At 72.0% G+C, this 115,343-nt stretch carries 83 protein-coding genes and 1 pseudogene; 48 read left to right on the plus strand and 36 right to left on the minus strand.

Translation table 11 applies throughout. The features are described 5' to 3' along the window. Positions 1-231 precede the first annotated feature (231 nt). From POL25_RS25535 to POL25_RS25545, 3 genes are all read right to left on the minus strand, one after another. Positions 232-762 carry a PaaI family thioesterase gene (locus tag POL25_RS25535; protein ID WP_272088795.1) on the minus strand — a complete coding sequence of 177 codons (531 nt, stop codon included), beginning with the start codon at positions 760-762 and terminating at the stop codon, positions 232-234. A gap of 197 nt (positions 763-959) precedes the next feature. Then, a complete protein-coding gene (locus POL25_RS25540) occupies positions 960-1,709 on the minus strand; it encodes a glutathione S-transferase family protein (protein ID WP_272088796.1) in 750 nt (249 codons plus the stop codon). Positions 1,710-2,207: 498 nt separating this feature from the next. After that, positions 2,208-2,708, minus strand: coding sequence for an MYXO-CTERM sorting domain-containing protein (locus tag POL25_RS25545; protein WP_272088797.1), 501 nt, complete (start codon positions 2,706-2,708; stop codon positions 2,208-2,210). Positions 2,709-2,917: 209 nt separating this feature from the next. On the opposite strand from POL25_RS25545, the gene POL25_RS25550 reads away from it, so the two are divergent. Beyond that, positions 2,918-4,219 (plus strand): Fic family protein, encoded by a 1,302-nt coding sequence (locus POL25_RS25550; protein ID WP_272088798.1) that lies wholly within the window; start codon positions 2,918-2,920, stop codon positions 4,217-4,219. A 52-nt stretch (positions 4,220-4,271) separates the two neighbouring features. Here the strand turns inward: POL25_RS25550 and POL25_RS25555 are convergent, their stop codons facing one another. Then, the gene (locus POL25_RS25555) at positions 4,272-5,993 is read right to left on the minus strand and encodes an FG-GAP-like repeat-containing protein (protein ID WP_272088799.1); all 1,722 of its coding nucleotides are present in this window, start codon (positions 5,991-5,993) and stop codon (positions 4,272-4,274) included. Between the two features lie 107 nt (positions 5,994-6,100). On the opposite strand from POL25_RS25555, the gene POL25_RS25560 reads away from it, so the two are divergent. From POL25_RS25560 to POL25_RS25570, 3 genes are all read left to right on the plus strand, one after another. After that, positions 6,101-6,787, plus strand: coding sequence for a Pr6Pr family membrane protein (locus POL25_RS25560; protein WP_272088800.1), 687 nt, complete (start codon positions 6,101-6,103; stop codon positions 6,785-6,787). A 115-nt stretch (positions 6,788-6,902) separates the two neighbouring features. Further along, the gene (locus tag POL25_RS25565) at positions 6,903-7,808 is read left to right on the plus strand and encodes an ABC transporter substrate-binding protein (protein WP_272088801.1); all 906 of its coding nucleotides are present in this window, start codon (positions 6,903-6,905) and stop codon (positions 7,806-7,808) included. A gap of 62 nt (positions 7,809-7,870) precedes the next feature. Next, a complete protein-coding gene (locus POL25_RS25570; RefSeq protein WP_272088802.1) occupies positions 7,871-8,620 on the plus strand; it encodes a hypothetical protein in 750 nt (249 codons plus the stop codon). Between the two features lie 541 nt (positions 8,621-9,161). Here POL25_RS25570 and POL25_RS25575 read toward each other — a convergent pair. Beyond that, the gene (locus tag POL25_RS25575) at positions 9,162-10,253 is read right to left on the minus strand and encodes a fatty acid desaturase family protein (protein WP_272088803.1); all 1,092 of its coding nucleotides are present in this window, start codon (positions 10,251-10,253) and stop codon (positions 9,162-9,164) included. Between the two features lie 659 nt (positions 10,254-10,912). Here POL25_RS25575 and POL25_RS25580 point away from each other — a divergent pair. The 6 genes from POL25_RS25580 to POL25_RS25605 all read left to right on the plus strand — a co-directional run bounded on the left by POL25_RS25580 (position 10,913) and on the right by POL25_RS25605 (position 18,639). After that, positions 10,913-14,425, plus strand: coding sequence for a serine/threonine-protein kinase (locus tag POL25_RS25580; protein ID WP_272088804.1), 3,513 nt, complete (start codon positions 10,913-10,915; stop codon positions 14,423-14,425). Between the two features lie 20 nt (positions 14,426-14,445). Next, positions 14,446-15,363: an FHA domain-containing protein gene (locus POL25_RS25585; RefSeq protein WP_272088805.1), complete on the plus strand. Its 918-nt coding sequence runs from the start codon at positions 14,446-14,448 to the stop codon at positions 15,361-15,363. 226 nt (positions 15,364-15,589) lie between these two features. After that, positions 15,590-15,985 (plus strand): lectin MOA-related protein, encoded by a 396-nt coding sequence (locus POL25_RS25590; protein WP_272088806.1) that lies wholly within the window; start codon positions 15,590-15,592, stop codon positions 15,983-15,985. 69 nt (positions 15,986-16,054) lie between these two features. Next, on the plus strand, positions 16,055-16,621 hold the full coding sequence (locus POL25_RS25595; protein ID WP_272088807.1) for a hypothetical protein: 567 nt from the start codon (positions 16,055-16,057) through the stop codon (positions 16,619-16,621). A 2-nt stretch (positions 16,622-16,623) separates the two neighbouring features. Further along, positions 16,624-17,652 (plus strand): hypothetical protein, encoded by a 1,029-nt coding sequence (locus POL25_RS25600; RefSeq protein WP_272088808.1) that lies wholly within the window; start codon positions 16,624-16,626, stop codon positions 17,650-17,652. A gap of 243 nt (positions 17,653-17,895) precedes the next feature. After that, a complete protein-coding gene (locus POL25_RS25605; protein ID WP_272088809.1) occupies positions 17,896-18,639 on the plus strand; it encodes a hypothetical protein in 744 nt (247 codons plus the stop codon). 90 nt (positions 18,640-18,729) lie between these two features. On the opposite strand, the gene POL25_RS25610 is transcribed toward POL25_RS25605, so the two are convergent. The 4 genes from POL25_RS25610 to POL25_RS25625 all read right to left on the minus strand — a co-directional run bounded on the left by POL25_RS25610 (position 18,730) and on the right by POL25_RS25625 (position 27,000). Next, positions 18,730-19,380, minus strand: coding sequence for a hypothetical protein (locus POL25_RS25610; protein ID WP_272088810.1), 651 nt, complete (start codon positions 19,378-19,380; stop codon positions 18,730-18,732). 13 nt (positions 19,381-19,393) lie between these two features. Further along, entirely contained in the window at positions 19,394-20,209 is an 816-nt protein-coding gene (locus POL25_RS25615; RefSeq protein ID WP_272088811.1) for a hypothetical protein, read from the minus strand. A 656-nt stretch (positions 20,210-20,865) separates the two neighbouring features. After that, complete coding sequence (locus POL25_RS25620; protein ID WP_272088812.1) at positions 20,866-25,308, minus strand: serine/threonine-protein kinase; 4,443 nt, start codon at positions 25,306-25,308, stop codon at positions 20,866-20,868. Between the two features lie 642 nt (positions 25,309-25,950). Continuing rightward, positions 25,951-27,000, minus strand: coding sequence for a pirin family protein (locus POL25_RS25625; RefSeq protein WP_272088813.1), 1,050 nt, complete (start codon positions 26,998-27,000; stop codon positions 25,951-25,953). Between the two features lie 207 nt (positions 27,001-27,207). Between POL25_RS25625 and POL25_RS25630 the strand changes: the two genes are divergently transcribed. The 5 genes from POL25_RS25630 to POL25_RS25650 all read left to right on the plus strand — a co-directional run bounded on the left by POL25_RS25630 (position 27,208) and on the right by POL25_RS25650 (position 30,491). Further along, the gene (locus tag POL25_RS25630) at positions 27,208-28,170 is read left to right on the plus strand and encodes a hypothetical protein (RefSeq protein ID WP_272088814.1); all 963 of its coding nucleotides are present in this window, start codon (positions 27,208-27,210) and stop codon (positions 28,168-28,170) included. Positions 28,171-28,270: 100 nt separating this feature from the next. Continuing rightward, on the plus strand, positions 28,271-28,873 hold the full coding sequence (gene folE, locus POL25_RS25635; RefSeq protein WP_506417452.1) for a GTP cyclohydrolase I FolE: 603 nt from the start codon (positions 28,271-28,273) through the stop codon (positions 28,871-28,873). 10 nt (positions 28,874-28,883) lie between these two features. Beyond that, entirely contained in the window at positions 28,884-29,249 is a 366-nt protein-coding gene (gene queD, locus POL25_RS25640; protein ID WP_272088816.1) for a 6-carboxytetrahydropterin synthase QueD, read from the plus strand. A 7-nt stretch (positions 29,250-29,256) separates the two neighbouring features. Next, a complete protein-coding gene (locus tag POL25_RS25645; protein WP_272088817.1) occupies positions 29,257-29,781 on the plus strand; it encodes a 6-pyruvoyl trahydropterin synthase family protein in 525 nt (174 codons plus the stop codon). Further along, complete coding sequence (locus POL25_RS25650) at positions 29,778-30,491, plus strand: SDR family NAD(P)-dependent oxidoreductase (protein WP_272088818.1); 714 nt, start codon at positions 29,778-29,780, stop codon at positions 30,489-30,491. Before POL25_RS25645 ends, POL25_RS25650 begins: the two co-directional genes overlap by 4 nt. A 92-nt stretch (positions 30,492-30,583) precedes the next feature. Here the strand turns inward: POL25_RS25650 and POL25_RS25655 are convergent, their stop codons facing one another. The 4 genes from POL25_RS25655 to POL25_RS25670 form a co-directional block, all read right to left on the minus strand. Next, the gene (locus POL25_RS25655) at positions 30,584-30,946 is read right to left on the minus strand and encodes a hypothetical protein (protein WP_272088819.1); all 363 of its coding nucleotides are present in this window, start codon (positions 30,944-30,946) and stop codon (positions 30,584-30,586) included. Positions 30,947-31,418: 472 nt separating this feature from the next. Further along, positions 31,419-32,405: a hypothetical protein gene (locus POL25_RS25660; protein WP_272088820.1), complete on the minus strand. Its 987-nt coding sequence runs from the start codon at positions 32,403-32,405 to the stop codon at positions 31,419-31,421. A gap of 272 nt (positions 32,406-32,677) precedes the next feature. Next, positions 32,678-34,963 (minus strand): esterase-like activity of phytase family protein, encoded by a 2,286-nt coding sequence (locus tag POL25_RS25665; RefSeq protein WP_272088821.1) that lies wholly within the window; start codon positions 34,961-34,963, stop codon positions 32,678-32,680. A gap of 375 nt (positions 34,964-35,338) precedes the next feature. Then, complete coding sequence (locus POL25_RS25670) at positions 35,339-36,001, minus strand: Coq4 family protein (protein ID WP_272088822.1); 663 nt, start codon at positions 35,999-36,001, stop codon at positions 35,339-35,341. Between the two features lie 70 nt (positions 36,002-36,071). Between POL25_RS25670 and POL25_RS25675 the strand changes: the two genes are divergently transcribed. After that, a complete protein-coding gene (locus tag POL25_RS25675; protein ID WP_272088823.1) occupies positions 36,072-36,710 on the plus strand; it encodes a TetR/AcrR family transcriptional regulator in 639 nt (212 codons plus the stop codon). Between the two features lie 300 nt (positions 36,711-37,010). On the opposite strand, the gene POL25_RS25680 is transcribed toward POL25_RS25675, so the two are convergent. Together POL25_RS25680 and POL25_RS25685 are read right to left on the minus strand one after the other, a co-directional pair. After that, complete coding sequence (locus tag POL25_RS25680; RefSeq protein WP_272088824.1) at positions 37,011-38,495, minus strand: flavoprotein; 1,485 nt, start codon at positions 38,493-38,495, stop codon at positions 37,011-37,013. Between the two features lie 46 nt (positions 38,496-38,541). Further along, positions 38,542-39,000 (minus strand): hypothetical protein, encoded by a 459-nt coding sequence (locus POL25_RS25685; protein ID WP_272088825.1) that lies wholly within the window; start codon positions 38,998-39,000, stop codon positions 38,542-38,544. Between the two features lie 429 nt (positions 39,001-39,429). Between POL25_RS25685 and POL25_RS25690 the strand changes: the two genes are divergently transcribed. From POL25_RS25690 to POL25_RS25705, 4 genes are all read left to right on the plus strand, one after another. Then, positions 39,430-40,638 (plus strand): cytochrome P450, encoded by a 1,209-nt coding sequence (locus POL25_RS25690; RefSeq protein ID WP_272088826.1) that lies wholly within the window; start codon positions 39,430-39,432, stop codon positions 40,636-40,638. A gap of 120 nt (positions 40,639-40,758) precedes the next feature. Next, a complete protein-coding gene (locus POL25_RS25695) occupies positions 40,759-41,073 on the plus strand; it encodes a DUF3072 domain-containing protein (RefSeq protein WP_272088827.1) in 315 nt (104 codons plus the stop codon). A gap of 68 nt (positions 41,074-41,141) precedes the next feature. Beyond that, positions 41,142-41,351 (plus strand): DUF3606 domain-containing protein, encoded by a 210-nt coding sequence (locus POL25_RS25700; protein ID WP_272088828.1) that lies wholly within the window; start codon positions 41,142-41,144, stop codon positions 41,349-41,351. Between the two features lie 91 nt (positions 41,352-41,442). Beyond that, positions 41,443-41,889, plus strand: coding sequence for a hypothetical protein (locus POL25_RS25705; protein ID WP_272088829.1), 447 nt, complete (start codon positions 41,443-41,445; stop codon positions 41,887-41,889). Positions 41,890-41,900: 11 nt separating this feature from the next. Here the strand turns inward: POL25_RS25705 and POL25_RS25710 are convergent, their stop codons facing one another. The 3 genes from POL25_RS25710 to POL25_RS25720 form a co-directional block, all read right to left on the minus strand. Then, positions 41,901-43,031 carry an STAS domain-containing protein gene (locus POL25_RS25710; protein ID WP_272088830.1) on the minus strand — a complete coding sequence of 377 codons (1,131 nt, stop codon included), beginning with the start codon at positions 43,029-43,031 and terminating at the stop codon, positions 41,901-41,903. 209 nt (positions 43,032-43,240) lie between these two features. Beyond that, positions 43,241-45,922, minus strand: a complete 2,682-nt coding sequence (locus tag POL25_RS25715; RefSeq protein WP_272088831.1) for a YncE family protein — start codon at positions 45,920-45,922, stop codon at positions 43,241-43,243. A 399-nt stretch (positions 45,923-46,321) separates the two neighbouring features. Continuing rightward, the gene (locus tag POL25_RS25720; protein ID WP_272088832.1) at positions 46,322-47,569 is read right to left on the minus strand and encodes a cytochrome P450; all 1,248 of its coding nucleotides are present in this window, start codon (positions 47,567-47,569) and stop codon (positions 46,322-46,324) included. Positions 47,570-47,946: 377 nt separating this feature from the next. Here POL25_RS25720 and POL25_RS25725 point away from each other — a divergent pair, with 377 nt between their 5' ends. Further along, the gene (locus POL25_RS25725; RefSeq protein ID WP_272088833.1) at positions 47,947-53,205 is read left to right on the plus strand and encodes an ATP-binding sensor histidine kinase; all 5,259 of its coding nucleotides are present in this window, start codon (positions 47,947-47,949) and stop codon (positions 53,203-53,205) included. A 1,154-nt stretch (positions 53,206-54,359) separates the two neighbouring features. Here POL25_RS25725 and POL25_RS25730 read toward each other — a convergent pair. Next, positions 54,360-54,884, minus strand: coding sequence for a DinB family protein (locus POL25_RS25730; protein WP_272088834.1), 525 nt, complete (start codon positions 54,882-54,884; stop codon positions 54,360-54,362). A gap of 413 nt (positions 54,885-55,297) precedes the next feature. After that, positions 55,298-55,555, minus strand: a complete 258-nt coding sequence (locus tag POL25_RS25735; protein ID WP_272088835.1) for a hypothetical protein — start codon at positions 55,553-55,555, stop codon at positions 55,298-55,300. A gap of 34 nt (positions 55,556-55,589) precedes the next feature. Here POL25_RS25735 and POL25_RS25740 point away from each other — a divergent pair, with 34 nt between their 5' ends. Then, positions 55,590-56,786: a hypothetical protein gene (locus tag POL25_RS25740; RefSeq protein ID WP_272088836.1), complete on the plus strand. Its 1,197-nt coding sequence runs from the start codon at positions 55,590-55,592 to the stop codon at positions 56,784-56,786. An 812-nt stretch (positions 56,787-57,598) separates the two neighbouring features. Here POL25_RS25740 and POL25_RS25745 read toward each other — a convergent pair. Further along, on the minus strand, positions 57,599-67,552 hold the full coding sequence (locus POL25_RS25745; RefSeq protein ID WP_272088837.1) for a non-ribosomal peptide synthetase/type I polyketide synthase: 9,954 nt from the start codon (positions 67,550-67,552) through the stop codon (positions 57,599-57,601). Between the two features lie 1,699 nt (positions 67,553-69,251). Continuing rightward, positions 69,252-69,971, minus strand: a complete 720-nt coding sequence (locus POL25_RS25750; protein WP_272088838.1) for a hypothetical protein — start codon at positions 69,969-69,971, stop codon at positions 69,252-69,254. 596 nt (positions 69,972-70,567) lie between these two features. Here POL25_RS25750 and POL25_RS25755 point away from each other — a divergent pair. Genes POL25_RS25755 through POL25_RS25770 form a run of 4 tightly spaced genes read left to right on the plus strand, consistent with a single transcriptional unit; the run spans position 70,568 to position 72,663 of the window. After that, on the plus strand, positions 70,568-71,347 hold the full coding sequence (locus POL25_RS25755; RefSeq protein WP_272088839.1) for a DUF4388 domain-containing protein: 780 nt from the start codon (positions 70,568-70,570) through the stop codon (positions 71,345-71,347). Beyond that, positions 71,344-71,712 carry a roadblock/LC7 domain-containing protein gene (locus POL25_RS25760; RefSeq protein ID WP_272088840.1) on the plus strand — a complete coding sequence of 123 codons (369 nt, stop codon included), beginning with the start codon at positions 71,344-71,346 and terminating at the stop codon, positions 71,710-71,712. The genes POL25_RS25755 and POL25_RS25760 overlap by 4 nt, the downstream gene beginning before the upstream one ends. A gap of 4 nt (positions 71,713-71,716) precedes the next feature. Next, positions 71,717-72,127 carry a hypothetical protein gene (locus tag POL25_RS25765; RefSeq protein ID WP_272088841.1) on the plus strand — a complete coding sequence of 137 codons (411 nt, stop codon included), beginning with the start codon at positions 71,717-71,719 and terminating at the stop codon, positions 72,125-72,127. Continuing rightward, positions 72,124-72,663 carry a protoglobin domain-containing protein gene (locus tag POL25_RS25770; RefSeq protein ID WP_272088842.1) on the plus strand — a complete coding sequence of 180 codons (540 nt, stop codon included), beginning with the start codon at positions 72,124-72,126 and terminating at the stop codon, positions 72,661-72,663. Before POL25_RS25765 ends, POL25_RS25770 begins: the two co-directional genes overlap by 4 nt. Before the next feature lie 427 nt (positions 72,664-73,090). Here the strand turns inward: POL25_RS25770 and POL25_RS25775 are convergent, their stop codons facing one another. Beyond that, complete coding sequence (locus tag POL25_RS25775; protein ID WP_272088843.1) at positions 73,091-73,312, minus strand: helix-turn-helix domain-containing protein; 222 nt, start codon at positions 73,310-73,312, stop codon at positions 73,091-73,093. Positions 73,313-73,939: 627 nt separating this feature from the next. Between POL25_RS25775 and POL25_RS25780 the strand changes: the two genes are divergently transcribed. The 3 genes from POL25_RS25780 to POL25_RS25790 all read left to right on the plus strand — a co-directional run bounded on the left by POL25_RS25780 (position 73,940) and on the right by POL25_RS25790 (position 76,551). Continuing rightward, the gene (locus POL25_RS25780) at positions 73,940-74,665 is read left to right on the plus strand and encodes a succinate dehydrogenase/fumarate reductase transmembrane subunit (RefSeq protein ID WP_272088844.1); all 726 of its coding nucleotides are present in this window, start codon (positions 73,940-73,942) and stop codon (positions 74,663-74,665) included. 232 nt (positions 74,666-74,897) lie between these two features. Further along, complete coding sequence (locus POL25_RS25785; RefSeq protein ID WP_272088845.1) at positions 74,898-76,043, plus strand: hypothetical protein; 1,146 nt, start codon at positions 74,898-74,900, stop codon at positions 76,041-76,043. A 109-nt stretch (positions 76,044-76,152) separates the two neighbouring features. After that, on the plus strand, positions 76,153-76,551 hold the full coding sequence (locus POL25_RS25790) for a GFA family protein (protein WP_272088846.1): 399 nt from the start codon (positions 76,153-76,155) through the stop codon (positions 76,549-76,551). A gap of 111 nt (positions 76,552-76,662) precedes the next feature. On the opposite strand, the gene POL25_RS25795 is transcribed toward POL25_RS25790, so the two are convergent. Continuing rightward, positions 76,663-77,121, minus strand: a complete 459-nt coding sequence (locus tag POL25_RS25795; protein ID WP_272088847.1) for a GNAT family N-acetyltransferase — start codon at positions 77,119-77,121, stop codon at positions 76,663-76,665. A 228-nt stretch (positions 77,122-77,349) separates the two neighbouring features. Here POL25_RS25795 and POL25_RS25800 point away from each other — a divergent pair, with 228 nt between their 5' ends. Then, on the plus strand, positions 77,350-77,940 hold the full coding sequence (locus tag POL25_RS25800; protein WP_272088848.1) for a cysteine hydrolase family protein: 591 nt from the start codon (positions 77,350-77,352) through the stop codon (positions 77,938-77,940). A 75-nt stretch (positions 77,941-78,015) separates the two neighbouring features. On the opposite strand, the gene POL25_RS25805 is transcribed toward POL25_RS25800, so the two are convergent. After that, positions 78,016-78,864: a hypothetical protein gene (locus POL25_RS25805; RefSeq protein WP_272088849.1), complete on the minus strand. Its 849-nt coding sequence runs from the start codon at positions 78,862-78,864 to the stop codon at positions 78,016-78,018. A 648-nt stretch (positions 78,865-79,512) separates the two neighbouring features. Here POL25_RS25805 and POL25_RS25810 point away from each other — a divergent pair. After that, on the plus strand, positions 79,513-80,370 hold the full coding sequence (locus POL25_RS25810) for a dienelactone hydrolase family protein (protein ID WP_272088850.1): 858 nt from the start codon (positions 79,513-79,515) through the stop codon (positions 80,368-80,370). 115 nt (positions 80,371-80,485) lie between these two features. After that, positions 80,486-80,986 carry a hypothetical protein gene (locus POL25_RS25815; protein ID WP_272088851.1) on the plus strand — a complete coding sequence of 167 codons (501 nt, stop codon included), beginning with the start codon at positions 80,486-80,488 and terminating at the stop codon, positions 80,984-80,986. 179 nt (positions 80,987-81,165) lie between these two features. On the opposite strand, the gene POL25_RS25820 is transcribed toward POL25_RS25815, so the two are convergent. The 4 genes from POL25_RS25820 to POL25_RS25835 all read right to left on the minus strand — a co-directional run bounded on the left by POL25_RS25820 (position 81,166) and on the right by POL25_RS25835 (position 87,276). Further along, on the minus strand, positions 81,166-83,001 hold the full coding sequence (locus POL25_RS25820) for an NAD(P)/FAD-dependent oxidoreductase (RefSeq protein WP_272088852.1): 1,836 nt from the start codon (positions 82,999-83,001) through the stop codon (positions 81,166-81,168). A 78-nt stretch (positions 83,002-83,079) separates the two neighbouring features. After that, positions 83,080-83,706 carry an aspartyl/asparaginyl beta-hydroxylase domain-containing protein gene (locus POL25_RS25825; RefSeq protein WP_272088853.1) on the minus strand — a complete coding sequence of 209 codons (627 nt, stop codon included), beginning with the start codon at positions 83,704-83,706 and terminating at the stop codon, positions 83,080-83,082. 38 nt (positions 83,707-83,744) lie between these two features. After that, entirely contained in the window at positions 83,745-84,449 is a 705-nt protein-coding gene (locus POL25_RS25830; protein ID WP_272088854.1) for an enoyl-CoA hydratase/isomerase family protein, read from the minus strand. Between the two features lie 679 nt (positions 84,450-85,128). Continuing rightward, entirely contained in the window at positions 85,129-87,276 is a 2,148-nt protein-coding gene (locus POL25_RS25835) for a serine/threonine-protein kinase (RefSeq protein WP_272088855.1), read from the minus strand. A 19-nt stretch (positions 87,277-87,295) separates the two neighbouring features. On the opposite strand from POL25_RS25835, the gene POL25_RS25840 reads away from it, so the two are divergent. Beyond that, positions 87,296-88,021, plus strand: a complete 726-nt coding sequence (locus POL25_RS25840) for a hypothetical protein (RefSeq protein ID WP_272088856.1) — start codon at positions 87,296-87,298, stop codon at positions 88,019-88,021. Between the two features lie 102 nt (positions 88,022-88,123). Here the strand turns inward: POL25_RS25840 and POL25_RS25845 are convergent, their stop codons facing one another. The 3 genes from POL25_RS25845 to POL25_RS25855 all read right to left on the minus strand — a co-directional run bounded on the left by POL25_RS25845 (position 88,124) and on the right by POL25_RS25855 (position 91,074). Next, positions 88,124-88,753: an RNA polymerase sigma factor gene (locus POL25_RS25845; RefSeq protein ID WP_272088857.1), complete on the minus strand. Its 630-nt coding sequence runs from the start codon at positions 88,751-88,753 to the stop codon at positions 88,124-88,126. A gap of 37 nt (positions 88,754-88,790) precedes the next feature. After that, positions 88,791-89,756: a glycoside hydrolase family protein gene (locus POL25_RS25850; protein WP_272088858.1), complete on the minus strand. Its 966-nt coding sequence runs from the start codon at positions 89,754-89,756 to the stop codon at positions 88,791-88,793. A gap of 310 nt (positions 89,757-90,066) precedes the next feature. Then, complete coding sequence (locus POL25_RS25855) at positions 90,067-91,074, minus strand: AraC family transcriptional regulator (RefSeq protein WP_272088859.1); 1,008 nt, start codon at positions 91,072-91,074, stop codon at positions 90,067-90,069. A 369-nt stretch (positions 91,075-91,443) separates the two neighbouring features. On the opposite strand from POL25_RS25855, the gene POL25_RS25860 reads away from it, so the two are divergent. Then, complete coding sequence (locus tag POL25_RS25860; protein ID WP_272088860.1) at positions 91,444-92,289, plus strand: BON domain-containing protein; 846 nt, start codon at positions 91,444-91,446, stop codon at positions 92,287-92,289. Between the two features lie 53 nt (positions 92,290-92,342). Here POL25_RS25860 and POL25_RS44990 read toward each other — a convergent pair. Next, positions 92,343-93,044 (minus strand): annotated as a pseudogene (locus POL25_RS44990) (transposase); the annotation flags it as partial. Between the two features lie 403 nt (positions 93,045-93,447). On the opposite strand from POL25_RS44990, the gene POL25_RS25870 reads away from it, so the two are divergent. The 5 genes from POL25_RS25870 to POL25_RS25890 all read left to right on the plus strand — a co-directional run bounded on the left by POL25_RS25870 (position 93,448) and on the right by POL25_RS25890 (position 98,179). Further along, on the plus strand, positions 93,448-93,930 hold the full coding sequence (locus POL25_RS25870) for a hypothetical protein (RefSeq protein ID WP_272088862.1): 483 nt from the start codon (positions 93,448-93,450) through the stop codon (positions 93,928-93,930). Between the two features lie 92 nt (positions 93,931-94,022). Further along, positions 94,023-94,568 carry a hypothetical protein gene (locus POL25_RS25875; RefSeq protein WP_272088863.1) on the plus strand — a complete coding sequence of 182 codons (546 nt, stop codon included), beginning with the start codon at positions 94,023-94,025 and terminating at the stop codon, positions 94,566-94,568. A 158-nt stretch (positions 94,569-94,726) separates the two neighbouring features. Beyond that, positions 94,727-95,908, plus strand: coding sequence for a hypothetical protein (locus tag POL25_RS25880; protein ID WP_272088864.1), 1,182 nt, complete (start codon positions 94,727-94,729; stop codon positions 95,906-95,908). Between the two features lie 9 nt (positions 95,909-95,917). Next, complete coding sequence (locus POL25_RS25885; protein WP_272088865.1) at positions 95,918-97,147, plus strand: receptor L domain-containing protein; 1,230 nt, start codon at positions 95,918-95,920, stop codon at positions 97,145-97,147. 477 nt (positions 97,148-97,624) lie between these two features. Beyond that, on the plus strand, positions 97,625-98,179 hold the full coding sequence (locus POL25_RS25890; RefSeq protein ID WP_272088866.1) for an Arm DNA-binding domain-containing protein: 555 nt from the start codon (positions 97,625-97,627) through the stop codon (positions 98,177-98,179). On the opposite strand, the gene POL25_RS25895 is transcribed toward POL25_RS25890, so the two are convergent. Beyond that, positions 98,142-103,166, minus strand: a complete 5,025-nt coding sequence (locus POL25_RS25895; RefSeq protein ID WP_272088867.1) for an AAA family ATPase — start codon at positions 103,164-103,166, stop codon at positions 98,142-98,144. The two genes, POL25_RS25890 and POL25_RS25895, sit on opposite strands and share 38 nt — an antisense overlap. A 342-nt stretch (positions 103,167-103,508) precedes the next feature. Between POL25_RS25895 and POL25_RS25900 the strand changes: the two genes are divergently transcribed. Continuing rightward, positions 103,509-104,537 (plus strand): hypothetical protein, encoded by a 1,029-nt coding sequence (locus POL25_RS25900; RefSeq protein ID WP_272088868.1) that lies wholly within the window; start codon positions 103,509-103,511, stop codon positions 104,535-104,537. Positions 104,538-104,573: 36 nt separating this feature from the next. On the opposite strand, the gene POL25_RS25905 is transcribed toward POL25_RS25900, so the two are convergent. Both POL25_RS25905 and POL25_RS25910 read right to left on the minus strand, forming a co-directional pair. Then, positions 104,574-105,455, minus strand: coding sequence for an SDR family oxidoreductase (locus POL25_RS25905; RefSeq protein ID WP_272088869.1), 882 nt, complete (start codon positions 105,453-105,455; stop codon positions 104,574-104,576). 90 nt (positions 105,456-105,545) lie between these two features. Continuing rightward, positions 105,546-106,487 (minus strand): LysR family transcriptional regulator, encoded by a 942-nt coding sequence (locus tag POL25_RS25910; protein WP_272088870.1) that lies wholly within the window; start codon positions 106,485-106,487, stop codon positions 105,546-105,548. Between the two features lie 311 nt (positions 106,488-106,798). Between POL25_RS25910 and POL25_RS25915 the strand changes: the two genes are divergently transcribed. From POL25_RS25915 to POL25_RS25950, 8 genes are all read left to right on the plus strand, one after another. Next, positions 106,799-107,809, plus strand: coding sequence for a helix-turn-helix transcriptional regulator (locus tag POL25_RS25915; RefSeq protein WP_272088871.1), 1,011 nt, complete (start codon positions 106,799-106,801; stop codon positions 107,807-107,809). 57 nt (positions 107,810-107,866) lie between these two features. Then, positions 107,867-108,448, plus strand: coding sequence for a putative antibiotic biosynthesis monooxygenase (locus POL25_RS25920; protein ID WP_272088872.1), 582 nt, complete (start codon positions 107,867-107,869; stop codon positions 108,446-108,448). A gap of 173 nt (positions 108,449-108,621) precedes the next feature. Next, positions 108,622-110,412 (plus strand): amidohydrolase, encoded by a 1,791-nt coding sequence (locus POL25_RS25925; protein ID WP_272088873.1) that lies wholly within the window; start codon positions 108,622-108,624, stop codon positions 110,410-110,412. A 376-nt stretch (positions 110,413-110,788) separates the two neighbouring features. Further along, positions 110,789-112,189: an alginate export family protein gene (locus POL25_RS25930; protein WP_272088874.1), complete on the plus strand. Its 1,401-nt coding sequence runs from the start codon at positions 110,789-110,791 to the stop codon at positions 112,187-112,189. A gap of 41 nt (positions 112,190-112,230) precedes the next feature. Beyond that, positions 112,231-112,887 carry a hydrolase gene (locus tag POL25_RS25935; protein ID WP_267703569.1) on the plus strand — a complete coding sequence of 219 codons (657 nt, stop codon included), beginning with the start codon at positions 112,231-112,233 and terminating at the stop codon, positions 112,885-112,887. A 12-nt stretch (positions 112,888-112,899) separates the two neighbouring features. Then, positions 112,900-113,163, plus strand: coding sequence for a DUF1427 family protein (locus tag POL25_RS25940; protein ID WP_272088875.1), 264 nt, complete (start codon positions 112,900-112,902; stop codon positions 113,161-113,163). A 57-nt stretch (positions 113,164-113,220) separates the two neighbouring features. Further along, positions 113,221-113,679 carry a DoxX family protein gene (locus POL25_RS25945; RefSeq protein ID WP_272088876.1) on the plus strand — a complete coding sequence of 153 codons (459 nt, stop codon included), beginning with the start codon at positions 113,221-113,223 and terminating at the stop codon, positions 113,677-113,679. Positions 113,680-113,892: 213 nt separating this feature from the next. Beyond that, the gene (locus POL25_RS25950; RefSeq protein WP_272088877.1) at positions 113,893-115,089 is read left to right on the plus strand and encodes a low temperature requirement protein A; all 1,197 of its coding nucleotides are present in this window, start codon (positions 113,893-113,895) and stop codon (positions 115,087-115,089) included. Positions 115,090-115,343: the final 254 nt, after the last annotated feature.

Consider the following 115,343-nt stretch of genomic DNA (forward strand, 5'->3'; position numbering starts at 1 on the left):
CACACACCGGGGCCCGACCGGTGTTCGGCAGCCCCCGCTTCCAGCGGCGCCGGGCGTCGATTTCAGCAGTGACGGATCGCTCGCGCGTCGATCGCTCGCTCCAATGGCGCTCGCGCGGGCCGCGAGCGAGCGGCGAGCGAGCGAACCCTCGACGACGCCCGCGCCGCAGCGATCGCAGCGGCCGCGCGGCGCCTCACAGTGACCGCGGCGATCGGCGCCCCGTCCGCCGGCTCACTCGCCGGCGCCGCTCGCCGGCTCGCTCGTGTCGTCGCCGCGCAGCGCCACCGACTCGCCGGCGATGGTGGCCCCGCCCTCGAGGCACAGCATGCGCACGCGGCCGCTGGCGACCGGGCGCCCGTCGTCGTCGCGGATCTCGACGCCCCACACCTGCGTGCGCCGGCCGCGGCTCAGCGGGGTCGCGCGGGCCCGCAGCGTGCCGCCGCGGGTGCCGTGGAGGAACGAGGTCGCGTTCTCGAGGCCGACAGTCGCCTGCCCGCGCGCCATCGCCGACATCGCAGCGCCCGCGCTCGCCAGCGACTCGACGATCGTCGCGTACACGCCCCCGTGGACCAGGCCGTACGGCTGCAGCAGCTGCGGCGTAACGGGCACCTCGGCCTCGACCGCGTCGGCGCTGACCGCCGTGTAGGCCAGGCCGATCAGGCGGTCGAACGCGCTGCGGTGGTCGTTGAAGATCGCCAGGACCGCGGCCGGATCGCTCCGTGCCGCGACCAGCGCTGCCAGGGCCCGGCCGGCGTCGGTCATCCCCGCCACCCTACGCGCAGGGCCGGGCGCCGGCAAGGCCCCGGCGCGGTCCGCGTTCATTCCGCGGATCGGGCGCCATGTCCTCGGAGACATGCCCCCATGAACATGCTCGAACAGACATGCTCTTTCGAACATGCTCACGCAGACATGCCCCTGCGGACATGCTCGCCAGGCAACCCCGCGGCGCGAGCGAGCGCTCAGCCGCGCGACAGCCCCGGGCGCGGCACGTCGGTGCCGAGGGTCTCGGCGCTGATCGGCGCGCCGATGGCGGCCAGGGCCTGGCGGTGCTGGGCCGGCGGGACCTTGAGCAGGGCGCGCTCGAACGCCTGCAGGCGGACGAAGCTCGGCAGGGCCCAGGTGCGCGCCGCCAGGCCGGCGAGGCGGGGCCACCGCTCGGGGTCAGGCTCGACGCGGGCGAGGGCGGCGTTGCGCAGGAAGCTGGCGACGGCGATGTCGGCGATCGACAGCTCGCCGCAGAAGAACCCGTCCGCGGGCGCCTGCGCCTCGAGGTAGTCGAACACCGGCGGCACGTCCTCGCGGATGGTCCTCTCGATCAGCGCGGTGTCGGGCGGCTGGTTGAACACGGCCGGGCGCACCACCACCTGGGCGAACAGGCGCCACAGCAGCACCTCGCCCATGCGCGTGTCGGCGAACTCCTCGAGCCAGCGCGCGCGGGCTCGCAGCGCCGGGGTGCGCGGCAGCAGCGGCGGCGCGGGGTGGACCTCTTCGAGGTACTCGCAGATGACGGTGGAGTCGGTGAGGGTCAGGTCGCCGTCGACGAGCACGGGGATCCGCCGCAGCGGGCTGACGGCGGAGAAGCCGTCGCCGCCGAGGAAGGGGATGATCGGGTCGATGGTGTACGCGACGCCCTTGAGGTCGAGCGCGACCAGGACCTTGCGGACGTAGGGCGAGACGTAATTGCCGACGATGTGGACCGGACCGGGCACCGGCCGACCAGACCACCGGGGCGCGGAGCTGTCAACGTCGGCCGGCGCGGGTACCTGTCCTGCGGGACAGATCGCAAGCGCCCGGCGCCTGGCGGCCCGCGCCGGCGTGGCAACCGGCAGCTTCGGCGTGAAAGCGCCAGTGGGTCGGCTCACGCGAGCGGCGCGCCCGCGACCGGGCGGCATCGGGGACGATGGGCCCGTGACCGCGAGCGACCCCCACCCTCCCACGTCGGCCCAGCTGCGCGCCGCGCTCGCCAGCCTGCAGACCGCCGAGCGCGTAGCGGGGGTTCATGCTCCGGAGTGTCGCAACGCCTCGAGACGGTGCGCGCCGTCCCGTCTCGGTCGCGCGAGGGCCCGCCCGCGTGCTCGACACATCATGTTCTATCGGACATGTCTTCAAGACCATGCCCTCTCGAACATGTTCTCCTCGCCATGAAGCTCTCGACGCGCTCGCGGGTCGCCCCGTCCTGAACAGCGCCGGCTCGACGCCCCCCCGGCTCAGCGCCGCCGCCGGCGCAGCAGCGCGAAGCCCAGCACCAGCCAGCCGGCACCGAGCCCCGCCTCGTCGATCGCGCACGAGCTCGTCGCCGGCTTCGGCGCCTCGGTCGCGGTCTTCGCGGGCTCGCTCTTGCCGCTCACGGGCGCGGGCGCAGGCGCAGGCGCGGACGTCGCCGTCTTGCCGTCCGGCGACCAGCTCCCGGTCGCGCCCGGCGGACAGTACAGCTCCCTGCCGCTGTAGTTGCCGCCGTCGCGGCAGCGCTGCTGCAGCCCCTTGGCGGCGACGCTCGCCCTGCACTCCTCGCCGACGTGCTTCCACTCGGCCTCCGGCTGCCCCGGCATGAACGCGTAGTCGCAGAACTCGCCGGCGGGGCACTGTTCGGCCAGCGTGCAGTGGGCGTTCGGCGAGTTTGGATCGGGCGGGACATCGGCCCGCGCGAGCGCCGGGGTGAACGCGAACGCGATGGCCACGAGGGCGGCCCTGAAGCAGCGAATGCTCATGCCGGCGATGATAGCGAATTCGCGGCGGCGCGCGCACGCGCGAGGATGCGCGCCGTGGACGCCCACCGGCCCGACTCATGGCATTCGCAGACCTCACTGCGGGCCGCGCTGGACCTCTCAGCAATTATCGAGAGCAGGCCGCGTTCACCGCCTGCTGCTCCGCGGGCCCACGCTTCCGCACGACCTCCTGCGTGATAACCTCCCCGATCATGCTGGCGACCGTGCCCTTCTTGCGCTGGTCCGACGTCGATCCGGCCGGGCACGAGTTCGATCCGGAGCCGGCGCGGCGGATCGTCGCGCGCCACGTCGAGGCTGCCGTCGCCGGGCGCGGGGCGCACTGGCGGGACACCCCGACGGACGTGCGTGACGCGCTCGTCACCACCTTCGAGCGCGAGTTCGTCGGCGAGTACGGCGCGTGGGCGTCCGGCTGGCACTGGGCCGCCAGCGAGCCCGGCGGCGGCGGACCTGTGCGCGGCTGGTGCTGCTCGCGCGACAGCCTGTTTCGCCGCGACGACCCCGACCCGCAGGCGACCGTCGAGCGCGTCGTCGCGGCGCTGGCCGAATGGCAGCAGTTCCTCGTCGACCTCGCCGCGACCTTCGCCGACCTGTACCAAGAGACAGCCGAGTTCCCGCTCGCGGACCAGGTCGAGCGCGCCGCGGCCCGGCTCCTGCCGCTCGTCGTCGAGCGCACCGGCACCGAGGACGCCTGGTACAACACCTTCACCCGCACGCTGCTGTGGTGCCTCGAATCGTTCGGTCGCGCCGGCTCCGAGGTCGAGCGCGCGGTCGAGGGCGTCGTCGACGGGCAGTTCTCGAGCTGGTGCGCGCCGGACGAGGACGCCGCCCGCGAGGCCTGCGCCCAGCTCGGCCTGGCCGTCGCCGAAGCGGCGCGCGAGGCCTCGGCCGCGCCTCCCGACGCCCTCGCCGCCTGGCTCGAGACCCGCGTCGCCGCGTTTCGCGAGCCCCGGCGATCGCGGCGGCGCCAGCCGCTTCACCGCGACGGTCACCTGCAATTCATCGAACAGCGCGACCGCCCCCGCGACCCCGTGCGCGCCGATCGCATGCTCGCCGCGCTGACGGCCTGCCGGGCTCACGCGCGCTCGGGCGCGCCGCTCACCTTCGCGGCGCTCGCGTCGTGGCAAGCGCTGGTGCTCGGCGTGGCGGCGCCGCAGTTCCGCACCACCGAGGCGTTCGCCCGCGGCGGCCACGTCCGCTACGGCCTGACCGACGACACGTCCGCGCGCTTCACCGCCTGCCTCGCCGAGGCCGGCTCCGACGAACTGCTGGCGGTCCGCGCCGCCCGCGTGTACCTCGACGTCTGCTTCTTCCACCCGTTCGCCGACGGCAACGCCCGCGCCGCCCGCCTCGCCCTCGATCACGTGATCACCCGCGCCGGCCTGGCTCTGCACAGCGTCGAGCCGCTGTTCGTCATCGCCCGCGACGCCCGCGACGTCCGTGGCGCCTGGTGCCTGGCGCACGCGCTCGAGCAGTTGCTCGGCGCACCCGCGTGAGCGCGCTGCGATGTCCTCACGCGCCCGACCCGTTTGCCGGCCGTCGTGACGATCACTCGCAGCTCGACGGCAGCTCCACCGGCGCTGCTGCCAGCTTGACCGCCGCGATCGCGTTGGCGCGCTCGACCGCCGCTGCGGCCAGCGAGTTGCACTTCGACGCCGCGTCGAGCAGGCGCGCGTTGTCGGGCGCCGGCGCGCGGGTGGCCGCTTCGACGAGGTCCTGGCAGCAGCGCAGGTAGTCGATGCGGATCCCCCTGCCGCCGGGCGTCTTGGCCGGCTCGCCCGCCTGTCCCGAGCGCCAGCCGAGAGCGACCTTGCCGAGATCGCCACGGTTGTGCGGCGAGGCGCCGCGGAAGCGCGGCACCGGCGGCGGCGTCTTCGAGCCGGTCGCGAATGCCGTCAGTTGCCCGTCCTTGGCGGCCACCAGCAATTCGTGTGACCCGTCGCCGTCGACGTCGGCCACCAGCGCCGACGCCTCGATACCGCCGCCGACGCGGGCCAACTCGCGGCGGCCGCCGTCGGCCGAGAATGCCAGCAGCAGCCCCTTCTCGGTGCCCACGATCGCCTCGAGGCGGCCGTCGTCGTCGAGGTCCATCACCACCGCGCTGGCCGACACCCGGCCCTCGAACGCGCGCGCGGTCCGGCGCTCGGCGCCGACCAGCACCACCCCGTCCTCGTTGCTGCCCCACCACGAGGTCGGCGCCACGATCACCCCCGGCTGGCCCGCCAGCGGCACTGGCGAGGCGAACAGCCCGTCGATGCCGGCGGCGTCCTGCTGGACCTGCGTGGCCCAGCGCGGCTCGCCGGTGGCCCCGTCGTGCACGCTGAGGTCGCCGTAGGACCACGCCGCCAGCACCTCCGGCTTGCCGTCGAGATCGAAGTCGGCGACCGTCGGCGACGCGTGGATCCCCGAATCGCGCGATTGTTGCCACAACACCTCGCCCGTCTTGCCGCGATAGGCCGTGAGGATCGCGTCGCGGGACCCGGCGATCACGTCGTCGTGGCCGTCGCCGTCGAGGTCGGCCAGCGCCGCCGCGCCGATGTAGCCCTTGGCCCCGTATTCGTTGCTGCCGCTCTGCTTCTGCCACAGCGGCGCGCCGGTCTTGCCATTCAGCGCCCGCAACATGCCCGACTCGTCGCCGATCACCACATCGACCGCGCCGTCGCCGTCGAGGTCGCCGAGCGCCGGGGCCGGCCGCACCTTGCCGCTCGCCTTGGCCGTCCACAGCAGCTCGCCCGCCAGCGACGCCGCGACGATCTGCGCGTTGTCGGTGCCGAAGTAGACCGTCTCGCCGTCGATCGCCACGCCGCCGACGTCGCGGTCACCGCCGCCGGGCGAGGCGATCAGCCGGGTCTGCTTGCCGGTCCGCGCCTCGAGCACGTACACGCCGTCGGTCTTCTCGTTCTTGCCGTCGAGCGAACGACCGTGGGTGCCGATCACCAGCTTGCCGTCGACCACCGCCATCGTCGTGCGGAAGGTCGTCTGCCCGACCTCCGCCTTCCACAGCACCTTCAGCGCCTCGCCCTCGACGCGGCGCACCGGCGGCGTGTGGCTCTGCTCGCCCGGGACCGCCGCAGACACCATGAACTCGCCCGCAGGCGCCTCGGCCACCGGCGGCTCGGGCGGCGCCTTCGGCTCCGCGGGGCTCGCCTTCTCCACCGCCGGCGCGACCGGCTCGACCACCGGCGCTTTGTCCTTCGCCGGCTCGGTCGGCGTGCAACCGACGAATGCGAGGAGGAGGCCGAGGGTGACGTGCGGTCGATCGGTCGTCATACGAGCGCGACGATACAACGCCGCCGAGCCCGGCGGGACACGAACACGAACAGGCCGATTTCGCCCGCGCGGGTGCACGCGCGGCCGCTCCGGGCCATGCTGCCGGGGTGGCCCCCGACGAACCCGACCTGCGTCCGGGCGGCCGGCGCTTCGCCGCGCTGGTGGCCGGCGTCGCCGCGGCCGCGCTGGTGCTGCGATACGTCGTGCTGGTGGTCGGCACCCGCGACACGCTCGGGCCGCTGCGGGCCACCGCCCGCTATTTCAGCGAGTTCAGCGTGCTCAGCGGCGGCCTCGTGGCCCTGACCGCCGGGCTCGCCGCGACCGCCTCGCAGCGCCCGCTGGCCCGCCTGCTCGCGCGTCCGGCCGCGCGCGCCGGCGTCGGCCTCTACAGCGTCGTCACCGGCGGCGCCTACTTCCTGGTCCTGCGCCACCTTTGGCGCCCGCGCGGGCTGCAGTGGTGGGCCGAGGCCGGCCTGCACTACGCCGTGCCGATCTTCTACCTGGTCTGGTGGACATGTTCTTTGGGACATGGTCAACTGCAACGCCGCCACGTGCTGCTGTGGCTGCTGGTCCCGCTGGCCCACCTGGTGTGGACAATCGCCCTCGGCGTCCAGGCCGGCGAATGCCCCTACCCCTTCCTCGACGTCGGCGCCCTCGGCGTCGCCGCCGTCGCCCGCAACGCCCTCCTCGTGCTCGGCGTGTTCGCGGCCGGCGGGCTCGCGGCGCTGCGGGTCGACCGGGCGTTCGCCCGCCGCGAGGGCCCCATCCGCCCGCGCGTGGCCGCCTCGCGCTGACGGCGAACGCGCGCCCGCGCTCGCTGTCCTCGCGCTCGCTGTCCTCGTGCTCCGCTGTCCTCGCGCTCCGCTGTCCTCGCGCTCCGCTGACCTCTCGCTCCGCTATCCTCGGCGCATGCGCTCGCCCCGGATCGCGTGCCTCGTCCCCGCCGCCACCGACCTGGCCGCCAGCCTGGGCCTCGAGGTCGTCGGCGTGTCGCACGAATGCGACCACCCGATCGCGCGCGGCCTGCCGGTGCTGACGCGCAGCCGGATCGCCGCCATGCACCCGCAGGGCCCGGGTCCGGCGGAGATCGATCTGCAAGTCAGCGCCGCGGTGGCCGCGGGCGAGCCGCTGTACCAGGTCGACCGCGAGGCCCTGGCCCGCCTGGCGCCCGACCTGGTGCTGTCGCAGTCGATCTGCGACGTCTGTGCCGCGCGCGCGGACGGCTGCGATCTGCCGGCGGGGGCGCGGCTCGTCGAGCTCGCGGCGACCAGCCTCGTCGGGCTCGCCGACGACGTGCGGGCCGTGGCCGCGGCCGCCGGCGTGCCCGCGCGCGGCGAGGCCGTCCTCGCCGACATCGCCGCCCACCACGCCGCGCTGGTCCGTCCGCTCGAGCGACCGCGCGTGCTGGCCCTCGAATGGGGCCACCCGCCGTTCCTCGGCGGCCACTGGGTGCCCGAATTGGTGGCGCTGGCCGGCGGTGAGCACCTGCTCTCCGGGCCAGGTCAGCCGTCGCGCCGCGCCGCGTGGCCCGAGATCGCGGCTGCCGACCCAGACATCGTCGTGTTCATGCCGTGCGGCTACGACCTCGCCGCGGCCGCGGCCGAGGCCGCCGAGCTGTGCCAGCGCTCGCCGCTCGGCGAGCTCCGCTGCGTCCGCGACGGTCAGCTGTGGGCGGTCGACGCTGTCGATCTGTTCAGCCGCTGCACGCCGCAGAGCGTGATCGACGGGGCCGCCGTGCTGGCCGCGCTGTTTCGGGGTGACGAGCCCCCGATCGTTTGGGCCTGTCGCATCGAATCGACGCCCGCGCTCTCATGAATCACGACACCCGCGATTCATGGCAGTGTTCATCGCGATCGCCGTCGCGTAGCGTGCCGGCGATGCGCACCGCAGCCATTCTCGTAAGCATCTCCCTCGCGCTCGCCTGCGGCGCGGAGGCCGGCAAGGCCGGCGAAAAGAAGGTCGAGGCGGCCCCGGCGCCCGAGGTCAAGGCGCCCGAGGTCAAGGCGCCCGAGGTCCCGGCCGAGGCCAAGCCTACGCCGCTGCACCTCGACATCAGCCACGACAAGTCGGGCGTGCTGGCACGCGCGGCGTCGACGCTCGAGACCTCCGAGGCGGTCACGAACCCGGCGCTCAAGGAGCACCTGGCCGGGCTGTCGCACCACGCCGAGAAGGGCCCGACCAACGAGGCCCTGTGCGCGCACATGAGCAAGCTGCTGGCCGACAAGGCCCCGCCGGCGGTCGACTGCATCCACGCGCTCGAGCATCAGCGGGTCCACGTCGGCCCCGAGATCTTCGCCGAGGTGGCGCAGTGCGTGGTCGAGGCGCAGACGCGCGACGCGCTGCTGCGCTGCGAGGACGCCGAGAAGGAGGCCGAGCGCGAGCTGCACGTCAAGAAGCACGGCTCCGGCGTCGAGCCCGAGACGTGCACCAAGCTGTTCACGCACTTCGAGAAGCTGGCGATGGCCGACGCCGGCGACCAGGCCAGGGCGGTCGAGGAAATTTTGGAGGAGGTGCGCGCCGACATCCTCGAGGCGTGCGCCGAACAAGGCACGCGCGCCGAGGTCGACTGCGCCCTCAACGCCAAGGACATGCAGGCCCTCGGCGCCTGCCAGTCCGACATTCTTTAATAAAAAGTGTGCCGGCAATCGCGGCACCACCGGGGCGCCGCGATTGCCTGCTCGAGCGACGATCGCGGCGCACATTCACCTGTCCCAATGGACAGCCATCATGGCGCCCGCGTCAGCCTCGGCACCTGCGCTCCGGGTGCCCACCTCGCGGCGCCTCCCGGCGCTTACGGGCGCCGCCCCCGGCGCGGCGCGAGCCGGAGATGTGGCGATGGGGTAGCTCCGCCGGCAGCCCGCGGACGCTGTGAACATGCCCGGACCCGAACCGCCGACGCGGAGGAGGTAGGCGCAAACGCGAACCGCCTGCCCCGAAGGACAGGCGGCCAGGATCGCCTTCCCGAAAGGACAGGCGCACCGCGCGGGCAGGTCCCAGGTCCCAAAGGACAGCCATCATGACGCGCGCGCCAGCGCCCGTCAGCCTCGCCACCTGCGCTCCGGTCGCAGTACCTCGAAGGGCAATCCGGGCGCTCACGGGCGCAAACGCGAACCGCCTGCCCCGAAGGACAGGCGGCCATGATCGTCTGCCCGAACGGACAGGCGGGCGCTACGCGACCGATTCGCTGGCGGCTTCGGGCGCGCGGCCTTGCAGCTCGTCGTGCAGCGTCTCGAGGTCGGGCGCGACCGGCTTCGGGCGGGCGAACACCGCGAAGATCTTCCACAGCGCCTCGCCCCAGCCCATCGTGCGATACGGGTAGCCCATGCGCTCGCAGAAGGCGCGCACGTGCGGGCTCATCTTCTTATAATAAACGTGCGAATAGTTGGGGAACAGGTGGTGCTCGATCTGGTACTGCAGCCCCGAGCAGGCGAACCCGCCGATCGGCCCCGTGCGGAAGTTGACGGTCGTGCAGGTCTGCAGCGCCAGGAAGTCCTTCGGCCACTCGCCGCGGCGCACGCACCCGGCCTCGTGCGGGTAGTGGGCCGGGGCCAGCACCGCGAACAGCGGGTAGCCGAGGAACGCGATGCGGATCGCCGATGCCAGCAGCGCCTCGGAGAACGGCATGAAAAGGCTCGGCACGCCGACCCACGCCACCCAGTACATCGACATCGCCAGCAGATCGTACCAGTGGGCCCGGCGCCGGCGGCTCGGGTCGAGCAGCGCCTTCGTCAGGAACAGCCAGCTCGACTTCTGGCGCAGGAACACGTGGACCCACAGGATCGCGGGGAAGAAGAATTTCTGCAGGTGGCGATAATAAAACCGCCCCAGGCCCCGCGCCTGCCGCATCTCCGTCTCGTTCGTCACGAACCACGGCATGAAGTCGTGGTCGTCGTCGATCCCCATCACGTTGGGCGCCGCGTGGTGGATCGTGATGTGCGCGTTACGCCAGTACGAGAGCGACAGGTTGGCGAACAGCGGATAGCCGAGGTACGACAGCAAGTCGTTGACCCACTTCTTGTCGCTGGTGCCGTTGTGCGTCGAAGTGTGGGTGTTGGTGACGACCACCAGCGTGCCGTAGGTCGAGATCGCCATGCCCAGCCAGGCCAGCAGCCGCGACTCGCAGGCCAGGAACATCACGTAGCCGACGATGCAGACCGCGAACCCGAACAGGAGCTCCGCGACGACCGCGGCGGTGGCCTTGCGGTGCCACCCTCGAACAGCGAACTCAGCCCGGAGCGCCGCGAATTCCTCGAGATCCATGTGACGACACAGGTACCCCGCCCCGGGCGGCGACGGAAGCGAAGAAGCGTGAGCTTACGAGCGCGCACCAGGCGGTCCGGGCCCGCGCCCCTGGTCGCCGAAGGCCGCAGATCGATCTGTGGCGACCGATCGCTGCGGCCGCCTCCGTGGCCGCAGCGCGCGCCAGCGCGCCCCCCCGGGCAATGACCAATCTATGACAGATCTCCTCGCAGGAGGCGCATGCACCGCTCGGGGCGGACCTGTCCGCAAGGGCACCTGCCGCGACGTCGGCGTCTGGCGCCTGTGTACGGGCGGGCCGGACCACCGTCCCTGTCGCGCCGGGGTCCGCGCGTCGAGGTTCGCGGCGCACCGCTTCGTGATCTCGATCGCTCGCAATTTCGCGGTGACCTCGTGCCTCGATCGGCGAATGTCGCGTCGGGTCATGCGATTGCAATCGCCTCTGTGTGGATTGAGCGCCCGCCGGATCGCATTGGCAACACTGTCTCGATCCGCCTCGCCGTTCGGCACGAGGGGCGCGCGCCCGAGCGGGCTGAGCCGGCGCGACCTCTGAACATCTGCGACAGGGGCTGTGGGCCCCACATCGGCGGTCGAGGTGCGTTTCGCCGGGGTCTCCCGCGCGCTCGCGCCAATGGCTCGAGTTCGGTGTTAGCCTCGGGCTGGTGAGGGGCTCGACGACGGATTCGTCCGAGACGACCGAGACGACCGCGGATGGGTCCTTCGACGGGCCGCCGGGGTCGCCGCCGGGGCCTGGCGAGCGCATCGGGCCCTATCGGCTGGTCCGCTACCTCGGCGCCGGCGGCATGGGGCTGGTCTACGAGGCGGTCGACGACGAGCTCGGCGATCGGGTCGCGCTCAAGACCCTGAGCCGGATCGACCCGTGGCGGCTGTTTCGCCTCAAGCAGGAGTTTCGCACCCTCGCCGGCATCCGCCACGACAACCTGGTGCGGCACGAGGCGCTGGTGGTCGAGGACGGCGCGTGGTTCCTCGCCATGGAGTACGTCGCCGGTACGCGCCTCACCGACGCCGTCGCGGCCGACCCGGCCCTGCTGCGCCCGGTCCTGGCCCAGCTCGCCAGCGGCGTGCGGGCGCTGCACGCCGCCGGCGTGGTCCACCGCGACCTCAAGCCGGCCAACGTGCTCGTCGAGCCCGGCGGTCGCGTCGTCATCCTCGACTTCGGCCTGGCCGAGAGCGCCCTCGCCGGCGAGGCCACGCCGACCGGTCGCGCCCCGGCCGGCACCCCCGGCTACGTCGCCCCGGAGCTGGCCCGCGGGGTCGCGCCCGCGCCCGCCAGCGACTGGTTCGCCGTCGGCGTGATCATGTTCGTGCTGCTCACCGGCGAGCTCCCGGGCCAGCGCCAGCGCCCGTCGATCTGCGCCGCCGACGTCCCGCCCGACCTCGACGACCTGTGCGCGGCGTTGCTCGCAACTGACCCGAAGGACAGGCCCGACGGCGCCGCGATCGTCGCTCGCCTCGGCGCCACCGCGGCGGTCGCCGACGCGCTGGCGCCGCTGTTCGGCCGCGACGACGAGCGCGCGGCGTTGACGGCCGCGATCGCCGGGACCGTCGCCGGCGCGCCGGGCTTCGTGCGCGTGCACGGGGCCTCGGGCGTGGGCAAGACCCGGCTGGTGCGCGAGGTCCTCGGCGCGCTCGAGCGGGCCGGGGCGGCGCTGGTGCTGCGCGGCCGCTGCTACGAGTGCGAGTCGGTGCCCTACGGCGGCTTCGATGCTGCGATCGACGCCTTGATGCGCGCGCTGCGGGCCGGCGGACGCTGGCCCGCGGCCGACGTGGCCGCGGCCTCGACGGTGTTCCCGGTGCTGTCGGCGCTGCTGCCCGGGCCGCAGGCGCTCGCCGACGCCGACGATCGCAGCGCCGCGTTCGCCGGCGTGCGGGCGCTGCTGGCCGCGGCCGGCGACGGGCGTCCGGTCGTGCTGTTCGTCGACGACCTTCATCACGCCGGCGCCGACACGGCCGGGCTGATGCTCGACCTGCTGCTGCCGCGCGCCGACGGCCTGGCGCTGACGATCGTCGCCACCTGCCGCAGCGACCGCGAGGCCGACAGCGCCTGCCTGCGCGAGCTCCACGCCCGCGCCGGCGCCCGCGGCCAGGCGATCGTCGAGCGGCCAGTGGCCGTCGCCGCGCTGGCGCCCGCGGCCTGCGAGGCGCTGCTGCGCCACCACCTCGGCGCCCGCGCCGAGGGGCGCATCGCCGACCTGACCCGAGAGTCAGGTGGCAACCCGTTCTTGCTCGAGGCGCTGGCCCGCGACGGCGCGGCCGGCCCGGCGCCCGCGATCGCCGAGTGGGTCCGTCGGCGCACGCACGGGCTGCCCGAGGAGGCCGCGCGGCTGCTGGCTGCGATCGCGCTGTCGGGCCAGCCGCTGCCGCAGGGGGTGCTGCTGCAGGCTGCGCAGGTCAAGCGCCCGGGGGCCGCGCTGGGGGCCCTGCGGGCGCTGTCGCTGGTCCGCATGCAGGGCTCGCGGCGGTGGGACATCGTCGAGCCGAGCCACGACCGCATCGGCGAGGGCGTGGTCGACGGCCTGGCGCCGGCGCTGCGGGCCCTGCTGCACGGGTCGATCGCCGAGGCGCTGGCGCGCGAGCGCTGGGGCAGCCCCGAGCTGCGGGCCCGCCACTGGCACGGGGCCGGCGAGCTCGATCTGGCCTGCGGGGCCGCCGAGGAGGCCGCGGCCGAGGCCGAGCAGGCGCTGGCGTTCGAACGCGCGGCCGCGCTGCTGGGCGACGCCGCGGCCTGGATCGCCGGGCGCGACCTCGGCCGGTCCGCCGCGCTGCAGGGCCGCCAGGGCCGCGTGCTGGTCCGCGCGGGCCGCTGCGCCGCCGCGGCCGAGACGTTCCTGGCCAGCGCCGAACATGTCCCCGAGGACAGCCGACCCGAGGTCCTGCGCCAGGCCGCGGACGCGTGGATGGCCGCCGGCTACATCGACCGCGGGCTCGACCTGCTGCGGCCGATGCTGCGCGCCGAGGGCGTGTGGTGGCCGCGCTCGCCGCTGCTGGCCGTGTTCGCGCTGCTGTGGACGTACGTGCGGCTGCGCCTGCGCGGCATCGAGATCGACGGGGCCGCGGCGCCGACCGAGGCCCAGCTGCGGCGCGTGGATCTGTGCTGGTCGGTCGGCATGGGCCTCACCAACACGATGCCGGCCGACGGCATGCTGTTCGCGGTGCGGGCCGTGCTGGCCGCGCTGCAGGCCGGCGAACCGGGCCGGGTCGGCCGCGGGCTGGCGGTGCTCGGCGCGTTCCACCGCCTCATCGGCCGCGCCGAGGTCGGGGCTCGCTTCGTCGCGCGCGCCCGCGAGATCGCCGAGGCGCGCGACGACCCGCAATTGCTCGGCCTCACCCACGTGTGCTCGGCCGCCGACGCGATGATCACCGGCGACTGGCGCGAGTGCGTCGCCCGCACCGCGCGCGGGCTCGACGCGCTGTCGGCCCCGCGCGCCGGCATGACCTGGGAGCGGGTGCTCGGGGCCTGCTTCGAGCTGACCGCGCTCGACCAATTGGGCCGCTTCGTCGAAGTCGAGCGCCGCGCCGGCGAGCACCTGCGCGACGCCGAGGCCCGCGGCGACCTCTACGGCCTGGTGGTGTTCAGCCAGTTCTTCGCGCAGGCCCGGATCGCCGCCGGCGACCTGGCCGCGGCCCGCCATTACGCGCGCGACAGCGTGCGCCGGTGGACCCGCCGCAGCTACACGCTGCAGCACTTCTACGCCCTGCGCGTCGAGGTCTGCTGCGACCTCTACGACGGCGAGCCCCACCGCGCCGACGCGCGGCTGCGTGAGCGCTGGCCCGACATCGTCGGCGCCGGCCTGCTGCGCAACCCGATCTCGCGGGTCGACGCGCTGCTGCTGCGGGCCCGCTGCGCCCTCGCCCGCGGCGATCGCCGGCGGGCCGCCTGCGTCGCCCGGCGCCTGGCCTGCGAGTCGCGGCCCGACGCCGGCTTGCATGCGCGGTGGATCCGGGCCCGCGTCGCCCCCGCGCATGCGAACGCCGACGCAGAGCTCGCGGCCGCGGCCCGCGGGTTTCAGGCCGCGGGCATGACGCTCGCCGCGTGGTCGATCGAACACCGCCGCGCCGGCGCGGACCATGCGCGGCGCGTGAAAGCCGAGCAAGCGCTCCGTGAGCTAGGTGTTTCCGAGCCGGACCGCTGGCAGCGGGTGTTCCTGCCCTGACTGCGATATCGTCCGTGTCCGTGGGAGCGCTCCTGGGCCTCGATACGGGGCGGGAAGAGCTGCTCCCCGCCCGCTGCCTGGTCGGCCGCTCGCGCGCGTGCGACCTGATCCTCGCGGCCCGCGACGTCTCGAGCCAGCACGCGATCGTGCAATGGACCGGCGCGGTGTGGGAGCTGCAGGACCTGGGCAGCCGCAACGGCACCATCGTCGGCGAGCACCGGCTGGCGTTCGGCGAGCGGGTGCCGCTGCGGCGCGGCCTGGTGCTCCGCTTCGGCCGCGAGGCGGGCGCATTCGAGTTCGTCGACGACGCCCCGCCGCGGCCGATGGCGATCCACCTCGACAGCGGGCGGATCCGGATCGCCGAGGCCGGGCTGCTCGCGCTGCCCGACGACGACTCGCCCGAGCTGCTGCTGTACCCCGACGGGCCCGAGCGGTGGGTCGGCGAGCGCCACGGCGAGCTGACCGAGGTGGGCGACCGCGCCGTGGTCCTGGTCCGCGGCGAGATGTGGCGCGTGCACCTGCCCACCGGCGGCTCGGGCACCTGGGAAGAGCACGCATCGGACCTCTGCGTCGCCGACCTTCGGCTGCGGTTCTCGCACAGCTCGGACGAGGAGTACGTCGAGCTTCTGGCCCTCGCCGGCGAGCGCCGCATCGACCTCCAGGCCCGCGCGCACCACTATCCGCTGCTGCTCCTGGCGCGCGCGCGCCTGGCCGACCAGCAGCGCGGGGTCGCCGAGCCCGAGCAGGGTTGGGTGCACCAGGACAAGCTGCTGGCGATGCTGAAGATCGAGCCGGGCCACCTCAACATCAGCATTCATCGCAGCCGCGCCCAGCTCGGGCAGGCCGGGGTGGCCGACGCGGCCCGCCTGGTCGAGCGGCGCAAGGGCACGCGGCAGCTGCGGCTCGGGGCGGCGCAGGTCGAGATCGTGCGGGTGTGAGCGGGGCCCCCGGTCGTAACGCCCGGGTAATGTACAGCCCGCCGGGGTCGTGCGAGGTTGGCCCGGCGAATCGGGCCGGTCGATGAGCACTCCCTATTTATCCGCGCGCGGTCGACTGGCGGGGACCCGGATCGCGGCGGGCGCGGCGATATCTGTAGACGAAGCCGCGTCCGCCGCCCTTCCGGGGGCCCCGGGCCGAATTGTCACCACCCAGTGGCTCGATCGATTGATTCGCGCGACCCTGGGCGGGCGCCTGACCGCGGCGGCGCTGCTGCGCTTCGGCGACAGCTGCTATTATTTGCCGGCGCGGCGCGAGCTGGCGCTCATCTTGCGCGAGAGCCAGGCCGACCGCCGGGCCCACCTGATCGAGCGCTACGACTGCGACGATTTCGCCTACGCGATCAAGGGCGAGATGACGGCCCACGCCTACGACACCGGCGAGCTGCGCTACGGCCTGTGCGTCGGGCTGGCGTGGGGCCGGTTCGACTGGATGACGAGCGAGGCCCACGCGGTCAACTGGGCCGTCACCAGCGACGAGTCCGTGTGGTTCATCGAGCCGATGACCGACGACATCTACCCGTTCGAGCGCTGCCTCGGGGGCGTCGGCCTGCTCCTCGTGTGAGTGGAGTAGCGACATTGGCTGTAATCGCGCGGTAACTGCCGGACTCACGCCAGAGGGTACTCTTATTACGTGTTGCTGTATCTCCTGACCGACTTCGCCCGCGACGCCGCCGGCGTCCGCGACCGCTTCGCCAACGACCCCGCCGCGGTGCTCGACGATTACGCCGTCGCGCCCGCCGACTACTCGGCCCTGTTGGAGCTGCCGGAGGCCATCGTCGCCCTGCTGCCCGTCGGGGTCGTCGACGCCCTGCGCACGATCAAGGAAGTCCCGCCGCCGGCCCTGATGTGGCCGGGCCCGACCCTGACGATCCGCAGCGTCGTGCCCGAAGTCGTCGTCGCCGGTGCGCCCGTCCCCCTGCAGATCACGATCGCGGTCGACCCGCCCGACGCGCTCATGGCCGGCAAGCCGTTCGCGGTCGAGGTCGTGTTCCGCAGCGGGCGCGCCGTCGTCCACGGGATCGTGAAGCGGCCGATCCACGTGCCGCCGCCGCCGGTCGAGGCGGTCACCTTCCACTGCGTCGCCTGCTTCGCCGAGCCCGGCGACTACCACGTCGAGGTCGCCGTCACGCGGCTGCAGCCGCCGCCGTACCGCAAGGTCGCGCGCTGGTTCGGCACCCTCGCGGTGCGCGGGGCCTGAGCGTGCCGCCCGTCCCGCACGAGGTCCTGGCCGCCGTGCTGCCGCACGTGCCGGCCGCGCTGGTCGCTCCGGCGCAGCTGGGGGCGATCGCCGCTTGGTCGCGGCGGCTGCCGCCGGCGTTCAACTGGCTCGGCTTCGAGTGCCGGCTCGGCGACGGCGATTCACGGGTCGATTTCGCCGGCTGCTGCGAGGTGTGGGACGGCGGCCGCGACGCCCTGCTCGCGGCGCTCGCCGATGACCCCGGGCTGTGCGGCGCGGGCCCGGCGGCGCTGGTGCGCGCATGGCCCGAAGAGCATGTCCTCAAAGATAGCCCGTCGGTGTGGCTCGAGTTCGACTTCGTCGACCCCGGGCCGCCGGCCGGGTTCGCGTTCCTCTGCCTCGACCCGGCCTGCGCCAACACCTTCCGCGCCCACCGCGACGCCGAGCCGCCGCCGCTGCCCGCGGCCCTGGCCGCCGCGGCCCGCGGGGCGACATTGCTCCTGGGACATGCCCCATCGGCCATGTGCATCGATTCGCTGCGGCGCGCCGCCGAGGCCCTGCCCGCCGCCGGCCGCACCCTGCACGTCGCCGCCACCCCGCACCGCGGCGGCGACGACCTGCGGGTCCACTTCGCCCTGCTGGCGCGCGACGTGCCGGCCTGGCTGCGCCGGATCGCCTGGCCCGGCGACCTCGTCGCGGCCGCGCGGGCGCTGGCGATCGTCGGCGACGAGTTCCGCCAGGTCGGGGTCCAGCTCGCCATCGGCGACGCGCTCCGCCCGACCCTCGGCCTCGAGGCCTACGTGGCCCGCGGCCCGGCCGAATTCCCGGCCTGGCAGCGCACGTTCGCGGCGCTGGCCGCCGAAGGCGCCTGCGGCACGGCCAAGGCGGCGGCGCTGCTGAGCGCGTGGTGGGGCCACACGACGGTGTCGCTGCCGAGCACGCCGTGGCGCGTCGCCGTGCACCGCCAGTTCTACGTCAAGCTGACGGTCGAGGGCGAGCGCCTGCAGGCCAAGGCATACCTGGCGATCTTCCCCCGCTACACGCTGCTGTGATGGCGCGGAGACGCGGTGTCACGAGAGACCGCGATCGCCGGAGCCACGCAATCGAGGCTGACCACGGAGCACGCGATCGCGCGATGCGCTGTGTGGCTGCGTGTAAGCGCGGATGAGGGCGTGGCGTTGTCGGGGTCCATGAGGGGCCTTCTCGTCCTTGCCTGCATGATGTTCCTCGTCGGTTGTCCATGGCCGTGCCCTCGCGGTACGCGCACGGACGGCGGCGGCCAGTGTATGAATTCGATGGTTCCGCGGCCGGCCGACCTGAGCCTCGTCAACGGCACCCGCGACAGGCTCGCGGTCAGCGTGCGCGTCTCGCAAAGGCCCTTGTTCTGCAGCGCCATCGGGCCCGACGACGCGCCCGCGGTGATCGCAACCCTGTTTTTTCAGGGCGACGGCGGCTCGGTGCCCGAGCGTTACGCCCGCGCGACGTGGTCCGGAGATCTGGAGGAATTCAAGAGCTGGGACTACGAGACCGGAGCGCGTTGCAGCGCGGTTCGCATCTGGATCGGCGACGAATACGAGGGCCACGATGTAATCGCGCATGCGAACACGACACTCACGATCGTCCCGGGTCCGGAGCCAGGCACCTACGCGATCCAGGGCGCCGACGAGGTGCAACCGGCGCTCCCGCAATTCTGCCCCACGACGATGCAGGACCACGCGCTCGCCGCTCTCGCCGCGCTGGTGTCGCGCCCGGCGCTGTCGCTCGGCGAGCCGACCGGCCCGGCCTGCAAGCTCGGTGACGCCCTGGTTCGTCCAGCCGTCTTGCAGACGAGCGCCGCCGTAGCGACTGCCGTCGCCCCGGGCACCAAGGTGCGCTCCCACCCGGCCTGCCACGGCTGTCCTGGCGAATACGAGCTGCTCAGCGGCGTGCGCGTGCTGGTCCCGGCGAGTCTCTCCGTGTCTCCGCCGCGGTCCGACAACGACGAGCGCCAGTTCTTCGAAGCAGCGCTGGTTCAGCGCAACGACAAGGCAGCGCCGTAGCCGAGTTGACTGATTCACTGCACCCGCGAGGGTCGCGGTGCCGCGGGGGCCGGAGATGCTGCTCCTGGCTGGGACGGACGCGCGAGCGGTTCAGGGCAATGACGAGGCAGCGCCATCGCCGGGCGACTGATTCACCGTACCCGCGAGGATCGCAGTGCCGCGGGGGCCGGAGATGCTTCTCCTGTCTGGGACGGACGCGCGAGCATGGACGCAGCGGCCGCGTCGGAGGCGAGCGCCCGGGGTCCGAGGCGATAAATGCCGCGCAGCGGCGATGAGCAGCGCCAGAATCAGCACGGTCAGCGCGGCAGCGAGGGCGCCCCAGACCTGGCCCACGGCGACGGCCGTGGCCACGCCCCCGAATGCTGCCAGCACCCAATAAAGCCGGCGGCCCGACGGGGACGTGATCAGGTCGGGCGGGCTCGCCTGGTCGAGCGCTTCGCCGACCTCGGCCCCGGCGAGTTCGCGGCGACGGAGCTCGCTCCGGATGTGGCGCTCGATGAGTCCGAGAGCCACGTACGGCGGGAAGGTGCTGCTCACGGCGATCAGCAAGAAGTGGAGCTGAAACCGGATGACGAGGAAGAACGTCAGCGGAATCAGCGGCAGCGACAGCAGCAGCACGAGCGGGAGCGCGAGGCGATACCGCTCAGGGTCATTCCAGAACCACCACGTCGGGACGAGGCCGAGCCGCTGCGGCCGGTCCAGGAGAGCGCGAGGCGACGACGGAACATGAACGGGTTGCACGTTGCGAGCTTCCTCAGTCGAGACAGCTCACGATCGAACACGCGACAGAGAGGGCGCACACTCCTGCGCCGTGGACACAGCTGCCTGCCGCAGGCATGAACCCGGCCGCGGCGGCGGTGCAAGTAATGGCAGCACCCCCGCACGTGAACGCCTGATTGGTGATACTCTTCTTGACGCCCCACCAGCGCGGGCTCGGGACCGCGACGGTCGTCGCCACCTCGAGGCCCAGTTCGCCCATGTCGGCGAGCGCGAGCGTCAACGCGTACGCGTCCTGCCACGCGGCCGAGGCGGCCAGGGCAGGCGCGTAGCGCTCGTTGACGAGGGCGGCGTCGCCATCCGCCGCCAACACCTCGCCCGCGAGATCGACCTCGACGCGGGCCGCCACATCGGTCGTATCGGCCGCGAAGTGGAGCGACCCGACCGGCAGGTCGCCGGTCCCGTCGAGCATCGCGGCGTGGTGGATGCTGCCCACCCCGGAGAACTGACCCGCGATCTCGAGGCCGAACACCGCACGGTCGCGCGTGAACGTGACATTGACGCTCGCGTCGGGCTCGGCCAGCTCGATCGCTACCTGGCCCGCGAAGCACACGCAACGGAGGCTGCTCGAAGCTCTGTCTCCCGTGAAGCCGGAGCTGCCGGCTTCGAGGATATAGCCGAGGGATCCGGCGACCTCGCCGAGGCGCGCGAGCGTGTCGTCGCAAAATTCGGTCGGCACCGCTCCGGCGAGCGGCGCGGAGGCCCTGGCCGCCGCGGGGGCCACGATGAGCGAACAGGCAGCGCCGAACGCGAAGCGCGCGGCCCGGCAGGTGCGGAGCAAAGCGAGAGACATGACGGGCACGTGACCGAGGAGCGCCAACAAGGCAATGGCTGCGAGCGGCGGCGGCATCACCCCGCGATTGGCTCGGCATGCAGCGAAGCGGGCTCAGGCCGGCGAGCGGGCGACCCGATGTGCCACTCCAGGGGGCGGGGCTGGCACCGTCGGACGCCGCGCGCCGGGCCCGCCTTGCGGCTGCAAGCCGCGAGCGGGGACGTCGAGCGCCGGTGCGAGTCGAAGACGAGGTGCCGATGGTTCAGAGACCACGGGCCCGCGCGATGCTCCGTGAGCCCGCCAAACGGCGGGAGCAATTATCTGGGTGGACAGTGCATCGTCGCACGCACGACACATCGGTGATTCAACGAGAAGCGATGGGACCCGCTCTATTTTCATTTCTCGCGCCGCGGGTGGCCCACTTAGCGTCCTGCTCTCGACATACCATCCCGCTCGCCGGTGAGCGGGGCGAATGCGCCGCCATATCGCGCTTCGCAGAATACCCGGGCGCACCCCCGAGCCCCGGGGCGCGAATGATAGCAGGACCGCCGCGAGAATCAGCGGTCCACGAGCAGCTACCGAGGTCACGAGCGATCCCGAATGCTCCTCACAGGCAGCGCCCCAATTGGTGAGACTCGAGTAATCACCGTTCAAGCACGAATGCCACCAGCCCCGAATCACCGCTCCCCGAGCAGCGATTGCCACGCCGGGTCCTCGCTCATCCGCGACGCGAACGCCGGCTCGCGGCGCAGGCGGTCGCGCACCAGCTCCGGTGCAGGGTCGCTGGCGACAGCCTGCCCTGCGTGGATCAGCGCGGCGGCCGGGTCGACCTCGGCCAGCAGCAGCGCCAGCGCCAGGTGCGTCTCTGCGCGCTCTGGCCCGTCGGCGTCGGCTTGCTGCGGTCCGCTGGCGTCGCCCGGCTCATCCCCGAGGGCTGCCAGGGCCGCCTCGAAGTCGCGGCGGGCCAGCGTGGTGGCGCCGAGTTCGCGGTAGATCATCGCCCGGCCGTGCAGCAGGGCCCGCAGGGCCTGGCGCGCCGCCGCGTCGGGCGCGGCCAGGGCTTCCACCCCCGCCAGCGCCGCCAGCATCGCCTGCTGCACCATCGGGTCGTCGACGTGATGGCGGGCCAGCACCGGCCAGGTCGCGGCCAGCAGCTCCAGCTCGCGCGGTCCCACGGCTGCGCGCAGCGTCGGCGCCAGGCCGGGGCGGGTCCGCAGCAGGTGCAGCGCATCGGCGTCGTCGAGCCCCGGCAGCGCCAGCGCGGCCATGCGGGTCATGCCGGCCACGTCCTGCAGCGCGTCGTGGGCCAGCAGCGCCAGCAGGGCGTGGCGGGGCGAAGCGCCTGCCCGGTCGCCGAGGGCCGCCAGCGCCGCCAGCGGCTCGCCGCCGACCAGCGCCCGGGCCGCGCGGGCCGCGGGTTCGTCGTCCTCGCTCGGCGCGTCGAGCCGGTCGGCGGCGGGTTCGTCGTCCTCGCTCGGCCCGTCGAGTTGGCCGTCGTCCGCGGTCGGTGCGTCGATCCGGGCCCCGTGCAAGGAGATCCGGCGGATCTCGGCGACGATCCGGTTGGGCGCGAACACGTCGCCCTCGTGGCCGAGCACGAGGGTGTAGCGGCCCGCGGCCGGCCTGGCGGTGGCGCGGTGCTCCGCGAGCGCGCGCAGGCCGTCGTCCTCGGCGGCGCACAGGGTCGCGTCGCGGTCGGGGAAGTAGGTCGCGCGCACGATCACGCGGCGGCGGGTGGCGGCGGTCGCCACCTGGCGGGAGGTCAGCTCTCGCCGCTCGCGAGCGACCGGCAGGCAGTGGGTGCCGTGGTCGCGGTAGCGGCGGTCGCCGCGGGCGTTGACGCCGACGCCGAGCAGCGGCTGGCCGTCGGCGTCGTGGAGCGCGACCCGCAGGTCGGTGTGGTACTCGGCGTGGGTCACCTCGAGCTCGAGCTCGAGCTCGAGCGGGCCGCCGTCCCAGCGCACCGGCAGGGTCGCCAGTCGGGTCTGGGCCCCGAGCGCGTCGACCTGCAGGCCGCCCGACAGCGGGTCGAGCCGCAGCGCCGCCGGCCGCTCGAGCCGCCACGCCGGGTCGAGCGCGCCGCCGGCGAAGCGCAGCTCGACCGACTCGCGGGCGTCGAGCAGCGGCGCCAGGCGGCCCACCACGTCGCTCGCCGCCGCCGCCTGGGCCGGGCTGCGCCGCGGGTGCGCCTCGAGCCGGCGGGCCGCCTCCAGCGCCTCGCGGTGGCGACCGAGCTCGGTCAGCAGCTCGGCGCGCCGCAGCCACGCGGCCGGGGCCAGCTCGGGGTCGTCGAGGCTGCCGCGGTCGAGCGCGAGCGCCTCCTCGGCCTGGCCGGCGACCGCGTGCAGGGCCGCGGCCCGGTCGGTGAAGCGCCGGCGCACCGCCTCGTCGGCGACCAGCGGCGCCGCCGCGCGCAGGACCTCGGCGGCGCTGGCCGGCAGCCCGCCGGCGGCCAGCTCGTCGGCGCGGGTCCAGCGGTCGCGCAGCAGCTCGTCGTCGAGGCCGGCCGGCGGGGGCGCGGACGCGGGCGCCGGGGTCGGCGCGGGCGGCAGCGCGACGTCGCCGACCCCGAGCCCCCACAGCGCGTGGTGGTCGTCGGCCAGCAGCAGCGCGCGCCCCGGCCCGTCGCCGGCGCGCACCGCCGCCAGCGGCGCGCCGTGGCCGAGCACCAGCGGCAGCAGCTCGCCGTCGTCGCCCTGGTGGATCAGCAGGGTGTGGATCAGCCCCCCGCCGCGGATCGGCAGCGCCAGCTCCTCGCGCGCGTCGCCGTCGAGGTCGGCCGCGATCAGCACCCCGTCGCGCAGCTCGAGCGCGAGCCCCTCCGGCGGCGGCATGTGCGAGGCCGTCACCAGCGCGGCGCCGTCCCAGCGCAGCAGGTGCACGCCGGGCGCCTCGCCGATGTGCGGCGGCTCGGGGAACACGTCGGCGTTGACGCCGAGCCCGTCGCGCACGGCCACCAGCACCAGCTCGCCGTCCGGCCGCCGCAGCAGGCCCAGGCTCTGGACCCACCCGAACTGGCGCCGGCCGACCAGCTGCAGTTGCCCGTCGTCGTCGGCGTGAAACACCCGCAGATCGAAGGCACGCGGCGGCCCGAACGCGGCCACGATCTCCTGCACGCCGTCGCCGTCGAGGTCACCCGCGATCAGATCCTCGAGATCGGAGCCGTTCCGCGCGCTGGCCGGGTGGGCCTCGCGCGGCGCGGCGCCGTCGGCCTCGACCGCGTGGAAGCCCCGCAGCGGCCAGCGGTACTCGAAGTACAGCTCGGGCCCGCCGTCGCCGTCGGCGTCGACGATCCCGCGCGGCAGCAGCTCGGCCGCCGCGGGGAAGCGCGCCAGCGGCTCCTGCGGCGCGCGCAGGTCGAGCAGCGCGGCGCTGCCCTGGCGGAACGTCACCCCCCACGGCGCCGCCCCGTTCGCCAGGTAGACCCTCGCCTCGGCCTGCCAGCGCGGCCCCGGCTGCAGCGCTTCGTCGAGCAGCACCACGCCGCTGCCGCCGGCGTCGATCACCGCCGCGCGCCACGGCCCGCCTGGCGGCAGCGCGACCGCCCCGCTCGCGCTGGTGTCGATCGCCCGGGCCCGCGCCAGGTGCTGCAGCAGCGGCCGCACCGCGGCCAGCCGGGCCGGCGCCGCCTCGCCCAGCAGCTCCACCGCGGCCGGCAGGTCGCGCCGGCGCAGCGCCGCGTGGAAGTGCAGCGCGTGGTCCTGCGGGTCGCCGGGCGCGTCCGGCAGCGCCTGGACCACCCGCGTCAGCGCGGCCGTGTCCCAGCCCTCGAGGTGGAGCTCGGCGATCCGCCGCAGAGCCGCGTGGGCGTCGGCGGGCGCGGTCGCGTCGGCGTAGGCGCGGGCGTAGTCGGCCAGCGCCCCCTCGCGCTCGCCCGCGGCGTGGCGCCGGTCGCCGCGCTGCTGCCAGGCCCGCACCAGCGCCTGCGTGCCCTGGTGCGCCGGGTCGTCGAGGAACGCCTGGAAGGCCGCCGCCGCGCGCTCCGGGTCGGCCTCGCCGGCGACCGCCGCCAGGTGCTCGGCCGCCAAATCCTCGATGCGCTCGCGGGTCCACGTGCGCCGCAGGTGCAGCGCCGCCAACGTGGCGACCAGCGTCACCGCGGCGATCGCCAGCGCCAGCCCGGCCCGCCGCAGCCGCACCCGCCGGCGCACCGCCGGGTCGGCCGCCAGCGCCGCCAGCAATTGCGACATCGTCTGCCAGCGCCGCTCCGGGTCGACCCGCAGCCCGCGCAGCACCACCGCCCGCAGCCACGCCGGCACCTGCGCGTGCGCGGGCGGCCGCACCGCGCCGGCCAGCGACGCGGCGCGCAGCGTCTCGTAGCTGGCGGCGGCGAACGGCCGCTCGCCGTACAGCGCCTCGTACAGCGAGGCGCAGAAGCTGAACACGTCGCTGCGCGCGTCGGCCCGGGCCCCGCGGTGCTGCTCGGGGGCCATGTACGCCGGCGTCCCGAGCACGCTGCCGGTCGCGGTCAGGTCGAGCGAGGCCATGCGGCGGTCGTCCGGATCGGGGGCCGCCTCGGTGCCGTCGTCGCCCACCAGCCCGAAATCCAGCAGCAGGACCCGCCCGTCCTCGCCGACCATCACGTTGTCGGGCTTGAAGTCGCGGTGGACCAGCCCGGCCCGGTGCACCTCCGCCAGGCCGCGCCCGGCCGCCACGAACAGCTCGACGATCCGCGAATACGTCGCCTCCGGCTCGACCTCCGCCAGCTGCTGGCGCAGCGTCCGCCCGCGCACGTACTCCATCGCCAGGAACACCCGCCCCGCCGAGGTGCTCACGTCGTAGATCTGGACGATGTTGAGGTGCGACACGCGGGCCAGCGCCTTGGCCTCGCGGATGAACCGCCCCACCACCGCCGCGCTGCTGCAGTCGGTGCGCAGCATCTTGAGCGCGACGACGCGGTCGAGCACGTCGTCGTAGGCGGCGTGGACCACCCCGACTCCCCCCTGCCCGAGCACGCGCAGCAGCCGGTAGCGGCCGAGCTGCGGCGAAGTCGGCGACGACTCGGCCGGCCCGCGCGGCCCGCTGCCCAGCGGCCCTCCGTCCTGCGACCCGTCCCACGTCTCGGCCAGCGCCTGGCCGGGCGCCTGGCTGAGCGTGCGCAGCGGTTCGTCCCCGGCCACGTGGCGAGTATGCCCCGACATCGCCGCGCTCCGACGCCGATCCTCCGGCAACGGGTGCGCGCCAGCGCGAGTCACCGCCCGGACGCAGAGGACTCCTCGCAGCGCGCGCCCGCAGTCCCATGAATTCCTCCGCAAGGTCCTCGCCCCGCCGGCACACATTCGCCGCGGACGAATGACCACGCGTCCCCCCGCGCGACCGGACACTTGCAACCCCGCACCGGCCACCGGCAAACCCTGATGACAACCCAGCCGCCGCCCCTGTCCCCGCCCGTATCCAGCCGGACGCGGCTCTCGCCGTGAGTTCCTTCGTTTCAAGCCAAAACCGGCGGACGTTGCATCTGCCAGCAAGCCCCGCGAACTACAATCATACGAGTCGCCGCGACGATTCCGTAGCGACGCACCATCGCCCCCAAATCCCCGCAGCGAGAGTGCCACCATTCTCGTCAGACTCGCGGGCGATTCACCAGAGACGCTCGCGCCGTCGACTCGCCCCCCGTGCCGCGAGACTCGCCCTCACAGCACGTATAGGATGGCTTGAGCCGGGCGGCCGGCTCCGAGCAAGCGGTATTCTCGTGAAGCGGCCCACGGCACGAGGCGTGTCGCCGATGCCCGCATCGACCCGCGTGAACCATGCTGTCACCCTCACACCGGCCGCTCCTTGCGCCCGTCCGCGTGCACCGCGAAGCGCCCCTCCTCGCGCGCGTGCACCGGCCCGGAGCTGCCCCACGGCCAGCCGCCGAAGCGGGTCCGCTGGTAGTCGGTGAACGCCTTTTGGATCTCCGCCTGCGAGTTCATCACGAACGGCCCGTACGCCGCCACCGGCTCGCCGATCGGTCGCCCTTGCAGCAGCAGCAGCTCGCTCGCCGCCGCCCCGTTCTCGAGCTCGACCGTCGCCTCGGCGCGCAGCTGAATGCGATGACCCACCTCCACCGCGACACCCGCCGCCCGCAGCGCCTCGCCGGCGAAGAAATACAGCGCGCGATGGGACCCCGGCGCCGCCGCGGGCAGCGTGAAGCGGGCCCCCGGTGCCAGGCGGATCGTCGCAATCGCCACGTCCGCGTCGGCCCGCGCCGCCCACGAGTGCGGCGGCGGGGCCGGCGGCCGCGCCTCCGCGAACTGCCCCGCCACCACCGTCACCTCCGTGCGCCGGCCCTCCGCGTCGACTGCCACGTGCGTCGGGATCGACTCGCGCCACAGCATCGAGAAGTGCGGCGGCGCCAGCTTGTTCGCGCGCGGCAGGTTGAGCCAGATCTGGAACAGCTCCGCCGGATTCGGCCCCTCGCGCTCGAGCAGCGGGAACATCTCCGAGTGCACGATGCCCGCCCCGGCCGTCAGCCATTGCACGTCCCCGCCGCCGAACCGCGCCGCCGCCCCCAGCGAATCGCTGTGATCGATCAGCCCGCGGCGCACGATCGTCACCGTCTCGAACCCGCGGTGCGGGTGGGCCGGGAATCCGGGCACCACGTCGCCGTGGTACATGCGCCAGCCGTCGACGCCGGCGAAATCGTGGCCGATGTCGCGACCTGCCAGCGACGCCGCCGGCCCGAGCGCCTCGTTGCCCGCCGGGTACGCGTCGTCGTGGTGGACGCAGAACAGGAACGGGTCGAGCGTCGGCCACGGCGGGGCCCCGAGCGGGATCGTGCCCAGCACGGCGGAGGCGTTCGAGGGGGAGGACGGGTCTTGCTCGCGCATCACCCCGCGAGTATGAAGCCCGGCGCGCGCCCGCGTAACCCAGGACAGTGCAACGCACTGTTCCAGCTCCGACAACAGTGGCCTGCAGCGGCCCGTACACCCGTCCGCGCGCGTTCCAGCGCGGTCCCGCGAGGCCCGCGGCCGCCCCTCTCGCGCAGCCGGCGCGGCGGCTTGTGACGGGCCCGGGCGGCGCGTACTGTGCCCGCCATGCGTAAAATGACCTTCTCTGGCCCCCAGCTCTGCCGCCTCGTCGGCGCCGCCGTGGGCCTGCTGGCGGCCTGCAGCGACGACGGCCGCGACTCGGGCACCGCCAGCGCCGGCGTCACCGCCAGCGCCGGCATCACCACCGCCTCGACCACCGCCCCCGGCACCACCACCGCCCCCGGCACCACCACCGGCGACGACGGCACCGGCACCAGCACCGACGCCGTCGCCACCACCGGCCCGACCACCACCGACGCCTCGACCACCACCGCCGAGCCCATCACCACCAGCGGCGGCGCCAAGTTCGACCTCGGGGCCATGCCGGACGTCGGCATGACCGAGTGCGTCGATTGTGCCCTCACCATCGATTCGCAGCAGTCGGGCACCCTGGCGATCCTCGGCCCGAACGTGTTCGCCACCGCCGAGCTCGACGGCGAGATCGTCTACGCGCTCGGCAACGCCGGCCCTGGCCGCTTCATCGCCACCGCCGACAGCAGCCTCCCCTTCAACGAGCAGTCCGACTGCCCGATCCGCGAATGGCTGGCCGGCAGCCCCGACCCGAACCCCAAGCTGTTCTGGTTCGGCTGGGGAGAGTCCGACGGCCCCGCCAATTGGAACTACCCCGGCGAATCCTCGCTCTACCACCTGCCCCCGCAGTACGTCGGCAACCCGGCCCAGCTCAAAGCCGACTACGACATCGTCATGTACCTCGAGGGCTCGGGGCAATTTGACGACGGCGACCAGCCCACCGATCAGGAGATGCAGACGCTGCTCGAGTTCGTCACCGTCTACGGCGGCGGCGCCTACATCAGCTCGGAGTTCGCCGGTTACCTCAAGGCCGCCGACTACGCCAGCGTCAACCGCGTGCTGACGCCGCTCGGGGTCCAGGCGCTCGAGGTCAACCTCAACTGGGGCGACGTGAACGGCGCCATCGAGTTCACCTGTTTCCCCGCGCCGGTGGGCTGAGCTCGCTGCGGGCCCGCGCGATCCTCACGCCCGCGGGCCCGCTGCGTCGGCCTTGGAGTCGGCCGCGCCGCGATGCTATCCTCCGACGCTCCGAGGCCCGGTGACCGATCCCCACGACCGTCCCTCCGCCGACGCGGTAATCCCCCCGATGATGGAAGCCGTCACCACGCTGCTGCGTGGAGTCGGCGAGGACCCTGGCCGCGACGGCCTCGAGCGCACGCCCGAGCGCGTCGCCAAGGCGCTGCAGTTCCTCACCAGCGGCTACGACCAGTCGCTCGAGGTCCTGCTGAACGGCGCGATCTTCGACGTCGGCCACGACGAGATGGTGGTCGTCCGCGACATCGACCTGTTCAGCCTGTGCGAGCACCACATGCTGCCGTTCATCGGCCGCGCGCACATCGGCTACATCCCCGACCGCAAGGTCGTCGGCCTGTCCAAGCTGGCCCGCGTGGTCGAGATGTTCGCCCGCCGCCTGCAGGTCCAGGAGCGGCTCACGCGGCAGATCGCCGAGGCCATCCAGGAGGTGCTGCAGCCGCACGGCGTCGGCGTCGTCATCGAGGCCAGCCACATGTGCATGATCATGCGCGGGGTGCAGAAGCCCAACTCGTGGACGGTGACCTCGTCGATGGTCGGGGTGTTCCGCGACAACCTCAACACGCGGCAGGAGTTCCTCAACCTCATCCGCCACAAGGTCGTGTTCTGAGGGGCCACCGATGGAGATCTTCCGCGTCTACCACTTCGAGGCCGCGCACCGCCTGCCGGCCGTCCCGCCCGGTCACAAGTGCTTCCGCCTGCACGGCCACTCGTACGAGATCGACATCCGCGTGCGCGGCCCGGTCGGCGCCGACACCGGCTGGATCATGGACCTGGGCGACCTCGACATCGCCTGGGAGCCGCTGCACCGGGTCCTCGACCACCACTATCTGAACGAGGTCGAGGGCCTGGAGAACCCGACCAGCGAGCACCTGGCGCGGTGGATCTGGCGCCGCCTCAAGCCGTCGCTGCCGCTCCTGAGCGAGGTCGGCGTGCGCGAGACCTGCACCTGCGGCTGCATCTACCGCGGCGAAGACGAGACCTGAGGCCCTGATGACCGCCAGCACCGTCGACGCCCCCGAGTTCACCGAGCTCACCACCATCGAGCTCTTCAAAGAAGCGATGAAGTTCTCGGCCGGGCACTTCACGATCTTCTCGAAGGACCGGCGCGAGCGGCTGCACGGCCACAACTTCGCGGTCCAGGTCAGCATCACCGGCGAGCTCGACGACAACGGGATGATGGGCGACTACGGCGAGTTCAAGCGCATCGCCTTCGACCTGTGCCGCAGCCTCGACGAGTGGACGCTGCTGCCCGGCCGCTCGCCGTACCTCACGCTGCGCGAGGACGGCCCCTACGTGTTCGCCGAATTCGCCGGCGAGACGATCCCGTTCCTGCGCAGCGACGTGCAGGTGCTGCCGCTGCGCAACATCACCGTCGAGGAGCTGGCGCGCCACCTGTGCCACCGCCTGGTCGACGAGGGCAAGATCCTCGCGGTCGCGCCGATCCACCGCCTCGAGGTCAAGGTCTCGTCCGGCCCGGGTCAGCTCGGGGCCGCCGGCTGGCGGAGGGGCGCATGAGCGCCGCCGCCGACACCGTCGTGCTCACCGGCGGCAGCGCCGGCATCGGCCAGGCGATCGCCGCCCGCGCGCGCGCTGACGGCCGCTGCGTCATCAACCTGTCCCGCAGGCCATGTCCGGTCGACGGCGTCACCAACCTCGCGGTCGACCTCGGCGACGCCGCCGCGGTCGCCGACGCGATGACCCGCGTGCGCGACCTGCTCGGCGCGCCCGGCCGCGTCCACCTGATCCACAACGCCGCCTTCCCGATCGCCGACGCCGTCACCGCCTTCGACGCCCGCGCCTGCGAGCAGGCCATGCGCGTCAACGTCGTCACGCCGGCCGAGCTGACCGCCGGCCTGCTGCCGAGCATGGCGCCCGGCTCGTCGGTGATCTTCATCGGCTCGACGCTCTCGGAGAAGGGCGTGCCCGGCCGCCTGACTTATTGCGCGACCAAGCACGCGCTGGTCGGCCTGCTGCGCGCCACGGTCCAGGACCTGTTCGGCGCCGGCATCCACGCGGTGTGCGTGTGCCCCGGCTTCGTCGACACGCCCCTGCTCGACCCGCTGCGCGCGCGCGGCCCCGAGGTGATCCAGCAGGTGCTCGGCATGGTCTCGTACGGCCGCTTCCTCAGCCCCGAGGAGGTCGCCGACATCGTCGCGTTCGCGCTCGAGCGACCGTCGCTGAACGGCGCGATCATCCACGCCAACCTCGGCCAGCGCGAGGGCTGAGCCGCGGATCGCCACGATCCGAGCCTCGGCTCGCCCGCGCAATGCCTCGATGTCCTCCGCGACCGAGGCACGCGCCGGTGAGGGCAGCGCGCTCAGGCCCCGAACACCGGGCGGAAGATCATCGCCGCCAGCACCCCGAGGATCAGCGCCGCGAACCCGACCACGTGGGCCCGCCGGGCCCCGCGCTCGGCCGCGCTGACGACCACCACGTGGGCCGCCAGCGACAGCCCGAGGCCGAGCATGATCCACAGCTCGCTCAGCGGGATCGCCGACAGCGTCGCCAGCGCGAACCCACCCGACCAGGTGATGAACAGCCCGGTCGAGGCGATGCGGTGCGTCGCCTGGCGCCGCTCCTCGCGGGTCCTCGCCAGCAGCGACGCGCCCGAGCCGGCGATGAAGAGCATCACACCGGCGAATTTCGCCAGCAGCACCAGATGAACGGCGGGTGTCTCCATGTCCCGCGAGGATATCCGAGCGAACTCGGCGGCGCGCCCGCGACGAACCGTCGCAGCCGCTATGATCATAGCGGCGGGGCGCCCGCCCCGCTGCGACCCTGGGCCGCAGGAGATCGACCCGCCCGCAGGACGACACAGAGCCGAGCGGCCGAATGGCACAAGGCGCGCGCCCTGCTCGAGGTCATCGTTGGCATCGTCCTGACGGCGAGCCGGCTCGCTTCGAGCCCCATGAAGTTCGGATAGCCGCGGAGCATCGCCGCGACGGCGCCGCTGGCAGAGAATCATCGCACCCCGGTGGACGCGCCGCGCGCTCCGGCTCCGGGCAGCCCCTCACGCGCTCCGCGTCACGCCAGCCCCGGCGGCGCGAGCGAATCATCGCACGCGCCGCGCACTCCTTCCCACTCCAGGCAGGTCCATCGCGCCGCTCGCCCGGCGGCGCGAGCGAATCATCGCCCGCGCCGCCGGACGCCGTTCAGAACTTCAGCGTCGCCACCGCCCCGATCTGCGCCTTGCTGACCTTTTTAAAGCTCGCGCGCATCAGCTCTCCGGCCGCGCAGTTCGCCAGCGTCGGGTTGCCCGCGTCGTCCTGCGGCGCCGACGACAGCACCGTGCCCTCCGGGCCGGCGATCGACAGCTTGATCGTCACCTTCTCGCCGCCGCGCGCGTGGCTGCGGCAGCGGTCCAGCGCCGCGGCCTTGGCCGCGCGGGTGCCGTCGGCGATGTCGCCCGGCTCGAGCTTCTCCGGCAAGCTGGCCGAAGAGACAGCCGGCGCATCGACCTTCACCGGCGCCGCTGGCTTGGTCTTGCACCCCTCCGGCGCCAGCAGGCACTCGACGCTGTCGGCCGCCGGCCCGGACGGGGCCGCCGGCGTCACCACCTTCGGCGCTGCGGGCTTGTCGGCGCTCGGCGTCGCCGGCTTGTTCACCGGCTTGCGCGGTCGCTTGCTGCTCGTCGGCGGCTCGGGCGCATCGGCGGTGACCACGGGGATCACTGCCTCGATCGCCGGCTCCGCCGCCTCCGCCGCCTCCTCTGGCTCCGGCGCCGCGGCCACCACCATCGGCGCCTGGCTGATGTGACGCTCGATGATCACCGGCGCCGGCGTCGCCCCGCGCGTCACCACGAAGCCCGCCAGTCCCATCATTCCGAGCGCCGCCACCCCGATCATCACATACAACGGCATCGGCGGCGGCGCCGACCGGGCCCGCGCCCGCACCGGCGTCGGCGCGATCGGCAGCGGCCCCGCCGCCAGTTCGCTGAACCGGGCCGCCCGCGGCCGTTCGGCCTGAACCGTGCCACCGAGCGCTCGCACGTCGATCAGCCCCGAGCCGTCCTCCGGCTCCGGCTCCGGCCGCCGCGCCACCGCCAAACGTACCGGCGCCTCCGCGACGCGGCCGACGTCCAGCGGGCCCAGGCTGGCCAGCGAGAACAGCACCGAATCTTCGTTGCGGGCGCCCATCATCCGGCCCGCCCCTCGAACCTCACGGCTAGCGAGGGATTCGCCGCACCGGCTGCACCGCGAGGTCGAGGACGCGCCCGCGGCGGACAGGATCAGGGCACCATGGTGATCGCATACGAGGTTCATGACGGCGTGCCTTCCATTCGCCGCAGCTCGCCGTGACGGACAGGATCGTCCGATCGCCGTCGCGCGAGTGCGCCGAAAAAATGGTTGCTGTCTCCCCCAACGACCCCGCCGCGCGATCGATCTACGCCGCGGGGCTCATGCCCCCCGCCTCATCGCGGCGAGACCTGGAGCAGCACGAATTCCTGGTCGTCCGGGCGCCCGTCGCCGCGGTGGCGCCCGACGCTGAACGGCAGGTTGTTGTCGTTGCCCACCAACATCCGGCCCTGCGGCAGCAGCACCAGGCTCTCGATGGTGACGAACGGCATGGCGAACACCCCGCCACCCACACCGACATCCCCCGCGCTCGCCGGCGCGAGGCTGTGCGGGTCGGCGATCCTCAGCAGGTCGACCCGCGCGCCGGCCTCGACCGTCGCACCCGGCGCCGCCAGCGTGATCGTGCGGACCACCTTTTTAAAAGCGTCACCGAGCTCGCCCTCCGAATCGTCGCGCTCGATCACGAACCCGCGCCCATCGGCGTCGAGCTGGAAATCCGTCACCGCGACCGCGCCCGCTTCGAGGCGGTGGCGCCAGCGCCTCTCGGTATATGTCCTTTGTGACAGGTCATACTCGTGGATCCACACCTCGCCCGCCGGCGCACCCACGATCGGCTTCTCGAGGATCGGCAGCAGCGCCGGCGGCGAGCTCCGCAGCGCCATGCCCTCGAACCCGCCGCTGGTCGCCACCGCCAGCGGCTGCGTCCGCGCCGTCACCCCGTGCGGCCAGCCGAGCCCCGCCAGCCACCGGCTCGGCGCGCCGCCCAGCACCGGCAAATTGGTCCCGTCGGCCAGCAAGAACACGGTCCCGAGCGCCGGCGCCCGGTCCTGCACCTGCAGCAGCGTGCGATAATCGAAGCTCTGCACCCACGCCCGCTCGGTCGCGCCGGCGGCGACGATCGCCGCGCTCACGCGCTCGGCGAACACCGCCGCGAACGGATCGTCCGGCGTCAACTTCGTCTCCACGCTCAGCCGCACCCGGCGCGCGTTGGCGGCCCGCCGCGCCGCCTCGGGGTGCCCCGCCCCGGGCCCCGCGGCATAATAATCACCATACGCGGCGACGAAGCCCAGCCACTGCGCCAGCGTCGGCGGCGTGTACGGATCGGCCAGTCCCTCCGCGCTGGCGAACGCGACCACCACCGGTGACAGGGTGCGGTCATTCGCCTGTTCGGCCCCGCGCACCAGCCCGTCGCACACGAATCGCCGCTGCAGCGCCGCGATCGTCAGCGCCCGCACCCGCCGCGCGCCACCTTCCACGTCGCGACACTTACGCGCGTCGAGCTCCAGATCGTGCCCGAGCACCGGCACGTCGTCGGCCGTGAGCACGACATCGGTCTCGAGCGTCGTCATCAGCTGATCGAGCGCCGCCTCCATCGCCGGCAGCGTGTTCTCGGGCCGCAGGTCGCGCGCGCCGCGATGCCCTTGCAGATCGATGCGCTCGCGCCGCACCAGCCCGTCGGCGTCGACGAAATCAGACACCCCGTCGCCGTCGCCGTCGAAGCTGCGCGCCGCCTGATACAGCAGATCGGGCCGGTCGGAGATGATGCCGTCGACTCCGAGGCGCATCAGCGCGTGCATGCGCGCGACTTCGTTGACGGTCCACACCACCACCGGAAACCCGGCCGCGCGCAGCGAGTCGATCGCGAACAGCTCGCGCCCGTCCTCCCCCGGCGCTTCGTCCTTCACCATCGCGTGGTGCGGCGAGAACACCGGCGGCCGGATCGCCCCGCGCTGCCGCCCGCGCCAGGCGACCGCGTTCATCAGCCGCAGCGCCGCGCCCTCCTCGTTGTTCGGGTTCTGCGGCGCGCGCAGCTCGAGCCCGGGCCGGTCGAGATCCGGCAACCCGATGGGCGGCTCCAGCACGACGCCGTCGGCCGCGGTGTGCAGCAAGAACGGCCCGAACTCGTCGCCGAACCACAGCGTCCCGTCGGGCGCGCGCTGCATCGACTCCGGATCGAAGTCCGCCCCGGTCAAGACGCGGGCGTCGCTGAATTGCTGGACGATCGGGAATCCGATCTTGCGGTCCGGATCGCGCAGCTCGATTTGCCCGAGCACCTCGACCCCGCCGCTCCCGCCCGCCGCCGTGCGCAGGTCGAGCCGCAATGTATAGACCCGCAGGTGAAAATCGGCCGAGTTCTCGATCTTGCCATAACCGTTGTCGACGAGCCCGAGGTACGTCCCGTCGTCATTGGCAAGCAGCGCCGAGAACCCCTGCACCGGCTGCGACGCGAACGGCACCGCCTGCCCGTGGATCGGCCCCGACCCCAGGCGCTCGCCCGACGCCGGCCCGGCCGCGAACGTGCCCGCCGGCAGCACCGCGCGCCCGAGCAGCGTCGCTGGCGGCGCAGCGACCGGCGAACCGCAGGCCGCCGCGAATGCCAGCACCAGCGCCGACCTACGCATGCACGCACCTCACGAACGAGGCGTCATGCATCACGCACGAGGCGGCACGCCTCACGAACGAGGCGTCACTCACGAACGAGGCGTCACGCCCCACGCATGATGCGTCACGAATCAAGAACCACGCGTCACGCCTCACGAACAATGCGTCACGCCTCAAGAACGACGCGCCACGCTCCGCACCGGAGCACGCGCCACGCTCCACACGATACAGCTCCCGAGCGCTCCCGAGTCTCACGAAACGCGCAGTCACGCCATTCGCCGCTCGCGCGCCCACTCCCGCGAAGATCGGTCGCTCGCCGACCCTCGCCTCGAACCTCGGCCTGCCGTGCATGCGCACGCGCGATCTGGCCCGCGCCCGCGCCCGCTGTCAAGCGCTCAGGCCGCCATCGCCGCCGTGCGCACGTGCTCCGGCGAGATCCCGAAGTGTTCCCGCACCTGCTCGATCGGCCAGGTCAGCATCGCCGCCCAGTCGGCCCCGAACAGCGGCCGCGTCGTCTGGCCCAGGCGCCAGCCGCGGGTGATCGCCTCCATGCGCCGGTCGCCGTCCTCGTACTGGAACAGCATCCCGTTGAGCAGCCCCGCCGACAGCAGCAGGTGCCCGAGCGGCGACTGCAGCTGGGCGATGTAGAACGCCTGCAGCCCCAGCTCGCCCGCCACGTCGGTGTCGAAGCCGAGCACCGTGTGCCACAGATCGTGGCTGCGCTCGAGGTGCAGCTTCATCAGCGCCGCGTCGCCGACCGTGTCGGCCGCGCTGTGATAGACCCCGTTCGGGTCGAGCTTGCGCGCGTCGAGGAAGCGGGCGAACTCGCGGCCCAGGCTGCCCTCCGGCAGCGTTCGCAGCGCCTCGAGCTTCAGCTGCAGCGGCGCCAGCGGGCGCTCCAGGTAGGTCTTCACTTCGGGGCGGGCCAGCATGCGCCGCAGCCCCGGTGAGTCGTCGAACGCGTCGGCGAGGGCGAACACCAGGTCGAGGCGATCGGTGTCACGGACGAGGCGGACGTAGGTGCTGGCGAAGCGGAACAGGCCGACGATCTTGCGCATGCGAATCACTCCCTGCGGGCTTGCGGAGAAGATGAGTCTTTGCTCAGATCCTCGCCACTCGCTTTTCCGCATGGCCGCCCCCGCCCGCAAAAAGCCCGTCAAACGGCGCCGCAGCCCGATTCAGAGCCGAGGTCAGGTCACCGTCGACGCCATCGTCGAGGCGGCCGCTCAGATCTTGGCCAAGAAAGGTCCGGCGGCCGCGACCACCAACGCCGTCGCCGCGCGCGCCGGCGTCAGCATCGGCACCCTCTACCAGTACTTCGCCGACCGCGAGGCCCTGCTGCGCGAGATCGGTCGCCGTCACGTCGCCGAGATGCAGGCCGTGCTCGCCGGCGCCCTCACCGGCATGGAGGGCCTGGCGCTGCCGGCCGCCGTCGATCGCCTCGTCTCCGCGATCGTCGCCATGCACCGCGTCGCCCCGCGGCTGCACCAGGCGCTGCATCAATCGCTGGCCCGCGACCACCTCGACACCATCGACGCCTTCGAGGTCGCCGTCGAGGCGATGGTCGCCAGCGCCCTCGTCGGCCGCGGCGACGACCTCGACCTGCCCCACCCCGAGCTCACCGCCACCGTGCTGGTCCGCGGCCTCGGCGGCCTGATCCGCACCACCCTCCGCCGCGAGCCCGAGCGCCTCGACGACCCCGCCCTCGCCCTCGCCATGCGCGCGATGATCCTCGGCACCCTCGGCGAGAGCCGCCGCAAGGGCTGACGGGCGCCAGTAAAGCTCGCAATCCCTCGTGACGCCCACGGCGCCGCTTCGCCACGGGCCCATCGCTCGCCGCGTGGCGACGCCCTCTCCAAGCCCTCTCACGGATCCGCGTGACGGCGCTCCCGCCTGGCCGCACCAGCATCATGTCGAATAGAACATGTCTTAAAAAGCATGTTCATTAAGACATGTCCATTAGAGCATTCCCGTTCGAGCATGCTCGTTCGGCCATCCTCGCCCGACACGGCACCCAGCCCCACGATCGGCGCTGGGCTCGGCTTCGGACATGCCCTTTCAATCAGATCATTCGCTCGCCCGGCGCAGCACGAACAGCCTCGCCGCCGGCGCCGCGGTCGGGCCTGGCAGCGTGCTCGCGGCCTCACGCTCGAGCGTGAACGCCGGCGCGAACGGCCCCGCGATCGTCTCCTTCGCGTACGGCGTCACCCCGGCGGCCGGTTCGGCCAGCGTCTTCACGATCAGCGCCCCGCCGGGGGCGACCAGCCGGGCCATCGCCGCCGCATGGCGCTCGGCCTCCGCCGGCGCCAGCAGGTGCAGGCACGCGCGATCGATCGCCGCGTCGAACCGGCCCTGCAGGCGCGTCGCCGTGATGTCGTCGCTCAGCCAGATCGCCCGGCTCGTCGGCGCACGGGCGCGGGCCTGCGCGAGCGCGGCCGCCGAGATGTCGGTGGCGACCACCGTGTGACCGCGGCTCGCCAGCGCCACCGCCAGCGCGCCCAGGCCCGTCCCGACCTCGAGCACGGACAAGCCCGTCGCGCCCTCGCGCTCGACCGCCGCCAGCAGGTCCGCGTCGGCCTCGTCGTGCTGCCACGGCAGCTCGGCCGGCGCGTGCGTGCGGTACAGCCGGTCCCAGCCCTCGGCCCCGCGCGGCGCCTGGGCCAGCCCCGCGCTCGCGCGCTCGCGCACGATCGCCTCGAGCAGCTGCACCACCACCTCGGGCGGCGGCGCCCCGCCCAGCATCGGCGTGCGCATCGCCGGCGGATCGGCGACCTCCAGCGCGCGCGCCGGGTGGGCCACGTGCAGCCCGTCCGCGATCAGCTGCGCCAGGTTGCGCTGCACCGCCGGCTCCGCGTACATCGCGGGGTTCATCGACGGCACCACCAGCACCGGCGCGCGCGTCGCCAGGGCGATCGCCGCCACCGCCGACGCGTGGTCCCCCGTCGCCAGCCGCGCGATCGTCGTCGCCGACGCCGGGCACACCAGCACCGCGTCGGCCCACTGCGCCAGCTCGATGTGCGGCACCCGATGCACCTGGCTCTCGGGCCAGATCGCCGTCACCACCGGCGCGTGCGTCAACGCCTCGAGCGCCTCGACCCGCACGAACCGCAGCGCGCTCTCCGTGACCGCCGCGCGCACCTCGAAGCCGCGCGCCTGCAGCCGCTGGATCAGCGCCGGCGCGTGCATCGTCGCCGCCGCCCCCGTCAACCCCACCACCACCCGCGGCCCGGCCGTGCGCCCTGCCCGTGACGGCCCCGTCGTCACCGCCTCGAGCGCCCCCGTGCGCCGCAGCAGCGCCAGCAGCTCGCCGATCACCTCGGGCCGCTCGATCGGCGCCCCGGCCAGCGCCTCGACGTGGGCCAGCACCTCCGCCCCCGAGCGCGGCATCGCCAGGAACGCCAGCACCGCCGACGCCAGCGCCGCCGAGTCGCCGGTCAGCGCGTGGCCCTCGCCGTCCGGGCCCAGCGCCACCAGGCGCTCGCCGCATTCGTAGATCCGCACCACCGAGGCGCGGCGGAGGTTCCATTCGGTCCAGCGCTCGGGGTCCGTCATCGTCGTCCTGAGTTCTCGCAGCCCGACCGGGCCGCCCGGGATGCTATCATATGATCAGCAGCCGACACTCACCGTCGATCCACGCGCACAGCTGCTGCACCCCGCAGACCGCCTCGTCGGTGATCTGCGAGCAGTCGACCGTGCATTGCACGATCTCCGGCGGCCACACGCACAGCGGCGTCGCCTCGCACGTCGGCTGGTCCTCGATCTCGTCGCAGTCCGGGACGCCGTCGGTCTCGGCGTCGGTCGTCACCGACGTCGCCACTGTCGGATCGGTCGTCGAGGTCGTCGGCCCGCTGGCCGTCGTGGTCGTGCTCGTCGGGCCGTCGGTCGAAGTCCCGGGGGTCGTGTTCGTGGTCGATTCCGTCGGGTCGTCGGTCGCCCCGGAGGTCACGACCGTCGTCGACGGCTTGTCGTCGCCGTCGTTGCAGGCCGGCGCCGCGGTCACCGAGGACACCGCGAGGATCGCCGGCACGCACAGTCTTCGTCCGATGTCGGGTCGCACGCCTGCAGCCTATCACGCCCCTCCTCGCGCGGATCGCGGCAGCCTGCGGCCGGCGCCCCCCAGAGCGGACGCGCAAGCTCGAGCACCAGGCTGCGCCCGACGGCAGGCCGACGCGCGGACAGGCCCGATCCGACATGCCCCGACCGCCATGCTCTCAAGATCATGTCCTATGCGACATGTCCTTTGATGCAGGTATCCGATCCTTGCGATCGCCACGATGCCGCCGAAGATCAATGTCGGCACTGCGCGCCGCGCGACCGAAATGCCCGGTGCGCTCGCGGCGGCCGCCGCCCGCGGGGCCCTGTGCGCGGCTCCCCGTGAGCGCTGCGACGAATCGAAAAAACGCGACGAATCATCGTTCCGTAACAGTTCCACCGGCGAATCCGCTTCCCAGCCCCGGCCCACGCCCCCTCGGGCTATGCTCGCGCGATGGAGCCCGAGTACCCGATCCTCTCCGAGGCCTTCTTCGCCGATCCCTATCCGCTGCTCCGCCAGCTCCGCGAAGAGTGCCCCGTCTATTATCATGCCCCGCTCGGCGCGTGGTTCCTCGCCCGCCACGACCACTGCGAGATGGCGGTCCGCGATCGTCGTCTGAGCAATGCTCGCGCCCGCGAGCTGCTTTCGACGCTGATGCCGACGCTGCGCGGGACCGGCGAGCTCGAGGCGATGATCGGCCAGTGGTCGCGCCTGTTGTGGTTCCTCGATCCGCCGAAGCACACGCGCAGCCGCGGGCTGGTGATGCGGGGCTTCAGCGCCGCGGCGATCGAGCGCGTGCGCGGCGAGGTGCGCGCCAGCGTCGAACAAGCGCTGGCGAACGTCGCCGGCGGCGGCGAGATCGACGTGGTGTGGCAATTGGCCGACCCGGTCGCGCTCGACGTCCTCTGCGCGATCTTCGGCCTCCCGCACGACCAGCGGGCCGAGTTTCGCCGCTGGACCACCGACATCATGCAGGCCGCCGGCGCCGGCGCCATGGACGAAGATCCGGCGATGCGGGCCAAGGAGTCCTCCTTCAAGCTGTTCGGCCTGCTCTCGGCGATCGTGCACGAGCGGTGCGCGCGGCCGGGCGACGACATGATCAGCCGCTTCCTCGGCGACGAGCGCGGCGATCCGGCGGTGATCGAGGAGGTCACGATCCAGTGCTTCCAGATGGTCGGCGCCGGCTACGTCACCTCGCGCAACCAGATCGCCTGCGCCGTGCTGGCCCTGCTCGAGCACCCGGACGAGCTCGCCCGCCTGCGCACCGACCCGCGCCTGCTGGTCCCGGCGATCGAGGAGCTGCTGCGCTTCGCGCCCTCGGTGCTGACCACCAACCGGCTCGCCGCCGAGGACCTCGAGATCGGCGGCAAGCAGATCCGCCAGGGTCAGCTGGTGTTCCCGATCCTCGCCTCCGCCAACCGCGATCCCGCCGCCTACGTCGAGCCCGACCGCCTCGACCTCGCCCGCGGCGGCCGGCCGATGACCTTCAGCGTCGGCCCTCACTATTGCCCGGGCGGCCCGCTGGCGCGGCTCGAGCTCGAGGAGGCGCTGGCGGGCCTGCTGCGATTCTCGTCGTGGCAGCAGCTCGGCGATTTCGACTACCGCGGCGCCAGCCTGCAGGACCGCGGCCCCTCCCAGCTGCGCGTGCAGCTCGGGGTCTGACCGCGGCCGCGTCCGCTCCGCGTCCCGCGCCAATCGCGGCCCGCGCCACCGCCGGCGCCGCGTGCCGCGATTGGCGTGCCTGCGGCTGGGCGAGCGGCTCGCCCTCCCTACACTGATCGCATGCGCAACGACAACCCGAAGCTCGCCCCGCGCGAGCCCGACGCCCCTTCCAACCTCGAGAAGGACCCCGACGATTGGGTCACCGGCGACGAGCGGATGACCGACGCCCAGGCCTCGTACCTCAAGACCCTCTCCGAGGAGGCCCACGAGGAGTTCGACCCGACGCTGACCAAGGCCGAGGCTTCGAAGCGGATCGACGCGCTGCAGCATGTCACCGGCCGCGGCCGCCACGACGACGCCGCCGACGCCCCGGCCAGGCCGCCGACGCGCGGCCGGCCCGAGGCGGACGACAGCCCCGAAGACCTCGACGAATGACGCACGGCGCCGGCGCGATCACCTGAGCCTGCATGCGCCGGCGATCGCCTCGCCTCACAATCGGTCCCATGACCGCCGCCAGGAAGATCCACGGCCCGCACGATCCGTCCAGGATCGACCTCGACCACGACTGGGAGCTCGACTACTGGACCCGCGAGCTCGGCGTCACCGAGCTCGAGCTGCGCGCGGCGATCCGCTCGGTCGGCAGCGACGACACCGAGCGGGTCCGCAAGCACCTCATGGGCGCGCGCCCCGGGCAGATCGTCGACCGCGGCTGACGACCTGCGCCTTCGGCCAGATCGACGGGCCGGCGCTCCGGGCGTTTGTCGCTCGCGCCGCGAGGTCGGGTCCGCTAGCATCCGCGCCCCCATGGACCTCGCCGCCGAGTTCATCAAGCACTTCCCGATCGCCTCTGGCCGGTTCTCCCTCGAGCTGGTCCCCGACACCGTCGTCGAGGCGCAGCCCGACGGCTGGAGGACGCCGATCCGCCTGTTCTTGTGGGACACGCTCGACGACGGCAAGCGGGCCATCCGCGACATCCGCGAGCAGGAGGTGCAATGGCTGCCCGCCGAGGCCGCCGACGATCCGCGGGTCGCCGCCTACCTCGAGGGCTGGGCCGCGGCCGTGCGCGCCATCTTCGAGCGCCACGAGGAGCGGCTGGCCGCCGGCGCGGAGATCGACAAGAGCAACTACTTCGACCTCCCGGCGGACCTGGTCTGCCCCGAGGTCCTGCAGCTGCGCCGGCCGCAGACCGCCGACGAGTTCACCGAGACGCTGCTCGCCAGCAAGCAGCGCCTCGGCCGGTTTCTGCCGTAGCGGCGCGCGCCTCAGCGCCCGTCGGGGTTCGATTCGCTGCAGTAGCGCAGGGCGTCCTGCAGCGAGCGCAGCGTGTGAAGCCGGCTGAGGTCGAGGCCGAGCTCGGCCATGATTCGGGCGATCGGCGGGCGGATGCCGGTGATGATCGCCTGGGCGCCGAGCAGGCGCACGCTGTGGATGATGCGCACCAGGTGCTCGGCCGAGGTCGGGTCCACCGTGTCGACGCCGGTCAGGTCGAGGATGGCGAAGCGGGCCCGCTTGCTCGCGATCGCCTGGAGCAGCTCGTGAAGGATGCTGGTCGCCCGCTGCTCGTCGAGCGAGCCGACCAGCGGGACCGCCAGCGCGTCGTGCCCGACCTCGATGATCGGGCTCGACAGGCGCACGATGGCCTCCTTCTGCTCCTGAATGATGCGCACCTGCGAGCGCAGCAGCTCCTCGGTGCGCCGACGCTCGGTGATGTCGGAGGCGATGCAATAGGCCCCGGCGTTGTTGCCGTGGGCGTCGCGGCGCGGCAGCGTGATCTGGCTGTAGAGCGACTCGCCGAAGCCGAACTCGATCACGCGCGTCTCGCCGCGGAAGGCCGCGCTCATGGCCAGGCCGATGTCGGGGATGAGGGTGTTGTAGGCTTCGAACACGTTGACGCCGACGTTCTGCCCCGGTTTGAGGCCGATCTGCGCCAGCAGGCCGCCCTCGGAGACCTCGCAGACGCCGCGGGTGTCGACCGCGAACACGTTGGTCGGGACGTTGTTGACCAGCTCGCGCAGCAGCTCGGCCTGACGCACGGTGGTGAGGTCGCGGGTGACGTCGAGGGCGAGCATCGCGGCGCCGACGATCGCGCCGTCCGGTCCGCGCAGCGGGTAGAACGAATGCAGCCAGTACGCCTGGCCGTGGACGCTCTCGACCCGCACTTGCTCGCCCTGAAGGCTGCGGCGGAAATGCTCGAGCACGCCGGGTTGCCCGGCGAACGCCTGCGCCAGCGAGGCGCCGACGGTCGCGGTCGCGGCGACCCCCATGGCCTCGAGCCCCCTGCCCTCGGCCAGCGTCAACACCTCGCCGGCGTCGATGCCGATCAGCGTCGTGCTCTCGGACTCGAGCAGCCCGGTCAGGACCTGAAACTTGAGAGCAGGATCTGCGGTCGCCATCGGGCCGCACTATATCGGAGCGGCGGCGCGACTGCACCGACCTCTACCGGTCGGAACAGCGACTCGCGCCCGTGCGGCCGGCCATGCGCGATTCCGGGACCCGCCGGCAATGGCGTGACCCGGGACCCCACGAGGCTCGATTCAGCGCAGAACCGAGCCTCGTGCGATACGGCGCAGCCGGAGCGTCTTCATCCGGCGGCGCCCGTCGATCACCAGAAGCACCACTCGACCTCGTCGCCGTTGAGCGTGCCGTCGAGGTCGCGGTCGAGCGCCACCCGCTGGCCCGAGCCGCGCGGGACGCAGGTGAAGGTCAGCTCCTGCTGGGGGAGCAGCGCGCGGGCCCGCAGCTGCGCCTCGGTGAGCGCCGGCTTGAGCCGCTGGTCCTGCACGAACGCGGTGCCGTTCCACAGGTAGCCGCGCCGCTCACCCAGGTACGAGCCGTGGGCCACCAGGTCGCAGTCGCCGGCGCTCGCGCGGGCCCGCAGCAGCGTGATCCGCGACGAGACGACGGTGCTGTTGCTGCTGGTGAGGGTGATCTGCTGGCCGACGCTCGGGGCCATGTTGGAGTCGAAGGCGAGCACGAACGCCTCGACCTGGCGCCGCTCGGTCGGGGTGTCGGACTCGAGCCCGCCGGGGTTGAAGATCGGGTCCTCGACGAAGCCGATCTGGCTGAGGAAGCCGAACACCGAGTCCATCGAGCCCTCGTGGGTGTAGCCGAAGCCGCGAATCTGGTCGCCGAGGAAGCTGTCGTCCTCCTGGGGGTTGATGGAGGTGTTGCGCGGCAGGCCGAACTTGCCGATCTTCGTATAGGCGTTGCGCAGGTGCGGGACCTTCATGGTCTGCACGAACTCGGTGCCGACGTACGAGCCGTCGGAGCCGAAGAAGCCCGGGCGTTCGACGCCGTACTGGGCGTTGCCGGCCGGATCGAGCACGTGACAGAAATTGCAGGTCATGCCGAGCGTGGCCGGCTTGTTCATGTATAGGTCGCGACCGGCGGCCTGGAACGGGGTCAGCGAGTTGTCGAGGTTGCGCACCGGGTTCGGCGGGTAGGTCAGCTGCATCGCGAAGTCGGTGAACTTCTGCATGTCGGTCGCGGGGATCTCCTGCGTCCGGCCCATGACCTCGACGAACGTCTTGTTGAACTGCTTGAACGCGGTGAGCTCGTCGAACGAACCCTGGTTCGGCTGCGCGTTCGGCGGGAAGTTCGGGCTGGTCTTGTCGCCGCGCCAGTGCATCGCGCCATGGTTGGCCATGCCGCGCAGGCTCTGGGTCGTCATCGGCCCCTTCATCGGGTGGAAATCGATCGGGAAGTCGGGCAGGAAGATGGTCTTGAACGGCCCGGGCGCGATGGTGACGTCGCCGTCGGGGTTGCCGAGGTCCCACGCCAGGTGGTCGACGTCGCCGTACACGTGACAGCTCGCGCAGGCCGAGTCGCCGCGGCCCGAGGTGTAGGTCGCGTCGTAAAGGAAGCGGCGGCCCTCGGTCACGCTCGCCGGCTCCGGGTTGTGCATCGCCAGGTGCTGGATCTCGTCGCCGTCGTCGGTGTCGATGATCGAGACCGCGTTGTCGAAGCGGGTCATCACATACAGACGGTCGCGTGACTCGTCGAGCAGCACCGCCGTCGGTCCGCCGCCGGCGACCTGGATCTGCTCACACGGGTCGGGCCAGAAGGTGTTGTTCTCGAGCGCGGCGGTGTCGTACACGCCGATCTTGTCGGACCCGAGGGCGGCGACGTAGAGGGTGTTGCCGTCGGCCGAGATGGCCATGCCCTGCGGCAGCGCGAGGCTGAGCTCGGCGTCCTCGTTCGGCAGCGGCTGGAACGGCGCCTCGAAGTCGAGGTGCGGGTTCAGGTGGCGGGTCGTGACCGTGTTGCCCTGCGGGTTCAGGATCGAGATGTTGTTCTCGGCGAAGTGGCCGTTGACATTGGTCTCGGCGAACACGCCCGGCCCCGCGAAGCGGACCTCGTTGCGCGCGGAGGTGTTGCTGACGTAGATCTTCCCACTCACCGGGTTGACGATCATGTTGTAGAGGATGGCGCCGACGCCGGTGTAGAAGCCGGCGGCCCCGGTGACCTGCGTCGGGGTCGCGGCGTTGGCGTCGATGACGAACACGTCCTTGTCGGGCAGGCTGAACTTGACGTCCTCGTCCCACTGGACGCCGCGCTCGTCGACCCAGTGCTGCCCGTCGTACTTGACGATCAGCGGGTTGCCCGGCGCGGCGACGCCGGCGTGGTTGGTGTTCGGCTCCGGGGTGTCGCCGCCGACCAGCACCGAGTCGATCGTGGTCGTGCGATTGCCGGAGAAGTGCGCGGCCGCGTACACCTTCGAGCCGTCGGGGGACGTCGCCAGCGCCCGCGGGGTGTCGGCGAACAGGGTGATGACCGTCTTGGGCGTGCCGCCGGCGCTCGCGCCGAGGTTGTTCGCGTCGAACACCCAGACATCGGCCCGGCCGACGCTCGGGGTCGTCAGCTGCGGGTCGAAGCCGATGTTCTGCCCCCGGTGGGCGGTGGTGATGAACGCCCGGTTCTTGCCCGGGCCGGCGAACACGATGTCGCGCGGCTCGTCGCCGACCAGGAGCGTCCGCGTGACGCGATTGGCGGCGGCGGTGCCGACATAGACGACACTGACACTGTCCGACACGTGATTGACGACCCACACCTCGGTGTTGCTGCGGGCCGCCACGGCGACCGGCTCGACGCCGACGGGGATCGAGGTCCGGTGCGACAGGCCCCACCAGGTCACGTCGTAGACCTCGAGCTGACCGTCGGGCGTGTTGACCGCGAATAACGTCTTCTTGTCGGGCGAGAGGGCAAGCGGACGGACCTGTCCGCTTTCGAACAGGGTGTACGAAGGAGGAGCCGTCGCCCCTGCCGTCCCCGCCGTCCCCAACATCAACCCGAGACCTACCGACCACGAAAGTACGCGCACGCCTATCGAGAGCATCCCCACCTCCAACTGCACAGAGCCGATTTTCAACGATCGTCCCCCCCCAGGGTCCGATCCCATTGTCGCGTGTCCGTCAGACCGTGCCGCGCACGGCGCCGACGTATTAGTGCATGTTAGCAGGTCAACAGATCCTAGGGCTACGATTAATTCATGGATTTAAATCGTGGCCGCTCTCGGGTCTCGATGTCCCACCGCACCCGACTCGGCTCTCGGGGGCCGAAGGCCGCGCGGGTGGCTGTATGTACAATCGCCACAGCGAAGACCGCGCGTCTCGACAATTGCCGAACCCCGCCGAGCGAGGCTGCGGCGGGGTGTCGCGGGGGGCGGCCGGGCGGCGAGCGGCCGTCAGGCGGAGGTCATCGTGATCGGCAGCGACTTGAAGCCGCGGACCATCATGCTCGGCAACCATTCGAGCGGCGCGTCGCTGGCGAGGCGCAGGTCGGAGAAGGTCCGGAGCAGCGTTTGAATGGCCAGACGTCCCTCGAGCCGCGACAGCGCCGCGCCCGGGCAAGTGTGGATACCAGAACTGAAGGACAGGTGACGTACGTCCTGGCGCTCGATGTCGAACCGGTCGGGATCGGGGAATCGATGACCGTCTCGGTTCGCGGAGCAGAGGACGCTCAGCACATAGTCGCCGGCGGGGATCCGGCCCCCCGGCAGATCGGTGATGTCCACGAGCGCGCGGCGGAAGGTGCCGAACGTCGGGCCGTCGAACCGCATCAGCTCCTCGAGCGCGTTGTCGAGGAGGCGCGGCTCCTGGCGCAGGCGCTGCGCCTGCTCGGGCCGGCGCACGAGGATGTTGACCGCGTTGGCCACCATGTACAGCGTCGTCTCCTGGCTGGCCAGGAACAGGGTCACGCACATCGCCACGAGCTCGGTGTCGGTCATGCCGACGCCGTCGACGCGCGCCTCGACCAGCTTGCTCAGCAGGTCCTCGGTCGAGCGGCTGCGCCGCGCGGCGATGTGCGCGTTGAAGTATTCGTAGTAGCTCATGACGCCGCGGTACGCCGACTCGACAGCCTCGGCGGTGGCGATGCCCGCGCCGAACAGCGACATCACGATCAGCGCGTCCTCCCGCAGCCGCTCGCCGTCCTCGCGCGGGATGCCCATGAGCTCGCTGAACACGATCATCGGCAGCTGCGCGGCGAAGTCGGCCACCACGTCCATGCGCCCGCGCGGGCGCACGGCCGCCAGCAATTCGTCGATCGCGTGCTGGATCCGCGGCCGCAGCCGCTCGACCGCCTGGACCGTGAACGCGCGGGAGATCAGCGCGCGCAGCCGCGTGTGGTTCGGCGGGTCCATGAACGCGACCCAGCTCGACACGAACGTGTTGAACACCTCGAGCTTGTCACGCACGCTCTCGGGCGCGCCGACGCCGTACTGTTCGACCTTCGAGTTGGAGAACTCCGACTTGCTGTCGCGTAGGACCCGCTGGACGTCGGCGTAGCGGGTGAGGACCCAGCTCTTGAGCAAGGGGTGCCAAAATACCGGCTCTTCCTCGCGCATGCGCGCCAGCGTCGGATAGGGGTCGGCGAAGAAAGCTGGGCTGAGAATGTCGAACTTGACGGGGGGCGCGGTCGGTTGATGAGACATCGGCGAGGGCTCCGAGGCCGTGGCGGCGACGGGGCGGCCGGGCCCGTCGACGGCGGTCGAGATGCTTGAGCATACATCGCCGCGCCACGGTGGAGAATGGGCGCTGGGGACCCTTCTGCGAGTGCCGTGGTGCGCGTGCGACTGGTGCATCGTCGAACGCGTGTGAACGCTGCGGATGGAGCAAGGCGCGGTTTCGTGCCGTTTGCGCGCCATGGCCCGCGGACGATTGTTCGTGCGTCATCGCCGCCAGGGCGGCAAGGGCCGACCTCGCCTGCGGGCGTGGCCCTGCGCGCCGCGCGAATGCAGGGGTGACGACAAGGACGCCGCCAGCGCGGCCAGACGGTATGATACGACGGTTCGGCTCAGCGACGCTCGACATGGACGCCTCTCCACGGTTCTCGCTCAAGCAACGGCTCCACGAGGGGCAGAACTCGATCATCTTCCGCGGCGTCCGCGAAGACGAGCAGACCCCCGTCGTCATCAAGGTGCTGAAGGGCGAGTACCCCAGCCCCCGCGCATTGAGACAGTTGCGCCGCGAGTTCGTCACGCTGCGCGAGCTCGAGGTGCCGGGGGTCGTGCGCGTCTATTCGCTCGAGAACTACGGCAACGGGCTCGCGCTGGTGATGGAGGACGACGGCGGCGTGCCGCTCAGCGACGTCATCCACGGCGAGGCGCTGCAGCTGCGGCGGGCGCTCGAGCTGGGCGTGGCGCTGGCCGACACCCTGGCGCGCCTGCACGCGCGGGCGATCATCCACAAGGACATCAAGCCGCACAACATCCTCGTCAATTCGACGACCGGCAGCGTCAAGCTGATCGACTTCGGCATCGCTACCAACCTGGCCCATGAGACAGCCCAGGTCTCGAGCCCCGAGGCGCTCGAGGGCACGCTGATGTACATGTCGCCCGAGCAGAGCGGGCGGGTCAACCGGATCGTCGACCAGCGCACCGACCTCTACTCGCTCGGCGTCACGCTCTACGAGATGCTGACGGGCGCGGTCCCGTTCAACGCCAACGACGCGATGGAGCTGGTCCACAGCCACATCGCCCGCACGCCGGTGCCGCCGTGGGTGCGCACGCCGACGGTCCCCCGCGCGGTCTCCGACATCGTCATGAAGCTGCTGGCCAAGGGGCCGGAGGACCGCTACCAGCACGCGCTCGGGCTGTCGGCCGACCTCGCCCGCTGCCTGGCGGCGCTCGACGAGACCGGCGAGATCGAGGCGTTCGAGCTCGGCCAGCGCGACCGCGCCGACGTGCTGCGCATCCCGCAGAAGCTGTACGGCCGCGAGGCCGACATCCGCGCCCTGACCGAGGCGTTCGGGCGGGTCCAGGACGGCCGCCCCGAGCTGGTGCTGGTCGGCGGCGGCGCGGGCGTCGGCAAGTCGATGCTGGCCCACGAGGTCCACCGCGTGATCGCCCGCGGCGGCGGCCGCTTCGTCACCGGCAAGTTCGACCTGGTCCAGCGCAACATCCCGTTCAGCGCCCTGGCGGCGGCCCTGTCCGACCTGCTGCGCCAGCTGCTGACCGAGTCGTCGCGCACGCTGGCGGAGTGGCGCACGCGCATCCAGCTGGCCGTCGGCAGCAGCGGCCAGCTGGTCGTCGACCTCGTGCCCGAGCTCGAGCGGATCCTCGGCAAGCAGCCGCCGCTGCCGCCGCTGCGCCCGACCGAGTCGCAGAACCGCTTCGGCCTGGTGATGCAGAACTTCGTGCGCGCCCTGTGCCCGCGCACGTCGCCGCTGGTGATCTTCCTCGACGACCTGCAGTGGGCCGACGCCGGCTCTCTGTCGCTGCTGCGGCTCATCCTCACCGATCCCGACGGCGGCCACCTGCTGCTGGTCGGGGCCTATCGCGACGGCGAGGTGGACCTCGCCCACCCGCTGCGCGCGACGGTCACCCAGCTGCGCAAGGACGGCGTGGCCCTCACCGAGCTCGCGCTCGGCCCGCTCGACCGCGCCAGCGTGCGCGCGCTGCTGGCCGAGACGCTGCTCCGCGAGCGCCCCGGGTCGCCGCCGCCGCGCGAAGAGGTCGAGCGGCTCGAGAGCCTCGCCACGCTGGTGTTCGACAAGACCCACGGCAACCCGTTCTTCCTGACGCAGTTCCTGACGATGCTGCATCGGAACGGGCAGATCCGCTTCGACGCGACCACCGGCGGGTGGGCGTGGGACACGGCCGCGGTGGCCGCGGCCCCGATCACCGAGAACGTGGCCGAGCTGATGTCGGAGCGGCTGCGCGAGTTCCCGGGCGACACCCAGCGCCTGCTCGCCGTCGCCGCCTGCGTCGGCCACGAGTTCGACGTCGTGACCCTGGCGCGGATCGCCGAGCGCAGCACCGGCCGCGTCGCCGCCACGCTGTGGCCGGCGCTGCAGGCCGGCCTGGTCGTGCCGCTCGACTCCAACTACCGCCTGCTCGAGGCGATCGACGACGGCGCGCCCGAGGCGAATGAGACAGTGGAGCTGGTGGTCGCCTGCCGGTTCCTCCACGACCGCGTGCAGCAGGCCGCGCTGTCGCTCAGCACGCCCGAGGCGCTGCACGAGGTCCACCTGCGGATCGGTCGCAGCCTGCAGGCCGCCCACGTCGGCGAGCTCCGCGGCGACGCGCTGTTCGACGTGGTCCGCCACCTCAACGCCGGCGCGCCGCGCCTCGACGACCCCGGCGAGCGCCTGCATTTGGCCCGCGCCAACCTCGAGGCCGCGCGCGCGGCCAAGCGCGCCACCGCCTACGCCGCCGGCGCCGCGTTCGCCTCGGCCGGCATCGCGGTGCTGCCGACGGACGCGTGGGACTCGCAGTACGCGCTGACGCTCGCGCTGCACCGCGAGCAGGCCGAGTGCGACTACATGTGCGGCCGCGTCGACCGGGCCGACGCCAAGCTCGCGGACCTGATCGGTCGCGCCCGCTCGCCGGTCGAGCAGGCCGACCTGTTCGCCCTGCGGGTGATGCTGCTGTCGTCGCAGGGCCGCTTCGCCGAGGGCCTGGCGGCCAGCCGCGTCGGTCTACAGCAGTTCGGCGAGCTGCTGCCGGAGACGCCCGAGGCGACGATGGCGACCTTCGGCGCGGTCTACGGCGAGATCGAGGCGACGCTGGCCGGCCGCACGGTCGAGTCGCTGGCCGACGCGCCGGCGATGCGCGACCCGGCCCACAGCGCGGTGCTCCGCCTGCTCAACGAGGCGTTCGGCGCCGGCTTCGTGGTCGACGCCCGCCTCGGCTCGGTCGTCATCCTCAAGCACGTCCTGCTGTCGCTCACCCGCGGCCCGGGCGAGCTGTCGGCCTTCGGCTACGCGACCTTCGGCTACCTGCTGGTCGGCCCGCTCGGCCGCCCCGCCGACGCGCTGCGCTACGGCCGGCTGGCGCTGCAATTGCTAGAGCGCTTCACGTCGACCGAGGTCGCCAGCCGCGTGCACTTCATGGTCGGCTTCTACACCGGCCACACCCGCCCGCTGCGCGACAGCCTGCACCACCTCCACCAGGCCCGCGTGCTCGGGCTCGAGACGGGCGACTTCATGTACGCCTCGCAAGGGGCGGTGTTCCACGCGCTGGCCAACCTGCGCCGCGGCGAGGACCTGTCGGCGGTCCGCGAGGAGATCGATCAAGGCCTGGCGCTGATGGTCCGCACGCGCGACGCGATGTCGACCGCGCAGCTGGTGCTGCTCGGCAACGTGGTCGACGCGCTGCAGCACGAGCAGTGGTTCCACGGGCCGCTGGTCGGCGACAACGAGGGCGAGACCGAGTGGCTGCGCGGGGTCGACGCGAGCGGGCTCGTGATCGTCCGCTTCCTCCATCACGTCAGCAAGCTGATGACGGCGACGCTGTTCGAGGCGTACCCGGAGGCGCTGGCGCTGGCCGCCGCGGCCCAGCCGTTCATGGCGGTCGCCGTCGGCGGGCCGCACACCGCCGACCTGCCGTTTTACGCCGCGCTGGCGCTGGCGGCCAGCCACGCGACCGCGGCCGACGAGGCCGAGCGCGCGGCGCTGATGGCCCAGCTGCTGGCGCACCGGGCGACCACGGCCCAGTGGGCGCTGCTGTGCCCCGAGAACGAGCAGCACCGCCTGCACATCCTCGACGCCGAGATCGCCCGCATCCGCGGCCAGGACCTGGTCGCGCTCGACGAGTACGACCGCGCGATCGAGTGGGCCCGCCGCAGCCAGTTCATCCACCACGAGGCGATCGCCAACGAGCTGTGCGGCCGCTTCCACCAGGCCCGCGGCCGGGCCCAGATCGCCCGCGTGTACCTCGGCCAGGCCCGCTACGGCTACGAGCGCTGGGGCGCGCTGGCGAAGGTGCGCGCGCTCGACGTCAAGTACCCGCACCTGGCCGCCCGCGCCGAGAGCGTCGGCACGACGATCACCGCCAGCAGCAACCGCGCGCTCATCACCAGCTCGCTGTCGACCACCGGCAACCAGGGCCTGGACCTCACCAGCGTGATCAAGGCCGCGCAGGCGCTGACGGCCGAGATCGCGGTCGAGCCGCTGCTCGAGAAGATCATCCAGATCATGATCGAGAACGCCGGGGCCCGCCGCGGCGTGCTGCTGCTCGAGCGCGAGGGCCAGCTGAGCGTGGTCGCCGAGTCGTCGGTCGACACCGGGTCATACACGCTGAAGCAGCCGCTGCCGCTGGCCGAGGCGGCGTCGGTGCCGGTGTCGATCGTCAACTACGTGGTCCACACCACCGACAGCGTGGTGCTCGAGGACGCCGCCCGCGCCGGGCCGTTCACCACCGACACGTACGTGGCCCGCAGCGGGATGCGCTCGGTGCTGTGCACGCCGCTGGTCCACCAGACCAAGCTGACCGGGGTGCTGTACCTCGAGAACGAGCTGATCCCGTCGGTGTTCCCCGAGGCCCGGCTGCACACGCTCAAGCTGATCGCGTCGCAGGCGGCGATCTCGATCGAGAACGCCAACCTGTACGCGAACATGGAGCGGCTGGTGCAGAAGCGCACCGACGAGCTGCACCGCGTCAATCAATCGCTGACGGCCAGCAACGCCGAGCTCGACGCGTTCGCCCGCACGGTCGCCCACGACCTCAAGAACCCGCTCGGGGCGATGGTCGGCTACTCGGAGTACCTGCTCGAGCACATCGACGAGGTCGACTCCGACGAGGTCGAACGCGTGGTCGAGAACATCCGCCGGGCGTCGCACACGGCCACCAACATCATCGACGAGCTGCTGCTGCTGGCCGGAGTGCGCAAGCAGCAGATCCAGACCAGCCGCCTCGACATGGCGGCGATCATGCGCCAGGTCGAGCAGCGCATGGACTACATGCTGCGCGAGTACGGCGGCGAGATCGCGGCGCCCCAGGCGTGGCCGTCGGCGCTCGGCTACGCGCCGTGGATCGAAGAGGCGTGGACGAACTACATCAGCAACGGGCTGAAGTACGGCGGGTCGCCGCCGCGGCTGCAGCTCGGCGCCGACGCGATCGAGGGCAAGGTCCGCTTCTGGGTCCGCGACAACGGGCCAGGCATCGACCAGGAGGCGCAAGCGAAGCTGTTCGCGGAGTTCTCCCGGCTCGATACGGTGCGCGCGGAAGGCCACGGGTTGGGGCTGTCGATCGTGCGCCGCATCATCGAGCGCCTGGGCGGCAGCGTGGGGGTCGAGAGCGAACTCGGCGGCGGCAGCCTGTTCTTCTTCACGCTGCCAGCTGCGTGAGGCGGGCTCTCGCTGCGCGGGCGGGCTCGCTTGCTGCGGCGGGCGGCATCGGGCTCTCGGTGCGGCGGGCTCTTGCTGCGCGGGTGGTTCAGGATGCCCGGCAGGCTCGGGGCCTTGCTGCGCGGGCGGGCCCGAGCTCTTGCTTCGCGGGCGGGCTCGAGCTCTTGCTTCGCGGGGGGCTCGAGCTCTTGCTTCGCGAATTGCCGACCGCGCCTCGCGGGGGGTTCGGGGAAGGGCCGGCCGCGAGTTAACCGGCAGATGGATGCTCGTTCCTCGCACCCATCCCGCCTCTAATTCGCGGCCGGCCCTTCCCCGAACCCCTTGCACGGCTGCAGCCGTGAGAGGCCGACTCGCCGTCGTCGGCTCCGCTGCGGGATTGTGTTCGCGGAGATCGTGGGGCGCCTGTTCGACGGCCAGGACTGGCCGCCGAACAGACGCTTTCTCGCGTCAATAACGGCGTGTCTCCCCGCGCGGCGAGGTCTGCCGCGTCCGCGGCGCTCCTCTTCGTGTCGCGAGGCCTCCGCGTGCCCGGCGACTCTCACCGCGCAACGACGGGTCTCGCGTGCAGGCGACTCTCTTCACGCGACGATGTCTCTCGCGTTGCACGACGACTCTCTTCGCGCGACGAGGCTTCCCGTGCACGTTGACTCTCGGCGCGCGACTTCCCGTGCGTGCACGACGACCCTCTTCGCGCGACGAGGCCTCCCGTGCACGATGACTCTCGGCGCGTGACGACTTCCCGTGCGTGCACGACGACCCTCTTCGCGCGACGACATCTCTCGCGCACGACGACTCTCTTCGCGCGCCGATGCCTCCCGCGTGCACCGCAATTCTCTTCGCGCGACGACGGCTCCTGCGTGCCCCATGACTCCCTTCGCGCGCCGATGCCTCCCGCGTGTACGGCAACTCTCTTCGCGGGACGACGGCTCCTGCGTGCCCCGTGACTCTCTTCGCGCGCCGATGCCTCCCGCGTGTACGGCAACTCTCTTCGCGGGACGACGGCTCCTGCGTGCCCCGTGACTCTCTTCGCGCGACGACGTCTTCCGCGCGCGACGACGACTCGCGCCTCACGGCTCTCATGCATGGCCGCAGGGCTTCAGAGCCGCTCAGCCGCTGTCATGAGCGCATGGGCCCGCCGGAGCGCGTGCGAGCCGTCAGCGGGCGCGTACGCCGTAGAGGAAGCGGGCGTAGCCGATCTCGGCGGCGTTCTTCATCAGCTCGACGTTGGCCCACGCGAGCACGTCGGCGAATGGGCGGTCCGGGAACGGCCAGCGGGTGCGCTGCGGGGAGCGCAGGTCGTCGTCGTCGAGCGCCTCGACGGCGGCGCGCCAGCTCGACTGGAGGCGGCCGAGCCGTTCGCGCACGCTCTCGGCGTCGCCGGGCCAGGCGACGTCCTCGCGCATCAGCGTGGCGGCGCCGAAGGAGTGGTCGAGCGCCATCGACCACCAGAAGCCGATGTGCCAGGTCAGCCAGGCGATGCTCGGCGGGCCGATGTCGTAACCCTCGTGCTCGGGCCAGTCGGCGCGCCAGCGGCCATCGACCGCGCGGTGGACGTGCAACCCGACGTGCGCCGGTCGCCACAGGCACTCCTCCGTGGTGAGGCCGTCGAGGTGATACTGGGCCAGCATCCACGCGGTGTCGAGCTGCCGCAGCAGGATGTCGCGGGCTTCGGTGGGCATCGCCGGAGATCTTCGAGAAGAGCGCCGCAGAAATCAAGCCGGCGCACCGGCGACGCCAAAAGACGGCACATCCCTCCTGTGCGCGAGGCCTGCCCTGCCGGCCCTCGATTCATGAATCCGATGGCCGCAGGCAGGCCCGTGCAGGGCTCGCGGATGAGATGTCCCGAGAGACAGATCGTGATTCAAGCCCGAGCACACCGTCGCGGCCCGACGCAGCGGTCCTCGACCGACACGACCGTGCCGCTGATCTCGCGGGCCTCAGCAGCGCCCTCTCACCCACGCGGCCGTCTCGCGGTCTCGGCCCGCCCGCCCGCGTGACAGCCCCACTGGCTCGCTGGCCTCGACAGCGCTCCTCTGACGACACGGCGTCGCGCCCGTCCTCGCGGTCCTCGGCCGCGCCGGCGCGGCGAGCCTCAGCCCAGCTCCACGTAGTTGCCGGGCACGGCGGGTGGCAGCATGGCGCCGTCGCGTAGCATCGAGAACAGCAGCTCCATGGTGTTCGCGCCGTGCGACTCGACGACGCGGCGGCCGTATGTGCCCGTGCCGATGTAGTAGCGCCGATCGGGCGAGACGATCGCGTCGAGGACCATGCGTCCTTCGTCATCGCGCAGCTCGACTTGCTCCCACCCGAGCGCCGTGCAGACCCGCTCGCCCCAGGCCGCCCCGACCACGCGGTGAAACCTGCGCTGCGCGAACTCGCCAGCGATGAACCGATCGACCCGCGCCGCGAGCTCGCGGATCGCCGCGACCGGATCGGCAGGCGGTAACGCGTCGAACGCCCGCCAATCGAGCTCCTCGATCGCAGCCGGCACGCGCGCACGGGACCGCTCGCGCAACCTCCCGCCCGGCACGACCCGCTCCCACCCGCCCTCCGACGACCACGTCGCCTGCGCCACCCTGGTCGAGCGCCCCGCGACCTTCTTCGCCGCCTGCGCCGTGCTTCTCGCGGCCTTCTTCGTCCCCGAGCGGTTCGTCGTCCTCCCCGCGGCGTTCTTCACCGACGACTTCCTCGTCGTGCTTCCCGCGGCCTCCTTCGCCGACGACTTCTGCGCCGTACTCTCCGCAACTTTTTTCGCCGACGACTTCTGCGCCGTACTCTCCGCGCCCTTCTTCGCCGGCGAGCTCTTCGTCGTGCTTACCGCAGTCTTCTTCGCCGCCGCCGTCTTCGCCGTACTTCCCGCGGTCTCCTGCGACGACGCCTTCTTCGTCGTACTTCCCGCGGTCTTCTTCGTCGACGACTTCTTCGTCGTCCTCCCCGCGGCCCCCTTCGCCGCCCCCTTCTTCGTCGTCCTCCCCGCGGCCCTCTTCGCCGCCGACGTCTTCGTCGCGCCCCCCGCGGCCTTCTTCGCCGCCGACGTCTTCGTCACGCGCCCCGCGGCCTTCTTCGCAGCCGTCGTCTTCGTCGCGGCGCTTCCCGCGGCCTTCTTCGCAGCCGACGACCTCTTCGCCGTGCGTCCTGTCTTCTTGTGTGCCGACGACTTCTTCGCCGCGCTTCCCACGGCCTTCTTCTCCGACGACCGCTTCGCCGCACTCCCCGCCCCAACTGTCTGCGGCGACCCCCCCGCGGCCTTCTCCGTGCCGGTCTCGCGCTCCGCCGAATGTCGCCTCGCTGCCCTCTTCGCACCAGCCGCGGGCTTCTTCTGCGTCGCCGTCGTCTTCACGCCTGCTCCACTCCTCGTCGTCGTCTTCAAATCGTCTCGCGCCCCGTCGTCTTCTTCATCGCTGATTTCCTCGCCGTTGTCTCGCACCCTGGTTCGCGCCAGCAGTCGCGCTTCCGCAGTGAACCTCGCACACCTCCGCCCCGGACGCTCCGCTGAGCGCACGCGGGTCGGCGGCGGTCGACTCGCCGCAGTCGAGCATCAAGCGACCTGGATCTCCACAGACTGCCCGCCGACCGAGTGAGGGCACAGCTCTCGACCGCGCGACACTTGCCGCAAGAACCATCCGGCCTGGACGTCTCGCATCGCTATCTGTCTTCAAAGACAGCTCACGCCGACCTACGCAACCCAGCACGCGGCACGAAGAACCAACTCGGTTCATGCCCCCAGGCACACCGGGCCTGAGCGATGCACCCGCTCGATCTGGCCTGGCTTCGAGAAGCCATCACGAGCACGAGGGGTCTGCAGAACTGATCTGTCCTTTCGAACAGCCCTATCCCGAACGGTCTCCGCCCGGCGAAGCGCGGGGCTCGCGACGATCCTCGCAGGCGGGCACGGAGCGGCGGAGTGGGACGCAGGTGGGACGGAGCCTGTTTCACCGCGCGCAGGCGCCAACGCTCGCCGTTCACGCCCTGGCCTGCGCGCTGGCCGATCTGCCTTCAAGGACAGATGGCGCCGAGCACGTGAGGGCGCCCGCCGTCGCGAGGGACCCACTCCGCCGCTCCGTGCCCGCCGTCACCCGGTTCTCCGCGCCCCGCGCCCCCGCACACGCCCCGTTCCTCGCCCCTCGCCAAACTCGCCCCGCGCCCCCGTACACGCCCCGTTCCTCGACCCTCGCCAAACGCGCCCACGCCCCCGCACACGCCCCGTTCCCCGCCCCTCGCCAAACTCGCCCGCGCCCCCGCTCCTCGACCCGCCGATCTCTCGAACACGCTCCATCACTCGACCGAGCCCCCGCACACGCTCCGGCCCTCGACCGAGCCGAGACCGAGACCGAGACCGACCCCCGACCTCTCATGCGCGCGACTCCAGCTCTCCGGAGCCGCGCGCGCAGCCTCACCGTCGCAGATGCCGGTCGATCAGCCGCGCCAGCGTCTCCACCCACGGCTCGTCCATCATCGTGAAGTGGTCGCCTGGAGTTCGGTACAGCGAGAACGGCCCTTCCACCAGGTCCAGCCAGTACATCCCTGCGTGTGTGTCGCGGGTGTCGCGTTGTTCGTTCGCTGCGAAGTACACCACCTCGGCCGCGATCGGCTGCGGCTTGTAGCGTTGCTCGGCCAGGCACGTCGCCAGCACGATCTGTCGCAGCGCTGCGTCCGTCTCGAGCGCCGCCACGAAGCTCTGGTACGACGGTGACTCGCACGAAGCGAACGCCTCGTGGCTGCGGAGGAAATCCTCGATCGTCAGGATCACGTCCTCGTACACTGCCGGCATCGACGGCGCATCCAGGATCAGCAGGCGCACCGTGTGGCCGCGGCTTTCCAGCTGGCGGGCCACCTCGTACGCCGTGATCCCGCCTGCCGAGTGCCCGCCCACGATGAACGGCCCCTCTGGTTGTTCGCGCAGGATCTCCGCCACATAGCGCTCGGCCATCGCGGGCACCTCGTCGAGCACTGGCTCGCCCGCGTCCGTGCCTGACGCTCGCACCCCGAAGATCGCCGCCCCGCCCGCATCCAGGTGGCGGCTCAGCGGCAGGTACGTGTACACCGTCCCCCCGATCGGCTGGACCAGGAAGATCGGCCGCGTCCCTGGCTTGCCTGGCCGCAGCGGCACCAGCAGCGAGCGCTCGCCCTCCTCTGCTCCCCCGCCGATCAGGCTGCGCAGCGCCGCCACGAACTCGGCGAAGTTCGGGTGCTCGAGCAGCGCGTGGACTGGCGTCGTCACCCCGAAGCGTTCGCGGACGCGGGCCCGGATCTTCACAGCCGTCAGCGACGTCCCGCCGAGGTCGAAGAAGTTGTCCGAATCGTGCACCCGCGTCACTCCCAGCGCCTCGCGCCAGATCTCCGCCACGATCGCCGCCAGCCCGTCGCGCGGCGCCTCCTCCCGCGCCTCGCTCGAGTTCGCCGCCGGCTCTGGCGTCGGGGCTGCAAGCACCAGCGTCGGCCCGGCCGGTCGCACCTCGATCGCGTGGCGCGTGCGCGCGAACGGGTACGTCGGCAGCGGCAGCTTGCGCCGCGGCTCCTCCCCCGCGAACGCTTGCCAGTCGATCGGCGCCCCTGCGCACCACAGCTGCCCGAGCGCCAGCAGCAGCGCCTCGAGCTCGCTGCGACCCGCGCGCGGGTGGGCCATCGCCGCCACCACCAGCCGGTCCGGCCCCGCATCCGGGTGATTGCGGATGAAGCTCGCCAGGTGCCCGCCCGGGCCCACCTCGAGGCACACCGTATCCGGGTCCGCGTGCAGCGTCGCCGTCCCGTCGGCGAAGCGGACCGTCTGGCGCAGGTGGCGGCCCCAGTAGCCCGGGTCGCACAGCTCCGCCCCGATCCACTCCCCCGTCATCCCCGACACCATCCGGATCTGCGGCGGCGAGAACTCCACCGCGCGCGCCCGCTCCACCAGTCGTTCGACCAGCGGCTCCATCAGCGCCGAGTGCGACGCCGTGGCGATCGGCAGTCGGCGGGCCTCGATGCCTGCCTCCACCAGCGCCGCCAGGAACGGCTCCATCGCCGTCATCGCCCCTGCCACCACGCACGACTCCGGCCCGTTGATGGCCGCCAGCGACAGCCCAGGCACCAGCCGCGCCGCCGCGGCCGCCGGCGCCAGCGGCACCGCCACCATCGCCGCCGGCGGGGCCGCGTCGCACAGCGCCCCGCGGATCGCCACCAGCGCCACCGCGTCGGCCAGCGAGAACACCCCCGCCACCGCCGCCGCCACGTACTCCCCGAGGCTGTGGCCGAACAGCGCCGCCGGGCGCACGCCCCAGTCGATCAGCACCTGCGCCAGCGCGTACTCGACCGCGAAGATCGTCGCCATGTTGCGCGACGGCGCCAGCAGCCGCTGCTTCGCCGCCTCGTACCCGCCCGGCGGCGGATACATCGCCGTCCGGATGTCCTCCCCCAGCTCGGCCACGAACAGCTCCGCGCACGCGTCGAGGGCCGCGCGGAACACCGGCAGCTCCGCGTACAGCTCGCGGCCCATGTCGACGTGCTGACTACCGCCGCCGGGGAACACGAACACCACCTGCGGCGCGCGGGCGCGCACCTGCCCGCGGACCATCTGGCCCGGGCTGCGGCCGGCCAGGGCCGCCTGCGCCCCGGCCCCTTCGCGGCAGACCACCACCGCGCGCGCCGGCGCCAGCGCCGTCCGCTGCTGCAGCGTGTACGCCACGTCGGCCAGCGGCAGCGTCGGCCGCTCGCCCAGGTGCGCCGCCAGCAGCTCCGCGCGCGAGCCCAGGGCGGCGCTCGTGCGCGCCGACAGGGGCAACATCTGCCACGCCCGGCCCGGCCCGCCCGGCCCCGGGTTCGGCGCCGCCTCGAGCACCACGTGCGCATTCGTCCCGCCCACCCCGAACGCGCTCACCCCCGCGCGCCGCGGCCCTGCCTGCTCCGGCCACGCCACCGCCGTCGCCGGCACGAAGAACGGGCTCTCTGCCAGCCGCAGCTCCGGGCTCGGCGCCGTGAAGTGCAGCGTCCCCGGGATCTGGCCGCGCTCCAGCGCCAGCGTCGCCTTGATCAGCCCCGTCACCCCCGCCGCCGCGCTGAGGTGGCCCAGGTTGCTCTTGATCGATCCCAGCGCGCACCCGCCGATCCGCGCCTCCGCGGCCGCGAACACCCGCGTCAGCGCCGCGACCTCGATCGGGTCGCCCAGCCGCGTCGCCGTCCCGTGGGCCTCGACCAGCCCCACGCTCGCCGGCGACACCTCGGCCGCCGCGTAGGCCCGGCGCAGCACGTCGACCTGGCCCTGCAGCCCTGGCGCCGTGTAGCCGACCTTGTCCGCCCCGTCGTTGCCGATCGCCGAGCCGCGGATCACCGCCCGGATCGCGTCGCCGTCGCGCAACGCGTCGCCCAGGCGCTTCAGCACCACCACCCCGACCCCGCTGGCCGCCACCGTGCCCGCGGCCGCGGCGTCGAACGGCCGGCAGTGCCCGTCGGGCGACAGGATCGATCCATCCTCGTGGACGTGGCCCAGCACCGTCGCCGGCGCCACCGCGGCCCCGCCGGCCAGGGCCACGTCGCACTCGCCCGCGCGCAGGCTCTGGCTGGCCAGGTGGACCGCCACCAGCGACGTCGAGCACGCCGACAGCACCGTCACCGCCGGCCCGCGCAGCCCCAGCTTGTAGGCCACGCGCGACGTCAGGTTGTCGGGGATGTTGGCCACCCCGCGCTGGAACTCGTCGATCCCGCCCGCGCCGCCGCCGAGCGCCAGCCAGTGGCGCGGCGCGTCGCAGCCGCCGAACACCCCCACGCGGTCCGACCCGCGCGACGGATCGCAGGCCGCGTCCTCGAGCGCCGCGAACGCGGCCTCGAGGAACACCCGCTGCTGCGGATCCATCAGCCGCGCCTCCTGCGGGCTGTAGCCGAAGAACCCCGCGTCGAAGCAGAACGCGTCGCTCATCACCCCGAACGCCGGCACGAAGCCCGGCACCCGTTCGACGCCCGCCGCCGCCAGCGCCTCGTCATCGGAGAAATGAATGCCCTCGACCCCGGCGAGCAGGTTGTGCCACAGCGCCTCGACGTCGTCGGCCCCGGGGAAGCGCCCCGCCATGCCGACGATCGCGATCGCTTCGACACTCGCCTGCGGACGGATCGCGATCGCAGCGCTCGCCACCTCCGGCACCGCCCCCGCCAGCCGCCCTGCCAGGCTGCGGATCGTCGGGTGCTGGAACAGCTCGACCATGTCGAGCCGGCGCCCGAACTTCGCCTCGATCGCCGTGCGCACCCGCGCCAGCAGCAGCGAGTGCCCGCCGAGCTCGAAGAACGCCTCGTCGATCCCGACCTCCGCCAGCCCCAGCGCCTCGCGCCAGATCTCCGCCAGCCCCCGCTCCACCTGCGAGCGCGGCAGCGCGATCGTCCGCGCCTCTGCTCGCGGGCTGCGGTCCGCCAGCGCCTGCACGTCGACCTTGCCGTTCGGCAGCGTCGGCAGCGAAGCCACCGGCACCACCGCCGACGGCACCATGTGCCCCGGCAGCCGCGCCCGCGCGAACTCTCGCACCGCCCCTGCCAGCTCCGCTTCGGGCTCGCGCGGCACCACGTACGCCACCAGCTCCTGGCGGACCACCACCACCGCCGCGTCGCTCACCTCCGGGTGGGCGCGGACCACCGCCTCGACCTCGCCGAGCTCGATGCGGAACCCGCGGAGCTTCACCTGGCGATCGAGGCGCCCCGCGAACTCGAGCTGCCCGTCGGCCCGCCAGCGCACGCGGTCGCCGGTGCGGTACAGCCGGGCCCCTGGCGCCGCCGAGAACGGGTCCGGCACGAAGCGCTCGGCCGTCAGCCCTGGCCGCCCCAGGTACCCGCGCGCCACCCCGGCGCCGCCGACGTGGAGCTCGCCGAACACCCCGATCGGCGCCGGCTCGCCCGCCGGGTCGAGCACGTACACCTGCACGCCCGCCAGCGGCCCCCCGATCGGCGGCGGGCCCTCGCCCGGCTCGCACGCCGCCGCCGTCGCGCACACCGTCGTCTCGGTCGGCCCGTAGGCGTTGACGAACCGGCGCCCGCGGCCCCAGCGGCGCACCAGCTCGGCGCTGCAGGCCTCGCCCGCCGCCACCACGTGCACCAGGTCCGGCAGCGGCTCGTCGCCCATCGCCGCCAGCAGCGACGGCGGCAGCACGCACATCGACACCCGTTGCTCGCGCAGCAGCGCCGCGAACTCCGGCCCTGGCACCGGCAGCCCTGGCGGCACCAGGCACAGCGTCGCCCCCGCGCCCCACGCCAGCAGCAGCTCGAACACGAACGCGTCGAAGCTCAGCGCCGAGAACTGCAGCACCACGCTGCCGTCCGTCAGCCCGAACAGCCCCCGCTGCGCCCGCGCCAGGTTGATCGCGCTGCGGTGCTCGATCACCACCCCCTTCGGCCGGCCCGTCGAGCCCGACGTGTAGATCACATAGGCCGCGCGCCCCGGATCGTCGCTCACCGTCACGTCCGTCGCCTCGGCCGCGATCGCCTCGTGATCGGCGTCGAGCCGGATCACCTGGCGCCCCGCGAACCGCTCCGCCAGGCGCGCCTGCGTCAGCACCACCTGCGCCCCGCTGTCGGCCAGCATGAACTGCAGCCGCTCCGCCGGGTACGCCGGGTCGAGCGGCAAAAACGCCGCCCCGGCCTTGAGCACCGCCACCACCGCGATCACCAGCTCGAGCGAGCGCTCGACGCTGATCGCCACCAGCGACTCCGCTCCCACGCCGCGGGCCGCCAGGTGGCGCGCCAGCAGCTCCGCGCGCCGCTCGAGCTCCCCGTACGTCAGCCGCGCCGCCCCGAGCATCACCGCCACTCGCAGCGGATCGCTGGCGGCCGCCTCGGCCACCAGCGCGTGCATCATCGCCGCCCCGCCCTGCGCCAGCGCCGGCGTCGCATTCCAGCGCGTCACCACCTCGGCCCGCTCCTCCGGCCCGAGCAGCGGCGCCTGCGACACCCGCCCTTGCGGCCGCGCGATCGCCCCGCGCAGCAGCGCCAGCAGGTGCTCGCCCATGCGCTCGATCGTCGCCCGCTCGAACAGGTCCGCGCTGTACTCGAGCAGCGCCGACAGCTCGCCGTCCTCGTCGCGCACGTAAAGCGTCAGGTCGAACACCGCCCGCGGCACGTCCGCCTCGACGCTCTCGACCTCCAGCCCCGCCAGCCGCAGCTCGCGGGCCCCCGGGGGCTGCGGCGCGAAGCCGACCTGCACGATCGGGTTGTGGCTCAGCGTCCGCTCGGGCCGCAGCTCCTGGACGATGCGGTCGAACGGCACCGCGTCGTGATCGTAGGCCGCCAGCGTCGTCTTGCGCACCTGCGTCAGCAGCTCGGCGAAGCTCGGGTCGCTGGCCAGGTCGACGCGGATCGGCAGCGTATTGACGAAGAACCCGACCAGCCCCTCGAGCTCGACCCGATCGCGGGCCGCCGTCGGCACCCCGAGCACGATCGTCGATTCACCGGCGTAGCGGTGCAGCAGCGCCGCGAACCCGGCCAGCAGCACCAGCGTCGGCGACAGCCCCGCCGGCGCGCCCAGGCGGCGCAGCCCCGCGCTGACCTCGGCCCCCGGCCGCAGCGCGACCGCCCCGCCGCGGAAGCTCTGCACGCTCGGCCGCGGCCGGTCGGTCGGCAGCGACAACAGCCGTGGCGCCCCCGCCAGCGCCTCGCGCCACCACGCGATCGACCGCTCCAGCCCCTGCTGCAGGCGCCCGCGCTCCCACGCCGCGTAGTCGGCGAACTGCAGCCCCAGCGGCACCAGCCCGGCCGCCATCCCCCGGCGCTCCGCCTCGTAAAGGGCCGCCAGCTCGTCGAGCAGCAGCCGCATCGACCACCCGTCGACGACGATGTGGTGCAGGTCGAGCAGCAGGAAATGCTCATCGTCGGCGAGCTGGATCAGGCACCCGCGGAACAGCGGGCCGCGCGACAGATCGAACGGCCGCCGCACCTCGCTCGCGAGCCGGCGCTCGAGCTCGAGCGCGCGCAGCTCGGCCGGCAGGCTGCGCAGGTCGAAGCGGCGCAGCGGCACCGCCACGCGCTCGCCGATCACCTGCCGCGCCTGGCCTGCGACCTCGACGAAGGTCGTGCGCAGCGACTCGTGGCGCTCGACCAGCGCATCGAGCCCGCGCTGCAGCGCCGCCGCGTCGAGCGACCCGCGCAGGCGGAACCCGTGCGGGCAGTTGTAGGCCGTGCTGTCCGGCGCCAGGCGGTCGAGGAAGAACAGCCGCTCCTGCGCCAGCGACAGCGGCAGCGGCCCGTCCCGCCGCGCCGGCGCGATCGGGCTCGGCTCGCTCGCCGGCGCCCGTCGGGCCCGCACCAGCCCCGCCAGCGCCGCCACCGTCGGCCCCGCGTAGAGCTGCGCCAGTGACAGCTCGACCGCGAACGTCCGCCGCACCCGCGCCAGCACCTGCGTCGCCAGCAGCGAGTGTCCGCCGAGCGCGAAGAAATCGTCGTGCGCCCCGACCCGCTCGACCTTCAACACGTCCTGCCAGATCGCCGCCAGCGACACCTCGAGCTCCGAGCGCGGCGGCACCGACGTGCTCGCCGTCGCGTCGTCCTCCGGCCGCGGCAGCGCCCGCTTGTCGATCTTCCCGTTGGGCGTCAGCGGCATCGCCGGCAGCCCGACGAACGCCGTCGGGATCATCGCCTCCGTCAGCGACCGGCGCAGGAACACCCGCAGCTCGGCCGCCACGTCGCAGGCCGCCTCGCCGTGGCTGGCCACGAAGTAGGCCACCAGCCGGCGCTCGCCCGGCGTGTCCTCGCGGGCGACCACCACCGCCTCCTGCACCCGCGGGTGGCGGGAGATCGCCGACAGCACCTCGCCGAGCTCGACCCGGACCCCGCGGATCTTCACCTGGTCGTCGCGCCGGCCCAGGTAATCGATGGTGCCGTCGGGCCGCTGGCGGGTGATGTCGCCGGTGCGATAAAGGCGGGCGCCGGGCTCGCTGGCGAACGGGTCGGGCACGAACCGCTCGGCCGTCAGGTCGGGCCGGCCCCAGTAGCCGCGGGCCAGGCCCTCGCCGCCGAGGTACAGCTCGCCGGGCACGCCGACCGGGCACGGGTTCATGTGCGGGTCGAGCACGAACACCCGCGTATTGGCGATCGGCCGCCCGATCGGCGGGTGCGGCACCCACTGCGAGCGCGCTTCGGGCAGCGCGTACGCGGTCACCACGTGCGTCTCCGCCGGCCCGTAGTGGTTGTGCAGCGTGCACCGCGGCAGCCGCTCGAACAGCGCGATCACGGGCGCGGTCAGGTGCATCTGCTCGCCCGACGTCGTCACCTCTCGCAGGCTGCGCAGCACCTCGGGCCGGTCGGCGAACTCCTCCGCCAGCTGCTGCAGCACCACCACCGGCAGGATGACCTTCTCGAGCGCCTCGGCCTCGATCGTCGCCCCGAGCCGGGCCACGTCGTGGCGGACCGCCTCGTCGATCATGTGGACCGCGCCGCCGGTGCGCCACGCCGTGAACAGCTCGTAGAAGCACAGATCGAAGCCCAGCGCCGCGAACTGCAGCGTGCGCGCCCCGCCGAGCAGCGCCTCCGCGTGCCACTCGATCAGATTGACCAGCGCCGCGTGCGGCATGCCGATCCCCTTCGGCCGGCCCGTCGAGCCCGACGTGTAGATCACGTAGGCCAGGTCGCCCGGGTCGGTGCGCGGCAGCGGCACCGGGCTGGCCTCGACCGCCACCTCGACCAGCACCGGCTGGGCCTGGCTCGGCGGCAGCGTGGCCGCCAGGTCGGCGCGCGTCACCATCGCCACCGCCCCGCTGTCGGCCACGATCCACGCCAGCCGCTCCGGCGGGTAGGCCGGGTCGAGCGGCACGTAGGTCCCGCCCGCCAGCAAGATCGCCAGCACCCCGACCGCCAGCTCGAGCGAGCGGTCGAGGAACAGCCCCACCGGCACGTCGGCGCCGACCCCCAGCCCGCGCAGGCGCCACGCCAGCCGGGTCGCGCGCGCCTGCAGCTCGCGGTACGTCAGGCTCTGGCCGCCGCACACCACCGCCGGCGCGTCGGGCGTGCGCGAGGCCTGGGCCGCGAACAGCCCCTGCAGGCAATCGGGCCCGAGGTAGGCCGCGCCGGTCGCGTTCCACGCGTGCACCACCGTCTGCAGCTCGGCCGGCACCAGCAGCGCCAGCGTGCTGACCGGCCGCGCCGGCTCGGCCAGCGCCGCCACCAGCACCATCTCCCAGTGACCGAGCAGCCGCGCCACCGTGTCGGGCTCGAACAGGTCGCGGTCGTACGCGGCCAGCAGCAGCCCCTCGCGCAGATCGATCGCCAGCTCGAGCTCGTGCGCGACGACCCCGAGGTCGAGCGCGACCCCCGACGGCTCGTCGCTGGCGCCGTGGAAATACACCTGGCACTCGGGCGCGCGAGTCGTCATCGCCGCCACCAGCGAGGCCAGCGCGCCGTGCTCCTGCGCCGTGGCGATCGCCGCCTGCGTGCGCGCCAGCAGCGAACCGAAGCCCTGCTCCGGCAGGACCGCGACGCGCAGCATCCAGCGGTCGGCCACCGGCCCCAGGCGCGGCTTCTCGCCCGCCTGGGCCGCGCGCGCCTCGACCACCAGCTCGGCCTGCCCGGTGTAGCGGTGCAGCACCGCCAGCAGGCCGGTCAGCGCGACCGTCTCGACCTCGACCCCGCCGCGGGAGGCCGCGGCCGTCAGCGCCGCCGGCACGTCGTCGCCGAGCCGCCGCGACGCCCTGGCCCCAGGACGGGCCGGCACCGGCGAGCGCGGGCGATCCACCGGCAGCTCGAGCAGCGCCGGCGCGCCGGCGTGCTGGGCTTGCCACCAGGCGATCGCGCTGCGGGTCTGCGGCGACTCCAGCGACTCGGCCTGGGCCCGCAGGTGCTGGGTATAACGCCCGGTCACCTGTCCGGGCATTGGACCGGACCCCTCCACCAGCATTCGCCATTCCTTAAGGAGGCACTCCGCGTCGCTGTCTGCATCGGCGAGCAGCGCGTGCACGACCAATACTGCCAGGTGCCGATCGGCGCGCTGGCGGATCAGGCAGACTCGCCACGGCGGCTCGGCCTGCGGATCGAGCCCGCCGCGCGCCGCCTCGCCGGCGCGGCACAGCACCTCCTCCTCGCTCCAGTCGCCGCCCTCGACGCGGACCAGCCGCGGCGACGCGGCCGCGGCGATCACCTGCAGCAGCCGCGCTTCGCCGGTCTCCTGCGTCCCCTCGCAGAAGGTCGTCCGCAGCAGATCGTGGCGCTCCCCGAGCCGCAGCGTCGCCTGCTCGAGCCGCCCGACGTCGACCGCCCCGTCGACCCACGCCGCGGCGCAGCGGTGGTGGACCGGCGACGGCCCGAACAGCCCCAGACGCAGCCATACCAGCGCCTGCTCGCAAGAAGCAGCGATTGTGTAGCCGGCGACAGGACCCTCGCGGTGCGGCGGTCCGAGGTCGATCGAGTCCACTCCTGTGTATACATCCGAGCGACGAAGGTGCACATTTCCCCCTGGATGCGCGAACAGCACGCGCTGGAGCGATCTGCTCCCGTCCCGCGGATTCGCCTCGGCGCGGATACGTATCGCCGGGTGAATGTCCGTAGTCGTGGAGCCAAATAAAAGGCGAAGTCCCGTGCAGCGGGTGTGAATAGATATACACCGCGCCACACCGCCGACTACCAGGAATTCTACTGAGCGGACAGATGTCCGCAAGTCACCTCGCAAATGTCATTTGCCAGACTCACGAACTCGCGACGCAGTCCGGCGAACAAGCACTCTCGCGTCGGCGCCTCGGCGCGGCGAGGTCCGCGGAGATCTCTCTTGTGAATGACGTCGTGGAACAATTGCGGCTCCTGCAGTGAAACGCCCGCCGCGCGCCTCGCCCGGTCCGCAGCCGTTCGCCGGCCCTCGGCAGGAGCGGTCGGCATCGCGCATCCTTGGCTGTGCATCGGTGTGTCTCCACATTTCACGAGCGCTCGCGGACGCGGACGCTCTTCAGGCGAACGGTCGTCGACTGCTGCTTGCCGGGCCCCTGACCGGGCCGCCCGGCGCGACCTGACGGTGAACGAACGTCCCGGAGATCGCCGGGCGAAATCATGGCACCCCGCATCGAGGTGCCTGCAATCGATCGCGGCCGCGTGTTCGTCGCGGCTGGCGACGCGCGCGCGACGGGCCCGCGCCCCTGCGCGTGACCCGATCGCCAGCGCCCCGCGAATCTCCGCCAGGGCCCGCCGCCGAGCTCCGCTCGCGCCCGCGATCTCGCAGCCTCCCGCGAGCCGCACCGCCGACGGGCGCTCGCCGACCCGCCTCGCCGCAGGCTGGCACCTCGCGCCGAAAGCATGCCCCCGCGCGCCGCCGCGAGCGGACGCTGCAGCGCCCGGACCGTCGAGCCGCGGGTGCGAACACGGCGTGGCTCGACCCTGCCGCGGAAGGCGCCCCGAATCACGCGCACGCCCCCGAGCCTTCGCCCGCGCGCCGCCCCGAGCCATTGATACGACACCGCGAGCGCGATTGTCAGCAGGACCGAATCGCGGCTCGCCCGCGTCCCTTCGACGATTCGACGCGATCGCCCGCTCGCGTCGAACATCGCCCAGGGTCGAGCCCTCGGAGACCCGCCCGAAAACAGTCGGCATCTTCCGACGGTACCCGCCGCGCCCGCGAATCGCAACCGGCGCAGCACCGGCGATCGCTCGTTCGCACCACCACGAGTTGCGGCCTGCAGACAGCACCTGTCGATTCACCCGCCATCCCGCTCGCGTGCGCCGCCCCGCGGCCGATTGGCCGCATGTCTCAAAGGACATCCCGATCGCCGCCCAGGGCGGCCGGCGGCATGCTTCGCGCGAATCACGGCGGGGTCATCCGCCCGGCCGCCTCGTCGGCGCCTGCTCGTCGCGCATCACCCTGAGGGTCGGCAACGCCTGCCTCGACGGCGCGCAGCGGCTGCGTCTCCGGCGAGGCACGCAAGTGCCGGCACGCCGCTCGCCCGCGCATCGCTGCGACCAGACCTCACCAGCGCCGGCTCCGCGAACCCCACCGTTTGCCCCGAGCACCGCTCGGCGAACCCCGGGTGACAGGAGGCCCGCGTCACACCTCTTCGCAATCACCGGTGCATCCGGCCCCCATCCTTGCGCTGCTCACATTGCCTGCCGCTCGCGCGCACCGGCCGGGATCACGCCCGGCGCTCGGCGATGTGAATCGCCGACGTCACGCTCTGCGCCACCGTCTCCTGCAGCAGCGCCGAGAACATCGTGTACGCCGCCTTTTGCCCGTAGTAGAGCCCGACCGCCCGGCGCTCGTCGATGCGGAAGCCGTGGCGCCACGCGACCGCCCCGGTGTCGGCGCGACGGATCTCCACGTCCAGCTCCCCGGCGAACGAGAGGAAGCTGAACGGCACCCCGATCACCGCCAGCAGCCCCAGCGGCACCGCGTTGCTGTGCACGCGCATCTCGGTGCGGCGGATCGCCCCGTCGATCACGAACGTCGCCTCGCCGCCGGCGCGACAGCGTTCGGGCGAGGCCGTGACTTCAATGGCCCAGTCGGGCCGCGCCTCGCGGATCGTCGCCGCCAGCAGGTCCGGCAGCGCCGTGCGCAGGTCACCCGCGCGCACCAGCGGCCGCCCGTTCTTGCTGCCCACGAAGCCGCCGCGGTCGACCTGATGGAACGTGTGCCCCATATAGAAGAGATTGGGCCCGGGGATCAGGCCGACCGGCGAGGTCGTCGTCAGCACATCGCCGCGGAGGTCGTCGAAGCGGCACACCAGCAGCGACACCGGCGGCCCCACGGCCTCGGGCAGCGCGGGCAAGCGCACGGGCGCCTCGTGCAGCGACGCGAGGTGAGTGCTACAGCCCGCCGCCAGCAGCGACGCGACCACGAGTCCGCGTGAGAGCATGCGGCCTTGAACCCGAAGGACCGGCGCCTATTCCCGCGTCGGTCGCTGCTTCCGACGCGCTCGATCGCCCGCGCCGGGCCTGACCCGGGAAGACCCCCTGTTCTCGCAGGGATCGCCGGGCCTGCGATCGGCCCTCGCTTCACCGCTCCTGGGCTCGATCCTCCATCCCTGATGATTCGGCCGGCGAGCGGCCCTGCTCACAATCCTCCATCGCAGCCCCATCGCACGGCCCGTACTGCGATTGAACGCCCATGATTCGCCGCTCGTGGCTGCGATCCTCCATCCCTCATGACTCGCCCTGCGATCGGTCCTATCCAAAATCCTCCATCGCGGCATTCTTCGAACGGCCGGTAGTGCGATTGAAGAATGCACCCATCTGCACGGCACCCTGTTCATTGCCGACACCGCTCCACTCCGCGCCCCGCGGCCCGCGCGATGACCCTACGTCAGCAGCATTCGAGGTCCGGTTCGCACGCCGCTCGCGCACGTCGGTCCGGTCACGCACCGCGCAAGTCTTGCTGGCACCGACCCCTGGTCGCGCGAATCGCCGATGATAGAGTCCGGTCCATCGATTGGCGATCGACCGGAGAATGGCCGTGACGGAGCCCATACGCGCATTGCGCCCCCGAACCACCGAACTGCTGCGCGGCGACCTGCGTGACGTGAGCCTCGTCTCATTGTTGCAACTGGCCCAGGTCGAGGCGATCAGCGGCTGGCTGCGCATCGAGGGCCGCGGCGAGATTACCTTGCTCAAAGGTCATGTCGGCCTCGTCGCCTGCGGCCGCCTGAGCGGCGTCGAGGCCCTGCGCGAGCTCGCCTTCCACGACCGGGGCCGCTTCGTGCTCGCCCGCGGCGAGCCGGCCGGCGATCGCTGCGGCGACAACGTCACCTTCGCCCTGATGGACGCCTACCGCCTGCGCGACGAGTGGAAGCGGCTCGCCGACGCCGTCCTGCGGCGCGTCGGCGAGCGCCCGTGGAAGCCCACCGGCGGCCCCTTCGACCCGATCGTGCTCGAACTCGACGGTCGCCGCACCCTCGCCGAGCTCGTCGATCCCAACCCCGGCATCGCCACTCTGGTGATCGACGCCGCCCTCGACGCCCTGCGCCTCGGCGCCATCGAGCGCGTGCCCGAGGCCCAGCGGCGCCCGCCCCCGCTCACCGTGATCGACGGCAGCGACGCCGGCGACCCCGAAGACCCCGACGATTTGCTCGACCGCGGCCGCGATCTCGCGCGCCGCGGTGATTACGACGGCGCCGAGGCGCTGCTGCGCCGGGCCCTGGCCCGTCGGCCCGACGACCGCATCGCCCAACAGAACTTACGGGCCCTCGCCCGGCGCCGCGCCGCGCCCGGGCCCGAAACAGAGGACATCCGATGACTCGCTCCGAACAGATAAGCAAGCTGCTGCGCAACCTCTCCACCACCACCCCCGACATCGAGGCCGCTGCCGTGGTCGACAACGACGGCCTCCTGATCGCCTCGGCCCTGCCCGCCGACGTCGAGGACGACCGGGTCGCGGCCATGAGCGCCGCCCTCCTCGGCATGAGCGAGCGGATCGTCCGCGAGCTGGCGCGCGGCGACTTCTCGCTGGTCATGGTCCGCGGCACCCAGGGCTTCGTGATCCTGGCCCGCACCGGCGCCGACGCGGTGCTCACCGTGCTCGCCACCGAGGCCGCCAAGCTCGGCCTCGTGTTCCTCGACATCTCGCGCGCGGCGAAGGAGATCGGCCGCCTCCTCGGATAGACCCATGCTCGGCGTCGAGGCCCAGCTCACCGCGCTCCTGGGCGGCATGAACCGCGGCGGCGGCTACCCGCTGTCGCTCGTGTGCACCGCCCAGGGCCTGCTCGTCGCCGCCGCCGGCGAGCACGCGCGCAGCGACGTCGCCGCCGGGCTCACCAGCCTGTTCGACGACATCGTCCAGCGCGCCGTCCGCGACCTCGGCCTCGTCGACGTCGACGAGCTCACCCTCGCCGCGCCCGACGCCGGTCGTGTCGTCATTCGCCCGCTCGCGCGCGACTGCGTGCCGCGGCTGTTCCTGGTCGTCTTCGTCCCCGGCGGCCGCACCTGGCGGCGCCACACCAATCACATCACCCGCAAGCTGCTGGCATTGCTGAGCCCCTGGCTCACCCGCGCCGCCGCCCCGCAAGAGCCCCCATGACCGACGCGTCCGCCATCTACGCCGCGATCCAACAATTCATCGGCTTCGACGCCGACGACGCCGCCCGCCTGCGCGAACTGGCCCCCCTGTTCGCCGAGCACGGCTCTACCCTCACCGACCGCTTCTACGCCAAGCTGGCCGCCGACCCCGAGCAATCCGCGCTCATCGCCGGCCGCGTCGAGTCGCTGCGGCAGACCCACATGCGCTGGCTCTCCGAGCTGTTCGCCGGCGACTACGGCGAGCGCTACTTCGACGATCGCTGGCGGATCGGCCTCGCCCACGTGCGCGTCGGCGTGCGCCCGTGGTGGGTCGAGGCCGTCACCAGCTTCCTGCGCAGCGAAGGCCTCGCGCTGATCGAAGCCCACGTCGCCGACCCCGAGCGCCGCGCCGCCTCGGCGCGCAGCCTGCTGAAGATCCTCGACCTCGACCTGATGATCATCAACCTCGCCTACGCCGACGACCGCGTCGACCGCCTGTGCCGCTTCACCGGCATGAGCCGCAAGCTGATCGAGCGCTGCATCGCCCAGGGCCGCTGATCGCCCGGCGACCCGAGCAGCGCCCGCGGGAGCCTCACGCGGCTCGCACGCCGCTCGGCGTGCGCAGCACGCATGTCTTTTCGGACATGTCGTAACAGACATCCTCGATCGCTGCCGCGTGAGCCGCGCGACGGGTCCGCTGCCCTCCGCGACGAGGACGCTCGCGACGCACGACCTCACGAACGCCGCGGGCGCCAGCCGCTCCGCGCCGGGTCTCACCCGGCTTGCGGAGCGCCCTGGCGCCCACGGCATGGCTGCACTTCAGGACATGTACTTCGGAGCAGGACTCTGGGTCGACACCGGAGCTGCTCGAGGGGCGAGGTTCGGCGCAGCCGGCGAGGCCGGTGCAGCCGTCGTGCGGCGCCCGTCGAGGCGCCGCGGGGCCGGTCCGCGCTGGCAGGGGGCTGGCCCTGGGCGCGGCGGTCGCTCAGCTCGTGTGCGCCGAAGCCGACGCCGACACCGCAGCGGCCTGTCCGCCGCGACGCGGCCACTCGAGGCCGAGCTTGACGATCCGCCGCTTGAGCGCGTGGCGGGTGATGCCGAGCAGAGACGCCGCGCCGACGATGTTACCGGCGGTGGTGAGCGCCTCGTTGCAGAGGCGGCGTTCGGCGTTCTCGAGATTGAAGTCTTCCAAAATCAGCTGTGGCAAGGTCCGTACTCCGTGTGACGATGTGTATATCGCAACGGAGTGTTCTCGCGCGGATCAAGCGGAGGCGCGGCGGCAACTCACGATCCCTCCTGCCCCGCATCCACGGCCCCTCGCGCCGCCTCCTCGCCCGCGAGGCCCCGTCCGCGAGCGGCCGCCCAGGGGGCCCTCCACGGCCTCTCAGGCCGACTTCGCGAAGATTCATCGCCGCGCTCGCGGGTCCGATCGCCGTCGCCGGTGGGCCGCGAGATCGGTCGAGTCCTGCACCCACGAACTATGACGACACGCGCGATTCTGAGCGACGCCATTCTGCGGTGATGTCGGCCTCGCCAAGATCCACGAGCGGCGCGCTGCTGCGTTCGCGGCGGCTCGGCGAGAGCCGCGACGAATGTGCCACCCGACCCCACGCGTGGGTCCCCATCGCTCGCCGCCGCAGCGACCCGCGGCCGCGTCTCGGCGTTCGCAGGCGGCCCGCGATTGCCCACCCGTGCCCTGGCGTCCACCGCTGCCGCGGCGCGGGCCGGCGTGACGCCCTCGGCGGCCAGGCCGGCGGCGGGAGCGTCGGGATCGGGAGCGTGTCGGCCCGGATCTTCCGTGTCACGCGCGCCGGGGCTGCCTCGTCTCGGCCGCATGCCCACCGCCACCGACCCCTCCCGTGACGCTGCGCGCGAGCGCGCGCTGATCCGCGTCCAGGCTGCCAGCGGGGCCCTGTTCGCCGTCTTCCTCGTGGCCCACCTCGTCAATCAGATGTTCGCCGCCGCCGGCCCGGCCGTGTACGACGCGATGCAGATCCGGCTGCGCGCCGCCTACCACGCGCCGGCGATCGAGATCGCCTGCGTGCTCGTCCCGCTCGCGGTCCACGTCGTCGCCAGCGTGTGGCGCATGGTGCGTCGCCGCCGTCGCGGCGGCCCTGCAGCCGCCGCGCCGCGCATGCGATGGCAGCGACGCACCGCGATCGTCCTGCTGAGCTTCACCCTCGGTCACATCATCGCCACCCGCGGCCCCTCGCTGGTCTACGGCGTCTACCCCGAGTTCTCCGGCGTCGCCTACACCATGGTATGGCTCCCCGCCTATTTCATCCCCTATTATTTGTTGTTCTCGCTCGCCGGCCTCTATCACGCGCTGAACGGCCTGGCCCTCGGGCTGCCACGAATCGGCCTCGCCGGCCCGCCCGCGCTGCGCTCCGGCCGGGCCGTCGCCCTCGCCTGGCTGGCCGGCGCGGTCGCCCTGGCGCTCGGCATCGCCGGATTCGCCGGCGCATGGCACGACTTCCGCGAGCAGGCCGTCACCAGCCCCTATGCACAATTGCTGAGCGACCTCGGCGTCGCCGACAGCCCCCACGATTCGCACCCCTGATGCGTGTCCCTCTCGTCGCCGACCGTCAAGTCGACCGCGCCCGCGCATCGCTCGAACGCGATCTCGCCATGACTGCCCTCGCCGCCATGGCCGCGACGATGAACTCGATCTGAGGCCTCATCACCCCGACGAGGCCCGCGTCCTCATCATCGTGGCCACCTTCGCGTTCATCGGCCCGCCTCGCCACGCGATGCGGTACGCTCGCGCGATGCCCAGGACGAGCATCGCGGCCGTGAGCACGCCTGTGAAGCTGGCAGCGTTCTTGTGCGGCGCGCAGCTCGGCTGCAGCCCAGCCCCGGCGCCGGAGGTCGAGCGCGAAGCCCCGGCCGCCCCTGCTCCGCCCGCCGCGACCGCGGCACCGCCGAGCGCGACCCCACCCGCCGAGCCGCCGGCGAAGCCCGCGCTCGATGCTGCCGCGCAGGCCGTCACGTGCGCCCCGGAGGTGCCCGCGGACGCGACGCTGGTGGACCGCCTCGAGCTCTTCCGTTCGGTCTGCGGCGGCGTGCTGCTGGCCTCCCGCGAGGACGGCCTGCACGCCTTGACGCCCACGCTCGAGCCCATCGTGCGCATCCTCGACAAGCGCGTGCGATGGCTGCAGGCGCGGCGCGACGGTGAGGCGCGCGAGCTCTACTATTTCCCCGCCGACGCGCCAGACCTCGTGCACCTCGACCTCCGCACCGGCCGTGAGGAGGTGCTCGTAAGCTTGCCGCGCCTGAAGCATCGGTGCTTCACCGGCGCCGAACCCGGCCAGCCGTCATCTCCCGCCGACCCCGTGGATTTCATCCAATCCACCGACCGCCTCGACCTCGACCTCGCGGCCGGCGTGCTTTGCCTCGACATCGGCGATCGCAACGAGAACATGGCCTCCATCGGCCTCAACCTCCGCGCCGATCTACGCACCCGCAAGGTCGAGCAACGGACCGTTTTCGTCACCGAGGATTGCCAGAAGGGCGCCGGTCGCGAGCGAGAGCCTGCCTGTCGCCCGGCGCGAAGCGACCTCCCGTCCCCCACGGAGATCGCAGGCTCCGATCGCTCGGGCCTGGCCTCGCCCTCGGGCCACTGGTCCTATTACTCCGACGAGGACTTCGGGGCCTCCGGCGATTACATGTACAGCGCCGCGTTCTTGTTCGACACCCGCTCCAGGACCGCCTACGCGGTGACCCCGACGGCCCTCGTGAAGTTCACGCCCGGCACGCCCGACGCCCCGCAGCGCCCCCCGGAGACCACCTGCCTCATCCCCGCCGAAGCCCAGGCCCGCTGGATGCCCGGCCGCGACCTCCTGATCCTCGAGGGCTGCGGCGAAGCGGGCCTGCTGATCGTCGAGCCGCCAGGGCGCGTACAAAAGGCGCAGGCGCACGCCGTCATCCCCTACCCGTGACGGGCTCGCGGAGCGGCCGGCCGATGCATCGGCACTGTCGTCACGTCCCACTCCGGCATCCGCCGAAACAGCTCGCGCGCGGCCGCGTTCCGGCCTAACCTCCGGGGCCATGACGACGCGCCACGCCTCCTGCTCCTGCGGCCAAATTCGGGTCACGTGCGAGGGGGATCCTGTGCGGATCTCCATGTGTCACTGTCTGGCCTGCCAACAGCGCACCGGCAGCGTCTTCGGCGTGCAGGCGCGGTTCAAGCGCGAGCACGTCACGCTGGGGGGCGAGACATCGACCTTCGTCCGCACCGGCGATAGCGGCGGGCGGAGCACCTTCCATTTTTGCCCGACCTGCGGCTCGACGGTGTGGTGGGAGTTCGACGCGGCGCCGGAGCTCATCGCGGTGGCCTACGGCGCATTCGCCGATCCCAGCCTTCCACCCCCGACGGTCTCCGTCTACGAGGAGCGACAGCACCCCTGGACCGTCATGCCGACACTGGACGTCGAACACATCCATTAGGGCCCCGCCGCTGCGAAGCGCCGGTCGATCCATCGAGCTCGCCGAGTCCCTACCGTACCGCGAGGATGGCGACCGGGAACAGCGCCGATACGGTTCCAGGCGAGGCGTCCGCTATCTAGCGAAAGTCCCGGCGTCACATGCCATGCGGACGTGATCGAGGCCGGGCCCGAAGCCTCCGGGTCGGACCTCGACCACGACGAACCCGTGCTTCGCGTAGAAGCCCTGAACTTTCTGCGACGTGTGCGTCTCGATCCGCCGGATCTGCGGATGCTCGCGCAGGAACGTCCCCAGGCGGTGATCCAGCAGCATCGAGCCGATCCCGGACCGCTGCCTTCGCGCGTCGATCATGCCCCAGCAGAGCGTCGCCGTGACTCCGTCTCGCTCGGCCGCGATCCCGCCCGATCCGACGATCTGCCCGCCGTCCTCGACCACGAAATAGGGCCCCGGGAGCGCGTCGAGGAAGCGGCCCAGCTCGGCCTCCTCGGGCGGCGAGAAATGTTCGGGGGTGTTGCCTCGCAGCAGCTCGAGACACGCTTCGCGATCGGCGGGAGAATAGGGGCGGATCTTCATCGGCGGCGCCTCGGGGTGATCCTGTGCTGGGCGATAAGACAGGACATCGCCTGCGATTGGCAAGACTCCGGCCGTGCGAGCGCCCGCGCTCACTTCCGCGCAATTGCCGCAGACCGTGTTCGCCGGGCGCGCCCTTCCGCGACGCCGGCTCTGCTCGCCCTCCCGCGCATTGCGCCGCCTCCGCGTTTGCCGGGCCCGCGAAATGGGCCATGCAGGACGACGAAGGACATGTCCGACGCGCCCAACCTCTCCGACGACGACGAGCGCGGCTGTCATTACGCGCTGCTGATCATCGACATGATCAACGGCTTCGACTTCCCCGACGGCGAGCGCCTGCGCCACCAGGCCGGGCCCGTCGCGGAGCGGATCGCCGGGCTGGCTGCGCGTGCGCGGGCCGCCGAGGTCCCCGTCATCTACGTCAACGACAACTTCGGCCGCTGGCGCTCCGATTTCCGCCACGTGATCCAGCACGTCTGCCAGCACACCGCGGGCGCCGCGATCGCCGAGCGCCTGGCCCCGGGCGAGCGCGACTATTTCGTGCTGAAGCCGCGCCACTCGGGCTTCCTCGGCACCTCGCTGGAGGTCTTGCTGGCGCACTTGCGGGTGCGCAGCCTGATCGTCACCGGCATCACCGGCGACCTCTGCGTCCTTTTCACCGCGATGGACGCTTACATGCGCGGCTTCGAATTGCGGATCCCCGCCGATTGCGTCGCCTCGGTCGACGAGGCCAACAATCGCCGCGCCCTCGACCTGCTGCGCGAATCGATGCGCGTCGACACCTCGCCTGCGCCCGAGATCGAGCTCCGGCGCGACTCGTGAGTCGCGCCATCGCTCGCGCTGTCGCCGGTCACGCCGCCGCCCTTCGACGCCGGCGGCGTGACCCTCTTTGCGGGCTCAGGGGTTGATGGGGTCGCCCCAGCTGGCGACATTGCCGAAGCCGACGAAGCCGTCCTCCTCGCCGACCTTGACCTCGTTGAGCAGCGAGCCGCCGAGCCCCGGCCCCTGCAGGGTCGCCCCGATCTCGATGCCCGTCACGATCCACTGCGGGTCGTCGGCCTTGTAGAGCGTGGCCGGGTCGAACGACCCGTTCACGCCGGGCGGCAGCAGCTCGACGCGGAGCTGGGCCGACGCCGGGTCGAACAGCTGCAGCACCCCGTCGCGGTGCTCGTCGAACTCGAGCCCCTCGGTGACGAAATCGAAGCCGACGTCGATCTCGAGGCGGTCGGCGCAGTCGCTGGGGAAGCCCTCGCCCTCGTAGTCGGGGTTGAGCTCCGAGTCGATCCAGCGCACCTCGCCGGCGTCGTAGCGCACCTCGACCGTCAGCGGCAGCGACACGCCGCGCCACGCGTCGGACAGCGACAGCGGCTCCTCGGCGAAGGTCAGGAGGGTCTCGCGCGGCCCGAGCTTGTCGGCCAGGAACGCCTCGGCCGTGACGCCGAGGGGCGTCTCGGCGTCGGCAGCGATCACCGTCGGCGTGTCGATGCAGGCCGGCGCCTCGCCGTTGGTGCCGGTGGTCTCGGTCTCGCCCGGCTCGGCCGTGGTGGTGATGTCGCCCTCAGTGGTCGAGCTGCTCGGGTCGGGGCCGGTCGGCTCGCTCGCGGTCGGCTCGCTGGCGCTCGAGTCGGTGCCGGAGCTCCCGGTGTCGGGCGCGTCGGTGGTGCTGTCGATCGGGTTCTTGTCGGGGTTGCAGGCGAAGAGCACCGCGAGCGACAGGGCGAAGGGGGTCAGGGTGGATTTGGTCATGGCGTAAGCTCAGGTCAATCGGTAAGTCGTCGGGTCCGAACTTCAATGACCATAGCACCCGCGCACCGGGAGGTGCAAACCCATCGACGCGATGAACGCCGCGCCCGCGTTTTGTCAGCCCTGGCGACCGCGGTGATGGCCGTCTCCATGCCCGCACGAGGACATGCGCACCGCGACGGCGAGGCCATACCGCGGCACGCATGTCATGCCGAGGCGTCCGCATCGAGCGCTGCGCTGCGCAGTCGATTGCCGAGCTTTCGCGGGCAAAACGCGGCGCCGGTGAGGAAGTCCGGCCGAGCCCGGCAGCACCGAGCATGTCGAATGTGACACCTGCGCAATGAATATTGGCAGCGGCGAAGATTCTTCGACCCATGACGTGCGGGCAGCCGTCCGCCCGAGACGCCTGCCGTCCCCGCCCCGCAGCAGGCGCCTCTCGTGATCGCTCGGCGCCGCTGCCCGCGCGCTCGCGCCGGCCGGCTCGCGCCTGGAGCCGATCGGCGAGCCCACCGCACCGACGAGCGGCCGCACGGGCGCCCGTGCGGCCGTTCCGCCCATGCGATCCGAACGCGCTTTCGCGCCCCCCGGCCCCGCCGCCGCACGGTGCTAGGATTGAGGTTGCGACCGATGCTCCGACGAATCGCAGCACTCATGTCCCTCCGCTCGCTCTCCGTGGCGACCGGTTTCACCGTGGCGTCGGCCGCGGCGGTCGCCGCCGCGGAGCAGCCCGAGGCCGTCGAGTTCGCCTCGGCCGACCGACAGGCCACGCCGCTCACCGGCTACCTGTACCGCCCGGCCGGCCCGGGCCCGTTCCCCGCCGTGATCGCGCTGCACGGCTGCGGCGGGCTGTTCGGCGCCCGCACCCCGCAGCAACTGTCGGAGCGCCACGACGACTGGGCCGAGCGGCTGGTGCGGCAGGGCTACGTCGTGTTCTTCCCCGACAGCTTCGGCTCGCGCGGCGTCGGCAACGTGTGCAAGCAACGGTCACGGCAAGTCACCCTCGGGCGGCGCACCCGCGACATTCAGGGCGCGCTCGCCTGGCTCGGCCAGCAATCGTTCATCGACGAAGATCGCCTGGCGCTGCTCGGCTGGTCGCAAGGCGCCACCACCGTGCTGCAGTTCGCCGGCGAGCGGCCCACGCGGGGCGCCGAGGTCCGCACCACGGTCGCGTTTTATCCCGGGTGCCAGCGCTTCCTCGACGATCCGGACTGGCGGCCGCGGCTGCCGCTCACGATCTTGATCGGCGCCGCCGACGACTGGACGCCCGCCCAGCCGTGCCGGCTGCTGTCGCAGCGATTTCCGGGGAAGATCGACCTCGTGGAGTATCCGGGCGCGGTGCACGGCTTCGACGCGCCCCACCAGCCGGTCCGCCTGCACCGCGGCCTGGCGTACACGGCCTCGGGCACCGGCGTCGCCCACTCGGGGACCGAACCGGAGGCGCGCAAGGAGGCGATCCGCACGGTCAAGCTACAGCTGAATCGGGCGTTCGCCAGCCCCAGCTCGCGCTGAGGCGCAGCCGGGCCGGACGCTTGCGATTGTGGGCACCCGCGCTCCCATGACGCTCCGCACGCCCGCCGCGGCAAGCTCATGGCTCGAGCATCGAGCGAAGCGATACCCTCTCCGCGTGACCGGCGAGCAGCACGCGGGCGAGACGGAGCCGCCCGACACGGCGCGTCGCGGCGTCATCCGGTTCGGCTGGAAGACCGGCCTGCTGCTCCCGTTCGCCGCGCTGATCACCGCGACGACCCTCGCCGGGTTCGCGCGCATCATCCAGGACCACCTCGCCGTCCGCTACGATCGATGGTTCGAGCTCGGGATGGTGACAGGTCAGGTCGTCTTCCAGTGGGCAGTGCTGTGGCGCCGCTCCTGGGCCGAGCGGCTCGACTACGCGGTGATCCTGCTGTTCGTCTCGAGCCTCGGGGCCGCGCTGCTGTGGCCGCTGCTGGTTTGGAATGAATCCTCACCGGTCCGGCCGCTCGCGGCCACGGCCTACTTCTTCGCGGTCGTCGCGGTGATATTCGTCGTCCACGTGCGACTGGTGCGGCAGGCCGCGCTGCCGCTGATCCTCTGCATGACGTGGGTGGCGTACCGGCTGATCATCCTGGCGATCGTGCTGCCGCGTTGATCTTCATCGCCGCGCCGCCAGGCTCGCCCCCGTTCCGACATTCGCCGGAGTACCAACATTCGCCACGCAGGCACGGCGCCGCCGCGAGCGCCTCGAGTCGGGCTCGCACGTGAACTCCGGCAGCGGAACCTGCCCGCTCTCCTCGAGCCGCAGCGCGGCGGTGGCCGCGACGCCGGGCGCTATTCGGCCACCGCATCGGCGCGGACCATGGGCCGTGGCGCGCGGAGCTTGTGGAGGGCCGTCTCTGCCCAATCGTAGGCGTAAAGGGCGGCGAACAGCCCCACGGCCGCCTGGTGCCGCAGGCGGATCACCCAGCGCAGCCGCCCCTCGAAGGAGATCGGCAGGCGCTGGACCCACGATGCCCCGCCGGACTTCACCACGTCGAGCGCCGACAGCGTGACGACCTTGCCCATCTTCAGCAGCGGCAGTCGCCACAGGGGCGGCAAGGGCTTCGTGAAGCCGACGATGGTCTTGAGCGTGGGCCCGCCGATCCCATGATCGAGCCGGAACCGCGCCCGCTCCGCGATGGCGGATTGCAGGGCCCGCTGGATCGCCTGCACGCGCTCAGGGGACAGCCAGCGCCAGGCCGTGGTCTGCGAGAAATAAAGGCACCGCTCGAGCCGGTCCCGGATCGCCCGCAGCTCCGGCGTCTCCCTCGACGTGTCGCCCTCGGTGTCGATGAGCCAGCGCACCAGGTCGGCGCGCACTGGCCCCGACGCGAACAGGACCACAAAATCGAGGAGGTGGGACAGCGCGAAGAAGCGGCTGTCCGCGATGGCCGGCGAGTACTTCTCGCGCACCATGTTTCGCATGATCTGCCAGTCTTGCGCCGTGGCGTCGTTCACTCGATCGATATAGGCCCGATCGAGGCGATGCTCGTGCACGTCGCGCTCGATGATGTTGGCGATGTGCCACGAGGTCACCATCGCCAGCGAGATCCCCTGGCTGTAGTAGGCGTCGATGATGGACGCGGCGTCGCCGACCATGCCGTAGCGCTGCTCGCTCACGAACGTGTCGGTCAGGTGTTGCACGTCGCGGTAGCTGCGAAACTCGAGCAGGGTGTCCTCGGAGATCAATCCATCCAACACCGGGTGACGGTGAATGACTTCCCAGAATTTCTCGCGCAGCGAGGAGCCTGCCGGCGGCAGGCGCTGGTCCCACGTGACCCCGATGCTGATGCGGTCGCCGCCGAGCCGGATGACCCAGATCCAATACCCCTCTCCCCACATGTGCACCGTGAAGTAGTCACGCGAGCTCTTTTCACCGTCCTCGTCATTAAAAACCCAGCGCTCGCCGAACAGCGCGTCGGTCACCCCGCTGAACTGGCCCCACGCGGCCGTCGTCTGGAAGCCGTCGTCGATGTCGACCGCGTGCTTCATCTTCTTGGCCAGGAACCGGTTTCGGCCCGAGCAATCCAGCACCCAGCGGACACGCGCGCTCGCTGGCTTTCCGTCTCGGCTGGACGACCAGAGGACCGTGTGCAGCCCGCTGCCCTCGTCGAGCAGCACGTCGCGGACCTTCGCGGTGTCGCAGAGCGTGATCTTGGGGTGGCTCCGCACCTGCTCGCACATGAAGCGCTCCAGCTCGGGGCGGACCATCTGCATGTCGAGGAACATGCACCGCGACCACTTGTCGCCGCACAGCTTCTCGTAGAGATAGTGAGGCGGATGGAAATCGGCCTGCGCCCCCCACTCGGACGCCCCCTCGAAGCCCTGCGCGCCCTCCGTGCCGTGCGTCATCCACACGCCCCGCTTGGGGAAGCACTGCGGCAGAAACGGCTCCACGCCGCCGATCGTCCGCAAAAAGGCGTTGGTGAACAGCAGCATCGACTCGCCGACCTTGTAGCTCTCTTTCCGATCGGTCAGGTTGTCGACGATCACCACGCGGAGGCCGCGCTTCGCAAGCTGGAGGGCGTTGAAGAGGCCCAGCATGCCCGCGCCGATGATTGCGACGTCCGCCTCGACGCCCTCGGACACCGAGACCCCGGCCGCGGGATCGAACTCGCCGTTATCCATACCCAGATCCTTTCTCCAATTGTGCCACCGACCTCGGCCGGCGACAGACTCGAACCACCGCAGCGCCGCCTCAGCCGATCACGGCCGCTGCCCGTCCATCCCCTCGCGCGGGTCGCCGTACAGGGAGAAGCTCCGCAGGAACAACTCGCGGAATTGGGCGTTGCCGCGGAGGACGTGCACGATGAGGTGAAAGCGGTCGACCTGGCTGTCGTTGACGACGGAATGCTCATAGCTGAGGTTGACCGCGAAGGCCCGCCCGTCGGCGAACGGGACCTCATGGACGACGCCTCGATCGCGGTAGAGGAACCGACAGCCCGCCGGATGGTTGAGCGCGATCGAGATCGAGGCGAGCTTGCGCTCGCTGTAATCGGCATGGAAGGGGACCCGCCCCCCCGGCCGGAGCAACATCAGCCGGACCCGGCCGAACTGCGCCTCCGGGAACGTGGTCTTGACATAGGCCGTCGTCGCGGGGCACAGGTCGGCCGCGTCCGTCCACTGGTACGCGTCCGCCTGGCCGGCCTCCGGGACCCCATAGGCCTCGAACCCGAGCGTCTTGTCGCTCCCCAGCCCGTGAAGGGCGAGGGCCTTCCAGCGGCCGTCCGGGACCTCGCCCTCGCGGTGATCCACGAATCGGGGGATGCGGCTCGCGGCCTCGGCGAGCATGGCCTCGCCCGGCGGCGGGATGTCCAGCCGCAGATACGGCATGTCACTGTGAACGATGGAACCGTAGGAGCGTTCGTGATTCATGACATATTCCCGAGGTGCTCGGCCCGGGCGCTCGCCGCCCGGGCGACCGCGCCCATCCATTCATCGCGTGTGCGGGCGCGTACATGCTCAAGGCCTCGCTGGAGCACCTCGGCGTCGTGCCGCGCCATCCCGTGCGCAGCCGCGAGCGCCAGAGCTCTCAACGCCCCGGCCGGAACGACACGGGACACCAGCCTCCGCCGCTCCGCCTCCTGTGCGCCGATCAGGGCGCCGTCCAGCGCCAGCTCCAGCGCGTGCGCTTCGCCGATTCGCCGCGACACCGCCGGGAACACGAGATACGGCCAGAGCCTGCGCGTGACCTCCGGGAGCCCGAACTGGGCGTCGTCGGCGGCGAAGATGACATCTCCCAGGACGGCGAGCCCGAGGCCGCCGCCGACGGCGTGGCCCTGGACCGCGGTGATCAGGGGCTTCGAGAGCCACGCAAAGGCGGAGAAGAGCCGCTCGTGCGCGGGCGTCGTCTGCGACGCGCCGGCCTCCTTGAGATCGAGCCCCGCGCAAAACGACGGACCATCGCTTTGCAACAACAACACCCTGATATCACCGGCGGCGGCGGCACCTTCGAACTCTTTTAGAAGCCCGTCACAGGTCGCGGCGTCGAGCGCGTTTCGCTTTTCGGGCCGGCTGATTGTCATGATCCGCACGCCGCGATCGGTCTCGCCAACTACAGTCGTCCGCCCCACCATGCGCGGCAACCTATCTCCCAGTGAAGCCGCGAGCAAGCGCCAAGCACTGCGCGTTCCCGTCGATTGGAGAGATGCGGAGGAGGCCGGGGTTCGTCGGGAACACCGGGGGGTGAGATTCGCCTCGCGGCGTAGGCACTGGCGCGGATTGGTCCATCGTGATCACTATGATCGACATCGCGTCGATCGGCATCGCGCCGCTCGGCATCGTGACTGCATCGATCGAAGTCGTGATCGCGCCGATCGGTTTCGCTAACACCGGCTGGCGCGCAGGCCGGCGGCCGAGCCGCTCACGGAACGGAGGGTCCCCAGGGTGTTACGAGTCGCCGAATGCGCGGAGAGGCGAGACCGACGCTGAATCACCGGCTCTTCGATACCCCGAGATTCGCCCGCGTTGCAAAGCGCGGAGCATTCATAATCTGAGGGTCTCCGTCCGGGCTTTGGTCAATCGGCTTCACCGCCTTCTCATCAGTGAATGGCGCTATCGAAGATTCCTGATTGAGAACCAGGATGCGCGAACCGAGGAACCGAACCACATTGCTAGCGAGAGATCGCAGACGCTCGAGCATGTATTTGGGCTCTCGCCTGAGCGCACGTCCATCTCCGGCTGTTCTGGCGCCACGGTTCGGCACCAACGGATGCCGCCGTGAAGTCGATTCTTTGGCGCCTGCGCCTGGACTTGTCACGGCGCCGCCGCGAGCGCGTCGAGGCGGACCTGGGTCTGCGCCGTGTCTGGATGTGACGCCCCGAGGGTACGCCGGCGGATCTCGAGGGCGCGGGCCAGCAAGGAGCGCGCCTCGTTCGACTCCCCTGCTTCCAGGCGCAGAGCTGCAAGATGGCCGACGACGGTGGCCACGCCGAGGTGATCGGGGCCGAGGGTCGCCTCGGCCAGCGCGAGGGCCTGCTCGAGCTCGTTCGCCGCCGCCTCGCTATCGCCACGGCGGGCCTGGACCAGCCCCATGGCCGTGCGCAGGCGGACCTCGATCGGATCGCCGGAGTCCCGGCCGAGCGCATTGAGGGCCAGCGCGCCCCAGCGCAGCGCCTCGTCGCCGCGACCCTGGCCGTAGCCGATCGCCACCACCAGTTCGGTCCGCGCGCGCACCAGCGCTGAAAGATTGTTGCCGCGCTCCGCCGCCATCGCCGCGGCGAACAGCGTCGCCTCGGCGGCCGCGAACTCGCCCGCGTGCGACTGCAGCGACCCGAGCAGCACCAGCGCCTCGGCGGTCGTGAACTCGTGGCCGAGCAGCTCGGCCTGGGTCGCCGCCTCGCGGGCCCGGGGCAGCGCGCGCGCGACCTCGCCGGCCTTGAGCAGCGCCGCGATCTCGTCGAGGCGGCCGCCGAGCGCCTGCACCTGCACTGCCACCGCTGGATCGCTCGGCGCCACCTGCAGCGCCAGCTCCGGCCGCTCGCGGCAGGTGGACAGCGGCCGCAGCTTGACCGCCGCCTTGACCGCGTTGCCGAGCACGCCCTCGGCGTCGTCGGTGAACGCCACCACCAGCGCCCGCAGCTCGCCGAGGCTGCGGTCGAGGCAGGCCAGCTCCAGGTGCGCCTGCTCTTTGGGACCTGTCCTTTCGGCGTCGTTGGCGGCCCGGCAGGCCTCCTCGCGCGCCTCGGCCCACTCGCCCGCGTAGGCGTCGAGGCGGGCCGCCACCTGCGACCACGCCTCCATCGCCTCCGGCCGCCCGGTCGCCAGGAACGCCTGCCGCACCGTCGAGCGGCGGGCCTCGCCCCACACCGCCGCGATCTCGGAGCCTGCACCTTTGCACAGGTCCTCCTGGACATGTTCCTCCGGCCAGGCGGCGAACACCCCCGCGACCACCGCCGCCGCCCCGAGCCACAGCGCCGCTCGCCCGCGGCCCCGGCCCGCGCGCTCGAGCGCCGCCAGAAGCGTCGCCATGTCGGGCCAGCGGCCGGTCGGCTCGACTTGCAGCCCGCGCAGCAAGATCCGCCGCAGCGACGCCGGCGCCCGCGCCCCCTCCGGCGGCGGCGCGATCGCCCCGGCCAGCACGCGGCTGCGCAGCTCCTCCGCGGTCGCGCCGACGAACGGCCGCTGCCCGTGCAGCGCCTCCCACAGCGCCACGCAGAAGCTGAACTGATCGGAGCGGGCCGAGGCCGCGGCCCCGCGGTGCTGCTCGGGCGACATGTAGGGCAGCGAGCCGATCAGCGCCCCGGTCGCCGTCGAGCTGCCTCCGAGGACATGTCCTGGGAGCAATGTCCCTCGGGACAGCGGCGACGCCGCCTCGGCGGCCGCGTGGGCCAGCCCGAAGTCGGCCACGCGGGCGCGGCCGTCCTCGCCGACCAGCACGTTGTCGGGCTTGAAGTCGCGGTGGATCAGCCCCGCGCGGTGGGCCGCCTCGAGCCCGCGCCCGGCCTGCAGGAACACCTCGATCACCTCGCGCACCCCGCGGGGCGCCTCGCCGAGCCACTGCGTCAGCGTCGTCCCGGCCACGAACTCCATGACCACGAACACCTGCTCGCCCCAGGTCCCGGCCTCGTAGACGGTGACCGCGTGCGGGCTCGAGATCTTCGCCATCGCCTGCGCCTCGCGCAGCAGGCGTTCGCGGCCCGCGCTGCCGGCCCCGACGCGGTCGGGCCGCACCAGCTTGATCGCCACCTTGCGCCCGAGCTCCGGGTCGTGGCCGGCGTAGACCACGCCCATCCCGCCGGCGCCGATGCGCTCGCCCACCACATAGCGCCCCAGCCGCAGCGCCGGCGCCGGCTCGCCGAGCAGCCGCCCGCGGACCTCCGCAAACAGGCGCTGAAACTCGAGCGGTCGCTCGCCCACCCCCGCAACAACGCCGTGATGGTTCGGCCCGGTCTCGACACCCATAGCCCGAGGACTCAAGACCATGCCTACCACTACACACGAACCTTCGGGTCTCATCGCCATCCGCGCCCTCGTCGACCTGGAGCGCGAGCGCCAGGACCGCGAGCAGGCCGCCGCAGCCGCCCGCGAGGCCGCCGAGGCCGCTGCCCGCGAGGTCGCCGAGGCCCGCGCCCGCGCCGAAGCCGAGGCCCTGGCCCTGGCCGCCGCCGAGGCCCGGCGCCGCGACGAGCGCCGGCTGCACGAGGAGCGACTGCGCGCCGCCGAGGTCGAGGGCCGGCTGCGGGCCGGCCAGGCGGCTCACCTGGCGCAGGTGCAGGCCGAGCTCGACGCCCGGACCGGCCCCGCGCGCCCGGCCAGCGCCGTCGGCCTGTGGACCGCCGGCGCCCTCGGCCTCGTCGGCCTCGGCCTCGCGGTGCTGCTGAAGACCGCCACCGCCGCGCCCGCGCCCGCGCTCGCGCCGGTGGCCGCCGCCGAGGACACCTCGCTCCGCGACGCCCGCCAGGCGATCGCCGAGCTCCGGGCCGGCATCGCCGACATCGAGCGCAGCAACGAGGCCGACCGCCAGGCCCTCGCCAACGCCACCGCCCGCGCCGCGGCCTCCGTCGTCGCCCCCGCGGCCGCACCCGCGCCGACGCGCCCGCGCCCGAGCGCCCGCCCGACCGCCAGGCCGGGCGACAAGCCCCCAGTCGCCAAGCCCGGCGGGCTCAAGATCTGCGACACCAACGACCCGCTGGCCGAGGACTGCTGATCGTCCTCGTCGCCAGAGACGACATGCCCGATGGATCATGCTCCGAAGGACATGCTCCATCGAGCATGTCCTCGAGGACATGCCCGATGGGGCATGAACTCTTCAGCCGCCGGGCCCGCGGGGCAGCCCGCGGGCCGACAGCTCGCGGACCCAGTCGTCGAGGCGGTCGACCGTCGACGCGCGCAGCGCCGGCGTCTCGGCCAGGCGCTCGCAGGCGGCCACCACCAGCAGCCGGGCCTTGCGCAGGCGGCCGTACATGCCCGGCTCGGACAGCCCGTACATGCGCGCCAGCTCGCCCGCGGTGGCGCCCTCGAGGTGGTAGAGCTCGAACGCGATCTGCAGGTCGATCGGCAGCTCGCGCAGCGCTTGCAGCAGGATCGTCTCCTCGCGCCGGTGGGCCAGCGCGCTGGTCGGCGACGGCCCGAAGCCTGCAAGCGAGTGCTCGATCGGGTCGAGGTGATCGGCGTCGCGGCGCTTGCGGCGGAGGTGCGTCAGCAGCACCAGCCGCGCCGTCCCGAGCACGTAGGTGCGGAACGCCGACTCGCCGCGGAACCGCTCCTTGCCCTCGCACATCGCCAGGAACGTCTGCTGGATCAGGTCGGCCGCCGCCGCCTCGCCGACCTTGTAGTAGAAAAACCGGCACACCGCGTCGAAGTGGCGCGCGAGCAGCGAGTCGCCGGCCGCGCGGTCGCCCGCGCGCCAGGCCGTCAGCAGCTCCTCGTCGCTCGTCATGGTCGAGCTGCAGTATAGCGGCCGGCGCCGACCGCCGTCACGCCGCCAGCGGCTCGATCCCGTACTCGCGGCGCAGGTCCTCGACCTGGCGATCCATCACCGCCCAGAAGTCCCAGTGATCGGTGAGGTCGAGCTTCGCCTGCGCGCCGCGGGCGAACGCTCGCACCACGTCGTCGATCGCGCCGGGCTTGTCGTTGTAGTAGCCGTGCGCCGGGTCGGCGAAGACCGTCAGGCGCAGGCCGTGCTGGCCGTTGAGCAGCACGAACACCAGGACGCTGAACGGGTCCTGGCGCTTGTAGCCGGCCTGGAACGCGAGCACGAGGCCCTCGCTCTGGAAATCGGTGCCGTAGCCGCCGAGGATGTGCGACAGGTCGTGCGTCAGCAGCGGCTCGGGCGCGCCGTGCTTCTCGCCGGGGAACTTGAAGCCGTTGGCGTCGTAGAAGCGCCACAGCTCCTTGCCCAGCGAGCCGTCGGGGTAGTTCGCCAGCCCGCGGTAGCGCCCGGCCACCGCGCTGTTCTCCCACAGCCCGGCGAAGCTGCCGACGTTCTTGAGCACGCCGAAGAGGCCCTGCTTCTCGTACAGCTGCTTCATCGCCGGGCCGAGCAGGCTGCGGCGGATCACGTCGAAGCGCAGCGCCACCAGCCGCTCGGTCTGGAACTTGCGCAGCTGCGCCAGCGCGACCGGCTCGACCGCGAGCGCCGCCGCGTAGCCCTCGATCGCCGCCTGCTCCTCCTCGGCCACCGTGTCGCGGGCGAGCGTCAGCGTGACCATGCCGCTGATCAGCTGGGTCCGCAGCGCCGGGTCGTCGATCGCCTCTGCCAGCGCCGCGGGCGTGATCGGATCGAGCGCGTCGAGGTCGAACGCGGTGCGCAGCAGGTGCTGCTGGATCGCCAGGAGCGCCTCGCGGCGGATCGGCGCCAGCTCGCCGGCTGAGGTGAGTACGGTCTTCATGGCGCGAAGGCCGGCGTGGGCTTGCTCGTGGGTCGGGATCAGAAACGTCATGGCTCGCTCTCCGTGGCCTCATCGTGCGCCGCCCCGGCCCGCCGCGCCTTGTCGCAGCGCGCCAACGATTTGTCGCCACGCGTCATCCGCCGCGCACCCTCGGAGCGCACGCGTCATTCGCCGCGCGCGTCTGCACCTCGTCACGCGTCATGCGTCGCGCACCCTCGATCGGTCGCCCCGTCACCCGCCGCGCGGCGGCACATCGTCACGCATCATTCATCGCGCGAGCGGCGATGCGTCGGCACTCGGCGGGCAACTGCGCCTCGCCGTCGCGCCTCACATCATCAGCCCGTGCTTGCTACCGTCATTCTCACCGCGCCTCGCGCTGTCGCCACGCCGACGGCACCGACCCGGTCCAGCGGCGGAACGCGCGGGTGAACGCCGCCACCTCGGTGAAGCCGACCAGGAACGCCACCTCCGACACCGTGCGCTGGCCCTCGCGCAGATAGCCGAGCGACAGGTCGCGCCGCACCTCGTCGACCAGCGCCTGGTACGTCGTGCCCTCGGCTTGCAGCGCGCGCTGCAGCGTGCGCGGGCTGGTCGCCAGCGCCTTGGCGATCGCCTCGAGCGGCGGCGGCTCGCCCGGCATCGCCCGCACCACCTGCGTCTTCACGCGATGCACCACGTCGTCGCGGGCCGGCAGGCGCGCCAGCAATTCGTCGGCGTGGCGCTCGAGCAGCGTCCCCAGCGATGGATCGGCGCCGCGGACCGGCGCGTCGAGCAGCTCGGCGCGGAACTCGAACCCGTTCGCGACCTCGTGGAAGGCCAGCGGCGCCGCGAAGATCCGCCGGTGCGGCTCGATGTCGGCCGGCGTCGCGTGCTGAAACCCGACCCGTCGCGCCGCGAACGTCGGCCCGACCAGCGCTCGCGCCCGCAGGAACCACGTCGCCACCGCGTACTCCGAGAAGTGCCGCGGCGCGCAGGCCGTCCCGCGCAGGCGCAGCTGCAGGCGCGCCTGCCCGTCCGCGATCGTCAGCGTCAGCTCGGCGTCGTCGTGGTGCAGGCGTTGATAGCGGAGCATGCGCTCGATCGCCTGCCGCAGCGTCGGCCCCTGCGCGCACACGTAGTCGACCACGTCGAACGGCGCGTCGCTAAGCTGCTCCGCGGCCCCGAGGCCGAAGCCCGGGTCGCCGCACAGCGCCGGCACTTGCTCCCACGCGCGCAGGAACAGCGCGTGGGGCACCCGCACGTGCGGGTCGGCGAGCAGGCCCGGATCGAACTCGAGCCGGCGGGCGAGCTCGTCGGGACCGACGCCGAAGCGCGCCGCCCCGAGCACACACATCCGGATCGCCTTGATGCACGCCGTCGACGGAGTCATGCCCGGACTGAACTTCAGCGCCCCGGCGCCCTGCCGTCAATCGCCGCGACCCGGGAAAGCCCGGCCCTGCGCGCCTCCGCGGCCGGTGCGAGCGTCCCGGCGCCGGATCGCGCCCACGGATCTGCGCCCGCGCCTTGGCCGCACCTGGGATGCGTATGACCCTTCGGACATGTCCTTTTCAACATTCTCTATCGGACATGTCCTTGTCGCCAGATTGCCTTCACGCCTCGGCTCGCTGCGGCCACTACGCACCCCGGCTCGCGCAAGGAACCTCAGGCGCAGCCGCGCGCCGTGCTGCGGCGCGGCGGGCGAAAGATCGTGGTTCACGCCGTTCACCGCCCCAATTTGCCGTCCGCGGAGGATCGAACCATGCAGAACAAGACACACCACCACCGCGAGCACCGCCACGGACACAAGGGCCGGCGAGATCTGGGCGAGACGCGCGGGCTGCTGGCGCGGGCCGTCGATCGCGTGCGCGCGTGGTTGGGCGACGAGGACGCCTCCGGCCGGCTGAAGCTCGACGCCCGGCGCAGTCGTCGTGACGCGCGGATCCAGGCCCGGGCCGAGCGGCGGGAGCACATGCGCCAGGAGATCGAGGAGCGGCGGCGCAGCGCCAAGCGGCATCATCGCGAGCGCATGGCCGGCGCGCCCCCCCTGAGCTTCATCCCGTCGCCGCAGACCTGGCCGTGGCAGTTCATGGGACGCGGCGCCCCGTGGCCGCCGAACCCCGAGTCGTACTACCAACAATCGCTGCCGCCCGGCGTGCGCGGCCGGCCGCTGCAGCGTCGCGGCCGCTTCACCGGCCGCGGCCCTCGCGGCTATGTCCGCCCGGACGCGCGGATCGTCGAGGACATCAACGAGGCTCTGACGTACAGCCCGCACATCGACGCCAGTGACATCGTCGTCCGCGTCGACAGCGGCGACGTCGTCCTCTCGGGCAGCGTCGACGATCGCTACATCAAGCGCCTGGTCGAGGAGCTGATCGAAGACGTCGCGGGTGTGCGCGACGTGCAGAACGACCTGCACGTCGAGACCCGCGATCTGCAGGGCGCCGGCGGTATGCACCGCAGCTCGGCCCGCCGCGACGACAGGGGCGCGCAGCGGCGCGACATGACCGTGGGCCAGGACTTCGAGGACCTCGAGACCAGCAACCTCAACACCGGCCAGGAGAGCTGCGCCCGCAAGCACCGCGGCGGCAGCTTCTCCGGCACCTGAGCAGCGCGAGCGACGGCCCGCGCGGCGACGTGGTACTTGTCGAAGGCGATCTTCGCGTCGCCATCGGGGATGGCCTCGCGGACAGCTTGAATGTAGGGCTCGTGCATGTCCATGACGACCACCGAGACCGCAGCCCTCTCTGGGCGCGAAAAGCCGCTCAGGAAGCCCTTGAGGGCCCCTTTGCCGCGTCCGTCGGCGACGTGGATGACCCGCTTGCTGGCGGACTTCGGGTCATGCACGATCGTGACGTACTCGTGGCGCCGCTGGAAGGAGGTCTCGTCGACGGCGAGCATCGCCGGCAGCGCGACCTCGCGGCGCTCGAGTCCACATTGTACTGCACGCTCCTGGACGCCGGCGACCTGATCCCACGAGAGGCCGAGGCGCTCCGCGACCACTGCGATCGGCGCCTCGCGGAGCCAGTCGATCACCAGCGCCTCGAACAGCGCGGTGAGCCGGGCGCTACCGTCCGCCCAAGAGACGCGCATCGTCAGCGTACCGTGCTTCGGGCACGACGTCCGCGGTACGCCGGCTTCGATGATCGTCCGATACTGACACGTATCGAGGTGCCGCCATCGACGAGTCCGTGTATCGTGACGGGGAACAGCCTGGTCACACTCCGGGCACCTCGTCGGCACATCGGAGTCGTGCTCGACCTCGATGACGATCTGCCCCTGCCCGAGCTGCAGCTTCACCGCAGCAACACGCCAGGGAGCCTCGATACCGAGAATGCGGGCATAGAGTTCGGTCTCTGCCATTCGCGCACGGTATCACGGCGCGATTTCGCGCGCAACCCACGCCACCCTCAACCCTGAAGAGCCTAATTTCTACCGTGGCGATCGAGGAGCACAAGCTCCAAGCGGCGCTCCTCAGGGCGCTCGGCTCGCGCGAGAGCGCACACAAACACCCCTTTCACGTCGTCGACCACGAAGCGCTGGCCGTGAGGGCGGCTGGGAGTACGAGTATTCGCTCGCGCCCAGACCGCCGCGCTGCCTCGCCGTCAATCTCGTGCGCAGCCTCTCCTGGCAGACCAGCGACTTCGGGCGCACCCGGCGGAAGTTTCCACTGCGCCTGCCGATGGCGAGCCTGAAGGGTTCGTGGAGCCTCGGCTCCGAGGGGCTCGCACCCGGCTGCTGACACGACCACGGTCGCGAAAGGACCGTGGGTGCCCGGGTGTATGCTCGGGCACCCAGCAGGCGCCGGCGCCTCGCCGACAAGGCCGTCGTCGGCGGCGACGGGCTCGCGGTCGGCTCGCTGATCCACAGCTGCCGCGAGCTCCGCGGCGAGCACCGGCCGCGAGCGCTGGCGTCCGTCGAAGAAGCCCGGCTCGTACTCGTCCGTGATTTCCTGGCGATCGGCGTCTCGTCGAGGACGGCGGCCGCCTGCTCGTCGCACCACGCGAAGAAGTTGTCGACGATCGGCCGCGACTTCTCGCGGCGGGTCTCCTCGCGCTTCTTCCGCGGCGCGGCGCGCCGAGTTCTGTGCGCTCGAAGTTCAAGCAACGACCTCGAGCCTGCCAATCGCGCCAGGAGCCAACCCCTCGCGCACAGGGGCGGCGCCGATCGGCGCATCCTGGCGCTCCTGTTGACAACTGCTGCGCCGCCAGTCAGCATGACCTGGTTGCCTTGTGTCTCTTGTATCTAAGGAGTAGGAAGGTGCGCGTGAGTTGGTCAGCGGGTGGATTGTTGTTGAGCGTCGGGGTTACATTGGCCTGCGAGTCGGCGCCGGAGGCCCTGATGCCGCGCGACGGCGAGGCCCTGGTCCAGTCGCCCGGTGTCTGCGCCGAGGCCCTGCTGCCATCGGCCGTGAGCGTCGTCTGGGACGACGTGGCGAGCGACGCCAAGCTCCTCGGCACGGCCGACCCCGTGACGCTCGTCGTCACCAACGTCTCTGACCGTGCGATGCAAGTGCGGTCGTTCATCGAACTCGAACTCGACGCGGGCGAGCCCGGTCAGATCGCCCTGGGGACCGCGGGGCTCGCGCCAGGCGAGACGTTCACGACCGCCTTCTCGCTGTCGGAGCGAGTACCACCGGCGATACGCGCGCACTCGAGCTCACGTGGCATTCAGGCCACCGCCGAGGTCATGGACGGCGAAGGTCACCGGCTCGAGCTCGTCCATGCGCCGCCGATCTTCTACCACTGGGACGCCGACACGCTGCTGATCTACGGCGAGCACGTCTTGCACAAAGAGATGAATCATGGCCTCTGGGGCGCGCCAGCAGCGCTCGACGAAGACGAGGCCCGATTCGTCCGCCGCGCCCAGGTCTGGTCGAAGGATTGACCTGTCCATGGTATACACAATGCTCAAAAGACCCTCCGGCCTGGCTCGCTACGCGGCGCTGGCCAGCGCTGCATTCGTCTTGTCCTTCGCCCTCGACGCGCACTCGAACCCGATCTTCGAGCACGACTGGTGCTTCCTTCCGCTGGCGCGTAAACGCCGTGGACAACGGGGTCGGCGAGGATTTCGGGACCACCAACGTGTGGCTCGCGCGCGGGGCTCGGGTCTACATCCTCCATCCGTCCGAGTCCCCGCGGACCTTGTACACGGACGTCGACACTGGCTGCCTCTCGTTCCTGTCCAACTTCGGCTCCGGCTTCGAGGTCCGGCTTCACGCCGAGACGAAGGTGGGAGGCACCGGCAACATCACCATCCGCGCGTTCGCCAGCCTCGCTAACCTCGAGTACTGGGAGGCGCTTCCGGTCCAGGCGCGCCTGGAGTCGTGGCGCTGGTATGACGTGGCACCGACCTGCGACGGCACCTTCTGCGACTTGACCCTGACCAACACCTCGGTGACCGACGTCGTCTCCAACCTGATCGCCGCCGCGACGTGGGTCGTGCACAGGGTCGATTCGAGCACGAGCCCGCGGATCGCGGGGACGCACAGCCTGGCGGTGATCCACGCCGATTGCGATATCGGTTCGGGCTCCTGCTACATCAAGAACTCGCCGAACAATCGGATCTTCATCCAGGACACGCTGACGGGCCTGCCCGAGGGCGCCACGCGCAAATTCCTCATCGGCCACGAAACAGGGCACTTCTTTGACCACGTCTACTCGGGCGGCTTGCTCGCCGCCTCCGGTGCTTGGGGGCTGACGGACATCAATCACCCGCGTTGCAGCTCGGCCGGGGTCGTGGGCAATCATGCGTTGCGCTCCGAAGAGTGGGCAAGCGGTGCGTTCGTCGAGGGATTCGCGCACTTCATCTCCACTCTGGCATTCAATCAACACACCGAGCAGAACGGGATTTTCAAGTACTACAAGAACGACTCCGGGAGCGGGTTCAGCTACAACTTCGACACCGTCGACGTCGAGGGTTCGTCGAGTTGGCTGCACAGCACGTCGGGATGCGACTGCCGCAACGGCGCATTCTTGTGCCCCGACCGGTCGACCGAGCTCGACTGGCTCCGCTTCTTTTGGGACTTTCGCACCAACCCAGGAGGCACCGGCGACCCGCAGCCCACACACGCCGACATCTTTGCTATGCTCGCCCACGTGGGCGCAAACCACCTCAACTACGGGCTCACGCAGATCTTCCAGTGGCTGGACGACGCGGTTCCGTCGACCCTGCAGACGCGCTTCACGGATTATGCGGAACATAATGGGGTCGACACCGCCCCCTAGGAGCGACAAATGGCACCTCGTCGATCACCTCTCCCGCTCATCGCCCACGCGACCGCGCTTGCCATCTTGCTCACCGCCTGTGCCCCGCACAAGGGCGATTCGGCGACCACCGACTCGGCAACGAGCGACGCGAGCGATTCCGCCACCGCGGCTAACTCGACCACCGACTCGTCGACGCCCACGACCACCGAGGCCTCGTGCGCCGACGTGGTCGCCGGCGACCTAATGATCTCCGACGCCACCGATATCGCCACGCTCGCCTGTGTGGTCGAGGTTCAGGGCGAGCTTCGGGTCTCCGACACGACGACCTGGTCCAACCTCACACCGCTGGCGAACCTCCGGCTCGTGGGCGGCGACGTGAAGCTCCTGCGCAACGCTGCGCTCGTCGACCTCGCCGGGCTGCAGGGCCTCGAGCGCGTCGGCGGGTCCATCACCATCGTCGGCAACCCGCAGCTCGCCGATCTCTCCGGGCTCGGCGGCGTGCGCCGGCTCGGCGGCCTCGGCATCAACAACAACGCGCTGGTCTCTCTCGCCGGGCTACAGGATGACGTCGTCTTTGAAGCCGCGCAGGGCGGACCGGCAGGGTTCAGCGTCGTCAACGAGACGTTGACCGACTTCGACGGGCTGTCGGCGATCACCACCGCTTCGGCGCCGCAGGGCCTCAACCTCAGCGTGAGCGAAATGCCGGCGCTCACCGACGTGTCGGGGCTCGACGTGTTCGCCGCAGTGGAAGGCCCGATCGAGCTCACGCTCCGCGAGCTGCCGGCGCTGACGGGCTTGCAGTGGCCCGGTCCGCTCGAGCTTCTCAATATTCGCGACGCGCCGGCGCTGCACGAGCTCGTCTTGCCCGCCGTGGTCGATGCGCGCGAGATCAGCTTCGAGCGCGTGCCGGCGCTCACCAGCCTCGCCGGCCTCGCGGCGCTGCGTTCCGTCTCGGAGGTGCTCTCGCTCGGTCCGTGCAATGGCGACGGCCTGGCCGGCATCGTCGACCTCCACGGCCTGGAGTCGCTCGAGCAGGCCGGCATCGTCTACATCGACAGCAACGCCTCGCTCGCCGCCTTGACCGGGTTGCCGACCTCGCTCCAGGCCGACAACGTGTTCATCTGGCACAACCCTGCCCTGCCGCAGGCCGACGCGGACGCCTGGCTCGTCGCCGCCGGGCTCGCGGAGCACGCCGCCTCGGAGGCGTGCGACAACCTCGGCGGCCCGGCCTGCGAGCTCAGCTGCCCGGTCTACTGATTTACGCGTGCAACGAGTCGGACGGACACTCCCGTCAATAGCGATAACGCAGCAAGCGACTGATCTCGTCGCTCGGCGAGCGGACCGCAGCGCTGTGGAGCGCGGGCAATGGCCAGGAGCGGGGGTTCTGAAGTGGGCGCAGTAGCAAGGCGATCGTCGATCACGCTCGCCCGCGTAGCCGCGTGCGCGACCTATCTCTGAAGCCATGCCGCTGGCTCAGAACGCTCCGCGGTCATGGGTCGGCTCGTCTCGAAGGCCAGGCGGCTGCCGGCCACGGGGCTTGGCCCAGCGGGCGGTATAGGCCGGCGCAGGAGCCCAGATGCGCGGAGACGCGATCTCCCGGTCGACGCGAAAATTCGTCTCGATTTCGTCGCGAATTTGGCTCTTTTCGAGACGTCTCACCGTAAACGAGCCCGCAGGGACGTCTAGCGCTGCCTGTACACGACTTCACCAATACGGGGGGTAGGAGGAAGGGTCATGATCACTGCTGCGTTCGTGCGCGAGTGCAAGCCTCGCGCGATGAAGTACGAAGTCATCTGCGACGCGCTCCCCGGGTTCATTCTGCGAGTTCTGCCCACCGGGAAGAAGGTTGCGCTGATCCGCTACCAGATCGACGGGAAGGACCATCGGGTCAAGATCGGGCTGCTCGGGCCCGCACTGTCGATCGACGAGGCGCGGCGGCGTGCCGCCGTCATGCTCGCTGACGTCACAGCCGACGCGAGCGACGATGAGCCGCCGGTCCCGCAGGCTGCCGGCGGTCCCGGCGGGCAGCTACGCCGAGCTCGGGTGAACCGCTCCCGACCGGGCGAGGAGCCGTCCTCGCCCTCGACAATCTTCGGGCCGCGCGCCTACCCTTCGAGACATGTCCCTTCGCGCGGACCGATTGCCGCGTCCGGGTATGACCATGTCGTTCATCCTGCGAGCGCGACTTGCGATCATGCGAATGGGCCGACCCGGCCCACCCACGTGCATTCGCGTCGGCTCCGCCTGAGCGTCAGGCGGCAGCGGGGCCGCGCTTCTTGGCGCCGATGAGCTGCATGGCGAAGGCGATGCCGCTCTGCAGGGTGCCGTGCGTGGCGATGCCGCGGAGGTCGATGCCGAGGTCGACGAACAGGGAGGCCGTATCCGGGCTGACGCCGGTCAGCACCGTGCGCGCGCCGAGCAGGCGGAGCGCCGAGCCGGCCTGGATCAGCGTGATCGCGCCGCCGCTGTCGATCCCCTTCATGCCGGTGACGTCGAAGATGACGACGCGCATGCGCCCGGCCTCCGCGCCCTGCAGGGCCGTCTGCAGCAGGTGATCGCAGCGGGTCGCGTCGAGCGTGCCGATCAGCGGCATGACGACGATCGCGTCGGTGATCGGGATCATCGGCGTCGAGAGCTCGGTGAGCATCGCCTGCTGCATGCGGATCATCTCCTCTTGCAGCGCCGCGCGGGCCTCCTCCGCCCGCTCTCGCTCGATCAGCTCCGCGGACAGGCGCTCGTTCGCGGCCTGCAGGGCGGTGGTGCGTTGCTCGACGTCGGACTCGAGGCGCTCGTTCGCGCGGGCGAGCGCGTTGCCGGCCTCGACGACGTGGCGGTACAGCAGGGCGTTCTCGACGGCGGTCACCGCCTGGGCGCACAGCACCTGCAGCAGCTCGACGCGGTTGCGGCTGAAGGCGTCGCGGATCAGGTGGTTCTCGACGACCAGGATGCCGCTCATGCGCCGGCGGTGCGCCAGCGCGAGGCACAGCACCGACTTGACCTGCCTCGCCACGAGCGCGGGGTCGGCGGCGAATCGGGGGTCGCGCGCGACGTCGCCGAGCACGACCGCCTCGTGGGTGCGGGCGACGTATTGGACCAGGCTCGCCGGGACGTCGGGGCGGGCGGCGAGCGGCGTGCTGCTGACGAACTCGACCACCTCGGTGTCGATCGACGCTGCCGCCGCCAGCTCGAGCGTACCGTCGCGGTCGAGCAGCAGATATACGCGCGTGCCGCCCGCGTTCTGCATCACGATCCGCATCAGCCGATCGAGCAGCTTGTCGAGCTCGATCTCGCCGACGAGCGCCTGCCCGAGCCGCACGACGGTCGCCAGATCGAGGGCCGCGGCCGCGCCGAGGCCGACGGCGCCGCCATCGTCCGGCGTGGTCGTGCGCACCGGACCGGTGACCGCGGGCGCCGTCGTCGGCTGGGGAAAGTCGCGGGCGATCAGGGCCGCCTTCGCAGGAGCGCCCCAGCGCACGAACCCGTCGTACGCCGCGCGCATGTACACCGGGGCGATGAACGACCGTTGGCGGTCGCGGTAGAACTCGCCGCACAGCGCGCTCGCCAGCGCCTCGTACTGCACGAACCCGTTGCGCCGCGCCGACGCGATCGCCTGGTCGTAGAGCTCCTCGGCCTCGAGCGCTCGACCCGTGACGCGCGCCTCCTCGGCCCGCACGAGCAGGTACTTGTGCTCGAAGTTCTCGGGGCAATTGTCGGCCCAGCGCGCCAGCTTGTCGATGTCGTCGCGCAGCACTGCGCGGTCGGCCAGCGCCTGCGCGGCGTCGACGTCGCCGACGCGCGCGCACAGGGCCAGCGCCTCGTAGACGTGGAAGGTCGCCTCGATCGGCATTGCCATGACTGCGCCGAGCACCTCGCGCGCCGAAGCGGCGGCGGCGAGCGCCTCCTCGTGGCGTCCGTAGGTGTAGAGGAGCATCAGGCGGATGATGTGATAGAAGGCGATGCCGCAGCCGAAGCTCGCGGCGGTCACCTGCGCCAGGCACTCCTGGGCGTCGAAGTCGTCGCTGTCGAGCAGCGTGCCGGGGCGGACCCGGCCGGCGAGGCTGTCGAGGAATTGCTGCTGCAGGCGGATGGTCTGATACACCGCCTCGTTCTTGCTCTCGCGCGCGAACGCGGCGAACCGCTCCGACGCGCGGCGCGCCTCGCTCAGCGGGCTCCCCACCTCGATGTGCTGCCATACCGTCTCGAACGCGAGGAACGAGGCGTACACGAGGTCACCGGCGGAGATGCAGGCGTGGAAGGCCTGCTCGAGGATCGGGAAGTCGGTGCGCAGCGGGCTGCGCCAGAAGTTGATGTGGTCGCCGTGGAGGTGCAGCAGCGTGCCGCGCAGCTTGGCGTCGCCGAGCCGCTCGTTGAGCTGGATCGACATCTCCGAGAACGCGTAGCCGTTGGCGACGTCGCCGAACACGCTGACGAGCATGAAGCCGTACACGCTGTAGGCGAAGCACGAGTCCTCAGCGTTGCCGTGGCGCAGCGAGAGGTTGACGGCCGTGAGCCCGAAGTACGGGAACACCTTCGGCCGGCCGATGTACGCGCACGGCATGATGCCGACCATCAATCCGAGGACGGCCCGGTGCGCCGGATCGGTCATCAGCGGCGCGTCGAGCAGCGTGGGCACCGGGCGCCCGGCGAGGTTGCCGGCGACCGCCGCGGCCTCGGCGGCCATCGCCGCCTGCAGCGCGGCGTCGTCGGCCGGGAGCTCGACGCCGAACAGCGCCAGCCCGCGCACGCCGAGCTCGACGCCGGCGTCGTAGCGGCCCGCGACCTGATAGAGGCGCATCTGTAGGATGTAGACATTCGCGTGGTCGACGCGATCGCGGGCGCGGGTGTGAATCCGGTCGAACAGCTCCTCCGCGCGCTCGAACGCGCCGGCGAGGTACTCACATTCGGCCAGCTCGCAGTGCAGCGCGTAGACGTGGGCGTAGTCGTCGTCCCACGCGGCCTCGGGCAGCAGCGCGACGCCGGCGCGCAGGTACTGGGCCGCCGCCGCGTAGGCGGTCGATTTCTTGGCGTGGCGGCCGACCGCGAGGTTCAGCGCCGACACCCGTCGCCGCTCGTCGGCGTCCAGCATCAGCTCGATGCCGAGGTCGAGGTGATCGACGACGTCGAACAGCTCGTCAGGGCGCGGCTCGCCGCCGAGTCGCGCCAGCAGCAGCCGCCCGATCCGCAGGTGGGTCTCGGCGCGCTGCTCGGCGGCGACGAGCGCGTACGCGGCCTGCTGCACGCGATCGTGCGAGAAGTGGTACGACAGCTCGAGCGGCGCGCCGCGTTCGCCCGCGCGCGGCAGCGCCGGCGCGTGATGGACGAAGCGGTAGTCGTTGCTCTCGGGCACCACCAGGCCCTCTTCGAGCGCCTCCCACAGCGCGGCGGCGGTGGCCTCGGGCGACTCGGCGCAGATCGTCGCCAGCGCGGCGAGCGTGAACTTGTGACCGATGCACGCGGCCAGCCGCAGCACCCGCTGGGTCGCCTCGCTGCAGCGGCGCAGCCGCTGGGCCATGAAGTCGAGGACGTTCGCGGTGACCTCGCGCGCCTCGATCGCGGCGATGTCCCAGGTGAACCCGCCCTCGCCGGCGCTCGCGCGCAGGAGCCCGTCCTGGTAGAGGCCGCGGAGGAACAGGCCGACGAAGAACGGGTTGCCGTCGGTCTTGCGGGCCACGACGCGCGCGAGCGGACCGGCCTGCTCGGGGGTGCAGCCGAGCACGTCCGCGAGCAGCTCGCCGAGGTGATGCGGGGCGAGCGGCCCGACCCGTAGATCGTGCACGGCGCGGCCCTTGCCGCGCAGCTCCTCGGCGGCGAGCGTCAGCGGGTGCGCCGGCCCGACCTCGTTGTCGCGGTAGGCCCCGACCACGAGCAGCCGCCGCGGCGACGGCGAGGCCAGGAACAGCTGCAGCAGCTTGAGCGACGCGAGGTCGGCCCATTGCAGGTCGTCGAGGAACAGCACGAGCGGCGCGTCGCCGCCGGCGAACGCCTGCACGAATCCGTCGAGCAGCCGGTTGAAGCGGTTCAGCCCCTCCGTCGGCCCGAGCTCCGGGGCCGCCGGCTGGAGGCCGATCATGTGCGTCAGCTCGGGGATCAGATCGACGAGCACCTGCGCGTTGCCGTCGGCCACCCGCAAGATCTCCTCGCGCACTCGGACCAGCCGCTCGCCGCCCTCGCCGAGCGTCTGTCGCAGCAGATCGCGGAACGCGTGGACGAAGGGCGCGTAGGGGGCGTTGCGCGCCAGTTGGTCGAACTTGCCGGCGATGAAGGTCCCGCCGTCGCGCGCGATCGTCTTGTGGAGCTCCTGGACCAGCGCGCTCTTGCCGATGCCGGAGTAACCGGCGACGAGCAGCAGCTCGGTCCCGCCGTCGCGCACGCGGTCGAACGCCTGCAGCAGCGTCGCCAGCTCTTCGTCGCGCCCGTAGAGCCGCTGCGGCAGTCGCAGCGCCCCGGCCGCCTCGTGGCGCGCGAGCGGGAAGGGCGAGACGGTGCCGGTGGCGTCGAGCTGGCGCAGGCACTCCCGCAGATCGGCCGCGATCCCGTTGGCGCTCTGGTAGCGATCTTCGGGCGCCTTGGCGAGCAGCCGCATCACCAGCGCCGACACGGCCTCGGGGATCTCGGCGACCTGGCGCGGGGAGGCGGGCACGCGCGCGATGTGGCTGTGGACCAGCTCGAGCGGGTCGTCGCCGTGGAACGGCGGGGCGCCGGTGAGCAGGTGGTAGAGCGTCGCGCCGAGCGAATAGAAGTCGGTACGGAGGTCGAGCGCCCGGTTCATGCGCCCGGTCTGCTCGGGCGACATATAGGTGAGGGAGCCCTCGAGGCCGTCGAGGCTCGTCGGTCGCTGCGCCTCGACCGAGAGGCGGGTCGCCAGGCCGAAGCCGACCAGGTGGACCAGCAGCGGCTCGGCGCGGACGATGATGTTGGCCGGCTTGATGTGCTTGTGGATGACGCCGCTCGCGTGGACGCCGGCGAGGATTTCGCTGACCGCCGCGGCGATCGCCAGCGCCTCGCGCAGCTGGAGGCGACCGCGGCGGAGCACGACGTCGAGCGGCTCGCCCGGCGGCGACTCGAGCACGAGCGCGAGGTCGTCGCCGTGGGCCTCGAGCGCGTACGCCTTGACCACGCCGGGCACCGTGATGCCGCGAAGGATCGCATACTCGTGCTGCAGTCGGGCGACGTCTCTCGCCGTCGGCGGCGAGCGACGCGGCAGGTGCAGCGTCACCGGGGTGCCGTCTGCGGTGCGAAACCCGCGACACAGCACGGTCTCGGGCTCCTCATTCATCGACTCGACAATTGTGTATTGACCGAATGTGGACATGCCCCGCCCGCTCTTTGTGGGCTGCGACCGAGATCGCGCCAGCAGCGAAGAACTCAATGTATTGACAATGCGACCCTACTCGGGATCCTCAGGCCGAGTCAAGCCTCCGCGCTCGGGACTTCTCCGATGTAGAGATCGGCTCCGCGCGCGACCCGCCCCCGCTGGCGAGCGACGGGGGTGTAGGTGATTTGTCACCGGCGAGTGTACACCCCGTGTCGCTACAAACATCGGCGGAGGTGAACACATCCGCGTTTGCACGCGAGCCCGGACCAGCAATCCCGATAAATCGCCGCGTGGCTGCACGACGTGACGATCGAGGCGACCTCCTCCGAGCGAAGTGTCGGGCCCGATAAACGCCCGCTGCAACGACCGGAGCACCTCGTCGTGTTCGCCCGCGTGTACGGCCACCTGCGCTACTTCTATCCGGCCGAGGCGAGTACGTACGAGTGGTCGGTGCTCGCGGCCGACGGAGTCGAGGTGGCCGAGCGCGCCGAGGACATGGACGCGCTCGCCCGCGACCTCGAGCGATGGGCCGCGCGCATCGGTCCGGACATCCAAATCGCCGGGTCAGTCCCCGCCGCGGGAGCGCCCGATCCCGCCGGCCCGGGCTGGCGTCACACCGGCGTCTCCGGCCAGCGCACGATCTATCGCAGCGAGTTCGTCGCAGCCGACCATTCGGCTCCCGATGTCGTTGTCGCCGACGTTGGCAGCGGTCTCCACATTCGCTACCCGCGCGCATTCACCGGGCAGACGGCCCCGCTCGCCCTCGCCGAGCCGCCAGCGCTCGATGCCTGCGCCGAGCGTGACCGCCCGCGCAGCAATCGGCTCGCAGTGACGATCATGATGTGGAGCCTCCTCGAGCACTTCTACCCGTACCACGAGCTCATGCTCACCGACTGGCCCGGAGCGCTGGGCGTCGCTTTGCCCGCGGCGGCGACGGTCGGGACGCCGAGCGAGTTGATTCATGGGCTGCGGCGGTTGCTGGCTGAGCTGCGCGACAATCATGTCCGCCTGTGGTACGGCCCCGAGCCGCGCTGCCGGCTGGGCATGGCGACGGCGACGGTCCCGGGCAGCAGAGCCTTGCCGCCAGACCCGTCTCCGCGTCGCGTAGATGTTCGCCATCCGCCGGCGCGAGCTGCAGGGCCCTGCCTCCGACGCGCCGCTCGAACGCCCGCAGCATTCGTCCTCCGCCCGACCACAGCACCACCGGCACCTCCCCGAGCTCGTCGAGGATCACCGGTTCGGATGCCAGCCGGCTCGCCTCGTACGCCCTCGCCTTCGATCCCCGCCACGAACGCGCATGGACGTCCACCGGGGCCGTACTGCGAACCATGAAGCGAAGTTCGCTCCTCGCGCCTTGGCCGCCGACCGTCAGTCGATCATTTGCGGCATGCCGAGCGCCGTGAGTAGACCTCGCTGAACCTCCGAGGCAGCGTGGTTGAGGGCCTCCGTGCCCGCACCTCCTCCACTGGGATCGACGACGACGCGGAGCGGCCGCGTCCCAGCGGGGGCTTCCACGAGTGCCACCACGGCCCGCGCCACCTCCTCGGGGTCCGAAGCTCCTGGACCGTCGTGCATGGCCGTAATCATCTCTTGCAGCTTCGAGGCCGCGGCCTCCAAGCCGTAGCCATTCGCTCTTTCGGCATCGGCGCCCGTCACCGTCGAAGTGAGGATTCCGGTCTTGAAGACTCCCGGCTGGAGGATCGACACCTCGACGCCCGTTGGCTTGAGCTCGTACCGATAGCTCTCGGCCATTGCTTCGAGAGCCCACTTGGACCCGCAATAGATGCCATTGAAAGGCGCAGTCAGGCGGCCCATCGTGCTGGAGATGTGAATGAGCAGCCCCGCCCGACGCTTGCGGAGCGCCGGCAAGACGGCGCGGTTCACACGATGTGCGCCGACCACGTTCGTGTCGAGCTCCGCGAGGACTTGCTCTGAGGTGAAGGTTTCGTTGATTCCGCCGACCGCGTAGCCCGCGTTGTTTACGATGACATCGAGGTGCCCGGCGGCACGTTCGGCGGCCGCTACAGCCGTGGACACGGAACGGTCATCAGTGACGTCCAGCTCGACGACGTGAAGCGTGAGCCGCTCGGCTTCCGCGATGGCTCGAAGCTCGGCGGCCGCGCGCTCGTTCTTCGTGTTGGGCGCCCGCATCGTCGCGAACACGCGGTGGCCGCGGCGGGCGAGGGCGAGGCTGATGAGGCGACCGAGGCCGCTATTGCTGCCAGTGACCAGTACGTTGCTGTTGCTCATGTCCCGAGCGTGACGCCGAGCCGGTCGTGCCACAAGAGACGAATCCGCATCTCAGTAGTGCATCCAAGCACGAAACGGACGCTAGCGTCGTTACATCGGTTTCTGCCTCGCCGCTCGGCGAGTGCCGATGACGTCGAAGAGGTCGGCGTGCGTCGAGACGAACTCTTTCATGAGGGTGATGAACGCACGGGTCTTCGGCGTCTTTGCGCGCGCGCTCGGCGCCATGATGGAGAGGCTCACCGGAGGCGGCCGGTAACCGCCAGGTTCGAGAACGACCAGTCCTTCTCTCGCCGCGACGGAGCGGGGAAGAATCGAGATTCCGGCTCCGGAGATCACACATTGAGTCGTCAGCGGTGAGGAGTTGGTGACGATGCGCGGAGCCACTTCGAGTCGCTCCTGGTGGCCGGCGCGACTCACGAAGGTCCACGTCGTTCGCTTCTTCACGGCGTGCCCAACGAGCGAATGGCTCGCTAGATCGCCCAGCCGCTCGAGACGTGGAGCCCGCTCGAGGTAGGCACGCGAAGCGGCAAGCACCGGCACGATGCTCGCGAGCGGAGAGATCCCGAGCGACGTTGCCGAGCTGGAGCCGATCCGGATGGTCGCGTCGTACCCCTCCGCGACGAGGTCGACGAGGGCGTCCGTGGCGACGACCTCGACGCGCATGTCGGGGTAGCGGCGGACGAACTCCGACAGGGCGATGCCGAGGAAGGTATCGATGACGGGCGTGGGGACGCTGATGCGGAGCGTTCCTCGGGGTGCATCGAGGTGGTCGGACACGACGTGCTCGGCCTGCAGCGCGATCGAGCGAATCGTCGCGCCGAGACGAGCGAGCTGCTCTCCAATCTCGGTCGGTCGGAGGGATCGCGTCGTGCGCTCGAAGAGCCGCGCCCCAATTTGTCGTTCGAGCCTCGCCACGCGCCGTGACACCGTGGACGGCGGCAGCCCAAGGTCCGTCGCCGCACGGGCGAAGCTACCTCGCTCGAGAACACGGGCGACGAGCAAGAGGTCGGAAGGATCGGCGGCGAGGCTCATTCATGCATCATTGCAGGAATGAGCCTCGCTATTCACCCGATCGCGTTTTCCTCGTCGCTGCTCTCGAGGTGGTCCGTCTTCGGGAGCATGCAGCCGACGCTGCGGTTCCAGCGGCCGAACTACGAGTAGCGGCGCCGGGGGCGGGCGGCGCCCGCGAGCGAGCGCCTCGACGTTGTACGCGGGGGCCTCGCCGACTTCCCGCCCGCGATCAGCGACGCCGGCGCCGGCGCAGGCCCCGCAGCGCAAGCCACGGCAACGCCTGGGCCAGCGGGGCCGGGCCGCCGGCGCTCGTCGACGCAATGCCCCCTACAATGACGGTCCGGCTCGACGCGCCCGAACCAACCGAGCTCACCGTCGGCGAGACGCGCGCGCCGCCCTATCGCGCTCGAAGACTACCGCAAGGAAAGTGGAAAGACTGTTCGCCTGACGGCATCAATCTCGGGCTTTATTTCACCTCCTTCGGTGCGAAACTGGCGGCACGTATGAGCCTCAGAGACTCGATCAGGCACGACCGCTGCCCCGTCCGTGTGATCCGCGGACAGAGCCTCCCGGACGTCGAGGTCCACCACGGAGTCCAGGTGCGCGACGCGTTCGAGCCCCACTTCCACGCGGCGGCCCATGTCATCCACGTCCTCGCCGGCGCGCGCAAGCAGACTGTCGGTCGTCGCCAGCACACGCTCGCACCGGGCGACGTGCTGGTCATCCCGCCGGACGAGGTCCACAGCGGGGCGTCCGCGCACCGCGAGGGCTGGACGTTCGTCTCGCTGTATTGCTCGCCTGCGGCGCTCGAGCGCGCGGCCGACGAGCTCGAGCCCGACGCCGCGGGAGAGCTGGGTCGCGCCGTACGCTTCGAGCTCACCGACGAGCTGGGCAGCGGGCAGCTCGTCACCGAACTCGCCGCGGCGCTGGACGACACCCCGCTGGCTGCCCAGACGGCCTGGCTCGCCCTGACGTCTCGCCTGCTCCGCGGCCGCCGCGAACCTGCTCCGCGCCGCCGCGAGCGGGCGCTGGTGAAGCAGGCGCGAGAATTCCTCGACGCACACCTCGCCGCGTCCGTCACGCTCGATCGGCTCGCGGCAGTCACCGGCGTCAGCAAGGAGCACGTCGTGCGCAGCTTCACCGCGGATGTCGGGTTGGCGCCGCATTCGTACCAGCTCAACGCACGGATCGAGCAGGCCAAGCACTCTCTGCTCGCCGGGTCGGCGATCTCGGACGTCGCACTCGCGCTGGGCTTTCACGACCAGAGCCATTTCGCACGGCACTTTCGGCGAATCGTCGGCATCCCTCCCGGGCGATTCATGGGACCGCGCCGGGGAGCATAAGCCGCGACATCAACATCGTACAAGACGGCGCGACGCTTCCTGTACGATCGCACCTCGATGAGCACCGACGAGAGCACCGTCTTCATGGTCCGTCACCGCGTCAAGACCGGGGCACGGCCGCGTTACGAGGCCTGGCTCGAGAAGACCCTCCGCACGGCCAACGGCTATCCCGGATATCAGGGCCGGCACGTCGTGCGTCCTTCGGCGCTCGACGGCGAGTACGTGAGCATGCTGCGCTTCGCCACCGTTGACGACGCACGCCGCTGGATCGAGTCGGACGATCGACGAGACCTCGTCGCAGAGATCCGCGAGATCATCGAGACCGACGACACGCTCTTGAAGGGCGGCATCGACTTCTGGTTCACGCTGCCCGCGGAGGGACGCCCACCCGCTTGGAAGCAGTGGCTCGTGACGACCTCGGTCATCGCGCCGCTCACGATGCTCGTGCCACCGCTGCTCGCGCCGCTCTTCGAGGCCGCGGAACCGCTCGGGGCCTACGGGGTGCGGCATGTCGTGACCGCGGCCGTGATCGTCGCGATCGTGACGTTCGTGATCATGCCGCGCTACGTTCGCCTGCTCCGGGGTTGGCTCTACGCCGAGGCGCGGGTCGCTCACCAGGACTCTTCGAACCCGAAGTAGTGCACGAGGTCGCTCCCGGCCATTTCGCGCGGCACTTTCGGCGAATCGTCGGTATCTCTCCCGGGCGATTCACGGGGCCGCGCCGGGCGGACATCAACATCGTACAAGACGGCGCGGCGCCAGACGGCCATCTTCGTCCGGCGCCGCTTCGATTCGCCGCGCCCGAGAGCCCCATGACACACGCAGCCGACGCCGATCTCGTCCTCTACAACGGCCGGATCACGACCATGGATTCGCAGGCACCCGCCGCCTCGGCGGTCGCGGTGCGGGACGGTCGATTCATCGAGGTCGGCGACGACGCCGCGGTCCTGCGTCGCGCCGGCGCCGACGCCCGGCGGATCGACCTCCGCGGCCGCACGGCCATTCCGGGCCTCATCGATTCGCACCTGCACCTGATCCGCGGCGGCCTCACCTACAACAGCGAATTGCGGTGGGACGGCGTCGCCTCGCTCGGCGAGGCGCTGCGACGGCTGCGCGAGCAGGCCCTACGGACCCCGCCGCCGCAGTGGGTGCGCGTGGTCGGCGGCTGGTCGGAGTTCCAGTTCGCCGAGCGGCGCATGCCGACGCTCGACGAGCTCAACGCCGCCGCCCCCGACACGCCGGTGTTCGTGCTGCACCTCTACGCGCAGGCGCTGCTCAACCGCGCTGCGCTGCGCGCCGTCGGCTACACCCGCGACACGCCCGATCCGCCCGGCGGCGTGATCGTGCGCGACCGCCACGGCGAGCCGACCGGCCTGCTCGTCGCCAAGCCCAACGCGTGGATCCTCTACGCGACGCTCGCCAAGGGCCCGCGGCTCGCGCTCGACGACCAGCGTAACAGCACCCGTCAATTCATGCGCGAACTCAACCGACTCGGCGTCACCGGGGCGATCGACGCCGGCGGCGGGTTTCAACAATACCCCGAGCACTATCAAATCATCGAGGAGCTGGCGGCCGCCAGGCAATTGACGGTGCGGGTCGCCTACAACCTGTTCACCCAGCGCCCCGGCCAGGAGCTCGAGGACTTCACCCGCTGGTCGAGCTCCCTGACCCCGGGCGCCGGCGACGGCTACTATCGCCTCAACGGGGCCGGCGAGATGCTCGTCTACTCGGCCGCCGACTTCGAGGACTTCCTCGAGCCGCGGCCCGACCTCCCGCCGCACATGGAGGACCAACTCGGCGCCGTCGTCGAGCACCTCGTCGCCAGGCGCTGGCCGTTCCGCCTGCACGCGACCTACGACGAATCGATCGCGCGGATGCTCGACGTGTTCGAGGCCGTCGACCGCAAGGTCCCGTTTCAGGGCCTGCGGTGGTTCTTCGACCACGCCGAGACCGTCTCGCCGCGCAACATCGATCGGATCGCCGCGCTCGGCGGCGGCGTCGCCATCCAGCACCGCATGGCCTACCAGGGCGAGCACTTCATGCGCCGCTACGGGCCGCAGGCCGCCGCCGAGGCGCCGCCCGTGCGTCGCATGCTCGCGGCCGGGATCCCCGTCGGCGGCGGCACCGATGCGACGCGCGTCGCCAGCTACAACCCGTGGGTCGGGCTCGGGTGGCTCGTGTCCGGCCGCAGCGTCGGCGGCACCGAGCTGCTCGGCCCCTCCGGCCGGCTCTCGCGCGAGCAGGCGCTGCGCCTGTACACCGCGGGCAACGGCTGGTTCTCCGGCGAGGACGGCGAGCGCGGTCGGATCGCCCCCGGCTGCTTCGCCGACCTCGCAGTGCTGTCCGCCGACTACTTCGCAGTGCCCGAAGCGGAAATCCGCGGCATCACCTCGGAGCTTACCGTGGTCGGCGGCGACGTCGTCCACGCCAGCGGCGACTTCGGCGGTCTCGCGCCGCCGCCCCTGCCGTTCAGCCCGGACTGGGCCCCGCCCGCCCACCACGGCGGCTACGACCCGGGCGCCGTGGCGCGCGCGCTGCACCGCGCCCACCGCCATCATCACCACCACGCCGCCGGTCTCGCCTGCCCCTGCGCCGTGTTCTAGCCGTATGGACATGTCCTTTCAGGCATGCGGGGCGCGCCGACCCGGCTCGCGCCCCCGCGCCGGCGCGCGCGCGGCCTCGACCGCGGTCCTCGCGGTCGCCCTCGGGGCGTCGTCGGACGCGCTCGCGCGACCCACGACCTGGCCCATCGAGCCTGTCCTTGCAGACAGCCTCTCCGAGGCGCGGTACCCGGCGCTCGGACATGTCCCCACGGACAGCCTCGCTAGCACGCAGCGCCCGGCGAGCGGACATGTCCCCACGGACAGCCTCTCAGTCGGCCCCGCGCTCCCCCGTAGCGACGCCGCGCCGCCGCAGGTCTCCGCCCCGGTGCCGGACCTCCGCGGCGCTCCGGCAGCGCGTGCCCCTGTCCCCGCGGACATGCGTCGTCCGCCGGCCTTGAAGCCCGGATCGCCGGCGCAGTCCGCCGGCGCGACCGAGGCCGCCGCGCTCGCCGGCCGCGGCGAGGGCCGGCCGGCCGCACCGCCGCCCTACCGCCTGCTGCGCGCCGACGAGGACTACCGTTACCTGCGCGACCGCGGCCGCCGGGCCGGCTTCCTGGATGTCCTCAAGTACATCCCGCTCGGCCCGCGCGGCCGCGTCGCGCTCAGCTTCGGCGGCGAGACGCGCCAGCGCCTCGACTGGTTCCGCAACCTCGACTGGGGCGCCGGTCCGCCGCGCTCGCTGTCGTGGATGCAGCGGTACATGTTCCACGCCGAGCTCCGGGCGCCGTACTTCCGCGCGTTCGCCCAGGTCAAGAGCGGGCTCGAGACGGGGCGGCCCGGCGGGCCGCGGGCGATCGATCGCGACGACTTCGACTTCCACCAGGCCTTCGCCGACTTCGACCTCGAGCGCCCGGGCCTGCGCCTCATCGTCCGCGCCGGCCGGCACGAGCTCGCGTTCGGCTCCGGCCGCCTCGTCTCGCCGCGCGAGGGCCCCAACGTGCGCCGCAGCTTCGACGGCGTGTCGGTCATCCTGTCCGTCCGCCGGGTCCACGCGCATCTGTTCGTCACCCGCCCGGTCGCCACCGTGCCCGGCGTCCTCGACGACGGCTGGGAGCGCGGTCAGTGGTTCGCCGGCGCCTACCTGACCGTGCCCTCGCCGCTGCGCGGCGGCCACGTCGACGTCTACGCGCTCTACCTCGACCGCCCTGAAGCCGAGTACCACCGCGGCCGGGCCCACGAGCGCCGCCTGTCCCTCGGGACACGTTGGTTCGGCGCCGCCGGGCGACTCGACTACAACGTCGAGGCGGTGCTGCAAACGGGGCGCTTCGGCGCCGCGCCGCTGCTCGCGTGGACCGTGGCCAGCGACACCGGCGTGCGCCTGCCGCTGCCGTGGGACCCGCGGCTCGGCCTGCGGCTCGACGTCGCCTCCGGCGATCGCGGCCCGGGGCGGCCCTTCGGCACCTTCTCCGCGCTGTTCCCCAAGGGCTCGTACTTCGGCGAGGACGCGCTGGTCGGGCCCGCCAATTTCCTCGACGCCCACCCGATGCTCACGCTGACGCCGGTCGAGCCACTGAGCCTCACCCTCGACTGGGTGGTCCTCGGCCGGTACAGCCTCGCCGACGGCCTCTACAACGTCCCCGGCGAGCCGACGATCGCCGACCCCGGCGGCGCCCGGTTCGTCGGTCACCGCGCCGGCGCCACCCTCGAGGCCGAGCTCGGGCGGCACGTCGGCTTCGTCGTCACCGTCGGCCGCTTCTTCCGCGGCCCGTTCCTCGCGCAGGCCGGACGCACCCGCGACGTCGACTTCCTCGCCACCTGGCTGACCCTCAAGTTCTGAGAGCGCAGACCGCACCGCAACGCAAACCTGGAGACCGAACCATGCCCACCGCCATCGCCGCCCCCGGCAAGACCCTCCTCACGCCCCACGACCACACCCTGATCCTGATCGACTACCAGTCGCAGATGGCGTTCGCCACCAAGTCGATCGACGCCGTGCTGCTGCGCAACAACGCCGGCCTCGTCGCCCACGCGGCGCGGATCTTCGGCGCCTCGACGATCCTCACCACCGTCGCCGAGAAGAGCTTCTCCGGCCCGATCTTCTCGGAGATCAAGGCCGCGTTCCCCGAGCACGACGTCATCGACCGCACGTCGATGAACACCTGGGAGGACGCGAAGATCGCCGAGCGCGTCAACAAGCTCGGCAAGCCGCGTATCGTCCTCGGCGGCCTGTGGACGTCCGTCTGCATCGTCGGCCCGGCGCTGTCGGCCCTCGACCAGGGCTTCGAGGTCTACGTGATCGCCGACGCCTGCGGCGACGTGTCGAACGAGGCCCACGAGCGGGCGATGGACCGCATGGTCCAGGCCGGCGCGCGGCCGATGACCTCGCTGCAGTACCTGCTCGAGCTCCAGCGCGACTGGGCCCGCGTCGGCACCTACGACGCAGTCACCGGCCTCGCCAAGGAGCTCGGCGGCGCCTACGGCCTCGGGATCATCTACGCGAAGACCATGTTCGGCGCGTCGGAGGGCGGGCACTAGGGTCCCCCCCCCATGAAGCTCTACCTCGTCTCGCTGGCAGTCGGCGCGCTCGTCGGCGCCCTGTACAGCGCGCTCGGCGTGCGCTCACCAGCGCCGCCGCTCGTCGCGCTGCTCGGTCTGTTCGGCATGCTCCTCGGCGAGCAGGTCGGCCCGATCGCGCGGCGCGTGCTCGTGGGAGAGCCGCTGTCCGCGGCGTGGTTCGCCCGCGAGTGCGCGCCCAAGATCACCGGCGCTCCGGCGCCCGAACCCGCCCATGGCGACGCCGATGACCGATGACGCGGCCGCCCGCGCTCGCGGCGGCCACCTCTCCGCTCACCACCCTCCGGAGCCGTCATGAAGGTGATCGACCCCCGCCTCGCGCCGGCGCTGGAGAAGGCCCGCGACCTCGGCCTGCTCGCGCAGCGCATCGGCGCCGGCCTCCTGATCTGGACCTTTCACATGCGCCCGAAACTGCTGCGATTCGACGAGGAGCTGCGCGAATTCCCCGACCCGCTCGGGATCGGCGCACCCGCCAGCCTCGCCCTCGCGCTCCTCTCCGAGGGCCTGTGCAGCGTGCTCGTCGCGCTCGGCCTCCTGACGCGGCTCGCAGCCCTGCCGGTGGTCTTTACCATGCTCATGGTCTTGACAATGGCCGCCCGCGGCTTCGAGGGCGCCGACGTCCAGTCCGCCCTGCTCTACGCGCTCCCCTACGCGACGCTGGTCGCCACGGGACCGGGCCGCTATTCGTGCGACCACCGCCTGCTCGAGCGCTATCGGCGGCTCTACGCGCGGTTCATCCCGCCGCGCGCCTGAGCCGTCGCCTGCTCGCGCCCCTTGATCGCCGCGCGCGTCCTGCCCCCGGCCGATTGCGGCCCATCACCCCGCGCAGTGACCGCCCGCCCCGCCGGTCGGCCTTCCGGCGGGCCCAGCGACCCGTGGTAAGAAATCCGGGCCGACACAGCGGACATCACGACCGTGCGGCGCGGCGACCGAGCGCGTCCCGCCTCCATGCAAAGCATTGCCACCATGCCCCGCAGCTACCTCCGCCCGGCACTCTCGGGCACGAACGGCCACCACCGCGTCACCAACATCGAGCTGTTCTTCGACCTGGTGTTCGTCTTCGCGGTGACACAGCTGTCGCATCTGCTGATCGCCAACTTCACGCTCGTGGGTGGCGCCCAGGCGCTGCTGCTGATGCTGGCCGTATGGTGGGTGTGGATCTTCACCTCGTGGGTCACCAACTGGCTGGACCCGGAGAAACTCGCCATCCGCCTGCTGCTGCTGGTGCTGATGACCGCGGGGCTGCTGCTGTCGGCGTCGCTGCCGCAGGCGTTCGGCTCGCGTGGTCTGGCGTTTGCGCTCGCCTATGTCTTCATGCAATTCGGGCGCACGCTGTTCTTCCTGTGGGCGGTGCGCGGCGAATCGCGGGTCATGCGGCGCAACTTCCAGCGCATTGCCGCGTGGCTGGGCGCCTCCGCCCTGCCGTGGCTGGCGGGCGGCCTGGCGGACGGACCGACGCGCTGGTTCTGCTGGATGCTCGCGCTGGGCATCGAGTGGATCGGCCCGACGGTGGGCTTCTACACGCCGGGCCTGGGCCGTTCCACCGTGGGCGACTGGAACGTCGAAGGCGGCCACATGGCCGAGCGCTGCTCGCTGTTCATCATCATCGCGCTGGGCGAGTCGGTGCTCGTCACCGGGTCGACCTTCGCGGGGCTGGATTGGGACGCCGCCAACATCGCGGCGATGGCGGTGTCGTTCATCGGCAGCCTGGCGATGTGGTGGCTGTACTTCGACACCATCGCCGAACGCGGCGCGCAGACCATCTCACATGCCACCGACCCGGGCCGGCTGGCGCGGCTCGCCTACACGTACATCCACGTGCTGCTGGTGGCCGGCATCATCGTCGGCGCGGTGGCGGACGAGTTCGTGCTGGCGCACCCGGTCGGGCACCCGCATCCGGGCGCGGCGCTGGCGGTACTGGGCAGCGCGGGGCTGTATCTGCTGGGCAACCTGCTGTTCAAGTGCGCCGTCCTCGGACGCGCACGCACGGCGCATGGGCTGGGGCTGGTGGCGCTGGGACTTATCGGACTGGCCGCGGGCGCGCTGCCGGCCCTGGCAGTATCTGCACTGGCGACGCTAGTGCTGTGCGGTACGACAGCCTGGGAGTGGTACACGCGGTCGTGCGAGACGCCCGAAGCCGCCACGCACCGGCGGCGCGTCTAGGCGAGACCCGCCAGGCTGCCGGCCCACGCGCCTCGGCCTCCTTCCGCACCCTGTCGGCGTTCTCGACGTCGAGCCCCTTGTAGTAGACCGCCGCGAGCTCGGCGTAGTCGCGCCCGGTCGCGTGCTCGCCCTCGCGCGCGACCGTCAGTGCGCGCAGGTCGATCGCCTCGGGCCAGCGCTCGAGCTCGAGCTCCGTCTGGCTCGCGCGCAGCAGCGTCTCGATCACCGTTGGGTGGCCCGGGGTGCTCGCGCAG

Origin of the sequence: Nannocystis bainbridge, assembly GCF_028368995.1 — a bacterium.
GTDB classification, from domain to species: domain Bacteria; phylum Myxococcota_A; class Polyangia; order Nannocystales; family Nannocystaceae; genus Nannocystis; species Nannocystis bainbridge.

What these genes read in the sequence shown, in the direction of transcription:
- POL25_RS25535 (WP_272088795.1), bottom strand. Translation starts at nt 762, where the DNA reads ATGACCGACGCCGGCCGGGCCCTGGCAGCGCTGGTCGCGGCACGGAGC.
- POL25_RS25545 (WP_272088797.1), bottom strand. Translation starts at nt 2,708, where the DNA reads ATGAGCATTCGCTGCTTCAGGGCCGCCCTCGTGGCCATCGCGTTCGCG.
- POL25_RS25550 (WP_272088798.1), top strand. Translation starts at nt 2,918, where the DNA reads ATGCTGGCGACCGTGCCCTTCTTGCGCTGGTCCGACGTCGATCCGGCC.
- POL25_RS25555 (WP_272088799.1), bottom strand. Translation starts at nt 5,993, where the DNA reads ATGACGACCGATCGACCGCACGTCACCCTCGGCCTCCTCCTCGCATTC.
- POL25_RS25565 (WP_272088801.1), top strand. Translation starts at nt 6,903, where the DNA reads ATGCGCTCGCCCCGGATCGCGTGCCTCGTCCCCGCCGCCACCGACCTG.
- POL25_RS25570 (WP_272088802.1), top strand. Translation starts at nt 7,871, where the DNA reads ATGCGCACCGCAGCCATTCTCGTAAGCATCTCCCTCGCGCTCGCCTGC.
- POL25_RS25575 (WP_272088803.1), bottom strand. Translation starts at nt 10,253, where the DNA reads ATGGATCTCGAGGAATTCGCGGCGCTCCGGGCTGAGTTCGCTGTTCGA.
- POL25_RS25605 (WP_272088809.1), top strand. Translation starts at nt 17,896, where the DNA reads ATGGTTCCGCGGCCGGCCGACCTGAGCCTCGTCAACGGCACCCGCGAC.
- POL25_RS25615 (WP_272088811.1), bottom strand. Translation starts at nt 20,209, where the DNA reads ATGTCTCTCGCTTTGCTCCGCACCTGCCGGGCCGCGCGCTTCGCGTTC.
- POL25_RS25625 (WP_272088813.1), bottom strand. Translation starts at nt 27,000, where the DNA reads ATGCGCGAGCAAGACCCGTCCTCCCCCTCGAACGCCTCCGCCGTGCTG.
- POL25_RS25630 (WP_272088814.1), top strand. Translation starts at nt 27,208, where the DNA reads ATGCGTAAAATGACCTTCTCTGGCCCCCAGCTCTGCCGCCTCGTCGGC.
- queD (WP_272088816.1), top strand. Translation starts at nt 28,884, where the DNA reads ATGGAGATCTTCCGCGTCTACCACTTCGAGGCCGCGCACCGCCTGCCG.
- POL25_RS25645 (WP_272088817.1), top strand. Translation starts at nt 29,257, where the DNA reads ATGACCGCCAGCACCGTCGACGCCCCCGAGTTCACCGAGCTCACCACC.
- POL25_RS25650 (WP_272088818.1), top strand. Translation starts at nt 29,778, where the DNA reads ATGAGCGCCGCCGCCGACACCGTCGTGCTCACCGGCGGCAGCGCCGGC.
- POL25_RS25655 (WP_272088819.1), bottom strand. Translation starts at nt 30,946, where the DNA reads ATGGAGACACCCGCCGTTCATCTGGTGCTGCTGGCGAAATTCGCCGGT.
- POL25_RS25660 (WP_272088820.1), bottom strand. Translation starts at nt 32,405, where the DNA reads ATGATGGGCGCCCGCAACGAAGATTCGGTGCTGTTCTCGCTGGCCAGC.
- POL25_RS25665 (WP_272088821.1), bottom strand. Translation starts at nt 34,963, where the DNA reads ATGCGTAGGTCGGCGCTGGTGCTGGCATTCGCGGCGGCCTGCGGTTCG.
- POL25_RS25670 (WP_272088822.1), bottom strand. Translation starts at nt 36,001, where the DNA reads ATGCGCAAGATCGTCGGCCTGTTCCGCTTCGCCAGCACCTACGTCCGC.
- POL25_RS25675 (WP_272088823.1), top strand. Translation starts at nt 36,072, where the DNA reads ATGGCCGCCCCCGCCCGCAAAAAGCCCGTCAAACGGCGCCGCAGCCCG.
- POL25_RS25680 (WP_272088824.1), bottom strand. Translation starts at nt 38,495, where the DNA reads ATGACGGACCCCGAGCGCTGGACCGAATGGAACCTCCGCCGCGCCTCG.
- POL25_RS25690 (WP_272088826.1), top strand. Translation starts at nt 39,430, where the DNA reads ATGGAGCCCGAGTACCCGATCCTCTCCGAGGCCTTCTTCGCCGATCCC.
- POL25_RS25695 (WP_272088827.1), top strand. Translation starts at nt 40,759, where the DNA reads ATGCGCAACGACAACCCGAAGCTCGCCCCGCGCGAGCCCGACGCCCCT.
- POL25_RS25700 (WP_272088828.1), top strand. Translation starts at nt 41,142, where the DNA reads ATGACCGCCGCCAGGAAGATCCACGGCCCGCACGATCCGTCCAGGATC.
- POL25_RS25705 (WP_272088829.1), top strand. Translation starts at nt 41,443, where the DNA reads ATGGACCTCGCCGCCGAGTTCATCAAGCACTTCCCGATCGCCTCTGGC.
- POL25_RS25710 (WP_272088830.1), bottom strand. Translation starts at nt 43,031, where the DNA reads ATGGCGACCGCAGATCCTGCTCTCAAGTTTCAGGTCCTGACCGGGCTG.
- POL25_RS25715 (WP_272088831.1), bottom strand. Translation starts at nt 45,922, where the DNA reads ATGTTGGGGACGGCGGGGACGGCAGGGGCGACGGCTCCTCCTTCGTAC.
- POL25_RS25720 (WP_272088832.1), bottom strand. Translation starts at nt 47,569, where the DNA reads ATGTCTCATCAACCGACCGCGCCCCCCGTCAAGTTCGACATTCTCAGC.
- POL25_RS25725 (WP_272088833.1), top strand. Translation starts at nt 47,947, where the DNA reads ATGGACGCCTCTCCACGGTTCTCGCTCAAGCAACGGCTCCACGAGGGG.
- POL25_RS25730 (WP_272088834.1), bottom strand. Translation starts at nt 54,884, where the DNA reads ATGCCCACCGAAGCCCGCGACATCCTGCTGCGGCAGCTCGACACCGCG.
- POL25_RS25740 (WP_272088836.1), top strand. Translation starts at nt 55,590, where the DNA reads ATGAACCGATCGACCCGCGCCGCGAGCTCGCGGATCGCCGCGACCGGA.
- POL25_RS25750 (WP_272088838.1), bottom strand. Translation starts at nt 69,971, where the DNA reads ATGCTCTCACGCGGACTCGTGGTCGCGTCGCTGCTGGCGGCGGGCTGT.
- POL25_RS25760 (WP_272088840.1), top strand. Translation starts at nt 71,344, where the DNA reads ATGACTCGCTCCGAACAGATAAGCAAGCTGCTGCGCAACCTCTCCACC.
- POL25_RS25765 (WP_272088841.1), top strand. Translation starts at nt 71,717, where the DNA reads ATGCTCGGCGTCGAGGCCCAGCTCACCGCGCTCCTGGGCGGCATGAAC.
- POL25_RS25770 (WP_272088842.1), top strand. Translation starts at nt 72,124, where the DNA reads ATGACCGACGCGTCCGCCATCTACGCCGCGATCCAACAATTCATCGGC.
- POL25_RS25780 (WP_272088844.1), top strand. Translation starts at nt 73,940, where the DNA reads ATGCCCACCGCCACCGACCCCTCCCGTGACGCTGCGCGCGAGCGCGCG.
- POL25_RS25790 (WP_272088846.1), top strand. Translation starts at nt 76,153, where the DNA reads ATGACGACGCGCCACGCCTCCTGCTCCTGCGGCCAAATTCGGGTCACG.
- POL25_RS25795 (WP_272088847.1), bottom strand. Translation starts at nt 77,121, where the DNA reads ATGAAGATCCGCCCCTATTCTCCCGCCGATCGCGAAGCGTGTCTCGAG.
- POL25_RS25800 (WP_272088848.1), top strand. Translation starts at nt 77,350, where the DNA reads ATGTCCGACGCGCCCAACCTCTCCGACGACGACGAGCGCGGCTGTCAT.
- POL25_RS25805 (WP_272088849.1), bottom strand. Translation starts at nt 78,864, where the DNA reads ATGACCAAATCCACCCTGACCCCCTTCGCCCTGTCGCTCGCGGTGCTC.
- POL25_RS25810 (WP_272088850.1), top strand. Translation starts at nt 79,513, where the DNA reads ATGTCCCTCCGCTCGCTCTCCGTGGCGACCGGTTTCACCGTGGCGTCG.
- POL25_RS25820 (WP_272088852.1), bottom strand. Translation starts at nt 83,001, where the DNA reads ATGGATAACGGCGAGTTCGATCCCGCGGCCGGGGTCTCGGTGTCCGAG.
- POL25_RS25825 (WP_272088853.1), bottom strand. Translation starts at nt 83,706, where the DNA reads ATGCCGTATCTGCGGCTGGACATCCCGCCGCCGGGCGAGGCCATGCTC.
- POL25_RS25830 (WP_272088854.1), bottom strand. Translation starts at nt 84,449, where the DNA reads ATGGTGGGGCGGACGACTGTAGTTGGCGAGACCGATCGCGGCGTGCGG.
- POL25_RS25835 (WP_272088855.1), bottom strand. Translation starts at nt 87,276, where the DNA reads ATGGGTGTCGAGACCGGGCCGAACCATCACGGCGTTGTTGCGGGGGTG.
- POL25_RS25840 (WP_272088856.1), top strand. Translation starts at nt 87,296, where the DNA reads ATGCCTACCACTACACACGAACCTTCGGGTCTCATCGCCATCCGCGCC.
- POL25_RS25845 (WP_272088857.1), bottom strand. Translation starts at nt 88,753, where the DNA reads ATGACGAGCGACGAGGAGCTGCTGACGGCCTGGCGCGCGGGCGACCGC.
- POL25_RS25850 (WP_272088858.1), bottom strand. Translation starts at nt 89,756, where the DNA reads ATGACGTTTCTGATCCCGACCCACGAGCAAGCCCACGCCGGCCTTCGC.
- POL25_RS25855 (WP_272088859.1), bottom strand. Translation starts at nt 91,074, where the DNA reads ATGACTCCGTCGACGGCGTGCATCAAGGCGATCCGGATGTGTGTGCTC.
- POL25_RS25860 (WP_272088860.1), top strand. Translation starts at nt 91,444, where the DNA reads ATGCAGAACAAGACACACCACCACCGCGAGCACCGCCACGGACACAAG.
- POL25_RS25875 (WP_272088863.1), top strand. Translation starts at nt 94,023, where the DNA reads ATGCCGCGCGACGGCGAGGCCCTGGTCCAGTCGCCCGGTGTCTGCGCC.
- POL25_RS25885 (WP_272088865.1), top strand. Translation starts at nt 95,918, where the DNA reads ATGGCACCTCGTCGATCACCTCTCCCGCTCATCGCCCACGCGACCGCG.
- POL25_RS25890 (WP_272088866.1), top strand. Translation starts at nt 97,625, where the DNA reads ATGATCACTGCTGCGTTCGTGCGCGAGTGCAAGCCTCGCGCGATGAAG.
- POL25_RS25895 (WP_272088867.1), bottom strand. Translation starts at nt 103,166, where the DNA reads ATGAATGAGGAGCCCGAGACCGTGCTGTGTCGCGGGTTTCGCACCGCA.
- POL25_RS25905 (WP_272088869.1), bottom strand. Translation starts at nt 105,455, where the DNA reads ATGAGCAACAGCAACGTACTGGTCACTGGCAGCAATAGCGGCCTCGGT.
- POL25_RS25910 (WP_272088870.1), bottom strand. Translation starts at nt 106,487, where the DNA reads ATGAGCCTCGCCGCCGATCCTTCCGACCTCTTGCTCGTCGCCCGTGTT.
- POL25_RS25915 (WP_272088871.1), top strand. Translation starts at nt 106,799, where the DNA reads ATGACGGTCCGGCTCGACGCGCCCGAACCAACCGAGCTCACCGTCGGC.
- POL25_RS25920 (WP_272088872.1), top strand. Translation starts at nt 107,867, where the DNA reads ATGAGCACCGACGAGAGCACCGTCTTCATGGTCCGTCACCGCGTCAAG.
- POL25_RS25925 (WP_272088873.1), top strand. Translation starts at nt 108,622, where the DNA reads ATGACACACGCAGCCGACGCCGATCTCGTCCTCTACAACGGCCGGATC.
- POL25_RS25930 (WP_272088874.1), top strand. Translation starts at nt 110,789, where the DNA reads ATGCGTCGTCCGCCGGCCTTGAAGCCCGGATCGCCGGCGCAGTCCGCC.
- POL25_RS25935 (WP_267703569.1), top strand. Translation starts at nt 112,231, where the DNA reads ATGCCCACCGCCATCGCCGCCCCCGGCAAGACCCTCCTCACGCCCCAC.
- POL25_RS25940 (WP_272088875.1), top strand. Translation starts at nt 112,900, where the DNA reads ATGAAGCTCTACCTCGTCTCGCTGGCAGTCGGCGCGCTCGTCGGCGCC.
- POL25_RS25945 (WP_272088876.1), top strand. Translation starts at nt 113,221, where the DNA reads ATGAAGGTGATCGACCCCCGCCTCGCGCCGGCGCTGGAGAAGGCCCGC.
- POL25_RS25950 (WP_272088877.1), top strand. Translation starts at nt 113,893, where the DNA reads ATGCCCCGCAGCTACCTCCGCCCGGCACTCTCGGGCACGAACGGCCAC.